This is a genomic window from Klebsiella sp. 7-CIP_Kleb., assembly GCF_050378655.1.
Taxonomy (GTDB): domain Bacteria; phylum Pseudomonadota; class Gammaproteobacteria; order Enterobacterales; family Enterobacteriaceae; genus Klebsiella; species Klebsiella quasipneumoniae.
On sequence record NZ_JBNRLJ010000004.1, the window covers coordinates 1 to 115,343 of the forward strand.

At 58.4% G+C, this 115,343-nt stretch carries 102 protein-coding genes and 1 pseudogene (1 of these 103 running past the window's edge); 52 read left to right on the plus strand and 51 right to left on the minus strand.

The window, feature by feature from the left end; translation table 11 throughout:
• Window positions 1–302: 302 nt before the first annotated feature.
• Window positions 303–869: a D-glycero-beta-D-manno-heptose 1,7-bisphosphate 7-phosphatase gene (gene gmhB, locus ACQUTI_RS15535; protein ID WP_004204479.1), complete on the minus strand. Its 567-nt coding sequence runs from the start codon at window positions 867–869 to the stop codon at window positions 303–305.
• A gap of 188 nt (window positions 870–1,057) precedes the next feature.
• On the opposite strand from gmhB, the gene metN reads away from it, so the two are divergent.
• From metN to ACQUTI_RS15570, 7 genes and pseudogenes are all read left to right on the plus strand, one after another.
• On the plus strand, window positions 1,058–2,089 hold the full coding sequence (gene metN, locus ACQUTI_RS15540; RefSeq protein WP_002889450.1) for a methionine ABC transporter ATP-binding protein MetN: 1,032 nt from the start codon (window positions 1,058–1,060) through the stop codon (window positions 2,087–2,089).
• Window positions 2,082–2,735, plus strand: coding sequence for a methionine ABC transporter permease MetI (locus ACQUTI_RS15545; protein WP_004204478.1), 654 nt, complete (start codon window positions 2,082–2,084; stop codon window positions 2,733–2,735). Before metN ends, ACQUTI_RS15545 begins: the two co-directional genes overlap by 8 nt.
• A 43-nt stretch (window positions 2,736–2,778) precedes the next feature.
• A complete protein-coding gene (gene metQ / locus ACQUTI_RS15550) occupies window positions 2,779–3,594 on the plus strand; it encodes a methionine ABC transporter substrate-binding lipoprotein MetQ (RefSeq protein ID WP_087771109.1) in 816 nt (271 codons plus the stop codon).
• Between the two features lie 107 nt (window positions 3,595–3,701).
• Window positions 3,702–4,109: an Rcs stress response system protein RcsF gene (gene rcsF, locus ACQUTI_RS15555; RefSeq protein WP_004204477.1), complete on the plus strand. Its 408-nt coding sequence runs from the start codon at window positions 3,702–3,704 to the stop codon at window positions 4,107–4,109.
• Window positions 4,106–4,813 (plus strand): tRNA (N6-threonylcarbamoyladenosine(37)-N6)-methyltransferase TrmO, encoded by a 708-nt coding sequence (gene tsaA, locus ACQUTI_RS15560; protein ID WP_043521946.1) that lies wholly within the window; start codon window positions 4,106–4,108, stop codon window positions 4,811–4,813. Before rcsF ends, tsaA begins: the two co-directional genes overlap by 4 nt.
• A gap of 112 nt (window positions 4,814–4,925) precedes the next feature.
• Window positions 4,926–6,644: a proline--tRNA ligase gene (gene proS / locus ACQUTI_RS15565; RefSeq protein ID WP_004204474.1), complete on the plus strand. Its 1,719-nt coding sequence runs from the start codon at window positions 4,926–4,928 to the stop codon at window positions 6,642–6,644.
• 58 nt (window positions 6,645–6,702) lie between these two features.
• A pseudogene (locus tag ACQUTI_RS15570) lies at window positions 6,703–6,996 on the plus strand (YaeF family permuted papain-like enzyme); the annotation flags it as partial.
• Between the two features lie 187 nt (window positions 6,997–7,183).
• Here the strand turns inward: ACQUTI_RS15570 and nlpE are convergent.
• Genes nlpE through ACQUTI_RS15585 form a run of 3 tightly spaced genes read right to left on the minus strand, consistent with a single transcriptional unit; the run spans window position 7,184 to window position 8,880 of the window.
• Complete coding sequence (gene nlpE / locus ACQUTI_RS15575; RefSeq protein ID WP_004204471.1) at window positions 7,184–7,882, minus strand: envelope stress response activation lipoprotein NlpE; 699 nt, start codon at window positions 7,880–7,882, stop codon at window positions 7,184–7,186.
• 42 nt (window positions 7,883–7,924) lie between these two features.
• Window positions 7,925–8,338, minus strand: a complete 414-nt coding sequence (arfB, locus tag ACQUTI_RS15580; protein WP_004204468.1) for an alternative ribosome rescue aminoacyl-tRNA hydrolase ArfB — start codon at window positions 8,336–8,338, stop codon at window positions 7,925–7,927.
• Entirely contained in the window at window positions 8,335–8,880 is a 546-nt protein-coding gene (locus tag ACQUTI_RS15585) for a YaeQ family protein (RefSeq protein ID WP_004204466.1), read from the minus strand. The genes arfB and ACQUTI_RS15585 overlap by 4 nt, the downstream gene beginning before the upstream one ends.
• Before the next feature lie 196 nt (window positions 8,881–9,076).
• On the opposite strand from ACQUTI_RS15585, the gene ACQUTI_RS15590 reads away from it, so the two are divergent.
• A complete protein-coding gene (locus ACQUTI_RS15590; protein WP_080936164.1) occupies window positions 9,077–9,277 on the plus strand; it encodes a YaeP family protein in 201 nt (66 codons plus the stop codon).
• On the plus strand, window positions 9,264–9,524 hold the full coding sequence (gene rof, locus ACQUTI_RS15595; RefSeq protein WP_002889424.1) for a Rho-binding antiterminator: 261 nt from the start codon (window positions 9,264–9,266) through the stop codon (window positions 9,522–9,524). Before ACQUTI_RS15590 ends, rof begins: the two co-directional genes overlap by 14 nt.
• A gap of 12 nt (window positions 9,525–9,536) precedes the next feature.
• On the opposite strand, the gene tilS is transcribed toward rof, so the two are convergent.
• The 20 genes from tilS to rpsB all read right to left on the minus strand — a co-directional run bounded on the left by tilS (window position 9,537) and on the right by rpsB (window position 33,214).
• On the minus strand, window positions 9,537–10,850 hold the full coding sequence (tilS, locus tag ACQUTI_RS15600; protein WP_135699303.1) for a tRNA lysidine(34) synthetase TilS: 1,314 nt from the start codon (window positions 10,848–10,850) through the stop codon (window positions 9,537–9,539).
• A 53-nt stretch (window positions 10,851–10,903) separates the two neighbouring features.
• Window positions 10,904–11,293 carry a VOC family protein gene (locus ACQUTI_RS15605; protein WP_428923314.1) on the minus strand — a complete coding sequence of 130 codons (390 nt, stop codon included), beginning with the start codon at window positions 11,291–11,293 and terminating at the stop codon, window positions 10,904–10,906.
• Window positions 11,294–11,339: 46 nt separating this feature from the next.
• The gene (locus ACQUTI_RS15610; RefSeq protein WP_004204462.1) at window positions 11,340–13,493 is read right to left on the minus strand and encodes a lysine decarboxylase LdcC; all 2,154 of its coding nucleotides are present in this window, start codon (window positions 13,491–13,493) and stop codon (window positions 11,340–11,342) included.
• Window positions 13,494–13,606: 113 nt separating this feature from the next.
• Window positions 13,607–14,566, minus strand: coding sequence for an acetyl-CoA carboxylase carboxyl transferase subunit alpha (gene accA / locus ACQUTI_RS15615; RefSeq protein ID WP_004204460.1), 960 nt, complete (start codon window positions 14,564–14,566; stop codon window positions 13,607–13,609).
• Between the two features lie 12 nt (window positions 14,567–14,578).
• The gene (gene dnaE / locus ACQUTI_RS15620; RefSeq protein WP_017900653.1) at window positions 14,579–18,061 is read right to left on the minus strand and encodes a DNA polymerase III subunit alpha; all 3,483 of its coding nucleotides are present in this window, start codon (window positions 18,059–18,061) and stop codon (window positions 14,579–14,581) included.
• A 17-nt stretch (window positions 18,062–18,078) separates the two neighbouring features.
• A complete protein-coding gene (rnhB, locus tag ACQUTI_RS15625; RefSeq protein WP_004204458.1) occupies window positions 18,079–18,678 on the minus strand; it encodes a ribonuclease HII in 600 nt (199 codons plus the stop codon).
• Window positions 18,675–19,826 carry a lipid-A-disaccharide synthase gene (gene lpxB / locus ACQUTI_RS15630; protein WP_064151083.1) on the minus strand — a complete coding sequence of 384 codons (1,152 nt, stop codon included), beginning with the start codon at window positions 19,824–19,826 and terminating at the stop codon, window positions 18,675–18,677. The genes rnhB and lpxB overlap by 4 nt, the downstream gene beginning before the upstream one ends.
• On the minus strand, window positions 19,826–20,614 hold the full coding sequence (gene lpxA / locus ACQUTI_RS15635; RefSeq protein WP_004204455.1) for an acyl-ACP--UDP-N-acetylglucosamine O-acyltransferase: 789 nt from the start codon (window positions 20,612–20,614) through the stop codon (window positions 19,826–19,828). Before lpxA ends, lpxB begins: the two co-directional genes overlap by 1 nt.
• A 3-nt stretch (window positions 20,615–20,617) precedes the next feature.
• Entirely contained in the window at window positions 20,618–21,073 is a 456-nt protein-coding gene (fabZ, locus tag ACQUTI_RS15640; protein ID WP_004145858.1) for a 3-hydroxyacyl-ACP dehydratase FabZ, read from the minus strand.
• Between the two features lie 105 nt (window positions 21,074–21,178).
• The gene (lpxD, locus tag ACQUTI_RS15645; RefSeq protein ID WP_004204453.1) at window positions 21,179–22,204 is read right to left on the minus strand and encodes a UDP-3-O-(3-hydroxymyristoyl)glucosamine N-acyltransferase; all 1,026 of its coding nucleotides are present in this window, start codon (window positions 22,202–22,204) and stop codon (window positions 21,179–21,181) included.
• A gap of 3 nt (window positions 22,205–22,207) precedes the next feature.
• Window positions 22,208–22,693, minus strand: coding sequence for a molecular chaperone Skp (skp, locus tag ACQUTI_RS15650; RefSeq protein WP_002889325.1), 486 nt, complete (start codon window positions 22,691–22,693; stop codon window positions 22,208–22,210).
• Window positions 22,694–22,814: 121 nt separating this feature from the next.
• Entirely contained in the window at window positions 22,815–25,244 is a 2,430-nt protein-coding gene (gene bamA / locus ACQUTI_RS15655; protein WP_004204452.1) for an outer membrane protein assembly factor BamA, read from the minus strand.
• Between the two features lie 31 nt (window positions 25,245–25,275).
• A complete protein-coding gene (rseP, locus tag ACQUTI_RS15660) occupies window positions 25,276–26,628 on the minus strand; it encodes a sigma E protease regulator RseP (RefSeq protein WP_004204451.1) in 1,353 nt (450 codons plus the stop codon).
• Between the two features lie 11 nt (window positions 26,629–26,639).
• A complete protein-coding gene (gene cdsA, locus ACQUTI_RS15665; protein WP_004204449.1) occupies window positions 26,640–27,497 on the minus strand; it encodes a phosphatidate cytidylyltransferase in 858 nt (285 codons plus the stop codon).
• A 12-nt stretch (window positions 27,498–27,509) separates the two neighbouring features.
• Complete coding sequence (gene ispU, locus ACQUTI_RS15670; RefSeq protein ID WP_002889316.1) at window positions 27,510–28,268, minus strand: (2E,6E)-farnesyl-diphosphate-specific ditrans,polycis-undecaprenyl-diphosphate synthase; 759 nt, start codon at window positions 28,266–28,268, stop codon at window positions 27,510–27,512.
• A gap of 237 nt (window positions 28,269–28,505) precedes the next feature.
• Entirely contained in the window at window positions 28,506–29,708 is a 1,203-nt protein-coding gene (gene ispC / locus ACQUTI_RS15675; protein ID WP_080841711.1) for a 1-deoxy-D-xylulose-5-phosphate reductoisomerase, read from the minus strand.
• A gap of 228 nt (window positions 29,709–29,936) precedes the next feature.
• Window positions 29,937–30,494 carry a ribosome recycling factor gene (frr, locus tag ACQUTI_RS15680; protein WP_002889308.1) on the minus strand — a complete coding sequence of 186 codons (558 nt, stop codon included), beginning with the start codon at window positions 30,492–30,494 and terminating at the stop codon, window positions 29,937–29,939.
• A gap of 150 nt (window positions 30,495–30,644) precedes the next feature.
• Window positions 30,645–31,370 (minus strand): UMP kinase, encoded by a 726-nt coding sequence (gene pyrH, locus ACQUTI_RS15685; RefSeq protein WP_002889306.1) that lies wholly within the window; start codon window positions 31,368–31,370, stop codon window positions 30,645–30,647.
• Window positions 31,371–31,517: 147 nt separating this feature from the next.
• Window positions 31,518–32,369 carry a translation elongation factor Ts gene (gene tsf, locus ACQUTI_RS15690; protein WP_004151930.1) on the minus strand — a complete coding sequence of 284 codons (852 nt, stop codon included), beginning with the start codon at window positions 32,367–32,369 and terminating at the stop codon, window positions 31,518–31,520.
• A gap of 119 nt (window positions 32,370–32,488) precedes the next feature.
• The gene (gene rpsB, locus ACQUTI_RS15695; RefSeq protein ID WP_004204447.1) at window positions 32,489–33,214 is read right to left on the minus strand and encodes a 30S ribosomal protein S2; all 726 of its coding nucleotides are present in this window, start codon (window positions 33,212–33,214) and stop codon (window positions 32,489–32,491) included.
• Window positions 33,215–33,535: 321 nt separating this feature from the next.
• Between rpsB and map the strand changes: the two genes are divergently transcribed.
• The 4 genes from map (at window position 33,536) to ACQUTI_RS15715 (ending at window position 38,400) form a co-directional block, all read left to right on the plus strand.
• Window positions 33,536–34,330 (plus strand): type I methionyl aminopeptidase, encoded by a 795-nt coding sequence (gene map, locus ACQUTI_RS15700; RefSeq protein ID WP_004204446.1) that lies wholly within the window; start codon window positions 33,536–33,538, stop codon window positions 34,328–34,330.
• 57 nt (window positions 34,331–34,387) lie between these two features.
• Window positions 34,388–37,051, plus strand: coding sequence for a bifunctional uridylyltransferase/uridylyl-removing protein GlnD (gene glnD, locus ACQUTI_RS15705; RefSeq protein WP_017900651.1), 2,664 nt, complete (start codon window positions 34,388–34,390; stop codon window positions 37,049–37,051).
• Between the two features lie 30 nt (window positions 37,052–37,081).
• Complete coding sequence (gene dapD, locus ACQUTI_RS15710) at window positions 37,082–37,906, plus strand: 2,3,4,5-tetrahydropyridine-2,6-dicarboxylate N-succinyltransferase (protein ID WP_002889295.1); 825 nt, start codon at window positions 37,082–37,084, stop codon at window positions 37,904–37,906.
• 107 nt (window positions 37,907–38,013) lie between these two features.
• Window positions 38,014–38,400, plus strand: a complete 387-nt coding sequence (locus ACQUTI_RS15715; protein ID WP_002889292.1) for a DUF3461 family protein — start codon at window positions 38,014–38,016, stop codon at window positions 38,398–38,400.
• A gap of 120 nt (window positions 38,401–38,520) precedes the next feature.
• On the opposite strand, the gene cdaR is transcribed toward ACQUTI_RS15715, so the two are convergent.
• The 3 genes from cdaR to dgt all read right to left on the minus strand — a co-directional run bounded on the left by cdaR (window position 38,521) and on the right by dgt (window position 42,928).
• A complete protein-coding gene (gene cdaR / locus ACQUTI_RS15720) occupies window positions 38,521–39,678 on the minus strand; it encodes a DNA-binding transcriptional regulator CdaR (protein ID WP_004204443.1) in 1,158 nt (385 codons plus the stop codon).
• A gap of 167 nt (window positions 39,679–39,845) precedes the next feature.
• Window positions 39,846–41,279, minus strand: coding sequence for a serine endoprotease DegP (degP, locus tag ACQUTI_RS15725; RefSeq protein WP_004145870.1), 1,434 nt, complete (start codon window positions 41,277–41,279; stop codon window positions 39,846–39,848).
• Window positions 41,280–41,413: 134 nt separating this feature from the next.
• On the minus strand, window positions 41,414–42,928 hold the full coding sequence (dgt, locus tag ACQUTI_RS15730; protein ID WP_004204441.1) for a dGTPase: 1,515 nt from the start codon (window positions 42,926–42,928) through the stop codon (window positions 41,414–41,416).
• 83 nt (window positions 42,929–43,011) lie between these two features.
• On the opposite strand from dgt, the gene mtnN reads away from it, so the two are divergent.
• The 3 genes from mtnN to ACQUTI_RS15745 are packed head-to-tail and all read left to right on the plus strand — an operon-like array spanning window position 43,012 to window position 45,166.
• On the plus strand, window positions 43,012–43,710 hold the full coding sequence (gene mtnN, locus ACQUTI_RS15735; RefSeq protein ID WP_004204440.1) for a 5'-methylthioadenosine/S-adenosylhomocysteine nucleosidase: 699 nt from the start codon (window positions 43,012–43,014) through the stop codon (window positions 43,708–43,710).
• Window positions 43,703–44,503 carry a vitamin B12 ABC transporter substrate-binding protein BtuF gene (gene btuF, locus ACQUTI_RS15740; protein WP_004204438.1) on the plus strand — a complete coding sequence of 267 codons (801 nt, stop codon included), beginning with the start codon at window positions 43,703–43,705 and terminating at the stop codon, window positions 44,501–44,503. The genes mtnN and btuF overlap by 8 nt, the downstream gene beginning before the upstream one ends.
• Window positions 44,504–44,539: 36 nt before the next feature.
• Window positions 44,540–45,166, plus strand: coding sequence for a TRIC cation channel family protein (locus ACQUTI_RS15745; RefSeq protein WP_004204437.1), 627 nt, complete (start codon window positions 44,540–44,542; stop codon window positions 45,164–45,166).
• A gap of 81 nt (window positions 45,167–45,247) precedes the next feature.
• On the opposite strand, the gene erpA is transcribed toward ACQUTI_RS15745, so the two are convergent.
• Together erpA and clcA are read right to left on the minus strand one after the other, a co-directional pair.
• Window positions 45,248–45,592, minus strand: a complete 345-nt coding sequence (gene erpA / locus ACQUTI_RS15750; RefSeq protein WP_002889275.1) for an iron-sulfur cluster insertion protein ErpA — start codon at window positions 45,590–45,592, stop codon at window positions 45,248–45,250.
• A gap of 81 nt (window positions 45,593–45,673) precedes the next feature.
• On the minus strand, window positions 45,674–47,092 hold the full coding sequence (gene clcA, locus ACQUTI_RS15755) for a H(+)/Cl(-) exchange transporter ClcA (protein ID WP_004204436.1): 1,419 nt from the start codon (window positions 47,090–47,092) through the stop codon (window positions 45,674–45,676).
• Between the two features lie 180 nt (window positions 47,093–47,272).
• Here clcA and hemL point away from each other — a divergent pair, with 180 nt between their 5' ends.
• Window positions 47,273–48,553, plus strand: a complete 1,281-nt coding sequence (gene hemL, locus ACQUTI_RS15760) for a glutamate-1-semialdehyde 2,1-aminomutase (RefSeq protein WP_004204435.1) — start codon at window positions 47,273–47,275, stop codon at window positions 48,551–48,553.
• 136 nt (window positions 48,554–48,689) lie between these two features.
• On the opposite strand, the gene fhuB is transcribed toward hemL, so the two are convergent.
• From fhuB to mrcB, 5 genes are all read right to left on the minus strand, one after another.
• Window positions 48,690–50,672, minus strand: coding sequence for a Fe(3+)-hydroxamate ABC transporter permease FhuB (gene fhuB / locus ACQUTI_RS15765; RefSeq protein ID WP_004204433.1), 1,983 nt, complete (start codon window positions 50,670–50,672; stop codon window positions 48,690–48,692).
• Window positions 50,669–51,559, minus strand: coding sequence for a Fe(3+)-hydroxamate ABC transporter substrate-binding protein FhuD (gene fhuD / locus ACQUTI_RS15770; RefSeq protein ID WP_428923315.1), 891 nt, complete (start codon window positions 51,557–51,559; stop codon window positions 50,669–50,671). The genes fhuB and fhuD overlap by 4 nt, the downstream gene beginning before the upstream one ends.
• Window positions 51,559–52,356, minus strand: a complete 798-nt coding sequence (gene fhuC / locus ACQUTI_RS15775) for a Fe3+-hydroxamate ABC transporter ATP-binding protein FhuC (RefSeq protein WP_004204431.1) — start codon at window positions 52,354–52,356, stop codon at window positions 51,559–51,561. Before fhuC ends, fhuD begins: the two co-directional genes overlap by 1 nt.
• 45 nt (window positions 52,357–52,401) lie before the next feature.
• A complete protein-coding gene (gene fhuA, locus ACQUTI_RS15780; protein WP_004204430.1) occupies window positions 52,402–54,609 on the minus strand; it encodes a ferrichrome porin FhuA in 2,208 nt (735 codons plus the stop codon).
• Window positions 54,610–54,843: 234 nt separating this feature from the next.
• The gene (gene mrcB, locus ACQUTI_RS15785; protein ID WP_108450678.1) at window positions 54,844–57,393 is read right to left on the minus strand and encodes a bifunctional glycosyl transferase/transpeptidase; all 2,550 of its coding nucleotides are present in this window, start codon (window positions 57,391–57,393) and stop codon (window positions 54,844–54,846) included.
• Between the two features lie 587 nt (window positions 57,394–57,980).
• Here mrcB and gspS point away from each other — a divergent pair.
• The gene (gspS, locus tag ACQUTI_RS15790; RefSeq protein WP_023319765.1) at window positions 57,981–58,355 is read left to right on the plus strand and encodes a type II secretion system pilot lipoprotein GspS; all 375 of its coding nucleotides are present in this window, start codon (window positions 57,981–57,983) and stop codon (window positions 58,353–58,355) included.
• 39 nt (window positions 58,356–58,394) lie between these two features.
• Here gspS and gspB read toward each other — a convergent pair whose 3' ends face one another.
• Entirely contained in the window at window positions 58,395–58,952 is a 558-nt protein-coding gene (gspB, locus tag ACQUTI_RS15795; RefSeq protein WP_428923316.1) for a type II secretion system assembly factor GspB, read from the minus strand.
• A gap of 60 nt (window positions 58,953–59,012) precedes the next feature.
• The gene (gene pulA, locus ACQUTI_RS15800; protein ID WP_043521982.1) at window positions 59,013–62,303 is read right to left on the minus strand and encodes a pullulanase-type alpha-1,6-glucosidase; all 3,291 of its coding nucleotides are present in this window, start codon (window positions 62,301–62,303) and stop codon (window positions 59,013–59,015) included.
• A gap of 184 nt (window positions 62,304–62,487) precedes the next feature.
• On the opposite strand from pulA, the gene ACQUTI_RS15805 reads away from it, so the two are divergent.
• From ACQUTI_RS15805 to ACQUTI_RS15870, 14 genes are read left to right on the plus strand one after another with little or no spacing between them, the layout of a single operon-like run.
• Window positions 62,488–62,625 (plus strand): hypothetical protein, encoded by a 138-nt coding sequence (locus ACQUTI_RS15805; RefSeq protein ID WP_032426032.1) that lies wholly within the window; start codon window positions 62,488–62,490, stop codon window positions 62,623–62,625.
• Complete coding sequence (gene gspC, locus ACQUTI_RS15810) at window positions 62,610–63,452, plus strand: type II secretion system protein GspC (RefSeq protein WP_062914384.1); 843 nt, start codon at window positions 62,610–62,612, stop codon at window positions 63,450–63,452. Before ACQUTI_RS15805 ends, gspC begins: the two co-directional genes overlap by 16 nt.
• 9 nt (window positions 63,453–63,461) lie before the next feature.
• Window positions 63,462–65,435, plus strand: a complete 1,974-nt coding sequence (pulD, locus tag ACQUTI_RS15815) for a GspD family T2SS secretin variant PulD (RefSeq protein WP_049003556.1) — start codon at window positions 63,462–63,464, stop codon at window positions 65,433–65,435.
• Window positions 65,432–66,925, plus strand: coding sequence for a type II secretion system ATPase GspE (gene gspE / locus ACQUTI_RS15820; RefSeq protein ID WP_023319760.1), 1,494 nt, complete (start codon window positions 65,432–65,434; stop codon window positions 66,923–66,925). The genes pulD and gspE overlap by 4 nt, the downstream gene beginning before the upstream one ends.
• A gap of 1 nt (window position 66,926) precedes the next feature.
• On the plus strand, window positions 66,927–68,141 hold the full coding sequence (gene gspF, locus ACQUTI_RS15825) for a type II secretion system inner membrane protein GspF (protein WP_114465181.1): 1,215 nt from the start codon (window positions 66,927–66,929) through the stop codon (window positions 68,139–68,141).
• Window positions 68,142–68,161: 20 nt separating this feature from the next.
• A complete protein-coding gene (gene gspG / locus ACQUTI_RS15830; protein WP_004204417.1) occupies window positions 68,162–68,584 on the plus strand; it encodes a type II secretion system major pseudopilin GspG in 423 nt (140 codons plus the stop codon).
• Window positions 68,584–69,099, plus strand: coding sequence for a type II secretion system minor pseudopilin GspH (gene gspH / locus ACQUTI_RS15835; protein ID WP_004204416.1), 516 nt, complete (start codon window positions 68,584–68,586; stop codon window positions 69,097–69,099). Before gspG ends, gspH begins: the two co-directional genes overlap by 1 nt.
• A complete protein-coding gene (gspI, locus tag ACQUTI_RS15840; protein ID WP_004204415.1) occupies window positions 69,096–69,461 on the plus strand; it encodes a type II secretion system minor pseudopilin GspI in 366 nt (121 codons plus the stop codon). The genes gspH and gspI overlap by 4 nt, the downstream gene beginning before the upstream one ends.
• Entirely contained in the window at window positions 69,458–70,054 is a 597-nt protein-coding gene (gene gspJ / locus ACQUTI_RS15845) for a type II secretion system minor pseudopilin GspJ (RefSeq protein ID WP_048323018.1), read from the plus strand. Before gspI ends, gspJ begins: the two co-directional genes overlap by 4 nt.
• Entirely contained in the window at window positions 70,051–71,031 is a 981-nt protein-coding gene (gene gspK / locus ACQUTI_RS15850; protein WP_004204412.1) for a type II secretion system minor pseudopilin GspK, read from the plus strand. The genes gspJ and gspK overlap by 4 nt, the downstream gene beginning before the upstream one ends.
• Entirely contained in the window at window positions 71,024–72,220 is a 1,197-nt protein-coding gene (gene gspL, locus ACQUTI_RS15855; protein WP_122542669.1) for a type II secretion system protein GspL, read from the plus strand. The genes gspK and gspL overlap by 8 nt, the downstream gene beginning before the upstream one ends.
• Entirely contained in the window at window positions 72,213–72,698 is a 486-nt protein-coding gene (locus ACQUTI_RS15860; RefSeq protein ID WP_122542671.1) for a type II secretion system protein M, read from the plus strand. The genes gspL and ACQUTI_RS15860 overlap by 8 nt, the downstream gene beginning before the upstream one ends.
• Window positions 72,688–73,416, plus strand: a complete 729-nt coding sequence (locus tag ACQUTI_RS15865) for a type II secretion system protein N (RefSeq protein ID WP_240708792.1) — start codon at window positions 72,688–72,690, stop codon at window positions 73,414–73,416. The genes ACQUTI_RS15860 and ACQUTI_RS15865 overlap by 11 nt, the downstream gene beginning before the upstream one ends.
• Window positions 73,417–73,430: 14 nt before the next feature.
• The gene (locus tag ACQUTI_RS15870) at window positions 73,431–74,231 is read left to right on the plus strand and encodes a prepilin peptidase (protein WP_043521992.1); all 801 of its coding nucleotides are present in this window, start codon (window positions 73,431–73,433) and stop codon (window positions 74,229–74,231) included.
• A gap of 47 nt (window positions 74,232–74,278) precedes the next feature.
• On the opposite strand, the gene hrpB is transcribed toward ACQUTI_RS15870, so the two are convergent.
• Window positions 74,279–76,708: an ATP-dependent helicase HrpB gene (gene hrpB, locus ACQUTI_RS15875; RefSeq protein WP_122542675.1), complete on the minus strand. Its 2,430-nt coding sequence runs from the start codon at window positions 76,706–76,708 to the stop codon at window positions 74,279–74,281.
• Between the two features lie 72 nt (window positions 76,709–76,780).
• Between hrpB and thpR the strand changes: the two genes are divergently transcribed.
• From thpR to panD, 9 genes are all read left to right on the plus strand, one after another.
• Window positions 76,781–77,317: an RNA 2',3'-cyclic phosphodiesterase gene (gene thpR / locus ACQUTI_RS15880; RefSeq protein WP_004204405.1), complete on the plus strand. Its 537-nt coding sequence runs from the start codon at window positions 76,781–76,783 to the stop codon at window positions 77,315–77,317.
• Window positions 77,317–78,033, plus strand: coding sequence for a DNA/RNA nuclease SfsA (sfsA, locus tag ACQUTI_RS15885; RefSeq protein ID WP_004204404.1), 717 nt, complete (start codon window positions 77,317–77,319; stop codon window positions 78,031–78,033). Before thpR ends, sfsA begins: the two co-directional genes overlap by 1 nt.
• A gap of 162 nt (window positions 78,034–78,195) precedes the next feature.
• Entirely contained in the window at window positions 78,196–78,651 is a 456-nt protein-coding gene (gene dksA / locus ACQUTI_RS15890; RefSeq protein ID WP_002888845.1) for an RNA polymerase-binding protein DksA, read from the plus strand.
• A gap of 59 nt (window positions 78,652–78,710) precedes the next feature.
• A complete protein-coding gene (gene gluQRS, locus ACQUTI_RS15895; protein WP_043521996.1) occupies window positions 78,711–79,592 on the plus strand; it encodes a tRNA glutamyl-Q(34) synthetase GluQRS in 882 nt (293 codons plus the stop codon).
• 62 nt (window positions 79,593–79,654) lie between these two features.
• On the plus strand, window positions 79,655–81,049 hold the full coding sequence (gene pcnB / locus ACQUTI_RS15900) for a polynucleotide adenylyltransferase PcnB (protein WP_114465191.1): 1,395 nt from the start codon (window positions 79,655–79,657) through the stop codon (window positions 81,047–81,049).
• On the plus strand, window positions 81,046–81,525 hold the full coding sequence (gene folK, locus ACQUTI_RS15905; protein WP_023319748.1) for a 2-amino-4-hydroxy-6-hydroxymethyldihydropteridine diphosphokinase: 480 nt from the start codon (window positions 81,046–81,048) through the stop codon (window positions 81,523–81,525). The genes pcnB and folK overlap by 4 nt, the downstream gene beginning before the upstream one ends.
• 119 nt (window positions 81,526–81,644) lie before the next feature.
• Complete coding sequence (panB, locus tag ACQUTI_RS15910; protein WP_004204400.1) at window positions 81,645–82,436, plus strand: 3-methyl-2-oxobutanoate hydroxymethyltransferase; 792 nt, start codon at window positions 81,645–81,647, stop codon at window positions 82,434–82,436.
• An 11-nt stretch (window positions 82,437–82,447) separates the two neighbouring features.
• Window positions 82,448–83,302: a pantoate--beta-alanine ligase gene (gene panC, locus ACQUTI_RS15915; protein ID WP_004204399.1), complete on the plus strand. Its 855-nt coding sequence runs from the start codon at window positions 82,448–82,450 to the stop codon at window positions 83,300–83,302.
• A 93-nt stretch (window positions 83,303–83,395) separates the two neighbouring features.
• On the plus strand, window positions 83,396–83,776 hold the full coding sequence (panD, locus tag ACQUTI_RS15920; RefSeq protein WP_004204397.1) for an aspartate 1-decarboxylase: 381 nt from the start codon (window positions 83,396–83,398) through the stop codon (window positions 83,774–83,776).
• A 36-nt stretch (window positions 83,777–83,812) separates the two neighbouring features.
• Here panD and ACQUTI_RS15925 read toward each other — a convergent pair whose 3' ends face one another.
• The 4 genes from ACQUTI_RS15925 to ACQUTI_RS15940 all read right to left on the minus strand — a co-directional run bounded on the left by ACQUTI_RS15925 (window position 83,813) and on the right by ACQUTI_RS15940 (window position 87,381).
• Window positions 83,813–85,066: a polysaccharide deacetylase family protein gene (locus tag ACQUTI_RS15925; protein WP_017901163.1), complete on the minus strand. Its 1,254-nt coding sequence runs from the start codon at window positions 85,064–85,066 to the stop codon at window positions 83,813–83,815.
• A 58-nt stretch (window positions 85,067–85,124) separates the two neighbouring features.
• Window positions 85,125–85,565 (minus strand): PTS sugar transporter subunit IIA, encoded by a 441-nt coding sequence (locus ACQUTI_RS15930; protein ID WP_004204391.1) that lies wholly within the window; start codon window positions 85,563–85,565, stop codon window positions 85,125–85,127.
• Between the two features lie 122 nt (window positions 85,566–85,687).
• Entirely contained in the window at window positions 85,688–86,458 is a 771-nt protein-coding gene (locus ACQUTI_RS15935; RefSeq protein WP_004204389.1) for an ABC transporter permease, read from the minus strand.
• Window positions 86,455–87,381: an ABC transporter ATP-binding protein gene (locus tag ACQUTI_RS15940; RefSeq protein ID WP_004204387.1), complete on the minus strand. Its 927-nt coding sequence runs from the start codon at window positions 87,379–87,381 to the stop codon at window positions 86,455–86,457. The genes ACQUTI_RS15935 and ACQUTI_RS15940 overlap by 4 nt, the downstream gene beginning before the upstream one ends.
• A gap of 178 nt (window positions 87,382–87,559) precedes the next feature.
• On the opposite strand from ACQUTI_RS15940, the gene can reads away from it, so the two are divergent.
• Window positions 87,560–88,222, plus strand: coding sequence for a carbonate dehydratase (gene can / locus ACQUTI_RS15945; protein ID WP_004204385.1), 663 nt, complete (start codon window positions 87,560–87,562; stop codon window positions 88,220–88,222).
• Window positions 88,223–88,277: 55 nt separating this feature from the next.
• Here the strand turns inward: can and hpt are convergent, their stop codons facing one another.
• On the minus strand, window positions 88,278–88,814 hold the full coding sequence (gene hpt / locus ACQUTI_RS15950; protein ID WP_004204384.1) for a hypoxanthine phosphoribosyltransferase: 537 nt from the start codon (window positions 88,812–88,814) through the stop codon (window positions 88,278–88,280).
• Between the two features lie 4 nt (window positions 88,815–88,818).
• Window positions 88,819–88,938 carry a hypothetical protein gene (locus tag ACQUTI_RS15955; RefSeq protein ID WP_032426021.1) on the minus strand — a complete coding sequence of 40 codons (120 nt, stop codon included), beginning with the start codon at window positions 88,936–88,938 and terminating at the stop codon, window positions 88,819–88,821.
• A 79-nt stretch (window positions 88,939–89,017) separates the two neighbouring features.
• Here ACQUTI_RS15955 and ACQUTI_RS15960 point away from each other — a divergent pair, with 79 nt between their 5' ends.
• The gene (locus ACQUTI_RS15960; RefSeq protein WP_023319745.1) at window positions 89,018–91,408 is read left to right on the plus strand and encodes a glucose/quinate/shikimate family membrane-bound PQQ-dependent dehydrogenase; all 2,391 of its coding nucleotides are present in this window, start codon (window positions 89,018–89,020) and stop codon (window positions 91,406–91,408) included.
• 75 nt (window positions 91,409–91,483) lie between these two features.
• Here ACQUTI_RS15960 and cueO read toward each other — a convergent pair whose 3' ends face one another.
• Entirely contained in the window at window positions 91,484–93,085 is a 1,602-nt protein-coding gene (cueO, locus tag ACQUTI_RS15965; RefSeq protein ID WP_049116607.1) for a multicopper oxidase CueO, read from the minus strand.
• 145 nt (window positions 93,086–93,230) lie between these two features.
• On the opposite strand from cueO, the gene ACQUTI_RS15970 reads away from it, so the two are divergent.
• The 5 genes from ACQUTI_RS15970 (at window position 93,231) to speD (ending at window position 98,073) form a co-directional block, all read left to right on the plus strand.
• A complete protein-coding gene (locus tag ACQUTI_RS15970) occupies window positions 93,231–93,578 on the plus strand; it encodes a YacC family pilotin-like protein (protein WP_004204381.1) in 348 nt (115 codons plus the stop codon).
• A gap of 245 nt (window positions 93,579–93,823) precedes the next feature.
• On the plus strand, window positions 93,824–94,234 hold the full coding sequence (locus ACQUTI_RS15975; RefSeq protein ID WP_004204380.1) for a hypothetical protein: 411 nt from the start codon (window positions 93,824–93,826) through the stop codon (window positions 94,232–94,234).
• A 674-nt stretch (window positions 94,235–94,908) separates the two neighbouring features.
• On the plus strand, window positions 94,909–96,246 hold the full coding sequence (locus tag ACQUTI_RS15980) for an FKBP-type peptidyl-prolyl cis-trans isomerase N-terminal domain-containing protein (RefSeq protein ID WP_370531939.1): 1,338 nt from the start codon (window positions 94,909–94,911) through the stop codon (window positions 96,244–96,246).
• Between the two features lie 147 nt (window positions 96,247–96,393).
• Entirely contained in the window at window positions 96,394–97,254 is an 861-nt protein-coding gene (speE, locus tag ACQUTI_RS15985; RefSeq protein ID WP_032455562.1) for a polyamine aminopropyltransferase, read from the plus strand.
• Between the two features lie 24 nt (window positions 97,255–97,278).
• Window positions 97,279–98,073 carry an adenosylmethionine decarboxylase gene (gene speD / locus ACQUTI_RS15990; protein ID WP_023319740.1) on the plus strand — a complete coding sequence of 265 codons (795 nt, stop codon included), beginning with the start codon at window positions 97,279–97,281 and terminating at the stop codon, window positions 98,071–98,073.
• Between the two features lie 156 nt (window positions 98,074–98,229).
• On the opposite strand, the gene yacL is transcribed toward speD, so the two are convergent.
• Window positions 98,230–98,592, minus strand: coding sequence for a protein YacL (yacL, locus tag ACQUTI_RS15995; RefSeq protein WP_023319739.1), 363 nt, complete (start codon window positions 98,590–98,592; stop codon window positions 98,230–98,232).
• Between the two features lie 187 nt (window positions 98,593–98,779).
• Complete coding sequence (gene acnB / locus ACQUTI_RS16000) at window positions 98,780–101,377, minus strand: bifunctional aconitate hydratase 2/2-methylisocitrate dehydratase (RefSeq protein WP_004204372.1); 2,598 nt, start codon at window positions 101,375–101,377, stop codon at window positions 98,780–98,782.
• 431 nt (window positions 101,378–101,808) lie between these two features.
• Between acnB and ACQUTI_RS16005 the strand changes: the two genes are divergently transcribed.
• Together ACQUTI_RS16005 and ACQUTI_RS16010 are read left to right on the plus strand one after the other, a co-directional pair.
• Window positions 101,809–103,443 carry a DUF3300 domain-containing protein gene (locus ACQUTI_RS16005; protein ID WP_428923317.1) on the plus strand — a complete coding sequence of 545 codons (1,635 nt, stop codon included), beginning with the start codon at window positions 101,809–101,811 and terminating at the stop codon, window positions 103,441–103,443.
• An 11-nt stretch (window positions 103,444–103,454) separates the two neighbouring features.
• Window positions 103,455–104,261, plus strand: a complete 807-nt coding sequence (locus ACQUTI_RS16010; RefSeq protein ID WP_428923318.1) for a DUF2950 family protein — start codon at window positions 103,455–103,457, stop codon at window positions 104,259–104,261.
• A 44-nt stretch (window positions 104,262–104,305) separates the two neighbouring features.
• Here ACQUTI_RS16010 and ACQUTI_RS16015 read toward each other — a convergent pair whose 3' ends face one another.
• The 5 genes from ACQUTI_RS16015 to pdhR form a co-directional block, all read right to left on the minus strand.
• The gene (locus ACQUTI_RS16015) at window positions 104,306–104,590 is read right to left on the minus strand and encodes a hypothetical protein (protein ID WP_410334060.1); all 285 of its coding nucleotides are present in this window, start codon (window positions 104,588–104,590) and stop codon (window positions 104,306–104,308) included.
• A gap of 164 nt (window positions 104,591–104,754) precedes the next feature.
• Window positions 104,755–106,179 (minus strand): dihydrolipoyl dehydrogenase, encoded by a 1,425-nt coding sequence (gene lpdA / locus ACQUTI_RS16020; RefSeq protein ID WP_002888731.1) that lies wholly within the window; start codon window positions 106,177–106,179, stop codon window positions 104,755–104,757.
• Between the two features lie 206 nt (window positions 106,180–106,385).
• On the minus strand, window positions 106,386–108,284 hold the full coding sequence (aceF, locus tag ACQUTI_RS16025) for a pyruvate dehydrogenase complex dihydrolipoyllysine-residue acetyltransferase (RefSeq protein WP_049092528.1): 1,899 nt from the start codon (window positions 108,282–108,284) through the stop codon (window positions 106,386–106,388).
• 14 nt (window positions 108,285–108,298) lie between these two features.
• Entirely contained in the window at window positions 108,299–110,962 is a 2,664-nt protein-coding gene (aceE, locus tag ACQUTI_RS16030) for a pyruvate dehydrogenase (acetyl-transferring), homodimeric type (RefSeq protein WP_004204365.1), read from the minus strand.
• 137 nt (window positions 110,963–111,099) lie between these two features.
• On the minus strand, window positions 111,100–111,879 hold the full coding sequence (gene pdhR / locus ACQUTI_RS16035; protein ID WP_002888699.1) for a pyruvate dehydrogenase complex transcriptional repressor PdhR: 780 nt from the start codon (window positions 111,877–111,879) through the stop codon (window positions 111,100–111,102).
• Window positions 111,880–112,523: 644 nt separating this feature from the next.
• On the opposite strand from pdhR, the gene aroP reads away from it, so the two are divergent.
• Window positions 112,524–113,894, plus strand: a complete 1,371-nt coding sequence (gene aroP, locus ACQUTI_RS16040) for an aromatic amino acid transporter AroP (RefSeq protein ID WP_017901172.1) — start codon at window positions 112,524–112,526, stop codon at window positions 113,892–113,894.
• 184 nt (window positions 113,895–114,078) lie between these two features.
• Window positions 114,079–115,343, plus strand: the 5' portion of a protein-coding gene (locus ACQUTI_RS16045; protein WP_017901173.1) for a glycoside-pentoside-hexuronide (GPH):cation symporter. The gene runs 142 nt beyond the window's last position; 1,265 of the gene's 1,407 nt are visible here — the first part of the coding sequence; the start codon lies at window positions 114,079–114,081; the stop codon falls past the right edge of the window.

The following is a 115,343-nucleotide window of genomic DNA, read 5'->3' on the forward strand; positions in this document are numbered from 1 at the left end:
ATTTATTGTCCGAAGACATTAAGAATCCATGTCACTTTGAGTGCCCACACAGATTGTCTGATAAATTGTTAAAGAGCAGTTGCGACGCGCTTTAGCGCTCTGTCGCGAGGTGGCGTATATTACGCTTTCCTCTTTCAGAGTCAACCCGTTTTTCAGGATTTTTCTCTTCAACCGAACCGGCTGTTTGTGTGAAGTGATTCACATCCGCCGTGTCGATGGAGGCGCATTATAGGGAGCCCGCCGGGAATGACAAGCGGAAAAATACAATTTTATTTCAACCGCTCATCTTTTATACGTAACGCTTATTTTTGCTGCTTTTTAATCGCCGCCGGCAGCTCTGTCAGGCTATTTAGCACCCAGTCCGCGGCTTTTTCCGCTTCTTCAGTAACAGGCTTACCGGTACGCACCAGCACTTTAGTACCGACATCAGCAGCCGCTGCAGCCTGCATATCTTCCAGTTTGTCCCCAACCATATAGGAAGCGGCCATATCGATATGCAGATAATCGCGGGCGGAGATCAGCATCCCCGGATGCGGTTTACGGCAATCACAGGTCTGACGGTACTCCTCAACCGCACCCTGCGGGTGATGCGGGCAATAATAGATACCGTCCAGATCGACGCCACGGTCTGCCAGGGACCAGTCCATCCATTCGGTCAGCGTTTCAAACTGGGCTTCGGTAAATTTACCGCGAGCAATACCGGACTGGTTAGTGACCAGCACCAGCGCGTAGCCCATCTCTTTTAGTTCGCGCATTGCGTCAATGACGCCATCGATAAATTCAAAATTGTCGATTTCGTGGACGTAGCCATGATCGACATTAATAGTGCCGTCACGGTCGAGAAAAATTGCGGGTACTGACTTTGCCACCGGTTTGCTCCTGAAAAAGGCTAGTGCCGTTAGTATCGCATGTTTCCGCATGCAAGAAAGTGCTCATTATAAAGAGTCAGATTGATTTAGACGTCTGGATGCCTTAACATCCATTTCATTGCCAGGCATCGCCTGGATACGGCAGAAGAAAATGCCACGGCAAACGGCTAAACGATAATAAATAACTGATGATTAAACTTTCCAATATCACCAAAGTGTTCCAGCAGGGGAATCGCAGCATTCAGGCGCTGAATAACGTCAGCCTGCATGTCCCTGCCGGACAGATTTACGGCGTCATCGGTGCCTCCGGCGCCGGTAAAAGTACGCTGATTCGCTGCGTTAACCTGCTGGAGCGCCCGACCGAGGGCAGCGTACAGGTTGACGGTCAGGAGCTGACTGCGCTGTCGGAAAAAGAGCTAACCCGCGCTCGCCGTCAGATTGGCATGATTTTCCAGCATTTTAACCTGCTGGCATCCCGCACCGTTTTCGGCAACGTGGCGTTACCTCTGGAGCTGGATAACACGCCACAGGCAGAAATCAAACGCCGCGTGACGGAGCTGCTGGATCTTGTCGGCCTGGGTGATAAGCACGACAGCTATCCGGCTAATCTCTCCGGCGGTCAGAAACAGCGTGTCGCCATTGCCCGCGCGCTGGCCAGTAACCCCAAGGTACTGCTGTGCGATGAAGCCACCAGCGCCCTGGATCCGGCCACCACCCGTTCCATTCTCGAACTGCTGAAAGATATTAACCGTCGTCTGGGGCTGACCATCCTGCTGATCACCCACGAAATGGATGTGGTGAAACGCATTTGCGACTGCGTGGCAGTGATTAGCAACGGCCAGTTGATTGAGCAGGACACGGTGAGCGAAGTCTTCTCCCATCCGAAGACGCCGCTGGCCCAGCAGTTTATTCAGTCGACCCTGCACCTGGATATTCCGGATGACTACCAGGCGCGCCTGAAACCTACCGCTACAGCGGATAGCGTACCAATGCTGCGCATGGAATTTACCGGCCACTCCGTCGATGCGCCGCTGCTTTCTGAAACCGCCCGTCGCTTCAACGTGAATAACAACATTATTAGCGCGCAGATGGATTATGCCGGCGGGGTGAAGTTCGGCATCATGCTGACTGAAATGCACGGTACACAGGAAGACACTCAGGCGGCTATCGCCTGGCTGCAGGAACATCATGTAAAAGTAGAGGTATTGGGTTATGTCTGAGGCAATGATGTGGCTGCTATTGCGCGGCGTATGGGAAACGCTGGCAATGACCTTTGTCTCCGGCTTCTTCGGTTTTGTCCTTGGTCTGCCGGTGGGCGTGCTGCTGTACGTGACCCGTCCGGGGCAAATCGTCGCCAATGCTAAACTGTACCGGACGCTGTCGGCGCTGGTGAACATTTTCCGCTCCATCCCGTTCATTATCCTGTTGGTCTGGATGATCCCGTTTACCCGCGTGATCGTCGGCACCTCAATCGGCCTGCAGGCGGCGATCGTGCCGTTGACAGTGGGCGCCGCGCCGTTTATCGCTCGCATGGTGGAGAACGCGCTGCTGGAGATCCCGACAGGCCTTATTGAAGCCTCCCGGGCAATGGGCGCTACGCCGCTGCAGATCGTGCGTAAGGTTCTGCTGCCTGAAGCGCTGCCGGGTCTGGTCAACGCCGCCACTATCACTCTTATCACCCTGGTGGGCTATTCCGCCATGGGCGGCGCGGTGGGCGCCGGCGGTTTGGGGCAGATTGGTTATCAGTATGGCTATATCGGCTACAACGCCACCGTGATGAATACCGTACTGGTATTGCTGGTTATTCTGGTTTATTTAATTCAATTCTCTGGCGATCGCATCGTCCGGGCTGTGACTCATAAATAACGTTATTGGCAGACAACACTCATTCTTACAGGAAGGAAATAACATGGCCTTTAATTTCAAAACCTTTGCGGCAGTTGGTGCGTTAATCGGTTCTCTGGCGCTGGTGGGTTGCGGTCAGGATGAAAAAGATCCGAATCATATTAAAGTCGGCGTTATCGTCGGGGCGGAGCAGCAGGTCGCTGAAGTCGCGCAGAAAGTGGCAAAAGAGAAGTATGGCCTTGACGTTGAGCTGGTGACCTTCAACGATTACGTTCTGCCGAACGAAGCGCTGAGCAAAGGTGATATCGACGTCAACGCCTTCCAGCATAAACCGTACCTCGACCAGCAGATTAAAGACCGCGGCTACAAGCTGGTGGCTGTCGGCAACACCTTCGTCTACCCGATCGCGGGTTACTCGAAGAAAATCAAATCGCTGGACGAACTGCAGCCGGACTCGCAGATCGCCGTCCCTAACGATCCGACCAACCTCGGTCGTTCTCTGCTGCTGCTGCAGCAGGTGGGCCTGATCAAACTGAAAGACGGCGTTGGCCTGCTGCCGACCTCGCTGGATATCGTCGAGAACCCGAAAAACCTGAAGATTGTTGAACTGGAAGCACCGCAGCTGCCGCGTTCTCTCGACGACGCGCAGATTGCGCTGGCCGTTATCAACACCACTTACGCCAGCCAGATTGGCCTGACCCCGGCGAAAGACGGCATCTTTGTTGAAGGGAAAGAGTCGCCGTACGTGAACCTGATCGTGGCGCGTGAAGACAATAAAGATGCTGAGAATGTGAAAAAATTCGTTCAGGCTTACCAGAGCGATGAAGTTTACGAAGCAGCAAACAAGATCTTTAACGGCGGCGCAGTGAAAGGCTGGTAATCTTTTCTCACCGTAATATCATTCAGGACGGGCTTCACGCCCGTCTTGTCATTTATGCAAGCACCTGATTCAATAACGCCCTGTTTTTTATTCATTGAGGAAATATTATGCGTGCTTTACCGGTCTGTTTGATAGCACTCATGTTAAGCGGTTGTTCCATGCTAAGCAGATCTCCCGTCGAGCCTGTTCAAAGCACTGCAACTCCTCCGGTTAAATCGGAGCCGACCAAACCACGCGCAACCCGTCCGGCGCCGGTACGTATTTATACCGATGCGTCAGAACTGGTAGGTAAACCGTTCCGCGATCTGGGTGAAGTGTCTGGCGAGTCCTGCCAGGCTTCGAATCAGGATTCTCCGCCGAATATCCCTACCGCCCGCAAGCGCCTGCAGATTAATGCCGCACGAATGAAAGCCAATGCTGTCCTGCTGCACCGCTGCGAAGTGACCAGCGGTACCCCAGGCTGCTACCGTCAGGCGGTTTGTCTGGGCTCGGCGCTTAACGTATCGGCGCAATGAGTGCATTTCAGTTCGCGCAGATAGGCGTTATCCGCTCGCCGTATAAAGAGAAGTTTGCCGTGCCTCGCCAGCCGGGTCTGGTCAAGCACGGCGGCGGAGAACTCCATCTGATCGCGCCCTACAACCAGGCCGACGCCGTGCGTGGTCTGGAAAGCTTCAGCCATCTGTGGATCTTGTTTGTGTTTCATCAGACCATGGAAGGCGGCTGGCGTCCGACGGTGCGCCCTCCCCGTCTCGGGGGCAACGCGCGTATGGGCGTCTTCGCCACCCGTTCCACGTTTCGCCCCAATCCCATTGGCATGTCGCTGGTTGAGCTGAAGGGCGTTCGCTGTCAGAAAGAGCAGGTGATACTGGAGCTCGGCAGCCTCGATCTCGTCGACGGTACGCCGGTGGTCGACATCAAACCCTATCTGCCGTTTGCCGAAGCGCTGCCCAACGCGCACGCCAGCTACGCGCAACAGGCACCGCAGGCGGATCAGGTCGTCAGTTTTACCGCCGAGGTCGAAACGCAGCTTTTGCATCTGGAGAAGCGTTATCCGCATCTGAAGGCGTTTATCCGAGAGGTGCTGGCGCAGGATCCGCGTCCGGCCTACCGTAAGGAAGAAGAGGCAGGTAAAAATTACGCCGTCTGGCTGCTGGATTTCAACGTCCGCTGGCGGGTGACTGCCTCCGGTTTTGAAGTCTTTGCTCTCGAAGCGCGCTAATTTTATTTTCCTCTCTTTTGGCATCTTTGCCACACTGGTAAACTAAACCACTTTTTTTGTTTCAGGCTGGGCAACCAGCCTGTTCCGCTCGTTTAACTGGAACCGTTACAACATGCGTACTAGCCAATATCTGCTCTCCACTCTGAAGGAGACACCTGCCGACGCCGAGGTAATCAGCCACCAGCTGATGCTGCGCGCCGGGATGATCCGCAAGCTGGCCTCCGGGTTATACACCTGGCTGCCGACCGGCGTGCGCGTCCTGAAAAAAGTCGAAAACATCGTGCGTGAAGAGATGAACAACGCCGGTGCGATCGAGGTGTTAATGCCGGTCGTTCAGCCATCTGAACTATGGCAGGAGAGCGGTCGCTGGGAGCAGTACGGCCCGGAACTGCTGCGCATTGCCGATCGTGGCGATCGTCCGTTCGTCCTCGGTCCAACCCACGAAGAGGTCATCACCGACCTGATCCGCAACGAGCTGAACTCCTATAAGCAGCTGCCGCTGAACTTCTATCAGATCCAGACCAAATTCCGCGACGAAGTGCGTCCGCGTTTCGGCGTGATGCGCTCCCGCGAATTCCTGATGAAAGATGCGTACTCTTTCCATACGTCGCAGGAATCGCTGCAGGAAACCTACGATGCGATGTACGCCGCTTACAGTAAAATCTTCAGCCGCATGGGGCTGGACTTCCGCGCGGTACAGGCTGATACCGGCTCTATCGGCGGCAGCGCCTCTCATGAATTCCAGGTGCTGGCGCAGAGCGGCGAAGACGATGTGATCTTCTCCGACAGCTCCGACTACGCGGCAAACATCGAGTTTGCGGAAGCCGTTGCGCCGAAAACTCCGCGCGCGGCCGCCACCCAGGAGATGACCCTGGTCGACACGCCGAACGCCAAAACCATCGCCGAGCTGGTTGAGCAGTTCAACCTGCCGATCGAAAAAACCGTGAAAACCCTGCTGGTGAAAGCGGTTGAAGATAGCGCTTCCCCGCTGGTTGCCCTGCTGGTGCGCGGCGATCACGAGCTGAACGAAGTGAAAGCGGAAAAACTGCCGCAGGTCGCCAGCCCGCTGACCTTCGCCACCGAAGAAGAGATCCGCGCCCTGGTGAAAGCCGGTCCGGGCTCCCTGGGTCCGGTGAACCTGCCGGTGCCGGTGATTATCGACCGTACTGTGGCGGTGATGAGCGATTTCGCCGCCGGCGCCAACATCGATGGCAAACACTACTTCGGCATCAACTGGGACCGCGATGTCGCCACGCCGGAAGTCGCGGACATCCGTAACGTCGTCGCCGGCGATCCGAGCCCGGACGGCAAAGGTACCCTGCTTATCAAGCGCGGTATCGAAGTGGGTCATATCTTCCAGCTGGGGACGAAGTACTCCGAGGCGATGAAAGCCGCGGTCCAGGGCGAAGATGGCCGCAACCAGATCCTGACGATGGGTTGCTATGGTATCGGGGTCACTCGCGTAGTGGCGGCGGCGATTGAGCAGAACTTTGACGATCGCGGTATCGTCTGGCCGGATGCGATTGCGCCATTCCAGGTGGCGATCCTGCCGATGAACATGCACAAATCTTACCGTGTGCAGGAGCTGGCGGAGAAACTGTACGCCGAGCTGAGCGCCCAGGGTATTGAAGTGCTGATGGACGATCGTAAAGAGCGTCCGGGCGTGATGTTCGCCGATATGGAGCTGATCGGTATCCCGCACACCATCGTGCTGGGCGATCGTAACCTCGACAATGACGATATCGAATACAAGTATCGTCGCAACGGTGAGAAGCAGCTGATTAAGACCGGGGATATTGTGGAATATCTGGTTAAAGCGATAAAAGGCTAATCACCCAACCAGGGCCCTGAACGGATGTCAGGGCCTTTTTTTTACAAGGACTGTACCCATGACTGCACCTCTTCTCAGCAGCGGGCTGCTGACCTCCGCCCTGCTCCTGCCTACCGCCTGCACTGTAGACGTCGGCCGCAACGCCCCTTCCGCATCCGCGACCGATAGCCGCTCACTGCCATGGGCGGTCCCCCTCCAGCGCCACAGCTCGATTGCCGGCAGCGGACTGCGCGAAATCGCCGAAAGCGACCTACGTTCCGGCGACCTGCTCTTCTTCTCCAGCCTCGGCGTCACTTCGTTTGGGATCCGCGCCTTCAGTCCCTCTTCCGTGAGCCACGTCGCGCTGTATCTGGTGAACAAACCGAAGGCCGGTGCGGAGTAAAAGAACGATTTGCCCTTTCCCACCCGTCATGAGGCTCATGATTCGTGCGCTATGGTTGGTGGAAAAGGGGGACGGTAAAACCACCATGAACGAAGTCCGCTGGCCGGCTACCGCTGAGGCGTATCTCCTGCCCATTCCCCGGGCAGGAGCCGGACAATCAGTGTCCGCAGTCTTTCCCTGGAATAAATTTGCCGGCCTGATCCGTCATCAGCGTTTTCATCATTTCGCCGGTATCCGGGTTCGCCTCGAGGGTAAAGTGCCCTTCCACCACCAGCAGAACCGGACGTGAATCATTGCCGCGGGCAGCGGCATAATCCCGCTCAAGCTGGGCATTGTTCGCCACCGCGACGCGTTTACCGGTCGCGCAATCAGTAAAGGTTGCCGCATCGGCCATATAGAAGTACATGCCACGCATCGCCATCGGGGTGGTCGGCAGGCTGGCCTTCACCGGCTCCAGGGTATAGTTGAGAGGAGACTGAATGGGACTCCCGTTGCGGTCGAGCATCTCCAGCTTGTCGCCCTTCGCGCGAAAGTACGATTTTTCGCCCTTGCTGTTGGTCAGTACCAGCTTATCCGCCGTACGCGCCCAGGTGCCGTAAGAGGCAAAGGAAGATGGTTCACGACCAGCGCCCTGGTAGTGCTCATTCATCACCCAGGTACCGTCTTTTTCCAGGAACAGCGAGGTGTCGATGCCTTCGCAATCCGCGCAGGGCAGCACCCCACGCCAGCTTTGCTGCATCGGTTTGAGCTCTTCCATCGCTGCCGGCTGAACCGTGTCATTTTCGGCGCGATGGTTACAACCAAACAGCGCGAACAGCGAACAGGCCGCTATCACGGAGAATATGATTTTCTTCACTCTACTTTCCTTATGATCCATTCCACCCGTTCGCCTACGCCTTCACTGGCGAACTTTTCCACGCAGCGCCTTGACTGAGGACTTTTGCGCCTTAGAAGCAAGGCGACGCTCTTTGGATGCCCGAGTCGGTCGCGTCTCCCGGCGACTTTTTTGCACTGCGGTTAATTCTTTGATAAGGGCCACCAGCCGGGCGATCGCCGCTTCGCGGTTCATCTCCTGACTGCGGTATTCCTGAGCCTTAATGATAACCACACCGTCAGCAGAAATTAAGTGATGGCTGGCGGCGAGCAGGCGCTCTTTGTAAAACGCCGGCAGGCTCGAGGCTTTAATATCGAAGCGCAGATGGATCGCGGTCGACGCTTTGTTCACGTGCTGGCCCCCGGCCCCCTGGGCGCGAATACCTTCCAGCGTGATCTCGTTGTCAGCAATGGCCACACTGCGGCTGATAGTAATCATGCCGGCGCTTGCCAGGCGGTAAGCTGAATTTCCAGATTATTCTGAGCATCGGATAACCAGATGCTCCCCTCCTGCAAAGTGGCCTGCAGCGTCATCGTGCGGTCGGCAAAAGCGCTAAGCTGCGCCAGCTGGGCATCATCAAGATACCAGATGGTCAGCTTCGGGTACGCCGCAAGCTTGTTCTGATTTTGCTGCCACCAGATTTCAGCCGCCCGGCTGTTATAGGCGAACAACGCCACCGCCTGCGCCCGCGAGCAGGCTTTCTTGATACGTTTCTCGTCCGGCAGCCCCAGCTCGATCCACAGATCAACCCCGAGATGATCGTTAAGCAGCCACAGCTCCGGCTCGTCGTCTGACGAGAGGCCGCGCGTAAACTGCAGCCGTTCATCGGCATATTTGATCCACGCCAGCAGGCGCAGCATCATGCGCTCCTGGGTTTCCGACGGGTGCTGCGCCAGCGTCAGGTTAGCATCCAGAAACTGGTTGCGATCCAGATCGGCTACATTCACCGCGGCTTTATATATCGTCGCTTTCAGCGCCATGAATAAACTCCTGAAAAAAATGGCGTACATTGTAGCGAAACTGGCGGCAAAAGGCTGTCAGCAATCGCAGCAACCTGTTTCATCCTGCTGAAATTGCTTAAATGACTATGATATAGTTCCCTTGCTAAACAGAGTTTATCTTCGTAGGCTTAAACTTGCATCCCACGGTTGAGTCAGAACGCTGACAGGAGGGCATGTGGACCACTATTGTGAGTTAATACGCAAGCGGTATGCGGAAATAGCCAGCGGAGACTTAGGGTATATCCCGAATGCGCTGGGTTGCGTGTTGAAAGTATTGAATGAGATTGCGGCGGATGAGGCCCTTTCGGAGTCAGTCAGGGAAAAGGCCGCTTATGCGGCAGCAAACTTACTGGTGAGCGATTATGTCAATGAATGATACTTATCAACCCATTAACTGCGATGATTACGACAACCTGGAGCTGGCCTGCCAGCATCACCTGGTGCTGACGCTGGCGCTGAAGGATGGCGAACAGCTGCAGGCGAAGGCCAGCGATCTAATCTCGCGTAAAAATATCGAGTATCTGGTGGTCGAACTCGCCGGCAACGTCCGCGAGCTGCGCCTGGATAAAATCGCCAGCTTCAGTCACCCGGAAATCGGCACCGTGGTGGTGAGCGAATCCTGAATCAAAACGGGCTTAACCGCCCGTTTTCCTCCATGTCAGACTGATCCCTTCCCCGTCTTTGACTTCACCTTCGTGGGTCACAAACAGATTGTCCGCTGCGGCAATCGGCGTTTCACCGTAAAACAGCAGCGGCGTGGTGTCTCGTCGCCACGGAGCAACGCCCAGCTCCTGCCAGATCTTCTTTAGCTTACGGCCGCCATGACGCCCGACGATATGCAGATTGCCGCTGGCGCGAAAGCGGACGGTGATCGGCTCATCCGCCGAGGGCGGGCGCAGCCTACCGCCCGGCTGCAGCATCAGCTCGCCGAGACCGTCCGCCAGCCGCAGCGGCTGGCGCCAGTCGGGCCAGTGCTGGACGCTATCCGCCTGCCCGGGTACATATCTCACCCAGTACAAGCGCTGCTGAAAACGACGGACGGTAAATTCCCCCAACCGCAGGCAGGGGCTGGCATCTTCCCGCGCCAGCGCCACCTCGTGCCAGAGGCGCTCCGGCACCTCGCGGGCAGGCATCGGCGCCCGCTGCCCGGCGAGCCAGCGACGCAGCAGCGCCGCGCGGCGGGGAGAACTCATCGACGTCAGTGGTGCGATAGCCAGCGACCCGTCTTCGGCCGCCAGCGACGCGAGCTCCGCCGCCAGTATCTCGTCCAGCAGTTGCTCCTGCTCGGCGCACAGGCTGGCGCTGCGGGCGACGGCCTCGCTAAAGTGCGGCCAGCGCTCGCGCAGCAGCGGGATCACCCGCAGGCGCAGAAAGTTGCGGTCATAGGTATCGTCCTGATTACTCTCATCTTCAATCCACGACAACTGATGGGCGAGCGCCCACTGGCGTAGCGATTCGCGGGTTTCATTGAGGAGAGGACGCAGTAGTCGGCTCTCGGCAAAGGCAGAGGATGGCGCCATCGCCGACAGACCAGTAGGACCGCTGCCGCGTTTTAACGCCAGCAACAGCGTTTCGCACTGGTCATCCTGGTGCTGGGCGGTCACTAACACCTCGCCGGCATTGAGCGTATCCTGAAAGGCCTGATAGCGCGCCGCACGGGCATGGGCCTCGACGCCCAGGCCGCCCCGGGCTAACGTCACGCGATGCACCACCAACGGCACCTGCCACTGCTGGCAAATCTGCCGACAGTGCGCCACCCAGTCGTCTGCGTGGGCGCTAAGGCCGTGGTGAACATGTACCGCCCGCAGCGTCAGCGAGGGATCCTGTTCCCGCAGCAGCACCAGCTGATGCAGAAGAACCGTCGAGTCCAGACCGCCGCTGAAGGCCACCAGCAGCTGGCGATGGGGATGAAGCGTATGCGCAATGTCAGCCGTCATAACCACAAACATACCGAGAAGTGATGGCCCGGCACGTTACCGGGCCAGGGTCGCGCTGGCAAGGTTTACTGCTGATATATTTCCAGCGGCAGGTCGTCCGGATCGCTAAAGAAGGTAAAACGTTTACCGGTAAAGGGATCGACGCGAATCGCTTCGCACTCCACGCCATGCGCAGTCAAATGCGCTACCGCCGCGTCGATATCATACACGCTAAAGGCCAGATGACGCAGCCCGCAGGCTTCCGGACGACTGGGGCGGGCCGGCGGAAACGGGAACGAGAACAGCTCAATCACATACTCGCCGTTGAGCGCCAGATCGCCTTTCCAGGAGTCACGCTCGGCGCGATAAAACTCGCTTTGCAGCGTAAACCCCAGAGTATCGCAATAGAACGCTTTACTGCGGGCGTAGTCGGTCGCAATGATGGCAATATGGTGAACCCGTTTCAAACCCAGCATGGTCAAACTCCTTCTGTTAAGCCAGCCACGTTACTCGTGCGCGCCGTTAACGCGCAAGCCTTTCGTCATTTTTTAAGACTCGTACCCGATAAACGCCGTCCTCATCGCGCTTCGCGCCGTGAATATCGGTCTCAAACCCCGGGTAATGACGTCCTATGGAGCAGAGCATCAGCAGGAAGTCGAGCACCGCCCGGCTCTCCTCCGTGATCATCTCTCCTGGCATCAGCAGCGGTACCCCCGGCGGATAAGGGAGGATCATGTTGGCCGAAATCCGGCCCACCAGGTTCTCCAGTTCAATGGTTTCCACCTCACCTTTAATCTGGCGCTGCCAGGCATGATGCGGCGTCATTTTCATTTCCGGCAGGACGTCAAAGGCGCTGAGCATCAGCTGCGGCAGCTGGTGCTGGCGGATCAAGCGGTGGATCCCCTGCGCCAGATCCTGGATCCGCATATTGCGGTAGAAGTCGGGATCTTCGGCGTACAGATCCGGCAGCATATTCTTCACCCGCAGATTGAGATCGTAGGCACGCTTAAACTCGGTCAGGCCGCGCAGCAGCCCCATCGCCCGGGTTTTATCGATACCGATGCTAAAGAGGAACAGCAGGTTGTAGGGGCCCGTTTTCTCTACCACCACGCCCCGCTCGTCGAGGAACTTCGCCACCAGCGCCGCCGGGATCCCCTCTTCATCCATATTCCCCTGCTCGTCCATGCCCGGCGTCAGAATGGTGACCTTCACCGGATCGAGATACATATGATCCGCATCGGCATCTTTGAAACCGTGCCAGTCTTCGCCCGGCGCTACCGGCCAGCACTCGGCTTTATCCACCGCTTCCGGCTGCCAGATATCAAAGAACCAGCCGTCCGACTCTTCGCGCAGTCGCTGCACCTCTTTACGGAAGTCCAGCGCCCGCTCAATGGAGCGCTGGATCAGGCGCTTACCGGAGTTACCGCGCAGCATCGCCGCCGCGGTCTCAATCGACGCGACGATGGGGTAGCTCGGCGATGTAGAGGTATGCATCATAAAGGCTTCATTAAAGGTCTCTTCATCATAGTTGCCCTTAATGTGGATCAACGAGGCCTGCGACAGCGCGGCCAGCATCTTATGCGTCGACTGCGTCTCGAAGATGACTTTACCGGGGATCCGCTCACCGCTCATGCCGCTTTTCCCCTGATATATCGGATGGAAATGGGTATACGGCACCCAGGCGGAATCGAAATGGATCGACGGGACGTCGAGCGTCTCTTTAAGCCAGGTGGTGTTGTAGAGCAGGCCATCGTAGGTGGAGTTGGTGATCACCGCATGCACGGGCCACTGCGCCCCGCCCGTGTCGCGCACTTTCTGCTGAATACTGTCGCGGGTAAACTCGCGCCGGGGGATACCGCCGAGGATCCCCAGCGCGTTGCGGGTCGGCTTCAGCCACAGGGGAACCACATCGCTCATCATCAGCAGGTGGGCCAGCGATTTGTGACAGTTACGGTCAATCAGCAGCGTGCTGCCGGCGGGCGCCGAGTACATGCCGACAATTTTATTGGACGTTGAGGTACCGTTGGTCACCATATAGCTTTGCTCGGCGCCAAAGGCGCGAGCGATATACTCCTCCGCCTCCAGATGCGGGCCGGTATGATCCAGCAGGGAGCCCAGCTCGGTGACCGAAATCGAGACATCCGCCTTCAGCGTATTCCCGCCAAAAAAGTCATAGAACAGGCAGCCCACTGGGCTTTTCTGATAGGCGCTGCCGCCCATATGACCCGGCGTACAAAAGGTATATTTACCCTCCTGCACATAGTTAAACAGCGCGCGGGTAAACGGCGGGGTGATATTGTCCAGGTACTCGCGGGTATACTGCCCGATGCGGGTGGCGATCTCTTCGGAGAGTCCCAGCGCATATTCGAAGAACCACAGCGTCATGCGCAGATCCTGACTGCTGACATCCATCGTCGAGTGGGCATTAATAAAGGCGTACAGAGGCAGATATTCATTGAGCTGATTGATATCGCTGCACAGATCGACGCTGTACTCATCCCAGTCGAAGATCACGCCGCAGATGCGCGGGTTGTGCTCGATAAACTGCAGCAGGTCGGCGCTGTTTTGCGGCCAGATGGTCTGAAAGCCCTGGCGCTGCAGCGCCGCTTCCAGTTCTTTGATCGGCTCGTCTTTGTGATAGACGCCGTGAGGCCCCATGATGGCGATGATATTCACGCTTTCCTCCTGGTATTCACCTAAGTCCAGCATCATAGCAATCCCCTGGGCGCATCGCACATAAAAAAAGGGCCGGAAAATCCGGCCCTTAGTCTTTTGCGCTAGCGGAATACTTAGGCGTAACCGTAGCTCATCAGACGTTGATAGCGGCGGTTAAGCAGCTCTTCTTCGCTGAGAAGATCGAGATCGGCCAGGTCCGCCAGCAGCTGCGCTTTCAGGTTTGCCGCCATCGCTTCCGGGTTGCGGTGGGCGCCGCCCAGCGGTTCCGGAACGATAGAATCGATCAGCTTCAGCTCTTTCAGACGCGGGGCGATAATACCCATCGCTTCCGCAGCCAGCGGCGCTTTATCCGCGCTCTTCCACAGAATGGAGGCACAGCCTTCCGGCGAAATCACCGAATAGGTGCTGTACTGCAGCATGTTGACCTTGTCGCCCACGCCGATCGCCAGCGCGCCGCCGGAGCCGCCTTCGCCGATCACGGTGCAGATCACCGGCACGCTCAGACGCGACATTTCACGCAGATTGCGAGCGATCGCTTCCGACTGGCCGCGCTCTTCCGCGCCAACGCCCGGGTAGGCGCCCGGGGTGTCGATGAAGGTGATGATCGGCATTTTAAACCGCTCAGCCATCTCCATCAGGCGCAGCGCTTTGCGGTAGCCTTCCGGGGCCGGCATACCAAAGTTGCGACGAATTTTTTCTTTGGTTTCGCGACCTTTCTGGTGGCCAATGATCATCACCGGACGACCATCAAGACGCGCGATACCGCCGACAATCGCTTTATCGTCAGCGTAGGCACGGTCACCGGCCAGTTCGTCAAACTCGTCGAACGCCAGGCGGACATAATCCAGGGTGTAAGGACGGCGCGGGTGGCGCGCCAGTTGCGCAACCTGCCATGCACCGAGATCGGAGAAGATTTTGCGCGTCAGCTCTACGCTTTTCTCGCGCAGACGATGCACTTCTTCGTCGATGTTAATATCCAGTTTCTCATCCTGACGGCTTACCGCAGTCAGGGAATCGATTTTCGCTTCCAGCTCTGCAATCGGCTGTTCAAAATCTAGGAAATTCAGACTCATAGTATTCCTGTATTAGTCAAACTCCAGTTCCACCTGCTCCGAGCCGATAAGGCCACGCAGATCGTTGAGTAAACGATCGCTCGGAGAGACGCGCCATGTTGCGCCGAAACGCAACCGCGCGCGTGCATCCGCCCTCTGATAGTAGAGGTGCACTGGAATGGTTCCCGAACGGTGGGGTTCCAGAGACTGACGGAGTCGGTTTAAAAGCTGGTCATCAATTTGCCTGTCCGTCAGCGAGATAGCAAGCCCGCGAGCATATTTTTCCCGGGCTTCGTCAATGTCCATGACTTCACGGGCGGTCATTTTAAGCCCCCCGCTAAAGTCATCAAAGCTGACCTGTCCGCTGACGATAAGTATGCGGTCTTTTTCCAGCAACTGCTGATATTTATCCAGCGCGTCGGTGAATAACATCACTTCCAGCCGCCCGGAACGGTCATCCAGGGTACAGATGCCGATACGATTGCCGCGCTTGGTGACCATTACCCGCGCCGCAATCACCAGCCCCGCCGCCGTGGTCACTTTTCCACGATCGGTCGGATGCATGTCTTTGAGCCTCACGCCGCCGACGTAGCGCTCAATCTCTTTCAGATACTGGTTAATCGGGTGCCCGGTCAGGTACAGCCCCAGGGTCTCCCTTTCACCATCCAGCACCACCTGCTCAGGCCACGGCTGGCAGCTGGCGTAGGACTGTTCAATCTGCTCAGGCTCTTCCGCCAGTACGCCGAACATATCAGCCTGGCCGATGGCCTCGGCTTTGGCGTGCTGGTCGGCGGCTTTCAGCGCATCGCCCAGCGAATTCATCAGCGCCGCACGGTGCGGACCGAGACGATCGAACGCCCCGGACATAATCAGCTTTTCCAGCACGCGACGGTTGAGCTTTTTAATATCGGTCCGCGCGCAGAGGTCGAACAGCTCGCGGAAATAACCGCCGTTGTTGCGCGCCTCAATGATCGCTTCGATCGGCCCTTCGCCGACGCCCTTGATGGCGCCGATACCGTAGACGATCTCGCCGTCGTCGTTGACGTGGAAATGGTACAGGCCGGAGTTAATATCCGGCGGCAAAATTTTCAGCCCCATCCGCCAGCACTCGTCCACCAGGCCAACGACCTTCTCGGTGTTGTCCATATCGGCGGTCATTACCGCCGCCATAAACTCAGCCGGATAGTGCGCCTTAAGCCATAGCGTCTGGTAAGAAACCAGCGCGTACGCGGCGGAGTGCGATTTGTTAAACCCGTAACCGGCGAATTTCTCCACCAGGTCAAAGATTTTCATCGCCAGTTCGCCGTCAATGCCGTTTTTCTTCGCCCCATCCTCAAAGATAGAACGCTGCTTGGCCATCTCCTCCGGCTTTTTCTTACCCATCGCGCGACGCAGCATATCCGCGCCGCCGAGGGTATACCCGGACAGCACCTGGGCAATCTGCATGACCTGTTCCTGATACAGGATGATGCCGTAGGTCGGCTCCAGCACCGGTTTCAGGCTTTCATGCTGCCACTGCACGTCCGGATACGAGATCTCTTCTCGGCCGTGCTTACGGTCGATAAAGTTATCTACCATCCCCGACTGCAGCGGGCCCGGGCGGAACAGGGCCACCAGAGCGATCATATCTTCGAAGCAGTCCGGCTGCAGGCGTTTAATCAGATCTTTCATGCCGCGCGATTCAAGCTGGAAGACCGCAGTGGTTTCCGAGCGCTGCAGCATGTCAAAGCTTTTCTTGTCATCCAGCGGGATGGCGGCGATATCCAGCGGCCCTTCGCCGTTCTTCTCACGGCGCTTATTAATCATCTCCAGCGCCCAGTTAATGATAGTGAGCGTACGCAGACCGAGGAAGTCGAATTTCACCAGCCCGGCGTATTCCACGTCGTTCTTGTCAAACTGGGTAACCGGATGCAGCCCCTGCTCATCGCAATACAGCGGGGCGAAGTCGGTGATCTTGGTCGGTGCGATAACCACGCCGCCCGCATGCTTACCGGCGTTTCGCGTCACCCCTTCCAGCTTACGCGCCATGTCGATCAGCGCTTTCACTTCTTCGTCCGCCTCGTAGATCTCCGGCAGCTGCGGCTCGGCCTCGAAGGCTTTCGCCAGCGTCATGCCCGGATCGGGCGGCACCAGCTTGGAGATGCGGTCGACAAAGCCGTACGGGTGACCCAGCACGCGGCCCACGTCGCGGATGACCGCCTTCGCCGCCATGGTACCGAAGGTGATGATCTGCGATACCGCGTCGCGGCCATACATATCCGCCACGTGCTCGATAACCTGGTCGCGTTTCTCCATACAGAAGTCGACGTCGAAGTCGGGCATCGAGACACGTTCCGGGTTGAGGAAACGTTCGAACAGCAGGTCGAATTCCAGCGGGTCAAGATCGGTGATCTTCAGCGCGTAGGCCACCAGCGAGCCGGCGCCGGAACCGCGGCCCGGGCCGACCGGCACGCCGTTATCCTTCGACCACTGGATAAACTCCATCACGATCAGGAAGTAGCCGGGGAAACCCATCTGGTTGATCACCTGCAGCTCGATATCCAGACGCTCGTCGTATTCCGGCCGGCGCTTCGCGCGCACTTCCGGATCCGGGAAGAGGAATTCCAGCCGCTCCTCCAGACCCTCTTTCGATTTCATCACCAGGAAATCTTCCGTGGTCATATCGCCGGTCGGGAACTGCGGCAGGAAATATTCGCCAAGCCGCACGGTGACGTTGCAGCGCTTGGCAATTTCAACGCTGTTTGCCAGCGCTTCCGGAATATCGGCGAACAGCTCGCACATCTCTTCCTCGCTGCGCATATATTGCTGCGGCGAGTAGTTGCGCGGCCGTTTCGGGTCGTCGAGGGTGAAGCCGTCGTGAATAGCGACGCGGATTTCATGGGCGTCAAAGTCGCCAGTATCGAGGAAGCGGACATCGTTGGTCGCCACCACCGGCAGACCACGCGCTTCCGCCAGCGCCACGGCGGCATGAAGATAACTCTCTTCATCCTGACGACCGGTGCGGATCAGCTCCAGAAAATAGCGATCCGGGAAATGCTCTTCATAGAAGGCGACGCACTGCTCAACCAGCGGCATGTTGCCGCGGATCAGGCTGACGCCGACGTCGCCTTTACGGCCGCCGGAGAGCAGAATCAGCCCTTCCTGATGTTCCACCAGCCAGTCGCGATCGATCCACGGCCCCAGGGCGCCGTAGCCGCGCTGATAGGCGCGGGAAATCAGCAGAGTCAGGTTCTGATAGCCGGTGTTATTCGCCGCCAGCACGGTCAGCTCGGTAAATTCGTCGCCGAGCAGGTCGCACTGCACGTGGAAATCGGCGCCGACGATCGGCTTAATCCCCGCGCCGTGTCCCGTCCCGTAGAACTTCACCAGCCCGCAGAGATTGGTGAAATCGGTGATCGCCAGCGCTGGCATGCCAAGCGAGGCCGCCTTCTTGACCAGCGGCCCGGTCTTTGCCAGCCCATCGATCATGGAATAGTCGCTGTGCACCCGCAGGTGTACGAAACGTGGTTCAGCCATCTTTAGATCCCGGTGACTTAGTTGGACGCCAGGCCCAGGGCACGCTTCACCGGGCCAAAACTGCGCCGGTGATGCTCTGTTGCGCCGTGTTCCTGCAGCTTCTGCAGGTGAACAGCGGTGGGATAGCCTTTATGCTGGGCAAATCCGTAGTGGGGAAATGCGAGGTCCAGCGTGGCCATTTCGGCGTCACGAGTGACTTTTGCCAGAATAGACGCTGCGCTGATTTCTGCCACCCGGCTGTCGCCTTTGACTACTGCCAGGGAGGGCATCGGTAGCGATGGGCAGCGGTTGCCATCGATCAGGACAAACTCGGGCACAATGCTCAGGCCGGCGACGGCGCGCTGCATCGCCAGCATAGTGGCATGCAGGATATTCAGCTCATCGATTTCGTGCGGCTCGGCGCGCCCCAGGCTCCAGCACAGCGCTTTCTCTTTAATCTCATCGAACAGCGCCAGACGACGCTTCTCGCTGAGTTTTTTGGAATCATTCAGACCCACAATCGGCTTCGCCGGATCGAGGATCACCGCCGCGGTCACCACCGCGCCAACCAGGGGGCCACGCCCGACCTCATCGACGCCGGCAACCAGATGGGTATGCGGATAGACGAACTCCATCATTGTTTTGCTAACTCCAGTACGGCATCCGCCGCCTGCTCATCGGCGTTGCAGCGGATCTGCTGATGCAGCGCGCGGAATGTCTCATGCATCTCATGACTGGTTTTGCCATCGGCCAGCAGCGGCTGCAGAGCGGCAGCCAGCGCCTGCGGCTCGCACTCATCCTGCAGCAGCTCTTTAACCAGCTCGCGCCCGGCCAGCAGGTTCGGCAACGAGACGTAGTCGGTTTTAACCAACCGCTTCGCCAGCCAGAAGGTGAACGGCTTCATGCGATAGCCAACCACCATCGGACATTTCGCCAGCATACACTCCAGCGCCGCCGTCCCGGAGGCCAGCAGCGCGGCGTCGCTGGCGATCATCGCATCGCGCGCCTGACCGTCCAGCATATGGACGATCATATCCGGCGCCGTCTCAGCTTTAATTCGCTCAAACTGCTCCCGCCGTTTGGCATTAACCAGCGGCACCACCACCTGCAGATCGGGATAGGTAGCCCGCAGAAGCTGAGCGGTTTTCAGAAAGTCCGCGCTGAGCATTTCGACTTCTGCGCCGCGGCTACCGGGCAACAGCGCCAGGCAACGCACGTCGTGCGGGATCCCTAACCGATCGCGCGCGGCGCCTTTGTCAGGATCCAGCGGCATCGCATCCGCCATGGTATGGCCGATAAAACGGCAGGGAACGTTAAATTTGTCATAAAACGCTTTTTCGAAAGGCAGAAAGGCCAGCACCAGATTGGTGGATCTGCCGATTTTGAAAACGCGTTTTTGTCGCCAGGCCCAGACCGACGGGCTGACGTAGTGAATGGTTTTGATGCCCTGCTTTTTCAGATTCCCTTCGAGGGTAATATTGAAATCAGGGGCGTCGATGCCGACGAAGACGTCGGGACGCAGCTCGCCGAAGCGGCGGGTCAAATCGGCGCGAATATGGAGTAAGCGACGCAGGCGACCGAGCACTTCAACAATACCCATCACCGCCAGCTCTTCCATTTCGTACCAGGCTTCACACCCTTCCGCCTGCATCAGCGGTCCCGCCACGCCGACAAAGCGCGCATTCGGGATGCGTGCTTTGAGGGCGCGGATGAGGCCGGCGCCAAGAATATCGCCGGAGGTTTCTCCGGCGACCAGGGCAATCGTCAGGGGACGCTGTTCAGTCATTAACGAATCAAGCCGCGGGTAGAGCGGGCGAAGAAATCGACAAACGGCTGGACTTCAGGATGCTGAGTCGCCAGTTCGGCGATCTCCGGCTTGGCTTCTTCCAGCGTCTTGCCGCTGCGGTACAGCAGTTTATACGCGTTGCGGATTGCGGTAATCGCTTCCCGGCTGAAGCCGCGGCGTTTCAGGCCTTCGATATTGACGCCGAATGGCGTCGCATGGTTGCCCTGGGCAATCACGAACGGCGGAACGTCCTGCGCCACGCCGGAGCAGCCGCCAACCATAACATGTGAGCCAATGACGCAGAACTGGTGCACCGCGGTCATGCCGCCGATAATGACATAATCATCCAGCGAAACATGGCCCGCGAGCGTCGCGTTATTGGCCAGAATGCAGCGATCGCCAAGCGTACAATCGTGCGCCACGTGGGCGTTGATCATCAGCAGGTTATCGTTGCCCACCTTTGTTAATCCACCGCCCTGTACTGTGCCGCGATGAATGGTGACGCTTTCGCGAATGCGGTTGCGATCGCCAATTTCCACCCGGGTCGGTTCGCCAGCATATTTCAGATCCTGGTTAACTTCGCCGATGGAAGCGAACTGATAGATCTCATTGTCACGGCCGATTTTGGTGTGGCCATTAACGACAACGTGAGACTTCAGTACGGTGCCTTCGCCGATTTCGACGTTGGCGCCAACAATACAAAACGGACCAATGTGGACGTTAGCGCCAATCACGGCGCCTTCTTCTACAATGGCGGTAGGATGAACAAAAGCGGTTTTATCAATCACGTATCAGGCCTCCCGGCTACGCGCACACATCATCGTCGCTTCGCAAACCACTTTACCGTCAACCAGCGCAACGCCTTTGAAACGGGTCAGGCCGCGGCGGGTTTTCTCGAAAGTGACTTCCATAATCATCTGATCGCCTGGTACTACCGGGCGTTTGAAACGTGCTTCATCGATGCCCGCGAAGTAATACAGCTCGCCTGGTTCCAGTTTTCCAACGCTTTTGAATGCCAGAATCCCGGTGGCCTGCGCCATTGCTTCCAGAATCAGGACGCCAGGCAAAATCGGCTTACCAGGGAAATGCCCCTGGAAAAACGGCTCGTTTACAGAAACATTTTTTACTGCGCGCAGAAAACGACCTTCTTCAAAATCCAGCACGCGATCTACCAGCAGGAACGGGTAACGGTGAGGCAGAAGTTCCAGAATCTCTTCAATGTGCAGAGTATGAGTGTCAGTAGTCAAAATACTCTTCCTGTCTAAATGTACTAAAAGGCAATAATAACACGGCCTGCGGCAATCTTTTAGCGAATGCAACAGGCCGGAAATGTCATGTGACCAAATGATGAATTAGTCTTGTTGATTAACCTTGCGCTCAATCGCTTTCAGGCGCTTGCTCATCTCGTCAATATTCATCACCAGCGCAGCGGTTTTACGCCACGCCTTGTTCGGCTGCAGCGGAATACCGGAGGAGTATACGCCAGGTTCGCTGATAGGACGCATCACCATCCCCATCCCCGTGACGGTGACCTTATCGCAGATTTCCATATGGCCGTTAATCACGCTGGCGCCGCCAATCATGCAGTAGCGGCCGATTTTCAGGCTGCCTGCCATGATAACGCCGCCGGCAACCGCGGTATTGTCGCCAATCACCACGTTATGCGCAATCTGGCACTGATTATCAATGATAACCCCGTTGCCAATCACGGTATCGTCCAGCGCGCCGCGGTCAATTGTGGTGCAGGCGCCGATCTCCACGCGATCGCCAATAATGACGCGACCCAGCTGCGGGATCTTCACCCAGTTGCCGCGATCGTTGGCGTAGCCGAAGCCATCCGCGCCGATCACCGTGCTGGACTGGATCAGGCAATTCTCGCCGATCTCAATCTCATGGTAAACGGTCACATTGGCCCACAGACGCGAGCCGGCGCCTATTTTCGTATTTTTCCCAACGAAGCAGCCTGCGCCGATGACCACGTTATCACCCAGCACTACCCCGGATTCGATAACGGCGTTGGCGCCGATGGCAACGTTGCTACCCAGCTTCGCCGTCGGATCGATAACCGCGCTCGGCGCGATATCCTGTGCCGGCTGCGGCGTGGTATCCAGAATTTGAGCCATGCGCGCGTAGGTCAGGTAGGGATTACGCACTACCAGCGCGGCGCTATGGGCAAAAGGCAAATCATCCTGCGTCATCACAACGGCAGAAGCCTGGCAAGCGGCCAGGTGCTCACGGTACTTAGGGTTGACCATGAAAGTGATTTGGCCCGTTTTCGCGCTCTGCATGGACGCAACGCCGGTGATGACGATATCGCCATCACCGTGTAATTCTGCATCCAACTGCTGCGCGAGATCAGCCAGTCGAATTGAAGGCATTACTTATTTAACCTGTTTCAGCACATCAGCGGTGATGTCTTTTACATCGCTGCTGTTGTATGCAACGGCATTCGCGTCAACCACCAGATCGATGCTCTGATCTTTCGCTACGCTCTGTACGGCAGTCTGGATACGGGTCACCAGTTTGCCACGCTCTTCGTTGGAACGACGAGCGCGATCCTGTTCAAACGCCTGCGCTTTCTGGGAGAAGGTCTGGCGCTGAGCCATCACGTCTTTTTCCAGTTTGGTACGATCGGCGCCCGGCTTCATGGACTGCAGACGCTGCATTTTAGACTGCAGGTCGCCTTCCATACGCTGCAGTTCGCTAGCGCGGCCTTTGAACTCGTTTTCCAGCGTGTTGGAAACGCCAGTTTTCTGGGCAACCTGTTGGAACAGGCTGTTCATGTTCACCAGGGCAATTTTATCTGCCGCCTGAGCGGAAGTTACCATTGCCAAACCCAGACCTGCAGCTAATAACCACTTTTTCACAATAAACTCCTTACCATCCCATGAGTACCCAGGGGTACCGTTATTTGCGTGGCGAGGCGATAAACGCGTTATCGCCTACGGTCAGCGCTATACTGCACTTGCATTCCGTTGCCGCCAACAATTACCAGGTTTTACCAATGTTAAACTGGAACTGTTCGGCTTTGTCTCCATCGTACTTTTTGAACGGTTGGGCGTAGGAGAAGACCAACGGCCCCAACGGCGACATCCACTGCACGGCAATACCCGCAGACATACGGATGTTGCTCGGATCGCTGTAATCCGGATATCCAGCGTACGCGTTCGAATCCCAGTGAGTATCCCATACGGTACCCATATCCCAGAAGAAGGAAGTCCGGACCGAGTTCGCATATTTGTCACTAATAAACGGCGTCGGGGTAATCAGCTCCAGGCTGGCCACCGCCATGGCGTTACCGCCCACCGCATCATCGGATTTACACGGTGCGGATTCGGTGCTCTTACAGTCGTTGGTATAGCCGCTGTCGCCATCATGACGGCTGCTCGACGGGAAGTACACCGCCTTCGGACCAATGGTGTTCGACTGGAAGCCACGCACGGTGCTGGAGCCACCTGCATAGAAGTTCTCATAGAACGGCATCTCTTTGCCGCCGATACCATCGCCATAGCCAAAGCGGGTACGACCCAGCACCACCCATTCATGATCGTTGTCGATCGGCACATAGGTGGCGGTATCCAACGTCGCTTTGTAGTATTCGTTGTCCGAACCCGGAATGGTCACTTTACCGTTCAGGTTGACGCGCGAACCTTCGGTTGGGAAGAAGCCGCGGTCAAGCTTGTTATAGGTCCAACCGTAGTTGAAGGTGAAGTCATTCGCACTGAACGAGTTCCGGTCGTTGGTGTTGTCCGGATACTGGCCCATCGAGTTCAGGTAACGCCACATCGCCACCTGCGGCTGCATATTGGACAGGGAGTTGTGCACATACCCGACGCCCGCGCGCAGCGTGTTGTATTCGTTGACCGGGAAGCCCAGCGTGACGTCTGTACCATAGCTTTTGTTGGTATAGTCAGACAGATCCGCATCGTTCGCGTCAAAGTCATTATAGAAGATACGACCGCCGAGGCTCACACCGTCTACGGTGAAGTACGGGTTGGTCACCGACAGCTCGGTATAGGTCTGGTAGTCGTTTTTGGTGCCGTTGATCCCGACAGCATAGCCAGTACCTAACCAGTTATCCTGCTGAACGCCCGCCTGGAAGCTGACGCCGCTCTCGGTACCGTAACCGATACCGAAGTTGAAGCTACCGGTGTTACGCTCTTTCACCTTGTAGACTACGTCGACCTGGTCCGGGCTGCCTGGTACGCGCTGGGTATCGGTATCGACCGTTTCGAAGAAGCCTAAACGGTTGAGACGGTCTTTACCCTGATCGACGAGGTCGCTGCCCAGCCAAGCGCCTTCCATCTGGCGCATTTCGCGGCGCAGAACGGCGTCTTTGGAGGTGTCATTGCCTTCGAAGCGAATTTTACGCACGTAATAGCGGTTGCCCGCGTCGACGTTGACGTGCAGCTTAACGGTTTTATCGCTGTCGTTGATCTCCGGCTGCGACTGTACCCGCGGGTAGGCGTAACCATAACGACCCAACAGTTTCTTGATGTCGTTTTCCATCTTGGTCACTTTCGCGCCGTTATACAGTTCACCCGGCTCGACTTTGGTCAGCGCTTCGATTTCCGCGGAATGGCCGGCGAGGTTGCCCGTCACCTGTACCCCGGAAAACTTGTACTGATCGCCTTCGGTGATGTTGACGGTGATATAGATCCCTTTCTTATCCGGCGTCAGGCTGACCTGGGTAGAATCGATGTTGAAACGGGCATAGCCGCGATCCAGGTAGTAGCTGCGCAGGGTTTCAAGGTCGCCCGCCAGTTTCTGCTTCTGGTATTTACGGTCGCCGACCACGTTCCACCACGGCACTTCATCGCGCAGCTGGAAGTGGGAGATCAGCTCATCAGTCGAAAACGCATGGTTGCCGACGATGTTGATCTGCTGAATTTTAGCGGAGACGCCTTCCTGGAAGACCAGTTTCAGGTCGACACGGTTACGCGGCAGCGGGGTAACGACCGCTTTGACGCTGGCGCTGTATTTACCGACGCTGTAGTAGAAATCCTCGAGGCCCTTCTCGATATCCGCGATGGTCGTGCGGTCAAGCGACTCGCCCACCCGAACGCCAGAGGCCTCAAGGTTCTGCTTGAGCATGTCATCTTTCACCGACTTGTTGCCGGAGAAGGTGATGCTGGCGATCGTCGGACGCTCTTTCACCTGCACCAGCAGGGTATCACCATCGCGCAGGACGCGGACGTCCTCGAAGTTGCCAGTGGCAAACAGCGCGCGAATAGTGTTACTGATATCATCGTCGGTCACCGTATCGCCAGGACGCACTGGCATACTGAGGAGGGCCGCACCAACAGCGACACGCTGCAAGCCTTCGAAATGAATGTCCTTCACCACGAACCCTTCAGCACCGTATACAGTCGCGCTGCTAAACAGCAGCGACGCTATGAGCAACTTTTTCATCGCCATCGTTATTATGCGTTCTTCCTAACAAACTCTCTTATAACCGAGAGAAATCATTGAAAAGTGCAAGCCCCATTAACAGCACCAGCAGTATTGAGCCAATGCGATAACTAAAGTCTTGAACTCGCTCGGATACCGGCCCGCCCTTCAGCTTTTCAATCGCCAAAAACAGCAGATGTCCCCCATCCAGTACGGGTAGTGGGAACAGGTTGATGATTCCGAGGTTCACGCTAATCAGCGCAAGGAACATCAGATAATAAATCAACCCAAACTCCGCTGACATTCCAGCCCCCTGAGCGATAGAGATCGGCCCACTGAGGTTGTTCAGTTTGACATCACCGGTTATCAATTTACCCAGCATCCTGACCGTCAGCGACATCAGCTGCCAGGTTTTATCCGTGGCTTCAGCGATGGCGGCAAACGGTCCGTACTGACGTACTGTCTTGTATTCTTCAGGCAGCGGGATGACCTTTGGCACCACCCCTGCGAACCCTTCTGCCTTACCTTTCACCGTTTTTGCATCCGGCGTCAGGGTTAACGGCAGCGCACTCCCCTGCCGTTCAATCTCCAGCGCCAGCGCTTTGCCCGGATTATCGCGCACCAGATTAACAAACGTCATCCACTGCGTTAACGGTTGACCATCGACTTTAACGATCCGGTCGCCCGCTTGCAAACCTGCTTTCTGCGCTGCCGAGCCCGCCTGGACCTCCGCCAGCACTGTATCAATCTGCGCGCTGCGCGGCTGGATCCCCAGCGACGTGACGGGATCTTGCTTGTCTGGCTCAAACGCCCAGTGCCGCAGATCGACGATTTTATCCTGGCGCTGATTAGTCCCGAAAGGGGCGACGGTAAGTATTGTTTGCGGGTTGCCGATTTTGGCCACCAGCTGCAGACGCACCGCATCCCAATCAGGCGTTTCGATACCATCTATCGCTTTAAGTTCCGTTCCTTTTGCAATTTGTGCTTGCGCGGCAACCGAATTGGGCGTTATTTCACCCACTACCGGACGGACCCCAGGAACGCCGATGATGAAGACCAGCCAGTAGGCAAAGATAGCGAAAAGGAAGTTAGCGATGGGACCGGCGGCAATGACCGCCGCGCGCTGGCCGACGGTTTTATTATTGAACGCATAGTGGCGCATCTCCGGCGCCACCGCTTCAACACGCTCATCCAGCATCTTGACGTAGCCGCCCAGCGGGATCAGGGCAATGACGAACTCTGTACCCTGCTTATCCATCCGCCGCCACAACGCTTTGCCGAAGCCGATAGAAAAACGCTCAACCCGGATACCGCAGCGACGCGCTACCCAAAAATGGCCAAACTCATGCACCGTAATCAGTACGCCAAGCGCAATGATAAAAGCTGCCAGATTCCAGAGCACGCTCAGCATATCACCTTCCGTCAAATCGTCCTGAAGACCAACAGTAGCAGACAGGCGAAGACCGGCACCGCCGCCGTCAGGCTGTCGATACGATCGAGAATACCGCCGTGTCCGGGAATCAAGTGCCCGCTGTCCTTAATGCCGGCCTCGCGCTTAAACATACTTTCCGTCAAATCGCCCAGCACCGAAGCCAGGGCGGCTACCACCGAACAGACCAGCAGCACCGTTGGCGTAACGTCAAGATGGGCCCACACCCCGTAGGCCCAGGAGATCACCGCCGCGGTCAGCAAACCGCCAAAAAAGCCCTGCCAGGTTTTTCCCGGCGAAACCTTCGGCGCCAGCTTGTGCTTGCCAAACATTTTGCCAAACATATAGGCGCCGGAATCCGCGCCCCAGACCAGAATCATCACGTACAGGAGCCACAGCGCACCGCTGTAATGGTTATCGGTATAGTGCCAGGCGCGTAGCGCCAGCATGCCCCAGAAAAACGGGACAATGGTCAGGATACCAAAGATGAGGCGCAGCACTTTAGAGTGACGCCAGAATGCCGCCGACGCCGGATAAGAGAGCACCAGCAGCAGCGCGACGATCCACCAGACGAAAGAGGCCCACAGCGAGCCTTCAACCATCGGTTGATGAACGTCATAATGGTATTCCGGCAGCAGAAACAGCATCGCCGCCAGCAGAAGGCCGCACAACACCGCCAGCCAGACCCGCTGCGACGTCGAGGTGAAACCACTCAGTTGCCCCCACTCCCATGCGGCGAGCATACAGACCACCAGGGTCACGATAGCAAACCCCATAGGCGGCAATAAAAACAGCGCCGCAATGACGACGGGGATTAAGACGAAAGCAGATATCAGGCGATACTTCAGCAAAAGTGACCCCCATCAGGCATGACTGCCACCCGGCTCAGTGCCGCCGAAACGACGCTCTCGATTAACAAAGGCATGGAGTGCACCTTCAAAGTCCTGTTCAGCAAAATCGGGCCAAAGAACATCCGTAAAGTAAAGTTCGGCATAGGCAATTTGCCAAATCAGAAAATTACTTATTCGGTGCTCTCCCCCGGTCCTAATAACTAAATCTACGGGAGCCAGTTCATGCATGCAGACCTGCTGACTCAGCATGTCTTCCGTGATCTGCTCAGGCAGCAGCGTCCCGTCCTGTACCTGTTTCGCCAACAAACGAACGCCCTGGGTAATATCCCAGCGACCGCCGTAATTGGCCGCAATATTCAGCGTTAAGCCGGTATTGTTCGCGGTCAGCGCTTCCGCTTTGCGGATACGCTCCTGCAGGCGCGCATTGAAGCGCGTGGTGTCGCCAATAATCCGCAAACGCACATTGTGTCGGTGCAGGCTTTTGACTTCGCTATCCAGCGCCCAGACGAACAGCTCCATCAGCGCACTGACTTCCTGAGCCGGACGGTTCCAGTTTTCGCTGCTGAACGCGTATAACGTTAACGCCTCAATCCCATTATTCGCCGCGAAAGAGACCGCGCGACGCACGGATTTCGCACCGGCCTTATGCCCGAAAGCGCGAATTTTACCTTGCCGTTTCGCCCAACGGCCGTTGCCATCCATAATAATGGCGACATGACGGCAGCCATGTGTGGGCGATATTTCGCTGACAGTTTGATTAGCAGACAACATCACGCGTTTTAAGTCCATAATAAGGATTAACTAGCCACCAAACAGAGGCCACCGGGCCGCGCTGGATACGCCTTTTTATCCGGTGCCGGGGCTGCAGCCAATCGCAGAGAACAACCAAAAGCTTTACGCAAAAAAGCCGTGTTTTGCCACGGCCACCGTAATCTTTAACAACAAAATGCAACGATCGGGTGGCGCAGACTATATCACTGAAGCTTTGCGCCCACAAATATCACCGCGTTACGCCTGGGTGACCAACCGTTTCAGCTGTTGATGAGCAACCGCGCGGGCCTCAGCGTCGATAACCAGAACGTCATCAATGCTTTGCGGCTCCTGCAGGTTCATCTTATCCAGCACAGTCTGGTTAACCGCCGCAATATCGGTAAAGCGGATATCGCCATGCAGAAACGCGGCAACCGACTCTTCATTGGCCGCATTCAGCGTGGTGGTCGCCGCCTGGCCGACGTCAAACGCCTCCATCGCCAGCTTCAGGCACGGATACCGCGTATAGTCTGGCGCGGAGAAGCTCAGATTGCTCAGTTGGCAGAAGTCCAGCGGCTTAGCGCCGGAGTTCAGCCGCTGCGGCCAGCCCATGGTATGGGCGATCGGCGTGCGCATATCCGGCTCCCCAAGCTGCGCCAGCACGCTGCCGTCCTGATAGCGAACCATCGAGTGGATCACCGACTGCGGATGGATAAGGACCTCCATCTGCCGGGCCGAGGCGTTAAACAGCCAGCGCGCTTCAATATATTCCAGGCCTTTGTTCATCATCGTGGCGGAGTCAACGGAGATCTTGCGTCCCATCGACCAGTTAGGATGACGGCAGGCCTGATCCGGCGTCATCGCCGCCAGTTCAGCTACCGCTGTCTCACGGAAAGGCCCGCCCGAGCCGGTTAGCAGGATGGATGAAACGCCATTCTGCGTCAGGTCAGCGTATCCCAGATGCTGCTGAATTGTCTCCGGCATACTCTGAAAAATCGCGTTATGTTCGCTATCGACCGGCAGCAATCGCGCCCCCGACCATTGAACCGCCTCCATGAACAAGCGACCGCAGGTCACCAGCGACTCTTTATTCGCTAACAACACCGTTTTCCCGGCGCGGATCGCCGCCAGCGTCGGCACCAGCCCCGCCGCGCCGACGATAGCCGCCATCACCTGATCGACCTCCTCCAGCGCTGCGACCTCTGCCGCCGCCTGCTGGCCGCTCAGCACCTCGGTACGGCAGCCATGTTCCTGCAGACGGGTGCGCAATCGCTCAGCGCTTTGCGCATCGTCCATCACGGCGTAACGGGGGGTAAATTCAAGGCATTGTTCAACCATACGGTCAACGTTTTTCCCCGCGACCAGCGCGGCGACGGAAAAGCGACCGGGATTATGGCGCACCACGTCCAGCGTGCTACAGCCAATGGAGCCGGTCGAACCGAGAACGGTTAATTGCTTCATGAGACGTCCAGAAGAGTGGAAACAGAATAAAAAGCAAAACGCCGCCAGCAAGCCCCTACGCAGCAATTATCAGGGATAAGACGGCGGCATTAGGCCTTCAACTTAGCGCTAAAGGCTACAAGGCCAGCGGTCGCAACGCAATCCCGAGAATTGAGCGTACAGTCTTCTGTACGGCGTTTCGGATTTTACTCAGACCAGACGCTGTCAGGCCCGAGTAAGGGCAGAGCATCAGAACTGCATCAGTTCTGCTTCTTTGTCTGCCAGCGCCGCGTCAACTTTCTTGATGGCGGCGTCAGTCATTTTCTGCACGTCGTCCTGAGAACGGCGATCGTCATCTTCGCTGATCTCTTTCTCTTTCAGCAGCGCTTTGACTTTGTCGTTGGCGTCGCGGCGAACGTTACGTACGGCAACGCGCGCCTGCTCAGCTTCACCACGCACGATCTTGGTCAGATCTTTACGACGCTCTTCGGTCAGCGGCGGCAGCGGAACACGAATATCGCTGCCGGCAGAGCTTGGGTTCAGACCGAGGTCGGACGCCATGATCGCTTTTTCAACGGCCGCGGACATAGAACGGTCAAAGACGTTGATTTTCAGGGTACGGGAGTCTTCGACGGTGACGCTGGCCAGCTGGCGCAGCGGGGTCGGCGTACCGTAGTATTCAACAACAATCCCGTCCAGCAGGCTCGGAGAAGCACGACCCGTGCGAATTTTGCTGATTTGGTTTTTGAATGCTTCGACGCATTTTTCCATGCGGATTTCAGCATCTTTTCTGATATCGCTAATCACGTTACGAATCCTTGAAAGCTTGTCTCAGTCAGACCAGACGGGGCACCCGTCGGAAAATGAGCTAAGTATAGTCAGATTTAATGAAAATCACCGGGTAATATCCCCGCGAAAGTAAAGCGGAATATTACCCGGATTTGGCGCTGACGGGAATTATTCCGTGATCAATGTGCCTTCTTTTTCGCCCATCACCACGCGACGCAGGGCGCCAGGTTTGTTCATGTTGAAGACGCGAATCGGCAATTTATGGTCACGCGCCAGGGTGAAGGCCGCGAGATCCATCACTTTCAGCTCTTTTTCCAGCACTTCGCTGTAGGTCAGCTGATCGTACATCGTGGCGGAAGGATCTTTGGCCGGATCAGCGGTGAATACGCCGTCAACCTTGGTGGCTTTCAGCACCACATCGGCTTCAATTTCAATACCGCGCAGGCAGGCTGCGGAATCGGTGGTAAAGAACGGGTTGCCGGTACCCGCGGAAAGGATCACCACGCGGTTGTTGCGCAGCAGGCTGATCGCCTCTGCCCAGCTGTAGTTGTCGCACACGCCGTTCAGCGGAATGGCGGACATCAGACGAGCGTTCACATAGGCGCGGTGGAGCGCATCGCGCATCGCGAGGCCATTCATGACCGTTGCCAGCATGCCCATGTGGTCGCCCACAACGCGGTTCATACCCGCTTTCGCCAGACCAGCACCACGGAACAGGTTACCGCCACCAATTACTACGCCAACCTGAATACCCAGCTCAACCAGCTCTTTGATCTCCTGAGCCATGCGGTCAAGTATGCTTGCATCAATACCGAAGCCTTCTGAGCCCTGCAGCGCTTCGCCACTTAATTTCAGCAGAATACGTTTGTAGACGGGTTTTGCATTGGTAGCCATGTTTCTTTCCTGAGACTGTCAACGAATGAGATGTGAGAATTCCGGCGACATTGTATGTCGCATTTCAGCGCGGTCACTATAAGCAGTTGGCTGAATTTACAAAATGGGCGCAAAAAGAAGCCGCCCTCAGGCGGCTCCTTGTAAAAATTAAGACTGCTTGGACATCGCAGCAACTTCTGCTGCAAAGTCAGTCTCAACTTTCTCGATGCCTTCGCCCACTTCAAAGCGGATGAAGCCAGTCACGTCAGCGTTGTGCTCTTTCAGCAGCTGACCAACAGATTTGCTCGGCTCCATGACGAAAGGCTGACCAGTCAGAGAAACTTCGCCGGTGAATTTCTTCATGCGGCCTTCAACCATTTTCTCTGCGATTTCTTTCGGCTTACCGGACTGCATCGCGATGTCCAGCTGAACCTGGTACTCTTTCTCTACCACTTCAGCAGACACGTCTTCCGGCTTAACGAATTCCGGCTTGCTTGCAGCAACGTGCATTGCCAGCTGCTTAACCAGCTCTTCGTCAGCGCCTTTAGCGGCAACCAGAACGCCGATGCGCGCACCGTGCTGGTAGCTGCCCAGAACGTCGCCTTCCAGAACAGCGATACGACGGATGTTGATGTTCTCACCGATTTTAGCAACCAGGGCAACACGTTCTTCTTCGAACTGCGCTTTCAGAACTTCAACGTCGGAGATTTTACCCGCAACAGCGGCGTCCAGTACTTTGTCAGCAAATGCCTGGAAACCACCATCTTTAGCAACGAAGTCAGTCTGGCAGTTAACTTCCAGAATGTAACCGTAGTTGCCTTCGATTTTGGTTTTGATCACGCCGTCAGCAGCCACGTTGCCTGCTTTCTTCGCCGCTTTGATCGCGCCGGATTTACGCATGTTTTCGATTGCCAGCTCGATGTCGCCATTCGCTTCAGTCAGCGCTTTTTTGCAATCCATCATGCCTGCGCCAGTACGTTCGCGCAGCTCTTTTACCAGGGAAGCGGTAATTTCAGCCATTCTAAAATCCTCGGGAGATGTGGATACTGCCCGGCCAACGGCCAAACAGCGTAAATTGAAAAAAGGGGCCGATAATGGGCCCCTATTCATACACGGTACTAATAAGGGCTTAAACCTTATTATTCAGCTTCTACGAAGCTTTCTTCCGCCTGAGAAGCCAGGTCCTGAGAGCGACCTTCACGAACGGTAGCAGCAACAGCGCCCAGGTACAGGCTTACTGCGCGGATTGCATCGTCGTTACCCGGGATAACGAAGTCTACGCCGTCCGGATCAGAGTTGGTATCAACGATAGCAAATACCGGGATGCCCAGGTTGTTTGCTTCTTTGATAGCGATGTGCTCGTGGTCAGCGTCGATTACGAACAGTGCGTCCGGCAGGCCGCCCATGTCTTTGATACCGCCCAGGCTGTTTTCCAGCTTGTCCAGCTCACGAGTACGCATCAGCGCTTCTTTCTTGGTCAGCTTGTCGAAAGTACCGTCCTGGGACTGAGTTTCCAGGTCTTTCAGACGTTTGATGGACTGACGAACGGTTTTCCAGTTAGTCAGCATACCGCCCAGCCAGCGATGGTTCACGAAGAACTGGTCGCAGCTCAGAGCAGCGTCTTTTACCGCTTCGCTTGCAGCGCGCTTAGTACCAACGAAAAGGATTTTACCTTTACGAGCAGCGATCTTGTTCAGTTCAGCCAGAGCGTCGTTGAACATCGGTACGGTTTTCTCAAGGTTGATGATGTGAACTTTGTTACGCGCACCGAAGATGAACGGCTTCATTTTCGGGTTCCAGTAACGGGTCTGGTGACCGAAGTGAACACCAGCCTTGAGCATGTCGCGCATGGAAACAGTTGCCATGTTTAAAACCTCTATAGATTAAATTGGGGTTATGCCTCCACGTATCCCATATTACCGACCCCAAAGGGCACCCCGGAATATGTGCCGATACGTGTGTGTTGTTACACAAAGTGAGATTTGTCGCTCCCGTCCATCCTGTGTATCTGAGATGGATCGGAAGTCCGGCGCGCTTTATACCACAAAATCCACCCAGACACCAACTCTTGTTGACGTCGCGTGCTGTTAATGATTCTCAGTTTGGCACCAGCCTGCCCGGACTGTTACCATTGACAGGACTTACTCTATTATTGTCGAAAATATCGACACTGCTGGACATACTCCATGGCTATCTCTATTAAGACATCTGAAGATATTGAAAAAATGCGCGTTGCCGGTCGCCTGGCCGCTGAAGTGCTGGAAATGATCGAACCCTGGGTTAAGCCGGGCGTCAGCACTGGCGAACTGGACCGTATCTGTAACGACTATATCGTTAACGAGCAGAAGGCCATTTCCGCCTGTCTCGGCTATCACGGCTATCCGAAATCCGTCTGCATTTCGGTCAACGAAGTGGTCTGTCACGGTATCCCTGACGACGGCAAACTGCTGAAAGATGGCGATATCGTGAATATCGACGTGACCGTCATTAAAGATGATTTCCATGGCGATACCTCCAAAATGTTTATCGTCGGCAAACCGACGATTCTCGGCGAGCGCCTGTGCCGCATCACTCAGGAAAGCCTGTACCTGGCGCTGAAGATGGTGAAGCCGGGCATCAATCTGCGCACCATCGGCGCGGCGATCCAGAAATATGTGGAAGCGGAAGGATTCTCCGTGGTTCGCGAATACTGCGGTCATGGCATCGGCCGCGGCTTCCATGAAGAGCCGCAGGTGCTGCACTACGACTCGCCGGAAACCAACGTCGTGCTCAAACCAGGCATGACCTTTACCATCGAGCCGATGGTCAACGCCGGTAAAAAAGAGATCCGCAGCATGAAAGACGGCTGGACGGTGAAAACTAAAGACCGGAGCTTGTCTGCACAGTATGAGCATACTATTGTGGTGACAGACAACGGCTGCGAAATTCTGACGCTACGTAAGGATGACACCATCCCGGCGATAATCTCGCACGATGAATGATGAAAAGCCGGCGCCCGCCGGCTTTTTTATTAGATAGTTTTTTCTTATGGTGACGCGATGAGCAACTCATTACCTGACACAGCCTCCCCTCTTCTGCCCATCCCGCCGGAACATCCGGTGAGCTGGCCGCAGGGCGATCTGAACTGTGCTGCAATAAAGGCGCACATCGATACCTTTCAGCACTGGCTGGGCGAGGCGTTTGACGCCGGTATCGCCGCGGAGCTGCTCATTGCGGCGCGCACCGAATTTATCGACCAGCTGCTGCAGCGGTTGTGGATCGCCAGTGGATTCGAATCCGTCTGCGACCTGGCGCTGGTGGCCGTCGGCGGCTATGGCCGCGGCGAGCTGCATCCGCTTTCTGACGTCGATCTGCTGATCCTCAGCCGCAAAAAGCTGCCGGACGACCAGGCGCAAAAGGTCGGCGAACTGCTGACGCTGCTGTGGGACGTCAAACTGGAGGTAGGCCATAGCGTACGCACTCTCGAAGAGTGTTTACTGGAAGGGCTTTCAGATCTCACCGTCGCCACGAACTTAATCGAATCGCGCCTGCTGATCGGCGACGTCGCGCTGTTCCTTGAGCTGCAAAAACATATTTTTAGCGACGGCTTCTGGCCATCAGAAAAGTTCTTCGCCGCCAAGGTCGAAGAGCAGAACGTCCGTCATCAGCGTTATCACGGCACCAGCTATAACCTCGAGCCGGACGTGAAAAGCAGCCCCGGCGGCCTGCGCGATATCCATACGCTACAGTGGGTGGCTCGCCGCCATTTCGGCGCCACCTCAATGGATGAGATGGTCGGCTTCGGTTTTCTGACCGAAGCCGAGCGCAATGAGCTCAACGAGTGTCTGCATCAACTGTGGCGTATCCGCTTCGCGCTGCATCTCGAACTCACTCGCTATGACAACCGCCTGCTTTTCGACCGCCAGCTCAGCGTCGCCCGCCGGCTCGGCTATGAAGGCGACGGCAACCAGCCGATTGAGCATATGATGAAGGACTTCTTCCGCGTCACCCGCCGGGTGAGCGAGCTGAATCAGATGCTGCTGCAGCTGTTTGAAGAGGCCATCCTTGCGCTGACCGAGGATGAAAAACCGCGCCCGATCGATGATGACTTCCAGCTGCGCGGCACGCTGATCGATCTGCGTGACGATACGCTGTTTATTCGCGAGCCGCAGGCCATTCTGCGCATGTTTTATATTATGGTGCGCAACAGCACCATCACCGGCATCTACTCCACGACGTTGCGCCATCTGCGTCACGCCCGCCGCCATCTGACCCAGCCGCTGTGCTATATCCCGGAGGCGCGCACGCTCTTTCTCAGCATGCTGCGCCATCAGGGAGCAGTGAGTCGCGGACTGCTGCCGATGCATCGTCACAGCGTGCTGTGGGCCTATATGCCGCAGTGGTCCCATATCGTCGGCCAGATGCAGTTCGACCTGTTTCACGCCTATACCGTCGATGAACACACCATCCGCGTGATGCTCAAGCTGGAGAGTTTTGCTAAAGAAGAGACTCGTAGCCGCCACCCGCTGTGCGTGGAGCTATGGCCGCGCTTAACGCACCCGGAGCTGATTTTAATCGCCGCCCTGTTCCACGACATCGCCAAAGGGCGCGGCGGCGACCACTCGATCCTCGGCGCGCAGGATGTGCTGAAGTTTGCCGAGCTGCACGGGCTGAACTCCCGGGAAACGCAGCTGGTCGCCTGGCTGGTGCGTCACCACTTGCTGATGTCGGTCACCGCCCAGCGGCGCGATATTCAGGATCCGGAGGTGATTAAGCAGTTCGCCGAGGAGGTGCAAACGGAAAATCGCCTGCGCTATCTGGTGTGTCTGACCGTCGCCGATATCTGCGCCACCAACGAAACCCTGTGGAACAGCTGGAAGCAGAGCCTGCTGCGCGAACTCTATTTCGCCACTGAAAAACAGCTGCGTCGCGGCATGCAAAGCACCCCGGACATGCGCGAACGCGTGCGTCACCATCAGTTGCAGGCGCTGGCCCTGCTGCGGATGGACAATATTAATGAAGAGGCGCTGCATCAGATCTGGAACCGCTGCCGCGCCAACTATTTCGTGCGACATACGCCGACGCAGCTCGCCTGGCACGCCCGCAACCTGCTGCGCCACGATCTGAATAAGCCGATGATCCTCCTGAGCTCGCAGGCCACCCGCGGCGGAACGGAGATTTTTATCTGGAGCCCGGATCGCCCTTACCTGTTCGCCGCGGTGTGTGGCGAACTGGACCGTCGCAACCTCAGCGTCCACGATGCGCAGATCTTCACCACCCGCGACGGCATGGCGATGGACACCTTTATTGTCCTCGAACCCGACGGCAGTCCGCTGTCCGCCGATCGCCACGAAGCGATCCGCCAGGGTCTGGAACAGACTATCACGCAGCGCAGTTGGGAACCCCCGGCGCCCCGTCGTCAGGCGGCAAAACTGCGTCATTTCTCGGTGGACACCGAGGTAAATTTCCTGCCGACCCATACCGATCGGAAATCGTTTCTCGAGCTGATAGCCCTTGACCAGCCCGGGCTGCTCGCCCGTGTCGGTCAGGTATTCGCCGACCTCGGAATTTCGCTTCACGGGGCGCGAATTACGACAATTGGTGAGCGAGTAGAAGATTTATTTATAATCGCTACCGCCGACCGGCGTGCCCTTAATAATGAGCTGCAACAAGAAGTGCAACAACGGTTGACAGCGGCCCTCAATCCAAACGATAAAGGGTGACGTATTTTTTTTAGTGAATGGAAAGAAACAATGCAGCAGTTACAGAACGTTATTGAGTCCGCTTTCGAGCGTCGCGCCGACATCACGCCGGCTAATGTGGACACCGTGACCCGCGAAGCGGTTAACCAGGTTATCGCCCTTCTGGATTCCGGCGCGCTGCGCGTCGCTGAGAAGATCGACGGTCAGTGGGTGACGCATCAGTGGCTGAAGAAGGCGGTACTGCTCTCTTTCCGTATTAACGATAACCAGGTTATCGATGGTGCGGAAAGCCGCTACTTCGATAAAGTCCCGATGAAATTCGCTGACTATGACGAAGCGCGTTTCCAGAAAGAAGGTTTCCGCGTGGTGCCGCCGGCAGCGGTTCGTCAGGGCGCGTTCATCGCCCGCAACACCGTGCTGATGCCGTCCTATGTGAACATCGGCGCCTACGTTGACGAAGGCACCATGGTTGACACCTGGGCCACCGTCGGCTCCTGCGCGCAGATCGGTAAAAACGTTCACCTGTCCGGCGGCGTCGGCATTGGTGGCGTACTGGAGCCGCTGCAGGCGAACCCGACCATCATCGAAGATAACTGCTTCATCGGCGCGCGCTCTGAAGTGGTTGAAGGGGTGATTGTCGAAGAAGGCTCCGTGATCTCCATGGGCGTTTACCTCGGTCAGAGCACCAAAATCTACGATCGCGAAACCGGCGAAGTCTTCTACGGCCGCGTGCCGGCTGGCTCGGTAGTGGTATCAGGCAACCTGCCGTCGAAAGATGGTAAATACAGCCTGTACTGCGCGGTGATCGTGAAGAAAGTCGATGCCAAAACCCGCGGCAAGGTCGGCATTAACGAACTGCTGCGCACCATCGACTAAAGCAAATAAAAAGCGGGAGATATCCCGCTTTTTTTATATTTGATGCTGGCGAAAATGGATTTTTTCGTTAATTATTCAATGGTTATGATGCTATCAAAGGTACCGTTATGTACGATAATCTGAAAAGTCTTGGCATTACCAACCCTGATGAGATCGATCGCTATAGCCTGCGGCAGGAAGCTAACAACGACATTCTGAAAATTTACTTTCAGAAAGACAAAGGCGAATTCTTCGCCAAGAGCGTGAAGTTCAAATATCCGCGTCAGCGCAAAACCGTCGTCGCCGACGGCGTCGGCCAGGGCTACAAAGAGGTCCAGGAGATCAGCCCGAACCTGCGCTACGTTATCGATGAGCTGGATCAGATCTGCCAGCGCGATCGCACTGAAATCGATCTCAAGCGTAAAATCCTCGACGATTTACGCCATCTGGAAAGTGTGGTCACCAACAAGATCAGCGAAATCGAAGCCGATCTGGAAAAGCTCACCCGTAAGTAAGCGCATCCCCGGCGGCGCGTCGCCTGACCGGGCTGGCGGTATCAAGCCGCTACCGACAGCATGCATCCTCCAAGGCCGGGTATGGCGAGTCGCTACCCGGCATTTTTTTACCTCCACGCCTTAGCGTTGTTCATCCAGCTGCAGCGCAATATACAGCAGCAGCCGGTCGTCAAAGCTGCCAAGATCCAGCCCCGTCAGCTCCGAGATACGATTCAAACGGTACTCCAGGGTATTGCGATGAATAAACAGCGCCTTTGACGTCGCCAGCGGCTGCACGTTATGGCGAAACCACGCCTGCAGCGTCCGCCGCAGCAGCCCGTTGTTGTCCATCGCCTTGAGACGTGCCAGCGGACGGGCCAGCTCATTGGCCTGCCAGCCGCCGCGCAGGCTGTCAAGCAGCACCGGCAGCATCAGATCCTGATAGAAGTAGCAGCGGCTCTCCGGCATCCGCTGCTTGCCCACCATCATCGTCGTGCGTGCGGTACGGTAAGAGCGGGCGATACTCCCGGGGCCGGTGAAGAAGTTGCCCAGCGCCACGCGGAAGCGGAGCTGCCCATTCTCTTTCATCCTGGCGATAAGCTGCTCGACGCGGCGGACGTGATCGTCTGCGTCCCAGCGGCCAAAGCTGTTCAGCGCCGGTTTCAACACCACCATTTCCGTGAGCGAGACAATGGCCACCAGATTATTGCGATCGGGGGTGGTCAGCGCGTTCTGCAACTGCTGTAGCTCCGCCATCGCGCTGTCCACGCCGAGCTGGCCGCTGTCCACCTCAATCATCGCCACCACGCGCGGCTGATTCAGATCAATTCCTAAACGCTGCGCCCATTCGTTCAGCGCCGGGGTATGCTCTTCCGCCTGAATCAGGTTCATCACCAGCTCTTCGCGCAGACGGCTGTCCTGCGCCAGGAGATGCATCAGTCGCGACTGCTCAAGCATCATCTCAGCCGTCATGCACACCAGCTCGCCATATTTTCGCAGCGACTCCGGCTCGCCGGTCAGGCCGATCACCCCGACAATCTCCCCCTCCAGGCGCAGCGGCAGGTTAATGCCCTGGCGCACCCCGTGGAGATGGCGAGCCACCGCATCGTCGATATCCACCACCCGCCCCTGGGAAAGCACCAGCAGCGCGCCTTCGTGCAATTCACCAATCCTTTCCCGATCGCCGCTGCCGATAATCCGCCCGCGGGCATCCATCACGTTGATGTTGGTATCGATGATGCGCATCGTCCGCGCCACAATATCCTGCGCCATTTTGGTATCAAGATGCCAGCCAGCCATGTAATCCTCCCCTTTGCAGGGCACCAGCATAAAAGAGTCGTTGCTCTGCTGCATTGTGCATATGCCCGAAGCCCGGGTGAGATATGTGGAGTTGTGGAAGCGGTCACAGAACGAAAAAAAGCCCCTGCCCTCGGCGAGGGAAGGGGCTGGAGAGCGAGCGCTGACTGTTACTGCAACAGCAGATAGATAGAGGCGTCGCCGCGCTGAATGTTCAGCGCCAGCACGGACGGTTTGGCGTCGAAGATTTTCCGCAGATCGGCGATGTTTTTCACCGGCTGCTGGTTCGCCCCGACGATGACGTCGCCTTTCTTGAGGCCAATCTGCGCCGCCGGGGTACCGGCTTTCACATTATTGACCACCACACCTTTGTCCTGACCCTTGTTGCTCATTTCCGCCCCTTCAATCCCGTTGAAGATGGTGCTGGAGTCAACCTGGGTCTGGTTGCTCTGCTGCAGTTCGACGGTCACGGTCACCGGTTTGCCGTCGCGCAGCAGACCAAGCTCAACTTTGCTGCCGATAGGCATGGTGCCGACCTGGGCACGCAGCGCGGCGAAGCTGCTGATCGCCTTCCCGTTGAGAGAGGTGATCACGTCGCCGGCTTTAATGCCCGCTTTCGCGGCCGCCGACCCCGGCATCACCTGGCTGACAAAGGCGCCGCGCTGGGCGTCGACTTTCATCGCTTTCGCCAGCTCAGAGTTCAGTTCGGTCCCCATGATGCCGAGCTCGCCGCGTTTCACCTGGCCATATTTCACCATCTGCTCGGTCAGGTTTTTCACCATGTTGCTTGGGATAGCAAAACCGATACCGATGTTGCCGCCGTCCGGCGCCAGAATGGCGGTGTTGATGCCGATCAGCTCGCCGTTGAGGTTCACCAGGGCGCCGCCGGAGTTCCCGCGGTTAATCGCCGCATCGGTCTGGATAAAGTTTTCGTAGTTTTCCACGTTCAGGCCGCTACGACCCAGCGCGGAAACAATCCCGGAGGTCACGGTTTCGCCCAGACCGAACGGGTTACCGATAGCCACGGTGTAGTCGCCAACGCGCAGCGCGTCAGAGTCGGCGAGCTTAATCGCCGTCAGGTTTTTCGGATCCTGAATCTGAATCAGCGCGATATCAGAGCGCGGATCTTTGCCAACCACTTTGGCATCAAACTTACGGCCATCGCTCAGTTGAACCTTAATTGTGGTGGCGTTGTCCACGACGTGGTTGTTGGTCACCACATACCCCTTGGCCGCATCAATGATCACGCCGGAGCCCAGCGCCATAAATTTCTGCTGCTGGCCGCCGTCAGGCTGACCGCCCTGTCCGCCGCCCTGGCAAAACGGCGAACTCTGGAAAGGAGAACCGTCCTGGCAGAACGGCGAGTTATCGCCAAAGAACTGCTGGAAGTTACGTGGCATCCGTGGGGTATTAACGGTGGTGCTACCTTCAACGTTAATGCTCACCACCGACGGCATCACCTTCTCCAGCATCGGGGCCAGGCTTGGCATCTGCTGTGCATTAGTGGCCGAAGATGCCGTTTCTGCCGCGCTCGCAGAGAGCGGGGACAACGCCAGACCTAAACTCAGAGCCAGTGCACTCATTGCTAACGTGGTTTTTTTCATCAGTTTCAATCTCAATATCAGAAAACGAAAGTTGCTGTGTACGTGACTATCAGAGTCATTTTATAGCGCTAAGTTCCGGAATTAAGTTTCTGGAAAAAGTAAAAATTTATTGTCCATCTTTACAAAACTCCAGCTTATTCCACCGCCATTAGCCGCCGATATTCATCCCACGCATACAAATCCGTCATCCCGCTGATATAATCCTGAATCAGACGGCAGCGATAATAGTATTCCATCAGCGCAAATTCAGGCGCCGTGCGCGCCAGCTTATTTACCGCTTCCACATAGGCCAGCCGGTGGCGGGTTGATAGTTTCTGATACAGCCGGGAGGCAATGGGTAAACGCCGTACCCGCTCCTGCGCCACTAATTCGCTGAAATCCTCGAGCGATAATTTCAGCAGCGGCTGATAGATATCCAGCAGGCCACTGATCACCCGGTAGCCCTGCAATTCCAGCTGCTCGACATCCGGATGGCTAAACACCTGTTTCATCGCCACATTTTTATAAAGCTCCAGCAGCTGACTGCAATCGCTGTCGTCCTCGAGCAGCGCATGATTAAAGTCGCCCGTAAAGATGGCCGGCAGGTTGTCAATAAATCGGCGCGCCGCGTAGGGCACCAGCTTATTCAGCGTGTTCACCCGCAAATACATAAAAAACTGATCTTCCGCGCTCTGTTTCAGGGAATTGGCTCGTGATTTCTCCCAGGCATTTTCCACTACCTGCGAGAATAACGATCCTTTTTCATGGCAGCCCCAGGCGTCGTAAAGATGCTGATAAAGCTGCTCAGCGCTGAAAATACGTTTTTCCACCGCGTCCTCAAGATCCGCGACGCAATATGAGATGTCATCCGCGGCTTCCATAATCCAGGTTAATGGGAACCGATTGTAAGGCGCCAGATCCAGTTCTTTACGCAGGCGCGCCACATACTCCTCTTCGGCTAAATAGTAGCCAGGCTTTTTCATTAAATAGCTGTGGCTGGCTGGCGTCGCCTCAGACCACCACGCCGGCCGAGTATATTTCAGAATACAGCCGACCTGCGCCCAGGTCAGATTCATGCGCATCAGCGTATGGACCAGACGAATGCCCTGGGCGTTGCCCTCAAAGCTGCAGAGATCCTGGCGCACTTTGCGGCGCAGCGCGTTAAGCGACGTTTCCCCTTCATGCAAGCGTAATGCCTGCACTTCACAGCGATCGTCGGTCAGCGGCTGCCCGAGCGCATCGCCGGGCGCCAGACGCTGGCGGAACCAGTCGTTAATCGCCGCCTCGCCAAAATGGCCAAACGGGGGATTGCCGATATCGTGCATCAGGCAGGCCATCTCCACCACGCTCTCGAATGGCCCGGTCAGCTCTTCCAGGCCATACTCTTCCAGCAGCCTCAGCTCTTTCAGCCGGCTCAGCACCTCTTTGGCGATATAGCGTCCCACCTGCTGCACCTCCAGCGAGTGGGTCAGGCGGGTACGCACCGCCGCGTTGCGCTCCAGCGGGAAGACCTGAGTTTTTTGCTGTAAGCGACGGATTGCCGGCGAGTTGACGATCCGTCCCCGATCGCTTTCGAAGATCCGCAGGATGTCGCGCTCCGTCTCGACACGCGGCGGCGAACGGAAGCGTCGACGCCAGTTTATCTTGTTGCGAAAATCAATCTTTGCCATAGCCTCTCCCGCGCGAGCAATACGCTTCCCCTTAAGCGCATGATAGACTATGCAACTAAACCTGACACATCGCGAGTAAATCTATGAAAATTGGCATTATTGGCGCTATGGAAGAGGAAGTTACCCTTCTGCGCGACAAAATCGAAAACCGCCAGACTATCACTATTGGCGGGAGCGAAATCTATACCGGCCAACTTCACGGCGTTGACGTCGCGCTGCTGAAGTCTGGTATCGGGAAAGTGGCGGCGGCGATGGGCGCGACCCTGCTGCTGGAGCGCTGCCAGCCTGACGTGATCATTAATACCGGCTCTGCCGGCGGCCTGGCCCCGACGCTGAAGGTCGGCGATATCGTCGTCTCCGATGAAGCGCGCTACCACGACGCCGACGTCACCGCCTTCGGCTATGAGTACGGCCAGTTGCCTGGCTGTCCGGCCGGCTTTAAAGCGGACGAAAAACTGGTGGCCGCGGCGGAGAGCTGCATTAACGCGTTAGATCTCAATGCCGTTCGCGGCCTGATCGTCAGCGGTGATGCCTTCATTAACGGCTCTGTCGGTCTGGCGAAGATCCGCCATAATTTCCCGCAGGCGATCGCTGTGGAAATGGAAGCGACCGCCATCGCTCACGTCTGCCATAACTTTAAGGTTCCTTTCGTGGTGGTTCGCGCCATCTCCGATGTGGCCGACCAGCAGTCCCACCTCAGCTTTGAGGAGTTCCTTGCGGTCGCCGCCAGACAGTCCACCCTGATGGTGGAGAATCTGGTACAGAACCTGGCACGTGGCTAAGTCGCTCTCCTTCGCGCTTGCCGCGCTGCTGTTACTCGCCCCGGCGTGGCTGCTGGCCGCGCCGCGGGTGATCACCCTCTCCCCCGCCAATACCGAACTGGCCTTTGCCGCCGGGATCACGCCGGTCGGCGTCAGCAGTTATTCCGATTATCCGCCGCAGGCCAAAACGATTGAGCAAGTTGCCAGCTGGCAGGGAATGAACCTGGAGCGCATCGTAGCGCTCAAGCCAGACCTGGTGCTGGCCTGGCGCGGGGGTAATGCCGAACGTCAGGTTAACCAGCTGCAGTCGCTGGGGATCCACGTCCTGTGGGTACAGACTTCGACCATCGAAGAGATCATCGCCACCCTGCGTCAGCTGGCGCAGTGGAGCCCACAGCCGGAAAAAGCACAGCAGGCGGCGCAGGCGATGCAGCAGGAATACGATGCGCTGAAAGCGCGCTATGCCAGCGCGCCGAAGAAACGCGTCTTCCTGCAGTTCGGTTCCGCACCGCTATTCACCAGCGGCCCCGGCTCAATTCAGGATCAAGTGCTGAGGCTGTGCGGCGGCGAGAATATCTTTGCCGCCAGCCGCGTTCCCTGGCCGCAGGTGAGCCGCGAACAGGTGCTGGCCCGTCAGCCGCAGGCGATTGTGGTGACCGGCGACGCCAGCCGCATCGCCGAAGCGCAGCGCTTTTGGCAACATCAGCTCACCATTTCGTTGATTGCGTTACACAGCGACTGGTTTGAACGCGCAAGCCCACGTATTATCCTCGCCGCCAAACAACTTTGTGCGGCGCTCGACCAGGTAAAATAACCATCCGGCATACCGGATGTTCAGTGGGAATCAACGATGCTTGTCTATTGGCTGGATATTATTGGCACAGCTGTCTTCGCGATCTCCGGCGTTCTGCTGGCGGGGAAATTGCGTATGGACCCATTCGGCGTGCTGGTGTTAGGCGTGGTGACGGCCGTGGGCGGCGGTACCATCCGCGATATGGCGCTGGCGAATGGCCCGGTATTCTGGGTCAAAGATCCCACCGATCTGGTGGTGGCGATGGTCACCAGCATGCTGACCATCCTGCTGGTCCGCCAGCCGCGCCGGCTGCCGAAATGGATCCTGCCCGTTCTTGATGCCGTCGGTCTGGCGGTGTTTGTCGGCATCGGGGTGAATAAAGCGTTTCTCGCCGGCAGCGGCCCGCTGGTCGCGGTGTGCATGGGCGTGGTGACCGGCGTTGGCGGCGGGATAATCCGCGACGTGCTGGCGCGCGAAATTCCTATGATTCTGCGCACCGAGATCTACGCCACCGCCTGTATTGTGGGCGGCATTGTCCACGCCACCGCGCACGACACCTTTCATCTCCCGCTGGAGAATTCGGCGATGATGGGGATGGTGGTGACCCTGGTGATTCGTCTGGCGGCGATCCGCTGGCACCTGAAGCTGCCGACGTTTGCGCTGGACGATAACGGACGGTCATAAAAGCAAAACGGTAACCTGAGGTTACCGTTTTTAACGTTGGCACCCTCTCGCAGAAGGGGAAGACGCCCGGTCGCACTCGCTTTACACGCTGAACGAGGATCCACAGCCGCAGGTGCTTTTCGCGTTCGGGTTGGTCACGATAAAGCGCGAACCTTCCAGCCCTTCGGTATAGTCGACAGAGCCGCCGACCAGATACTGCAGGCTCATTGGGTCAACCACCAGGCCGACACCCTGTTTCTCAATGGTCATATCCCCTTCGTTCACCTGATCGTCGAAGGTGAAGCCATACTGGAAACCGCTGCAACCGCCGCCGGTAATATACACGCGCAGTTTCAGGTTCGGATTATCTTCATCCGCAATCAGGTGTTTTACTTTATTGGCTGCGGCTTCGGTAAACTCCAGCGGCAACGCTACGTCATCACTCATTTTTTGCTCCCATTGATACTTCCGGCCGGTTAAAGAATAACCGGGCCTTTTGAGCCATTATCTAATACCCTGGTAAATCGTTCAAGTATTCTCCCGGGGCGCCTGCTGCGCTTTTGCCGCCTGCTCGGCCTCCTGCTTCGCCAGAGTACGTTGCAGAATGGTCGAATACAAAGGCTTACCGCCGAGGAATTGCGCCAGTAGTGTTGCGCCAAGGCAGGTAATAATCATTGGCAAAATGAGCTGATAGTTATCGGTCATCTCCAGCACCAGCACAATCCCGGTCAGCGGCGCGCGCACCGAGGCGGCGAGCAGCGCGCCCATGCCGGCGATAGCGAAGGTGCCGGCATCGAGATGGTAGGACGGAAACAGCGGAATAGCCGCCATGCCGAACGCCGTGCCCAGCAGCGTGCCGAGCGCCAGCATCGGGGCGAAGATGCCCCCCGGCGCGCCGGAGGAGAAGCAGATCAGCGTGGTCACCACGCGGGCAATAAAGATAAACAGCAGCAAACCGACGGAGAAGTTACCAGCGGCGGCGATGGGGATCAGGTTAAAGCCACCGCCCACCGCGGAGGGCTGCATCAGCCCCAGCAGACCGCAAAGCCCGCCGATGATCCCGCCCATTAACACCCATTTTTTGATGTTGCCGCCGTGAATGCGCTGGAACAGATCCTGGGTGCGCAGCACCAGAAAATTAAACAGCGGGCCGAAGCAGCCAAACAGCATCCCCAGCACCAGGTACAGCCACAGGGTATTCACCGGGGCATTGCTCAGCTTGCCCACCTCTATAATTGCCGCCTCGCCGTTAAAAATGCGAAACACAATGCTCGACATGATCACGCCGGTAAATACCGCTTTAATGGAGATCAGGTTGTAGCGGAACTGCGGGCGCATCTCTTCGATGATAAACAGGATACCAGCCAGCGGCGCGTTAAAAGCCGCTGAGAGACCCGATGCCGCGCCGGTCGCCAGCAGCGTGTGCCGCGCTTCCGGACTGCGCATGCGGAAAATATCCAGCACCATGCGCCCAATGTTGCCGCCAAGCTGCACCATCGGCCCTTCGCGTCCCAGCACCATTCCGGCGCCCAGGGTTCCCATGCCGCCGATGAATTTCACCGGCAGCACGCGCCACCAGCGCACCGGCCGCAGCTCCTCCAGCGCCCCTTCGATCTCCGGGATCCCCGATCCGCCAGCCTCCGGCGCAAAGCGGCGCACGAGGAAATAGCCGACCATCGCCAGCAACGCCGACAAGATAAACGCCAGCGGCCAGACCAGATACCAGTGGTCCGCTACCTGCGCCAGCGCGCCGATCCGCTGGTTCTGCACCCAGTTCACGCTCTTTTCAAACGCCACACCCACCAGCCCGGCCAGCGTGCCGACCACCGCCGCCATAAACAGCACCGCCAGCGGCGTTTTATCGCGCTGAATTAAGCGGCGCACCGCATCGCCGCGACGCACCCGCACGAACTGATGTGCTTCAAAAGAGGGAGTTTCTGCTTTCATGCCGTTATCAGTTATTGGTAATACAAATGAAGAGAGAGGCATTTTAGCCGCCCCGGCGCGCTGCGTCGTCAAAAAAATGCCCTTGCGGCACATTGTTTCAATTGGGCAAAACTTTCATAACCATCCTGGAATAACTTAGAATAGCCGATAAAACATTTTTCACGAACCAGGACCCTGGACATGAGCAAATCTGAAAATCTGTACCATACTGCGCGCGAACTGATCCCCGGCGGCGTTAACTCGCCGGTGCGCGCCTTTACCGGCGTCGGCGGCACCCCGCTGTTTATCGAACGCGCGGATGGCGCTTACCTCTATGACGTGGATGGAAAGGCCTATATCGATTATGTCGGCTCCTGGGGTCCGATGGTGCTGGGCCACAACCATCCGGCGATCCGCAACGCGGTGATCGAGGCGGCGTCACGCGGCCTGAGCTTTGGCGCGCCGACCGAAATGGAAGTGAAAATGGCGGCGCTAGTGACCGAGCTGGTACCGACCATGGATATGGTGCGGATGGTGAACTCCGGTACCGAAGCCACCATGAGCGCGATTCGCCTGGCGCGCGGCTTCACCGGCCGCGACAAGATCATCAAGTTCGAAGGTTGCTACCACGGCCATGCCGACTGCCTGCTGGTGAAAGCCGGTTCCGGCGCGCTGACCCTCGGCCAGCCGAACTCGCCGGGCGTGCCGGCTGATTTCGCCAAACACACCCTGACCTGCACCTATAACGACCTCGCCTCGGTGCGCGCGGCGTTCGAGCAATATCCACAGGATATCGCCTGCATCATCGTCGAGCCGGTCGCCGGGAATATGAACTGCATTCCGCCGCAGCCGGAGTTCCTGCCGGGCCTGCGCGCGCTGTGCGACGAATTTGGCGCCCTGCTGATCATCGACGAAGTGATGACCGGCTTCCGCGTGGCGCTGGCGGGCGCGCAGGCTTATTACGGCGTGGAGCCGGATCTGACCTGTCTCGGGAAAATCATCGGCGGCGGGATGCCGGTAGGCGCTTTCGGCGGCCGTCGCGAGGTGATGGACGCGCTGGCGCCCACCGGCCCGGTTTATCAGGCCGGTACCCTCTCCGGTAACCCGATCGCCATGGCCGCCGGCTTCGCCTGCTTAAGCGAAGTGGCGCAGCCGGGCGTACATGAAACCCTCACCGAGCTGACCAACCAGCTGGCGCAAGGTCTGCTTGATGCGGCGCGTGACGCCGGGATCCCGCTGGTGGTCAATAACGTCGGCGGTATGTTCGGCATCTTCTTTACCGATGCCGAAACTGTCACCTGCTATCAGGACGTCGTGAAGTGCGATGTCGAACGCTTCAAGCGCTTCTTCCATCTGATGCTGGAGGAAGGCGTGTACCTGGCGCCGTCAGCGTTTGAGGCTGGCTTTATGTCCGTCGCCCACAGCGAAGAAGATATCGACAATACCATCGACGCCGCGCGTCGGGTATTTGCCAAACTGTAAGGTGCTTGAATGCCTGGTGACGCAGGGATTTTCCCGGATGCGGCGCATTGCGCCTTATCCGGGCTACCAAATCGCACAGCGCTGTAGCCCCGGTAAGCGATAGCGCCACCGGGGATGTTGAGGCCATCCGGGATCGTTAGCGGCTCTGCTTCCTCAGCAAATAGATAAAGTACGGCGCGCCGATAAAGGTTGATAACAGCCCCGCCGGGATCTGGTAGGGAAACATGATCATTCGTCCGCACCAGTCTGCGAAGACCAGCAGCAGCCCGCCAGTCAGCCCGGAGATCACCATATGCGGCAGCGTGCGCCGGAAGCCCATCATCCGTGCGATATGCGGCGCCATCAGCCCGACGAAGCTCAGCGGGCCGATGGTCAGCGTCGCCGCCGCCGTCAGGCAGGCCGCCAGCAGCAGCAGAACAATCCGCGATGAGGTCAGCGCCATGCCCACCGCTCGCGCCGCCTCCCCGCCCAGCGGCAGGATGGTCAGCCAACGGCGACAGAGCGGCGCCAGCGCCAGCAGGAGCAGCATCACCGCGCCGCTGCGGACCACCCTCTCCGGCGTCGCGCTGTAGGTCGACCCTGAGATCCACGTCAGGATCTGCGCCATGCGCGGATCGCCGCTGGCCTGCAGCATCATCAGCAGCATGGTGAAGGCGGTACTGAGCGCCATCCCCGCCAGCAGCATCCGATGCGGCGAAAAGCCGCCGCGCCCGGCGGCCAGCATAATGATCAGCAAGGTGCCGGCCGCGCCAAGGCTCCCGGCCGGCAGCAGCCAGCCAAAGGCGTCGCCAGGGACGAAGAACAGCATCAGCACCACGCCAAAGGCGGCGCCGGAGCTGATGCCCAGCACTTCCGGACTGGCCATCGGGTTGCCGGTCAGGCGCTGGATAATACAGCCGGCGACCGCCAGCATCACCCCGGCGAACAGCGCCGACAGCACTCGCGGCCAGCGCCAGGGCAGCAGTTGCTCCAGCAGATCGCCGTGAGCCCACAGCCAACCGTGGGCATCGCGACCAAAGGCCAGCGCCACGCTCACCGCCAGCAGCAGCAACGCGACGCCCCCGAGAACAAACCCTTGCACGTGATAGCGCTCAGGCTGCACGTTATCGCCGCCGTTCATCACCGGGGCGCTGATGCTGCGCAGCCGCGGCAGCAGCCACAGCAGCAGCGGCGCGCCAATCAGGGCGGTGACCGAGCCGGTGGAGACTTCCCGCCATACCCTGCTCAGCCAGAGGATCACCTGATCTGAAAGCCACAGGAGCAGCGCGCCGATCAGCGCCGCCAGCAGCAGCCGGGCCAGCAGTCGACGGGCGCCGAGCATTTTCGCCAGCAGCGGCGCGAACAGGCCGATAAAGCCGATAATCCCGACCGCGTTGACCAGCAGCGCGCTCATCACGATCGCCAGCGTCAGGGCGCCGAGGCGCGCCAGAGACAACGCCAGCCCAAGGTTGCGCGCCACTCCGTCATCGAGCCCCATCAGGGTCAGTGGACGCAGCAGCAGCAGCGTGAGTACTGCGCCGCCCAGCAGCTGCGGCCACAGGCGCTGCGCCACGCTCCAGTCGGTTTGCGTCAGCGTCCCGGTGCTCCACAAGAACATACTCTGCAGCTGGTCGTGATGGAAAATCACCATCAGCTGGTTAAGCGCCCCGCAGTAGAGGCTGACCACCAGGCCCGCCAGGATCAGCGTTACCGGCGACAGGCGCTTGCCCCAGGAGACGCCAAACACCAGCGCTCCCACCAGACAGGCTCCGGCCAGCGCGGCAAACTGCGACGCCAGCACGCCGGGGATGGCCCACAGCGTAGTGACCGTGATCCCCAGCTGCGCGCCGGTGGCGACGCCAAGGGTGGTTGGCTCCGCCAGCGGATTGCGCAGCACCTGCTGGAACAGTACGCCGACCAGTCCCAGCCCGGCCCCCACCAGCAGTGAAACGGCCACCCGCGGCAGCAGGCTGTAATGAAACAGCATCTGGGCAATCCGATCGCTATCCGGCTGCCACAGCGCCTGCCGCCATTGCGCATAGGGCAAGGCGACATTGAGATTGACGATGCTCAACGCGAAGGCGGCAACCAGCAGCCCGGCCAGCAGGATAATGGCTAACGGTGAAATACGCCTATTCATGCCGGACTCCCCTGGGCCTCGGCCAGCACGCGGGCAAAATGCATCGCCGACAGCGTCGCGCCATAGAACCACACCGCCGGAACGCGCTGGAAGCGCCCCGCGCGCACGAACGGCATCGCCTGCCACAGCGGGGTCGCCAGCAGTTGGGTCATCTCCCGCTCGTTACCATGATCGAAACAGATCACATCGGCCTCGTTAAATTCCGCCAGCCGGTCGATGCCAACGCTGACGCTGCCCCAGAACGCCGCTTCGCCGCGCCAGGCGTTTTTGATGCCAAAGCGATCGAGCACTTCCTGGAACAGGCAGTTTTCGCCAAAAACCAGTACATGGCGCGGATCGAGCAGGGAGATCATCAACAGCGGACGGTCGCCGCGCCCGGCAAAACGCGGCTTCAGGCTCGCCATCAGCGCCTCAAACTCCGCCAGGTGGCGCTGAGCCTGTTGTGGTTTGCCCAGCAGGTCAGCCATCTCCAGCAGCGAGCGCTGAGCCATCGCCAGCGGACGTTTGCCATCGCTGAAGGTAAATCCGCGGCCGGGGGCGATACGCGCCAGCTTCTCCGGCGACGGGCCGTAGCCTGCCGACCAGACGATAAATGACGGTTTCATCTGCGTCAGCAGTTCAAGATTGGGTTCGGTACGCAAACCGACATCGATCACCGAGTCGGGCAGCGCGGGTTCGTTCACCCACAGGCGATAGTTGGGGATATCGGCCACGCCGTAAGGCGTGACGCCCAGCGCCAGCAGCAGCTCCGCCGGCAGCCACTCCAGGGCGACCACGCGCTGCGGGTCAACGTTCGCCGCCTGCGCGCCGCGCATCTGCCACAGCAGCGGCGAGAGCGCCATCGCGGTCAGCAGGCGGCGTCGGGTTATCTGAGTCGAGGTCATCATCAATAGACAAAGCTTACCGGCGCGGCGCCGGCCGGGTGCGGCAGGATCCCCATCGGGATGCCGTAGATTTGTTCCAGGGTGTCGCTGCGCATCAGTTCCGCCGGCGTCCCCTGGGCGATCATTTCTCCGCCGCGCAGGGCCACCAGATAGTCGCAGTAGCGGGCCGCCATATTAATGTCGTGCAGGACGGCGATCACCGTCAGGCCGCGCTGCTGGCTGAGGCGATGCACCAGCGCGAGGACATCAACCTGATGGGCGATATCCAGCGCCGAGGTGGGTTCATCGAGCAGCAGACAGCGGCTATCCTGCGCCACCAGCATGGCGATCCACGCCCGCTGGCGTTCGCCGCCGGAGAGGCTGTCCACCAGGCGATGGGCGAGCGGCTTCAGCCCCACCAGCGCAATCGCCTCTTCCACTTTCTCGCGGTCCGCCGCGCCAAAGCGACCCAGCGCGCCGTGCCACGGGTAGCGGCCGATGGCCACCAGCTCACGCACCGTCATACCTTCGGCCGGCGGCAGCTGCTGCGGCAGATAGGCCACTTTGCGGGCAAAGGCTTTGCTGCCCCAGCTCTCCAGCGGCTGCCCGTCCAGCAGCACATCGCCTGCGGAAGGCGGCTGATGACGGCCAAGCATTTTCAGTAACGTCGACTTACCGGAGCCATTATGACCGATCAGGCCTGTGACTTTTCCAGCCGGGAAGGTGAGCGAGAGCGGATGGAGCAACGTGCGGCCAGGCACACGGAAAGTGACGCGATCCAACGCGAAGGTGGTTTCTGCGTGCGGAGTCTGTTCCTGCATAGCGATAACCTGATAAAGGGCGCGGCGAACCGCGCCCGTAGGTGGTTAGAAACGGAAGGTGGCGGTGGCGACGACCTGACGTCCGGCCCCCCAGTAGCAAGCGTATTCGCTGTAGCAACTGGAGACATATTCGCGGTCGAACAGATTGTTGACGTTGACGCCGACCGACGATCCCGGCAGGCCAAAGCGCGCCAGATCGTATTTCACCGTCGCATCCATCAGCGCATAACCGGCCACACTAAAGGAGTCATTTTTCTTACCGGTGCTGGTGTCATTTTTGTAGTAGCTGACCGTTGAACCGATATAGCGCGCCCCGGCCCCAATCGTCAGACCGCTGAGCGCGGTTTCGTGGAAGGTATAATCCGCCCACAGGGAGGCCATATTACGCGGCACTTCCGCCGGACGTTTGCCGTTGAACACCGTATCGTGAGTGTATTCCGCATCGGTGTAACTGTAGGCTGCGGTCAGGTTGATATTGGCGTTAACTGCCGCTTTCGCCTCCAGCTCAAGGCCGCGGGAGCGGATCTCGCCGGTCTGGATGCTGAACGCCTGGTTAGCCGGATCCGCCGTCAGGTTCTTGTCTTTGGTCAGCTGATAGACCGCCGCGGTGACCACCACCGGCATATCTTTCGGCACATATTTCACGCCGGCTTCATACTGCTTACCGCGCGACGGATCGAACGGCTTGCCGCTGCTGCTGGAGCCCGATACCGGTTCAAACGATTCGCTGTAGCTGAAGTACGGAGAGATACCGTTATCGAACAGGTAGTTGATGCCGCCGCGCCAGCTGAACTGCTGGTCGTGGTTCTCCGCCAGGCTGTTGGTGGCGCGGGTTAACGTTGAGGTGGTGGCGTAGTCGTAACGACCGCCCAGGGTCATGACCCACTTATCCCACTCCATCTGATCCTGCGCGTACAGGCCGGTCTGTTCCATCCGGTTGAGCACCGCGTACGGGAAGGTAACCTGAATATTCGGATTGCCGTACTGCGGATTATTCATGCTGATAGGATCCGCCGTCCCGTAGTCGGCATCCACATCATTACGCATCCGCGAGTAGTCCACGCCGGTCAGCAGCGTATGGCTGACCGCGCCGGTGGCGAAATCAGACTGCAGCTGGGTATCGACGGTAAAGGTGTTCAGGTGCTCGTCGGAGCGCACATAGGCGCGATTCATGTAGCCCGGCGCGACATAGCCATTGCCGTACACCGAGCGATACAGGGTATCGACCTCGGCATAGCGCAGGTTCTGCCGCACGGTAAAGGTGTCATCGAACTGATGGGAGAAGCTGTAGCCCACCATCTTCTGGCGGCGGGAGATTTTATTATCCGCCTCGCCTTCATTGAAATCGGTTGGCAGCTTGTGCGCCTTACCGTTGGCGTCGTAATACGGCACCACGGTGCCTTCACGCGGCAGCCAGCCGTAGTAGCCCGCATCCGGGTCATTCTGGAAGTTGCTCAGGAATGTGAAGTCGGTTTTATCGTCCGGACGCCAGCTAAAGGAGGGCGCCACCGCGTAGCGGGTCGATTTCGCCATCTGCTGCTGGGCATCCTGGCTGCGGCCCAGGCCGGTCAGGCGGTAAGACCAGACGCCGGCATCATCAATGGCGTCGCTGAAGTCAAACCCGGTCTGCCACAGATTGTCGGTGCCCATCTTAAACTGCACTTCTTTCAGCGGCTCGGTGGTCGGGCGTTTGCTGACCATGCTGACGATACCGCCCGGGTTGCTGTTGCCGTACAGCACCGAAGTTGGCCCGCGCATCACTTCCACGCGCTCCAGGAAGTAAGGATCCATGGAGACTTCAGAGTAGTTATTCCCCTGCAGCTTCATGCCGTCCAGATACTGGTTGGTGTTGACGGTCGTCGAGGTGGTGAAGCCGCGAATGGTGACCACGTCATAAGTGGTCGAACTGCCGCGGGTGGAGAAGACGCTTGGCGTATAGGAGAGCGCCTCTTTTACCGTCGTCGGCTGGCGCATCTCCATCTCCTGGCGCGTCACCACCGACACAGACTGCGGCGTTTTTTCAATCGGGGTATCGGTTTTCGTCGCCGTGGCGGAGCGTTTCGCCGCGATGGTCGGCGCCGGTCCCCAGGCGCTTTCCTGGGCGGCCGGAGCGGCAACGACGGTGATGGTTTCTTCTTGCTTCGGTTGTTCTGCTGCCTGTGCGTAGACAGACATGCCGCTAACCGCCGTGGCTACTACAGCTGCGACTTTACGCAGCGAGTGGTTTGGCTGAGCAGTTTTTGGACGCGCCATGGGTATATCTCTGATGAAAGTGAATGATAACGTAAACGAGAATTATTATTATGACGGGCGATATAATAGGCGAAACGTCGAAGGCAAGGCAAGCGATATGCCTGTCGCTGCGGGTTGAAGGCTGAATTAATAACCAGATAGTTATTATGGAGTTAAAGAGCCGTTAACTTTTTTACAGACGTAAAAAAACCCCTTAATACTTTCGTCTTAAGGGGTCTGGTCTTATGGCGTAGATCAGTTACTGCCGAACATATCCTTGATCCAGCCCGCGACGCCGTCGCTCTTCTCCTGCTGCTTCGGCGGCTGTTGCTGCGGTTGCTGCTGAGGCTGCTGCTGCCCGGACTGATTGAACGGGTTGTTCGCTTCCTGCTGCTGCAACTGCTGCTGCTGCATCATCTCGCCCTGGCGGCACAGCGCATCCGGCTGCGTCGTCCACACCGGCAGCGAACGCATCCCGCCGCTGCAGACGAAGTTGCCGTTGCTGTCCACGCCCATGTCGACCACATCTTCGGGCGGCGTCAGCACCAGCGGCGTTGGCGTCTGGTTCGCCAGATAACGCTGATAAATCGACATCGCACCGCTGGCACCGTACAGTTTGGTTGGCTGGTTATTGTCGCGCCCCACCCAGGTGATGGTCACCTGGCTACCGTCGATCCCGGCAAACCAGGTATCGACGTTATTGTTGGTGGTCCCGGTTTTCCCCGCCAGATGGAGGCCCGGATACTTCGCCCCCAGCTGACGCCCCGTCCCGCGCTGCACTACCTGCTGCATGGTCCACAGCGTCATATAGGCCGCCTGGGCAGGCACCGCGCGCTCCGCCTGCGGGTAGCTCTGATACAGCACCGTGCCATCTTCCGCAATCACTGACCGCAGGGCGGAGAGTGGTGCACGGTTGCCGCCGCTGGCGATGGTCTGGAAGGCCTGGGCCACTTCAATCGGCGTCAGGTTCAGCGCGCCAAGCAGCATCGCCGGCACGGCGTTGAGCTGATTCTTCGGCGCCCCCAGTTTGGTCCAGGTATCGACCACCGCCGGCAAGCCCAGCGCCATCCCGAGGTTAACCGTCGGCACGTTCATCGAACGAGTCAGGGCATCTACCAGCATCACCTGGCCGCTGAAGCGACGATCGTCGTTCTGCGGCGACCAGGTCTGGCCATTGGACAGGCGAATGGTCACTGGCGCATCGGCGATCCACGTATTCAGGCGATACTGATTCGGCTGGCTCAGCGCGGTCAGATAGGTCGCCGGCTTGGCCAGAGAACCAATCGACCGGCGGGCCTGCATCGCGCGGTTGTAGCCGGCGAACTGCGGCTCCGCGCCGCCGACCATCGCCCGCACTTCACCGGTAAAGCGGTCCACCACCACCATGGCAGTTTCCAGATCTGCCAGCTTGCGCTGTTTCTTCAGTACCGGGATCCCTTCAGTAGCCGCTTTTTCCGCGGCATCCTGCGCCACCGAGTCGAAGGTAGTGAAGATCTTCACGCCGGAGAGATCTTTTACTTTATCGCCCAGCTTCGCCTGCAGCTCCTGACGCACCATCTGCATGAACGCCGGCTGTGGTGAAATGACCCCGCCGCGCGGCTGCACGCCCAGCGGACGCGCGCTCAGCATGTCGTACAGCTCCTGGTCGATGACCTGCTGCTGCTGCAGCAGACGCAGCACCAGATTGCGTCGCTCAAGGGCCAGCTTCGGGTTGCGCCACGGGTTATACACCGAGGCCCCTTTCACCATCCCCACCAGCAGCGCCTGCTGGTCGAGGCTCAGCTCTTCCACCGGACGGCCAAAGTAGTACAGGCTGGCCAGCGGGAAGCCGCGAATTTCGTTATCGCCGCTCTGACCGAGGTACACCTCGTTCATGTACAGCTCAAGGATGCGATCCTTGCTGTAGCGGGCGTCGACGATCAGCGCCATGTACGCTTCGTTGGCTTTACGCCAGTAGGAGCGCTCGCTGGAGAGGAACAGGTTTTTCACCAACTGCTGGGTCAGGGTACTTGCCCCTTGCACCGTCCGGCCTGCCGTCAGGTTCGCCAGCACCGCACGGCCGATGGAATAGAGGCTGATGCCATCGTGCTCGTAGAAGTGGCGGTCTTCGGTCGCCAGCAGTGTATCCACCAGCAGGTCAGGGAAGCCGCTGCGCTTCACGAACAGACGCTGCTCGCCGTTCGGCGACTGCAGCATGGTAATAAGCCGCGGATCGAGGCGGAAGAAACCGAACTGGCGGTTGTTATCCATATTCTCGATGGTTTCCAGATGGTCGCCGTCGAAGGTCAGACGCGCGCGCACCTGCCCTTCTTTACTGTCCGGGAAATCGAACGGACGGCGGATCATCTCGATGCTGTTGGCCTGCACCGTATATTCGCCGGGACGCGTCATCGCGCTAACCTGACGATACTGGGTGGCGTTCAGCAGACGCACCATCTCGTTTTTGCTGATCTGCATGTCCGGCTCAAGGTTCACCATCCGGCCATAGACCGCAGCCGGCAGCTCCCAAACTTTACCGTCGATGCGGCTGCGGATTTTCTGGTCGAGGTAGACGCCATAGGCGGCAATCAGCACCGCGAAGACAATCCCCAGCTTGACCAGCAGCCACAGCCAGCTGCGCTTACGACGAGGCTTGCCACCTTTGCCTTTGGCTTTTCTCGGCACCGGTTTCTCATCCTCATAATCATCGTCATCATACTCGTCGTCGTAGTCCTCTTCCCGGACCCGGCGACGGGTGACTTTCTGTTTTGTCGGACGTGAGGGTCTTCCCTTACGTCCGATAGGCTCGCGGTCATCTCCCGCCATGCTTTTTCTCCGCAACGTTCAGGCGCAAAGGCCTGATTCTCAATACTTCCTCCGTTCAGAGGAAGAAGAAATCTCTCAAATTAACGTTCAGGCTGCTCATCCTCAGGACGACAACCTGCTGGCGGGCAGAACGCGCCGCCCACCTTTCAAAGGGTTGCTTTGCTTCGCTTCACATGATACTAACAATAGAAATTCACCATAAAATCAATGTGTTAAACGCATCACTGGCAGAATAAGTCAGAACATAGCACGTAATGTTCAGGGCATACAGGATAGCACTAAAATGCGACATTCTTAACCAGCATTTTACCTCGTGCTTACGTAACAAGATGGGAAAGAGTATGTTTTTTAATAACATAAAAAATGACGCTCGCCCTGATGCCAAATGCGGCGGCATCGCCTCAGACTGAAAATATATTTCCTGGACGACAGCATTTATTATTGAGAGAAGTAAAGGGGATGAATCGAGTTTCTGCCAATAAAAATGAGAGGCTGTTAACATTTATGTAGAATAATATTTTATGATGACACCAGGGAAATATTTGTTAAACTAGCGGCCAGTGATTCATTATTTTGATTACTCTACTATGCGCATTCCACTTATATTCCCGCTTTGCGTGGTGGCCTTACTCTCTGGCTGCCAACAGAAACCCGCCTCAACGCTCAGTCCGGCCATCAGTAGCCAGGCACAGCTCGAGCAGCTCTCGTCCGTGGCGGCAGGAACGCGCTATCTCAAGAATAAATGTAATCGTAGCGATCTGCCCGCCGATGAAACTATTTATCGGGCGGTGGTGAATGTCGGCAAAGCGCGCGGATGGGGAAATATTGACCCGGCAACGTTAAGTCAAAATAGCGACCGGCTTTACCAACAGCTTTTACAGGACAGCACCCCGGAAGCCACACAGTGCAGTCAATTTAATCGCCAGCTTGCTCCCTTTATTGCCAGCCTACGCGGCGACTAAGCAAAATATCTTCAACGCGCATTGAATTGCGCTTGCTCCTTATTCGCCTTTCGGCTCCTCGTCAATTTTCCCGCCGGGCCAGTCCTCCAGCGCCGCGAGGGTAAAGGTCGTGCCATTGAAGCTAAAGATCGTCACATCCTGCTGGATCTGCTCTACCACCAGATTGGGCAGCGGGGAATCGCCCTCGGTCCACGCTTTGCCGTTTAACACAATGCTGCGCTTTTCCGCTAACGAGGCGTAGACATGGGCGCTGTAGCGCAGAGGCGGCAGCGTATCGCTGTCCACCACCGGCGCGGCGGGCGCGCTGGCTTTTGCCGCCGGCGGCGGCGTCTTTGGCGCGGCCTCTCCGGCAGCGGTTAACGGCAGAAGCGCCGCATGCGCCACCGGCAAGGGCAGCGTTTGCGGCGGTGCCGGGTGACGCCACTGCTCGCCGCCAAACCAGCCGAGCGCGATAAATAATCCGGCGTACAGCGGGATAATCCAGCCAGGGATCTGCACCATCCGGCCGCGGACCACCGGCGCGTCCGCCAGTGTGGTGGGCGGCTGATGCGCCACCAGCAGGGGGATCCCTCTTTCACTGTCATCACGAACAATCACAACGGTCTCCTGTTCCCTCACGATAACGAGAAGGCGCCCTTACGGGCGCCCCACGTCACCTTATTTACTGCTCACCGGCAGGCCGGCGCCCTGCGATTCGCCCTGCGGCAATTCGAGGACGGCAACCGACCAGGCCGGCAGCGTGACCGAGCCGTCAGCGGCAACCTGCACGCCGCTGGCCAGCGACCGGTCGCCCGCCGCCTGCTGAATAGCGCTCAGCTGGAGCGATGTGCCGGCGAAATCCTGCAGCGTCCGGCTTTCCGGGGCAGCGTTGATCGCCACCACGATGCCGTCGACGCGGCTGTCCAGGCTGGCGCCAGCCTGGATCCCGTCATCGATGGTCATCACCAGCAGACCAGTCTGCTGATCGGCGCCGGTATTGCGGAAGTCCACGCGCTGCATCACCGTCGCGCCGTCGCCGAGGGTAAACAGCGGCGACGATTTACGCAGCGCGGTCAGCTCCTGATAAAACGCGGTCATCTGCTTGAGCTCGGCTTCGCCCGGGGTGGCCACCCAGTCCTTCACGCGGGCGATGATGTCATAGTTGCTGCCATCATCGCTGCTGCGCGGCATACCGACGTTGTAGTTGTTGTCCTGCAGGGAGTAGTCCACGCGGTTAAACCAGTCGCCGGAATCATACGAGTCGCGGGTAAAGGATTTAGAGCGCAGCAGCTCTGAACCCTGCTGGTCAAAGGCGATCCCCTGGCCGAGCATCACCGTCGCCAGCGACACCGCCTGCATCCGGACGCGGGTATCGAGATCTGCCTCCTGAGCGGCTTTATAGCTGATCATGTCCCACAGCGTCTGGTTATCGTGTTTTGACACATAGTTCACGACTTCCGTCGGATCAGCCGCGTAGCCGCCTGGCGCACCGTTATAGTCAATCTCGCTGCCTCTCTTCACCGCGCCGTCTTTGTCGATCAGCACGAAGTCCGCAAGGTTACCGGCCATGCCGAGACGGGTCAGATCGGCGAGGTGACGCGCCTGATCGTCGGTCAGGGTGGTCAGCTCATTCGGCAGGACGCCGGCCCCGCTGCCCACGCCCTGGTTCTGGCGCAATGCATCACCGGAGTCGAACGGCCCGCCGCCGCGCACGGCGTCGCGCAGACGATCGGAGAACGTGCCGATCCCGGTGCCTTTGAGATTGATTTGCGAGGCAATTTCAAAGCGATCGCTCTGGTTGGAATCCCAGCCTTCGCCAAAGAAGTAGATATCCGGGTTCAGCGCTTTAATGCGTTCCCAGGCCGAGAGGATCTGCGCTTTCGGGTGGTAGCCCATCAGGTCGAAGCGGAAGCCATCGATCTTATAATCGGTGGTCCATACCGCCAGTGAATCGGCGATAAGCTTGGCGAACATCCGGTGCTCTGGCGCCGAGTCGGAGCAACAGGTAGCCGATTCCACGCTGCCGGTAGTTTCGTTCAGACGCTGATAGTACCAGGGGACGATCTTATCCAGTACCGAAGTGCGGTCGGTCGGGCCGGCGGCGTTGGTGTGGTTGTACACCACGTCCATAATGACGTTCATTCCCAGATCCTGCTTGATCGCCTGAATCATGGTGCGGAACTCTTTAATGCGCGCCGTGCCTTCCGGATCGGTGGCGTAGGATCCTTCCGGTACCGTGTAGTGGAACGGATCGTAGCCCCAGTTATAGGAGTCGGTCTGCGCCACCAGCGTATTCAACGCCTGCACCTGCGGGTTATCCTTGCTGTCGTTCTGCTTCAGCTGAGTCAGCACCTCTTCAACCGTCGAACCGCTGTCGCAATAGCCCGCGAACTCGCTGCTCTTCACCGCGCTGTTGACCTCGCACAGGCGACTGAACGGCTGCTGAATATCGGCGACTTTGTCGCTGAACTCATTGACCGTCGCCAGATCGAAGACCGGCAGCAGCTCAATATGGGTCACGCCCGAGGCCGACAGCTGTTTCAGATGCTGGACCATATTGCTCTCCTGGGCGGTGAGCGCCAGATACTTGCCGCGGAGCTCCGCAGGAACGGTTTGATCCCAGGCGGAGAGATCGCGAATATGCGATTCGTGGATCGTCATTTTCGCCAGGTCGGCTTTGGTTTTCTGCGCGTGCGGCATCGTCAGCCCGTCCCAGCCTTCCGGCTTCAGCGCGCTGTCGTTCAGATCGACCACCTGGCTGTACTCCGAGTTGGTCGACAAACTATGGGCGTAGGGATCGGTCACTTCGTACTGCTCGACTTTACGCGACTGCGGGTGGTAGACCGTCATCGCGTAGCGGTAGAACGCGCCTTTCAGGTCGCTCCCTCCCTGCCAGGACCAGGCGCCGGAGGCGCTGTCGCGGGTCATCGGGTGACTGGCTATCACTTTCTTGTCCGCGCTATAGATCACCAGCTCGACCTGCTGCGCCGTGGGCGCCCAGACGCGGAAGGTCACGCCGCTATCGGTTAGCTGGGCGCCATAGCTCAGCGCCTCGGCGGCGGCGGCATAGGTATCGTCCAGTACGCCGGCGGTCTGCACCTGGGTGGCGGAGCTCAGGATCCCGTCGCTTTCGGCGGATATCGCCACCGTCTCGCCCTGCAGCAATTCATCGACGTTGACGTCATCCGGCAGCTTAAAGGCAGGATAGCTAGCGAGATGCGGGAAGCGCATGCTCACCTGCTGGCTGACGGTGGTGGGGGTCAGCTTGACATATTTATCGGTAAATTCGCCGTTACTGTCGGCAGCCACCTTACTGCTGTGGCTGTAATAGAGGCGCACAATGGGTTTATTTTCCCCGCCCGGCCACAGCAGAGTGGTCTTATCGACCCAATGCGCATCGGCCAGCGCCACGCCAAAGGCGGCGCGGAAGGCGTCGGCGCGGGAGTCATAGACCGCGCTGTTGCCGGCGATGACCGATACCGTCCGATCGGTGAAATCGCTGAAAGAGACGCGCAGGTCGCTGTCGATAAGCTTATTGGTGCCATCGCGGACGATAACGTTGATACATCCGCTCTCTTTGGTCAACGGGATCACCCAGTAAGGGCCATATTTGTCGCTGCCGGTCGGCGTGGTGCTGACATCATTCCAGTCCGCCACCGGCGCGCTCAGCGCATCGCAGGTTTCGTTATTCCACAGATAGAGGTTTTTGCTGGCATAGTCGGCCGGCGTGCTGCTGGTGATGCCGGCGATATCGACGAGATGAATGACAGCCTGGTTGGCAGAGGCCTGTACCGCTTCGCCAGGGACGGCAACGTCCGGTAAACGGACGACGACATCCTGTGGGTCGGGCGTGCCGGGATTACCTGGGTCGCCAGGTGAGCCAGAGGAAGAGGAGGAAGAGCTGTTATCACAGCCACTCAATAATACTAACGATCCAATAAATAGGGCATGACAGGTATATCTGAGCATTCGATAGTCCCTAATATGCTTATTAAATTATAAAAGGTAAGAAAGGATGAATATCTTTACAGCGCGCTAATTAGATATTTTTGCTTTCCCAGGCGCAATCATCCCCCACAGATGAGAGGGGGGCGTAGGAAGCCGGGGGAGTAAATGAATAAAGGGAATGACGACCGCAAACCGCAAACTGATTATGATTCGCCACGCTTATCGCCACTCTCCGGCAATAATTCATTCAAAAGCCAATAATCACCTACCTGTTTCGGTAGGGTATTACGCCAGCGTGCAGAAAAATAAATTAGCAAAGGAATTAAAATGCCAGTTTCTGTGATGGGGTTAACAAATATAAATAAAGGGATAATTAAATTATTACCCCAAATTGTGACGCTCATCATATTAATAACCGCCATTCCGCAGCTGGCGAAATTAACCTGGCGGGTGGTATTCCCTGTGAGTCCTGAGGATATTTCCGCCCTACCGTTAACCATGCCTCCGGCGGCAGATCCGGAATTTAAAAATGTGCGGCCCGCATTTACCCTGTTTGGCCTGGCGGCTAAAAACCCCCCCGCGCCAGCGGAGGCCACCAGCCTCAATCAGGTGCCGGTTTCCAGCCTGAAGCTACGCCTGGCCGGGCTGCTCGCCAGCAGCAACCCGGCGCGATCCATCGCGATTATTGAAAAGGGAAATCAGCAGGTTAGCCTTAGCGTCGGCGATACCACCCCGGGGTACGATGCGCAGATCGCTGCCATCCTGCCAGACCGGATCATCGTCAACTATCAGGGGCGCCAGGAGGCCATTTTATTATTTAACGATACCCGCGCGCCGTCGTCATCGCCCGCCGCCGCGCCCCGTCCGCCCCTGATGAAGCGACTCCGCGAGCAGCCGCAAAATATCCTCACGTATTTAACGATTTCGCCGGTACTCAGCGGCGACAAACTGCAGGGCTATCGACTTAATCCTGGCAAAGACCCCTCGCTGTTTCGCCAGACCGGCCTACAGGCAAATGATTTGGCGATTGCCTTAAATGGCATCGATTTACGCGAACAGGAACAAGCGCAACAGGCGCTGCAGAATTTGGCCGACATGACCGAAATAACGCTAACCGTTGAGCGGGAAGGCCAACGACACGATATTGCTTTCGCCCTGGGGGATGAATAATTGCCAACCATGAAACGCCTGCGAAAAATGCTGCCTGCGCTGCTGATATTAACCCCGCTGCTATTTCCCCCGGCCGCCGCGGAGGAATTTTCCGCCAGTTTTAAAGGCACCGATATCCAGGAATTTATCAATACCGTCAGCAAAAACCTGAATAAAACGGTGATTATCGATCCCAGCGTACGCGGCACTATCACCGTGCGCAGTTACGATATGCTCAATGAAGAGCAATATTATCAATTCTTCCTCAGCGTGCTGGATGTATATGGCTTCGCCGTGATTAATATGAATAACGGCGTGCTGAAGGTGGTCCGCGCTAAAGACGCCAAGACCTCGGCCGTTCCGGTCGCCAGCGAGGCCGCGCCGGGCGAAGGCGATGAGGTCGTCACCCGGGTGGTGCCCCTGACCAACGTCGCCGCCCGCGATCTCGCGCCGCTGCTCCGCCAGCTGAATGATAACGCTGGCGCCGGCAGCGTGGTCCATTATGAACCCTCCAACGTCCTGCTGATGACCGGCCGCGCGGCGGTGATCAAACGCCTGCTGACTATTGTCGAACGCGTCGACAACGCCGGGGATCGCAGCGTGGTGACCGTGCCTCTCTCCTGGGCCTCCGCTGCGGAGGTGGTCAAACTGGTTACCGAACTCAATAAAGACACCAGCAAATCGGCGCTGCCGGGATCGATGGTGGCGAACGTGGTGGCCGATGAGCGTACCAACTCGGTGCTGGTGAGCGGCGAGCCAAACTCGCGCCAGCGCATTATCGCCATGATCAAACAGCTCGACCGCCAGCAGGCGGTGCAGGGCAACACCAAAGTGATCTACCTGAAGTACGCCAAAGCCGCCGATCTGGTGGAGGTCCTGACCGGGATCAGCAGCTCGTTGCAGAACGATAAGCAAAGCGCCAAACCGGTGGCCGCGATCGATAAAAATATCATTATCAAAGCCCACGGCCAGACCAACGCCCTGATCGTCACCGCCGCGCCGGACGTGATGAACGATCTGGAGCGAGTGATCGCCCAGCTGGATATCCGCCGCCCTCAGGTGCTGGTGGAGGCGATTATCGCCGAAGTGCAGGATGCCGACGGCCTCAATCTCGGTATCCAGTGGGCCAATAAAAACGCCGGCATGACCCAGTTCACCAACAGCGGTTTGCCGATATCCAGCGTCATCGCCGGCGCCAACCAGTACAACAAAGACGGCACCATCAGCAGCTCGCTGGCCAGCGCCCTCGGCTCGTTTAACGGTATCGCCGCCGGTTTCTATCAGGGGAACTGGGCGATGCTGCTGACCGCCCTCTCCAGCAGTACCAAGAACGATATTCTGGCCACCCCCAGCATCGTCACCCTCGACAATATGCAAGCCACCTTCAACGTCGGCCAGGAAGTCCCGGTGTTAACCGGCTCGCAAACCACCTCCGGCGACAACATCTTTAATACCGTCGAGCGCAAAACCGTGGGCATTAAGCTGAAGGTGAAGCCGCAGATTAACGAAGGCGATGCCGTGCTGCTGGAGATTGAGCAGGAAGTATCGAGCGTCGCCGATTCGGCCTCCAGCACCAGCAGCGATCTCGGAGCGACCTTTAATACCCGGACGGTGAATAACGCCGTGCTGGTCGGCAGCGGCGAAACGGTGGTGGTTGGCGGGCTGCTGGATAAAAGCGTCACCGATACCGCCGACAAAGTGCCGCTGCTCGGCGACATCCCGGTGATCGGCGCGCTGTTCCGCTCCGACAGCAAGAAAGTGTCGAAGCGCAACCTGATGCTGTTTATCCGCCCGACCATTATTCGCGACCGCGATGAGTACCGCCAGGCCTCTTCCGGCCAGTACACCGCCTTCAACGATGCGCAAACCAAACAGCGGGGCAAAGAGAGCAGCGAAGCATCGCTCAGCAACGATCTGTTGCACATCTACCCGCAGCAGGAGACCCAGGCCTTCCGCCAGGTCAGCGCCGCCATTGACGCTTTTAACCTCGGAGGCCGCCTATGACGCCAGCCGCCGAACGCCGTCCGCTGCTGCCCTTCGCCTGGGCCCGGGCGCACCATCTGGTGCTGCTCAGCGACGGCGAACGCTGCGAAGCGTTGTGCCGCGCGGACACCGCCGCCCGGGCGCTGCTGGAAGCGCGCCGCCTGGCGGACGGGCCGATGAGCGTCAGCCGTCTGGCGCCGGACGCGTTCGAGAAAGCGCTGGTGCTCAGCTATCAGCGCGACTCGGCGGAAGCGCACCGGATGATGGCCGACATCGGCAATGAGCTTGACCTCTATACCCTCGCCGAAGAGCTGCCGGATACCGACGATCTGCTCGACAGCGAGGACGATGCACCGATTATCCGTCTGATCAACGCCATGCTCACCGAGGCTATCAAAGAGAAAGCCTCCGATATCCATATCGAAACCTATGAGCGCCATCTGCAGATCCGCTTTCGCGTCGACGGCGTGCTGCGGGAAATTCTCCGCCCGCAGCGGCGGCTGGCCGCGCTGTTAATTTCGCGTATCAAGGTGATGGCGAGCCTGGACATTGCGGAAAAACGGGTTCCCCAGGATGGCCGTATGGCGCTGCGCATCGGCGGGCGGGCGATAGACGTGCGCGTCTCCACCCTGCCCTCCAGCCATGGGGAACGCGTGGTGCTGCGCCTGCTGGACAAAAACAGCGTCAACCTGGATCTGCTGACGCTGGGCATGCCCCCCGCCCTGCTCGACCAGGTCGACGCGCTGATCGCCCGGCCACACGGCATCATTCTGGTCACCGGGCCGACCGGATCCGGGAAAAGCACGACGCTCTACGCCGCCCTCAGCCGCCTCGACGCCCGGGAGCGCAACATCATGACCATTGAAGATCCGGTGGAATATGAGCTGGAGGGCATCGGCCAGACTCAGGTCAACGCCAAAGTCGAGATGACCTTCGCCCGCGGCCTGCGCGCCATCCTGCGCCAGGATCCGGACGTGGTGCTGGTGGGCGAAATCCGCGATGGCGAAACCGCGCAGATCGCCGTTCAGGCCTCGCTCACCGGCCACCTGGTGCTGTCGACCCTGCACACCAACAGCGCGCTGGGCGCTATTTCCCGTCTGCAGGATATGGGCGTGGAGCCTTTTTTACTCTCCACGTCGCTGCTGGCGGTGATGTCGCAGCGGCTGGTGCGCCAACTGTGCCCGCACTGCCGTCAGCCCACGCAGGCGGATGCCGATACCGCCCGGCAGATGGCGGTCCCGGCCGGCACGCCGCTGTGGCAGCCAAAAGGCTGCGCCCGGTGTAATTTCACCGGCTATCGCGGACGCACCGGCATTCACGAGCTGCTGCCGATCGACGACCGCGTCCGCGCCGCCATCCACCGCGGCGAAAATGAGATCACCCTGATCCAGCAGCTGGGGCCGGCCTGGCAGACCCTGCGCCATGCCGGGCGCGATAAAGCGCTGGCGGGGATCACCAGCTGGGAGGAGGTGATGCGGGTCACCGAACAGCAAACGGCGGACAGCGTCTGAGATGGCCCTGTTTCGCTATCAGGCGCTGGACGCGCAGGGCAAAACCCGCCGCGGCGTTCAACAAGCCGACTCCGCCCGCCACGCCCGCCAGCTGCTGCGGGACAAAGGCTGGCTGGCGCTGGAAGTGGCCGCCGCCGACCCGGCGAGCCGGCTGTGGCGCGGCGGGCTCCTTACCCGGCGCACCAGCGCCGGTGATTTAGCCCTGCTCACTCGCCAGCTGGCCACCCTGGTCGCCGCCGGCATTCCGCTGGAGAAAGCGCTCGATGCCGTCGCCCAGCAGTGCGAAAAGGCGCCGCTGAGAACGTTAATGGCCGGGGTGCGGAGCAAAGTGCTCGAAGGCCATTCGCTGGCGGAGGCGATGCGCGGCTATCCCGCCTGCTTCGACGGCCTGTTCTGCGCCATGGTGGCGGCTGGCGAAACCTCCGGCCATCTCGACGGCGTGCTGAATCGGCTGGCGGACTATACCGAGCAGCGCCAGCAGCTTCGCGCCCGCCTGCTGCAGGCGATGATCTACCCCATCGTGCTGACGCTGGTCGCCATCAGCGTGATCGCCATTCTGCTCTCCACCGTGGTGCCGAAAGTCGTCGAGCAGTTTGTCCATCTTAAACAGGCTCTGCCCTTCTCTACCCGGCTGCTGATGAGCCTGAGCGACATAGTGCGCAGCGCGGGCCCCTGGCTGGTGCTGCTGTCGTTACTGGCGCTGCTGGGGCTGCGCTATCTGCTGCGCCAGCCTGCCCGGCGGCTCGCCTGGGACCGGGCGCTGCTGCGCCTGCCGGTCATCGGCCGCGTGACGCGCAGCGTCAACAGCGCGCGCTACGCCCGCACCTTAAGCATTCTCAACGCCAGCGCGGTGCCGCTGCTGCTGTCGATGCGCATCAGCGCGGGCGTTCTCAGCAATGCCTGGGCGCGCAGCCAGCTGGAGACCGCCAGCGAGTCGGTGCGCGAAGGCGTCAGCCTGCATCGCGCGCTGGAGGCCACGGCGCTGTTTCCGCCGATGATGCGCTACATGATCGCCAGCGGCGAACAGAGCGGTGAGCTGACCGCCATGCTGGAGCGCGCGGCGGAGAACCAGGACCGGGAACTGAGCGCGCAGATCCAGATGTCCCTCAGCCTGTTTGAACCCCTGCTGGTGGTCACCATGGCCGGCATGGTGCTGTTTATCGTGCTGGCCATCCTGCAGCCGATCCTGCAACTGAATACCCTTATGAGTATGTGACTGTATTAATGGAGAAAACTATGCAACGGCAACGCGGCTTCACGTTACTGGAAATTATGGTGGTGATCGTCATTCTCGGTATCCTCGCCAGCCTGGTGGTACCTAACCTGATGGGCAACAAGGAGAAAGCGGACCGCCAGAAGGTGGTCAGCGATCTGGTGGCGCTCGAGGGGGCGCTGGACATGTATAAGCTGGACAACAGCCGCTACCCGAATACCGAACAGGGTCTGCAGGCACTGGTGACCGCCCCGGCCGTCGAGCCGCATGCCCGCAACTACCCGGAAGGTGGCTATATCCGCCGCCTGCCGCAGGACCCATGGGGAAATGAGTATCAGCTGTTAAGCCCCGGTCAGCATGGCGCCATCGACGTCTTCAGCGTCGGCCCGGACGGGATGCCCGACACCAATGACGACATCGGCAACTGGACCCTCGGGAAGAAATAGTGTCTCAGCGCGGTTTCACCCTCCTGGAAATGATGCTGGTCCTGCTGCTGATCGGCGTCAGCGCCAGCATGGTGCTGCTGGCGTTTCCCTCCGCCCGCACCCAGGAGGCCACGCAGATCCTGGCGCGCTTTCAGGCGCAGCTGGATTTTGTCCGCGAGCGCGGGCAGCAAACCGGCCAGCTCTTCGGGATCGTTATCCACCCTGACCGCTGGCAGTTTATGCGCCTGCAGCCTGCCGACGAAGGCGCCCCGGCGGCGGCTGACGACCGCTGGGGCAACGCGCAGTGGCTTCCGCTGCAGGCCGGGCGCGCCACCACGGCGGAAACCCTCCCGCGGGCCAGGCTGACGCTGCGCTTTCCCAACGGCCAGGCGTGGACGCCGGGCGAGCAGCCCGACGTGATCATCTTTCCCGGCGGCGAAGTCACCCCGTTTCAGCTGCGGATTGACGCCGCGACGGGCATCAACATCGACGCCCAGGGCGACAGTCAGCCGCTGGCGGCGCGGGAGCAGCCATGAAACGCGAGAGCGGAATGACGCTTATCGAAGTGATGGTCGCGCTGGTGATTTTCGCCCTCGCCGGCCTGGCGGTGATGCAATCCACCCTGCAGCAGACGCGGCAGCTCGGGCGTATGGAAGAGAAAATCCTCGCCAGCTGGCTGGCGGATAATCAGCTGGTGCAGCTGCGGCTGGAGAAACGCTGGCCTGCCCTCAGCTGGTCTGAAACCACCGTGGAGGCCGCCGGGACGCGCTGGTTCGTCCGCTGGCAGGGGGTGGAAACCGCGCTGCCGCAGCTGCGGGCGCTGGACGTGGAGGTCCGGCGGCAAAAAAGCGATCCCGCGCCGCTGGCGACTCTGCGCACCTGGGTGACGCCGCCATGATAACGAAAATGCGCGGTTTCACCCTGATTGAAACGCTGCTGGCGCTGGCTATCCTCGCCGTCCTCAGCGCCGCCGCCGTGATGGTGCTGCAGAACGTCATCCGCGCCGATGGCCTCACCCGCGAGAAGAGCCAGCAGATCGCCGCCCTCCAGCGCGCTTTTCGCCAGATAGCCGACGATGTCACGCACATCATTCCTCGTCGCGCCAGAAACAGCGACACGCTTTTCTTTGCCGGACGTTTTCAGTTGCAGAGCGATGACTGGGGGCTGGCCTTCAGCCGCAGCGGCTGGCCGAATCCGCTGGGGATCCTCCCGCGCTCGGAGATCCAGAACGTCAGCTACCGCCTGCGCCAGCAGCAGCTTGAAAGGCTGAGCTTCGATCAGCAGGATCCGCTGACCGGGAGCCAGCCGACGGTCCGGGTGCTGCTGCGCGAGGTGACGGCGTTTCGCCTGCGGTTTTATGCCGACGGGCGCTGGCAGGAGACCTGGGACCGCCCTCAGACGCTGCCGCAGGGGCTGGAGATCACCCTGACCCTGGCGAACAGCGGGGAGATAACCCGCCTGTTTTTACTTACCCCGGGGGGCGGCCAGTGAAAAATCGGCAACGCGGCGTCGCGCTCCTGATGGTGCTGTTCATCCTCGCCCTGATGATGATCCTCGCCAGCGCCATGACCGAACGCACCTCGGTCATGTATCAACACACCGCCGTGACCCTCGATAATCTGCAGGCCAGATGGTACGCCCTGGCGGCGGAAAACATGGCCGCCGCGCTGCTGCAACGCGACGCGCTGGACTCGCCCAGTCAAACGAACCTGGCGCAAACCTGGGCGCAGGAGGGACGCCGCTTTACCCTCGACGATGGCGAAATCCTCGCCACGATCCGCGACGGGCACGCCTGCTTTAACCTCAATGCCATCAACCATCGCGCGGATGAGACCAGCGGCGAAACGCCCTACCCGACCGACGTCTTCGTCCGGCTGCTGGCGCTGCTCGGCGAATCGCCGCTGCGCGCCAGCCAGATCGCCGCCGCCCTCGGCGACTGGACGGACAGCGACGGCCAGCCGCGACTGAACGGGGCGGAGGACGAGGTTTATATGGCGCAAACCCCGGGCTATCTCGCCGCCAACCAGCCGATGCAGGATGTCAGCGAGCTGCGCCTGCTGGCCGGTATGGACGCCGCGCTCTATCAGCGCCTGCTCCCCTTCGTCTGCGTCCAGCCGGATGACGCGCTGCAGGTCAATGTCAACACCCTGCGGCCCTCACAGGCCGCCCTGCTGGTGGCCCTCTTTCCCGGCGATCTGACGCTGCAGGAGGCGCAACAGCTGTTGCACAACCGCCCGCGAACCGGGTGGAGCAGCGTCGCCGCGTTTCTCGCGCAGCCTACGCTGCAGAAAACCGATACCACGCTCGCCCGCCCCTGGCTGACGGTGCGCAGCACACGCTTTATCGCCGCCTTCACCGTGGTGACCGGCAACCTTCGCTTTCAGCTGCACAGCGTCCTGCAACAGGAGGGGCGCGCCTTTACCGTCGTCCAGCGGCGATACGGACTTTCTATGGTGGTTGATGAATAAGTTTAACGCTTCCCCCCAGGCCATGCTGATCGTGCGCTTCGCCCCCGGGCAGGCGCCGCTGCACTGGCAACTCTTCGCCCCCGGCGATCCGCATCACGAAGCCCGCGGCCAGTGGCCGGCTGACGACGCCAGCCCTTTCCCGGCGCTGGCGGCGCATTACCCGGCCTGGGTGCTGATCCCGGCCAGCGACTGCGCGTTTCACCCCCTCAGCCTGCCGGCAGGCCTGCGTAAACCGCCGCTGCAGGTGGCCCCGTTCCTGTTGGAAGAGCAGCTGGCCGACGATGTGGAAGCCACCCATTTTGCTCTGCTCCACCGCCAGCAGGCCCAGTGCGAGATCGTCGCCGTGCAGCGGCAAAAAATGCGCGACTGGCTGGCGCGCTGCGAGTCGCTCTCCCTACGGCCCCTGGCGTTGACGCCCGATGTGCTGGCCCTGCCCTGGCAACCGCCGGCGTGGAGCGCGGTGCAGGTGGACGAGCAGTGGCTGATCCGCCACCAGCCATGGAGCGGCATGGCGGCGGAAAGTTCCTGGCTGGCGGAGCTGCTGCGGGGCGAGGCGGAAGAGCACGTCATCGACAGCTATTCGCCGCCGCCCGCGGCGCCGGGAGCGTGGCGCGCGCAGCCTGCGCAGACGCTGCTCTCCCTCGCCGCAAATCAACCGGCGGCACAGAAGCTCAGTCTGCTGCAGGGAGAGTTTGCCATCCGCCGTCGGCAGCCTGCGCAGGGGAGCTGGCGTCCGGCTCGGTATGCCGCGCTGGCCCTGGCGCTGCTGGCGGCGGTGAATAGCGTTCTGGATCATCGCGATCTGGCGCGCCAGGCCGAGGCGGCCCAGCAGGCCAGCCGGGCCTACTATCATCGCTGGTTTCCTACGGAGAAAAAGGTGATTAACCCGCGACTGCAGATGCAGCAGCATCTGCAAACCCTCGCCCGTCAGGCGCAGCATGCCCCCCTCGTCGACCGCCTCAGCGCGTTGCAGAACATCATCAGCGACACGCCGGGGATCCGCCTGCGGGCGCTGAGCTGGGATGCCGCGGCCAACCGTCTGCAACTGGATATCGCCGCGGCCTCTTCCCGGGCGCTGGAGCAGTTCACCCAGCGGGCGCAGCCGCGGTTTCGCGTCCGGCCAGGCGACATGACCACGAAACCGGATGGCATTGAGGGACAACTGACGCTGGAGGAAAACGATGGCTAATCTGTTTATCTGGTGGCGGCAGCGCACGCCGTCGGAGCAGCGCCTGCTGCTCGGACTCGCGGGGCTGCTGGTGGTGTGCGCCCTCTGGTACGGGCTGTGGCAGCCCTGGCGAGCCCGCGAGGCGCAGTGGCGGCAAACCCTGGTGAAAGAACAGGCCAGCCTGCGCTGGATGACGCAGCAGGGTCCGCGCCTGCAGCAGCTCAGCCGGCAGCCCGCGCCGGCGGCAAAAGAGGCGCTCACCGCGCTGGTGATGCGCGAGGCGGCGAGCCACGGGCTGGAAGTCGTTCGTCTGCAGCCGCAGGGAAAACGTCTACAGGTCACCCTTCAGCCCTGCGCCTTTCAGACGCTGATGGACTGGCTGGACGCCCCGGCGATGCGCGGCGTCAACGCGGTCTCGCTATCCGTAACCGCACAGCCGTCGCGGCCGGGCTGGGTCACGGTCAACCATCTGCTGCTGGAGCGCGACGATGAAAGCTAACGGGTTCGCGGTTGGACTACTGCTGGCGCTCTATCTGCTGTGGTTGACCGCCACCGCCCCGGCGCGCCTGTTAGTCCCGATGCTGCCGCCCGAGGTACAGGTGGCCAACCTCAGCGGCAGCATCTGGCGCGGCGCGGCGCAGTCGGTCTCCTGGCGCGGCGAACGACTTGAGCGGCTGACGTGGTCGCTTACCCCGGCTGGCTGGCAGATCGCGCTCAGCGATCCCCGCGGCGTGGAGGGTCAGGCCCGGCTGTGGGGCATCCGCGATCTGCGCCTGCAGGAGGGGCGGCTCAGCGCCCCCGCCAGCCTGCTCGGTCGCTGGCTAACGCCGACCATGCCCGTCAGCGCCGACGGAGAGGTTACTTTCAGCCTGGCCGAAGCGCACTTCAGCGAGGGGCGCTGTCGGCAAATCACCGCCGGACGCGCGCTGTGGCGTCAGGCCAGGCTGCACTCTCCGGTCGGTAGCCTGGAGTTAGCCCAGGTCAGTGGCACCTTAAGCTGTACGGCGACCGGCGCCGTGGCGCTGGCCATCCGCCAGGATTCTCATCAGCTGAGCCTCAGCGGCCAGGGAACCCTGTCGCCCGATGGCCGCTATCTGTTTCACGGTACGCTACAGCCCCGGCAGGGGATACCGCCCCTGCTGGCGCTGCTGGTCACCCGCCCGATGGCCAAAAACGACCCGGGCCCGACGCCGTGGCAGCTGCAGGGAAAATGGTGATTAAAGGAGCAAAAATGACGACATTAGCCGCATTATCGCTGCATTTCCCTCTTATCTGGTATGGCTTTCTGCTGCTGTTCGGCCTGGCGCTGGGCAGCTTTTACAACGTGGTGATCTACCGTCTGCCGCGCATGCTGGCCCAGACCGCGGACGACGAGCCGCTAACCCTCAGCACGCCGGGCTCATCCTGTCCGCAGTGTCGCCAGCCGATAGCCTGGCGGGACAATATCCCGCTGGTCAGCTTCCTCTGGCTAGGCCGTCGCGCCCGCTGCTGTCAGGCGCGCATCTCGTGGAGCTATCCGCTGACCGAGCTGACCACCGGCCTGCTGTTTATCCTCGCCGGGGCGCTGCTCGCACCGGGACTGGCGCTGGCGGGCGGCCTGGTGCTGCTCTCCTTTCTGCTGATACTGGCGCGGATTGATGCCCGGACCCAGCTGCTGCCCGACCGCCTGACCCTGCCCCTGCTGTGGGCCGGACTGCTGTTCAATCTTAACGAGGTGTACATTGCGCTGCCGGACGCGGTCGCCGGGGCGATGGCTGGTTATCTGGCGCTGTGGTCGGTCTATTGGCTGTTCCGCCTGCTGACCGGCAAAGAGGCTCTGGGCTATGGCGATTTTAAGCTGCTGGCGGCGCTGGGCGCCTGGTGCGGCTGGCAGGCTCTGCCGCAGGTGCTGTTGTTCGCCTCGGCCAGCGGGCTGACGTGGACCCTGCTGCAGCGCCTGTGGACCCGGCAGTCGCTGCAGCAGCCGCTGGCCTTCGGCCCCTGGCTGGCGCTGGCGGGAGGGGGCGTTTTTCTCTGGCAGCAGATGGTCTAGCGTGAGTGGTTCGACTGGCCGGGCAGAATGCCGCCCGGCGCCTGGGGCTACGAATATTTTTTGCTGCGTCGGGTCGGAGCGGCGTTGGCCGGATCGTCCGGCCAGACGTGTTTCGGATAGCGTCCCTTCATCTCTTTCTGCACCTCACGGTAGCTCCCCTGCCAGAAGGCGCTGAGATCGCGAGTGATCTGCAGCGGACGCTGAGCGGGCGACAGCAGCTCCAGCACCAGCGGCACTCGCCCCTCGGCGATAACCGGCGTCGTGGCCTCGCCGAACATCTCCTGCATACGCACCGCCAGCGCCGGCGGGTTCTCCGCATGGTAACGGATCGCCAGACGGCTGCCGGTCGGCACGGTATAGTGCGTCGGCAGCTCGCGATCCAGCTTCTGGCGCAGCGGCCACGGCAGCCAGTCCTGGAGCGCCTGCCGCAGATCCAGCGCCTTCAGCGCCCGCAGCGAGTGAACGCCGTTCATCTGCGGCAGCAGCCATGCCTCCAGCGAGGCCAGCAGCGAAGCGTCATCCACCGCGGGCCACGCCTCTTCCGGCAGCCATTGCGCCGCACACTGCAGCCGCAGCCGCAGCTGCTCGGCCTCTGGCGTCCAGTTGAGCACACCGAGGCCTTTCTCACGAATCCCGTTGAGCATCGCCTGATGCAGCTCCGCCTCAGAGGGCTTCGCCAGCGGCTGGGTCTTAATCACCAGCTGGCCCGTCACCGTCCGCCGCCAGGCTTTCAGCGTCCCCTGCGCTTCATCCCACTCCACCGTGTCGGAACGCTGCGCCAGCTCGGGACGGGCGGCGATCAGCTCGCCGATATCCACCGGCAGAGCCAGCAGCATGCGGGCATCCGGTGAGGCGCTGCCCTGCAGCAGCAGCGGAGCGATCAGCCACTCATGGCGGCCCAGCGCGTCGTCGGCGTCCAGCATCGCGCCCATACCGTTCGCCAGCTGATAGCGTCCCTCCTGACCGCGGCGGCGGGCGATGCGGTCGGCGAAGGCCGACGCCAGGAGCGCAGCCATTCGTCCCGCATCGGGCTGGCCGCTGCGGCAGGCCAGACGCTTCATCAGCTGCTGCGCGCGCTGCTGCCAGTTGGCCTGCTGACGGGAAAAGACGGCGCCCAAATCCACCAGCCCGCCGCGCGGCGGCTCCTCAAGGATCGCCGCCAGCCTGGCCGCCGTCGCCACTTCGTCATCGGTCTGCGCAGCGGCCAGCATCGCCGCCAGCCGGGGCTCGTTGCCGAGGGTGGCCATTTTGCGGCCAAACGCCGACAGCCGCTCGCCGTCCAGCGCCGAGAGCGCCTCCAGCAGGCGGCGCGCGGCAGCCAGGTTCACCGCCGGCGGCTGATCCAGCCAGGCCAGCGAGGCCGGATCGTGGCAACCCCACTGCAGCAGCTCCAGCAACAGCGCCGACAGATCGCTGTGCAGGATCTCCGGTTCGCTCTGCGCCGCCGCTCGTTCGGCCTGTTCTTTGCCGAGCAAATGCAGGCAGATCCCCGGGGAGAGACGACCGGCGCGTCCGGCGCGCTGGGTCATCGATGCCTGGCTGATGCGCTGCGTCACCAGCCGGGTCAGGCCGGTGCGCGGGTCAAAGCGGGCAACACGCTCCTGGGCGGTGTCGACCACCAGGCGGATGCCCTCGATGGTTAAACTGGTCTCAGCAATGTTGGTGGCCAGCACCACTTTGCGCTTCCCGGCCGGCGCCGGGAGGATCGCTTTGCGCTGCTCGCTTAGGGGCAAAGCGCCATACAGCGGGCAGAGGATGACATCCTCCGCCACGCGCTCCGTCAGCTGTTCCTGAACGCGCTGGATCTCGCCGACGCCGGGCAGAAACAGCAGCATCGATCCCTGTTCATGCCGCAGGAGCTCCGCCGCCGCTATCGCCACCGCCTCATCAAAACGCTGGTGCGCGGAGAGCGGGCTGAAGCGACGCTCCACCGGATAAGCGCGCCCCTCCGAGACCACCACCGGCACCTCAGGCAGCAGACGCTGCAGGCGATCGTTATCAAGGGTCGCCGACATGATGAGCAGTTTGAGATCGTCACGTAACCCCTGCTGGACATCAAGCAGCAGGGCCAGCGCCAGATCCGCCTGCAGGCTGCGCTCGTGAAACTCATCGAGGATCACCAGCCCCACGCCCGTCAGCTCGGGATCGCGCTGGATCATGCGCGTCAGGATCCCCTCCGTGACCACCTCCAGGCGGGTCTGTGGCCCGACGCAGGTTTCGGCACGCATGCGGTAACCCACGGTCTCCCCTGGCTTTTCGCCGAGCAGTTCAGCCAGCCGCTGCGCGACATTGCGCGCCGCCAGACGCCTAGGCTCCAGCAGGATAATGCGTCCCGCGATGTTACCCTCAGCGAGGATCTGCAGCGGCAGCCAGGTCGACTTCCCGGCGCCGGTCGGCGCGTTGAGCAAAACCTGCGGCGCATGCTGCAGGGCGGATAACAGTTCTGGGAGGACGGCGGCAACCGGCAATGAGGACACAAAAGGCTCCGGGGGTTAACATTCAGGGGCTCGCATTGTAGCATCCCCCTAATTCATTACCGAGTCTCTATCATGTCTGAGCCGAAAAGGCTGTTTTTTGCGATTGAACTGCCGCCTGCCGTCCGCAAACAGATTGTCCAGTGGCGGGCAACGCACTTCCCTGAGGATGCCGGCAGGCCCGTCGCGGCGGATAACCTTCATCTGACGCTGGCGTTTCTCGGCGAGGTGAGCGCGGAAAAACAGCGGGCGCTGTCTGCCCTCGCCGGCCGCCTCCAGCAGCCGGGCTTTACCCTGACGCTGGACGATGCCGGACAGTGGCTGCGTTCGCGGGTGGTCTGGCTCGGGACCCGTCAGCCACCGCGCGGCCTGCTGCAGCTTGCCAGTATGCTGCGCGCTCAGGCGGCGCGCAGCGGCTGCTATCAGAGTCCGCAGCCGTTTCATCCGCACATTACCCTGTGGCGCGATGCCCGTCAGGCGGTGCCGATCCCGCCGCCCGGCTTTCGCTGGACGTTTCCGGTGAACGAGTTCGTGCTCTATGAATCCAGCTTTAGCCGCGGGCGCACGCGCTACACGGCGCTGGAACATTATCCGTTTGATAAGGAAAATTGATGCAGTTTGATCCGCCGTTGCAACCCGCCATTTTGCTTAAACGTTACAAACGTTTTCTTGCCGACGTGGTGACCCCCGATGGCCGCGAATTGACGCTCCACTGCCCAAATACCGGTGCCATGACCGGCTGCGCCGTCCCGGGCGACACCGTCTGGTATTCCACTTCTGACAATGCGAAGCGCAAATATGCCCATACCTGGGAATTAACTGAAACGCAGCAGGGCGCCGTTATTTGCGTCAACACGCTGCGCGCGAATACGCTGGCGAAAGAAGCAATTTCCGCCGGAATAATCCCTGAACTTTCAGGCTATAACCAGCTGAAAAGCGAAGTGAAATATGGCGCTGAGAATAGCCGTATCGATATTATGTTACAGGCAGATGATCGCCAAAACTGCTATATTGAAGTGAAATCGGTTACGTTGGCGGAGAAAGAATACGGTTATTTTCCTGATGCGGTGACTATGCGCGGACAGAAGCACCTGCGGGAGCTGATGGCCGTCGCGGCAAATGGCGACCGCGCGGTGATTTTATTTGCCGTCCTGCATTCGGCAATTGACCGTTTCTCTCCCGCGCATCATATTGATGCCAGATACGCACAGCTGTTAACAGAAGCCCGCGACAAGGGGGTGGAAATTCTCGCCTGGAAGGCGGAACTTTCTACGACGAGGATGACTCTGAATAAGCCGATTGCCGTGGTGTTAAACCCCGGTAAATAAATGGCTAAATAGTGTTCGGGTCGCAAGCGCGAATACGCTTTTCTTCACAGGGTTGTCAAGTGTAACGTTTAGATAATTGCTATCCGGAAAAGCATCTGCTATTTATAGCGGCCTGATTTTCCCCCACATGGGGATCGATAGTGCGTGTTAAGGAGAAGCAACATGCAAGAAGGGCAAAACCGTAAAACATCGTCCCTGAGTATTCTCGCCATCGCTGGGGTGGAGCCGTACCAAGAGAAACCGGGCGAAGAGTATATGAACGAAGCCCAGCTGGCGCACTTCAAGCGTATTCTTGAAGCATGGCGTAATCAACTCAGGGATGAAGTGGATCGCACCGTATCGCACATGCAGGATGAAGCTGCTAACTTCCCGGACCCGGTAGACCGTGCCGCCCAGGAAGAAGAGTTCAGCCTGGAGCTGCGTAACCGCGACCGCGAACGTAAACTGATCAAAAAGATCGAGAAAACGCTGAAAAAAGTTGAAGACGAAGACTTCGGCTACTGCGAATCCTGCGGCGTGGAGATCGGCATTCGCCGTCTGGAAGCGCGTCCGACAGCGGATCTGTGCATTGACTGCAAAACCCTGGCGGAAATTCGCGAAAAACAGATGGCGGGCTAATCCCCTGCTGCCTCACTCTCTGGCGGGAGTCTCTCCCGCCTGGTTCTGTTGTCCGTACCATGACTGACTCACGCTATATAGGGCGCTTTGCTCCCTCCCCCTCCGGCGAACTCCACTTCGGCTCTCTGATCGCCGCGCTCGGCAGCTACCTGCAGGCCCGCGCGAACCAGGGTATCTGGCGCGTTCGTATTGAAGATATCGACCCGCCGCGCGAAGTCCCCGGGGCCGCCGACACCATACTGCGCCAGCTCGACCACTACGGTCTGCATTGGGACGGCGAGGTGATCTGGCAGTCGCAACGGCACGAAGCCTACCGCGAGGCGCTGGCCTGGCTGAGCGAGCAAGGGCTGAGCTACTACTGCACCTGCACCCGCGCGCGGATCCACGCCGTGGGCGGGATCTATGATGGTCACTGCCGCGACCTTGGGCTGGGGGCGGAAAACGCCGCGCTGCGTCTGCGCCAGACCCGTCCGGTTCTGCAGTTCACCGACCGCCTGCGCGGCACGCTGGTCGCCAACGAGCCGCTGGCGCGAGAAGATTTTATTATCCACCGTCGCGATGGACTGTTTGCCTACAACCTGGCGGTGGTGGTCGATGACCACTTTCAGGGGATCACCGAGATCGTCCGCGGCGCCGATCTGATTGAGCCGACGGTGCGGCAGATTTCGCTGTATCAGCATTTTGGCTGGCAGGCACCGGACTACCTCCATCTGCCGCTGGCCCTCAATGCCGACGGCAATAAGCTCTCTAAACAAAACCACGCGCCGGCGCTGCCGGAAGGCGATCCGCGCCCCGAAATCGTCCGGGCGCTCCGCTTTCTGAATCAGGAGATCGCCGGGGAGTGGCAGGCCCTGAGCATCGATGATTTACTCGCCCAGGCCGTCGCCAACTGGCAGCCGGCGAAAATCGAGCATTCTCAAATGGCTCCCGCTGAGCTATGATTAGCCGCTATTTTTACACTGTACAGTTGATCTGAAGTCCGTCTGACACTACGAGGTGCACCATTTTTACCCGAGTCGCTAATTTTTGCCGTAAGGTGCTAAGCCGTGAGGAGCGCGAGGCAGAAGCCGCCGTCGAACCAACGCCTATGACGGTGATCCCGCGTGAGCAGCATGCTATTTCCCGCAAAGATATCAGTGAAAACGCCCTCAAGGTCATGTACCGCCTCAACAAGGCGGGCTACGAGTCCTGGCTGGTCGGCGGCGGCGTCCGCGACCTGCTGCTTGGCAAAAAGCCAAAAGATTTTGACGTCACGACCAACGCCACGCCGGATCAGGTACGCAAGCTGTTCCGCAACTGCCGTCTGGTTGGGCGCCGTTTCCGCCTCGCGCACGTCATGTTCGGGCCGGAAATTATTGAGGTCGCTACCTTCCGTGGCCATCACGAAGGACACACTACCGATCGCGTCACCTCCCAGCGGGGCCAGAACGGCATGCTGCTGCGTGATAATATCTTCGGCTCGATCGAAGAGGACGCCCAGCGTCGCGACTTCACCATCAACAGCCTCTATTACAGCGTGGCGGACTTTACCGTTCGCGACTACGTCGGCGGCATGAAGGATCTGCAGGACGGCGTGATCCGCCTGATCGGCAATCCGGAAACCCGCTATCGCGAGGATCCGGTACGCATGCTGCGCGCGGTGCGCTTCGCCGCCAAGCTGGATATGACCATCAGTCCGGAAACGGCCGAACCGCTGCCGCGGCTGGCCGCCCTGCTCCACGACGTGCCGCCGGCGCGCCTGTTCGAAGAAGTGCTCAAGCTGCTGCAGGCCGGGCATGGCTATCAGACCTACCTGCTGCTGCGGGAATACAACCTGTTCCAGCCGCTGTTCCCGAGCATCACCCGCTACTTTACCGAGCGCGGCGATAGCCCGATGGAGCGGATCATCAACCAGGTGCTGAAGAACACCGATACCCGCATTCGTAACGACATGCGCGTCAATCCGGCCTTCCTGTTCGCAGTGATGTTCTGGTATCCGCTGCTGGAGACGGCGCAGAAAATCGCCCAAGAGAGCGGTCTGGCATACTATGACGCCTTCGCCCTGGCGATGAACGACGTACTGGACGAAGCCTGCCGTACGCTGGCGATCCCTAAGCGCATCACCACCCTGATCCGCGATATCTGGCAGCTGCAGCTGCGCATGTCCCGTCGCCAGGGCAAACGCGCCTGGAAGCTGATGGAGCATCCGAAATTCCGCGCCGCCTACGATCTGCTGGAGCTACGCGCTGGCGCTGAAAACAACGGCGAACTGCAGCGTCTGACCAAATGGTGGGGCGAATTCCAGGTCGCCGCGCCGCCGGCGCAAAAAGATATGCTCAACGACCTCGGGGACGATCCGGCGCCGCGCCGTCGCCACCGCCGTCCGCGCAAGCGCGCGCCACGCCAGGGTAACGCATGACCCTGGCCTATATCGCCCTCGGCAGTAACCTCGCTTCGCCACTGGCGCAGGTGCAGGCGGCTATCCACGCCCTGGGCGAAATTCCGCACAGCCGCGTGGTGAACGTCTCTTCGTTCTACCGCACGCCGCCGCTGGGCCCGCAGGATCAGCCAGACTATCTCAACGCCGCCGTCGCGCTGGAAACCACGCTGTCCCCTGAGGCGCTGCTCGATCACACCCAGCGCATTGAGCTGCAGCAGGGTCGGGTGCGCAAAGCCGAACGCTGGGGGCCGCGCACCCTCGATCTCGACATTATGCTGTTTGGCGATGCGGTCATTAACAGCGAGCGCCTGACCGTTCCGCACTACGATATGAGAAACCGCGGCTTTATGCTCTGGCCGCTGTTCGAGATCGCCCCGGACCTCCACTTTCCTGACGGCATGGCGCTGCGCGCCGTGCTGGATGATCTCGGCGCGGCAAAGCCCGCTATCTGGTAATTCCCTCTCCTTTTTTAGCATTTGCGGCGATCGTCGTAATCGGTTGCCCAAAATCATTGCCCCTCTGAATGCTGCTGTTAGAATGCCGGTTAATATGACTTTCATCATCAGGAAATGTTATGAAACCGACCACCATTGCCCTGCTGCAGAAATGCAAACAGGAAAAGAAGCGCTTTGCCACCATTACCGCCTACGACCATAGCTTCGCGAAGCTGTTCGCCGATGAAGGCATTAATGTGCTGCTGGTGGGCGACTCGCTGGGAATGACGGTGCAGGGTCACGACTCCACCCTGCCGGTCACCGTAGAAGATATCGCCTATCACACCCGCGCCGTCCGCCGCGGCGCGCCGAACAGCCTGCTGCTCGCCGACCTGCCGTTTATGGCCTACGCCACGCCGGAGCAGGCCTTCGAAAATGCCGCCGTCGTGATGCGCGCTGGCGCCAATATGGTCAAACTCGAAGGCGGCGCCTGGCTGGCCGAGACCGTGAAGATGCTGGCGGAACGCGCGGTGCCGGTTTGCGGCCATCTCGGCCTGACGCCGCAGTCGGTGAACGTCTTCGGTGGCTATAAAGTGCAGGGACGCGGCGATGCGGCGCAGACCCTGTTTGAAGACGCGTTAGCGCTGGAAGCGGCAGGCGCGCAACTGCTGGTGCTGGAGTGCGTCCCGGTCGCCCTGGCGAAACGCATCACCGAAGCCCTGACCATTCCGGTGATCGGCATCGGCGCGGGCAACGTCACCGATGGGCAGATCCTGGTGATGCATGACGCTTTCGGCATTACCGGCGGCCACATTCCGAAATTTGCCAAGAATTTCCTTGCCGAGGCGGGCGACATCCGCGCCGCGGTGCGGCAGTATATTGCCGAAGTTGAATCCGGGGTCTATCCGGGCGAAGAACACAGTTTCCATTAAGGAGTCTTGTTGTGCTGATTATAGAATCCGTGCTGCTGCTGCGTCAGCATATCCGCCGTCTGCGTCAGGAAGGCAAGCGTATCGCGCTGGTCCCGACGATGGGCAACCTGCATGATGGTCATATGAAGCTGGTTGATGAAGCCAAAGCCAGCGCGGACGTGGTGGTGGTCAGTATTTTCGTCAATCCGATGCAGTTTGACCGCGCCGATGACCTGGCGCGCTACCCGCGCACCCTACAGGATGATTGTGAAAAGCTGAACAAGCGTCATGTCGATTTTGTCTTCGCGCCGACGCCGGCGGAAGTCTACCCGCAGGGCACCGAAGGCCAGACCTACGTCGACGTCCCCGGCCTGTCCACCATGCTGGAAGGCGCCAGCCGCCCGGGCCATTTCCGCGGCGTATCGACCATCGTCAGTAAGCTGTTTAACCTGGTTCAGCCTGACGTCGCTTGCTTTGGCGAGAAAGACTTCCAGCAGCTGGCGCTGATCCGCAAGATGGTTGCCGACATGGGCTACGATATCGATATTATCGGCGTGCCGATCGTCCGCGCGAAGGATGGCCTGGCGCTAAGCTCGCGTAACGGCTACCTGACAGCCGACCAGCGCAAAATCGCTCCCGGCCTGTATAAAGTGCTGAGCGCGGTGGCGGAAAAACTGGCCGCCGGCGACCGTCAGCTCGACGAGATCATCGCTATCGCCGAACAGGAGCTGAACGAGAAAGGTTTCCGCGCCGACGACATTCAGATCCGCGATGCCGACACCCTGCTTGAACTGACCGACGCCAGCCAGCGCGCGGTGATCCTGATGGCCGCCTGGCTCGGTCAGGCCCGCCTGATCGACAACCAGATCGTCACGCTCGGTCAGTAGACAGCGGGTAAAAATCGGGCAATACTTGCCCGGGCTTTTCTCAGGGCGGACGTCGTGTCCGCTCTGCTACATTAAGGTTATAGGGTAGAAGTTATGATGCGTAATATGCTGCAGGGCAAGCTCCACCGCGTAAAAGTGACGCAGGCTGACCTGCACTATGAAGGTTCCTGCGCCATTGACCAGGACTTCCTGGATGCGGCCGGTATTCTGGAGAATGAAACCATTCACCTCTGGAACGTCACCAACGGCAACCGTTTCTCCACCTACGCCATTGCCGCCGAACGGGGCTCCAGAATCATCTCCGTTAACGGCGCCGCCGCGCACTGCGCCAGCGTCGGCGATATCCTGATCATCGCCAGCTTCGTCACCATGTCTGACGAAGAGGCGCGCCGCTGGCAGCCCAACATCGCCTACTTCGAAGGCGACAACGAAATGAAGCGCCAGGCAAAAGCGATTCCGGTGCAGGTCGCCTGATGACCACGGCGCCGCGCTCAGGCGCAGCGCCGAAGTTTACCCCTGCGGCTGGTTACTGATCAGCCGCGACATCGTCTCCAGCGAATCCGTGCGTAAGATATATAACCGCTTTAGCAGAAACGGATTGTCCCCCGGCTTCACCTTCCCACGCACCGTCGTCACCGCCATATGAAACCCGGCGTCATTCGCCGCCTGCACCGCCGTGGCGTTATAGCCGCCGAAGGGATAGGAAAGGTAGAGGACATGTGGATTAAACTGGCTCAGCGCCCGGCGCGAGCGGGCAAAATCAAACAGAATATTATGGTAGTTGCGGCTGAATAAGATCGGCCGCCGGCTGGCGTCCACCCGGTGGAGAAAGTGGGTATGCGACTGAATGTCAAAGACGTCCTGGATCTGCCGGAGCTCAGAAATGCTCATGAACTGCAGCGATTTCGGATCCCATTGCTGCGGATGACGCTTAATACGCGATGAAATAATAAAGGCGGTGGCGTGGAAGCCATACTGTTTCAGCACCGGATAGGCGTAGCGATTTACCGATTTCAAGCCGTCATCGAAGGTGATGGCGACTGCCCGGGCCGGAAGGTTGATTTTATTGCGCACGTAGCCTTCCAGCTGATAGAGGGTCAGCGTGGTATAACCCTGATCCCGCAGCCAGGTCATCTGGTTATTAAAGGCGCGTACCGAGGTGGTGGTCGAGGTATGGCGGAAACGGGTGTTCTCTTCGTCACGCAGAATATGGTGATAGGTCAGCACGGGGATCCCGTTATCCTCCTGCGCATCCAGACTGCTGACCCACGCCAGCCGGTCGCCAATGCGGATCTGAAACCAGGTCTGATTGAGCCGGTCCTTCAGCTTGCTGAGGATCGGATAGCGCAGATTATTGGCCAGCGTGCCGAACGGCGCGCTGCTCACAGAGGGAGCGTCATAGAGCGGCGTATCTTTCCAGGTGAGTAAATTCTGGTTACTCAGCGGCTTATTGAGATCCCCAAGACGGTCCTCCACCCGCTGCTTACCCTGCACTGGCTCCAGATGGCCCTTGTCAATAAACCCGGTGCCGAAGCCGAAGCGAAACTCATAGTAATCAGCCGCCGTCGGGACAACCGCGAGGATTTGCCCGGCACGCACATTGCCGACGCTGACCACATGGTTCCCCACCTGCGCCCAGATAACCGCGTCTTCGGTGGTTTGCATATAGCGCACAGGCTTGCCCTGCTGGCTAAGCAGACTGGCGGAGGCGCTGAGTGAGGTCAGTAAAAGAAGCAGAGTAAAAAATCGGGCAAGCATGCGCATCAAACCGGTAAACCATCAACGGCGGTTATTGTAACAAAAGCGGCATCTGTCCCGCTGCTTAATTTCCAAAGGTATCATGACGCAACCGGAACGGGGGGTTCTTCTGCTGCTGATGCCACAGGCTGCTCACCATCGGACCGCCCGCGCTGACGATAGCCTGGCGAAACGCCTCGCTGCTTAACGTATTCCGCAGCAGATACATTCGCTCAAGTAATGAATAGCTGACGCCGGAGATCACTTCGCAGTGGGTATGTTTGTGGCTCATCAGCGCCGCGGCCCGATAAGGCGCCGCGCCGGTTCTGTCGGTAAGGAAAATGACCCCGTCCCCGGAGTCGGTGGCATGCAGCGCATCGCACATCATCCGGCTCAACATATTGCTGCTGAGATTGCGCCAGTAATTGACCGCCCGGCACTGGGCCAGTGGACCAAATTTTTGTTCAAGACGATCCAGCATCTCCTGCGCCAGCTCATCGTGGCAGGTAATGACCCAACCAAGCATGCTTCCCTCCTTAGCCAGCCAACAATGTAGCAAGGGGAAGATGGCGTATCGGTGATGGCGGTCAAAGATAAGCGGTTAGCGCTTCGTGTATTGGCGTCCGGAAGCGCTAACCGTGATGAGTATCAGCTACGCAGGCCGCGGCCGCGCTGGATTAACGACCAGCAGAGGAGATAGAAGGCGACGATGAAGACCACCAGCACCGCAAAGGTGGTCACCAGCGGCACATCGTTGATACCGAGGAAGCCGAAGCGGAAACCGCTGATCATGTAGACGATGGGGTTCAGATGCGACAGCCCCTGCCAGAACGGCGGCAGCAGGGTCAGCGAGTAGAACACCCCGCCGAGATAGGTCAGCGGCGTCAGCACAAAGGTCGGGATCAGGCTGATGTCATCGAAGGTCTTGGCAAACACCGCGTTCAGCAGCCCGGCCAGCGAGAACAGCACCGCGGTAAGGAGCAGCGTCAGGGCGACAAACAGCCAGGAGTGAACCTGGAACGGCACAAAGAACAGCGACACCGCGGTCACCAGGATGCCCACGCACAGCCCGCGCGCCACCCCGCCGCCCACATAGCCGGCGATAATCACGTGCGTCGGCACCGGTGCCACCAGCAGCTCCTCAATGTTGCGCTGAAACTTGGCGCTGAAGAACGACGAGGCGACGTTGGCGTAAGCGTTGGTGATCACCGCCATCATGATCAGGCCCGGCACGATAAACTGCATATAGGTAAAGCCATGCATCTCGCCGATGCGCGAGCCGATCAGGTTGCCGAAAATCACGAAGTACAGGGTCATGGTGATCACCGGCGGCACCAGCGTCTGCACCCAGATGCGCATAAAACGGTGGATCTCTTTGGTCCAGATGCTTTTCAGCGCGACCCAATAAAGCTGCATCATGCTGACTCTCCTTTTCGCTCATGCACCAGGGTGACAAACAGCTCTTCCAGACGGTTGGCTTTGTTACGCATACTCAGTACCTGCACCCCCTGGGCGCTCAGCTGCGCGAAGACGCTGTTAATCCCCTGCTCGCGCAGGACCTCCACTTCCAGCGTCGAGGTATCGACCAGCTGATACTGGTAGCCCTCGAGCTTCGGCACCGGGCTTTTTGGCGCGAGGTCGAGAATAAAGGTCTCTGACTTCAGCTTCGACAGCAGCGCTTTCATCGAGGTGTTTTCCACCAGGGTACCGTGCTGGATGATGCCGATGTTGCGGCACAACATTTCGGCCTCTTCGAGATAGTGGGTGGTCAGAATAATGGTAGTTCCGCGATCGTTGAGATCCTTGAGGAAGCCCCACATCGAGCGGCGGAGTTCGATATCGACGCCGGCGGTCGGCTCGTCGAGGATCAGCAGCTTCGGCTCATGCATCAACGCGCGAGCGATCATCAGGCGGCGCTTCATCCCGCCGGAGAGCATCCGCGCGCGTTCGCTGCGTTTTTCCCACAGATCGAGCTGTTTTAAGTACTTTTCGCTGCGGGCGATGGCTTCTTTACGCTCAACGCCGTAGTAGCCCGCCTGGTTAACGACGATCTGCTGCACGGTCTCGAACGGGTTAAAGTTAAACTCCTGCGGCACCAGGCCAAGCTGGCGCTTGGCGTTGACGACATCTTTCTCCAGATCGTAGCCAAAGACATTGACCTGACCGGAGGTTTTGTTCACCAGCGAGCTGATGATGCCGATCGTCGTGGATTTTCCCGCCCCGTTCGGGCCCAGCAGGGCATAGAAATCCCCCGCTTCAACCTGCAGGTCGATTCCCCGCAGTGCCTGAACCCCGCCGGGGTAGGTTTTTTTGAGCTGTTTTAATTCCAGAGCAATGGTCATTAAATATCTCTTCTCGTGTCATGACACGTCATTAACCCGCCTGACTGACGTTTGCGCTGTACTGTCGCGGCCAGCGCATCTGCAGCCTGAAGTATCACGGGTTAAGATGGTTTTAAAAAAGGTGAGCTTACCCTATATTAGCGCAACGCACTTACTTGGTTACAGGCCGATAACGTCCATGAATGATATAGATACACTCATCAGCAACAATGCACTATGGTCAAAAATGCTGGTGGAAGAGGACCCCGGCTTTTTTGAGAAACTGTCGCAAACGCAGAAACCGCGCTTCCTGTGGATTGGCTGTTCTGACAGCCGCGTTCCCGCTGAGCGACTCACCGGCCTGGAGCCAGGCGAACTGTTTGTGCATCGTAACGTGGCGAATCTGGTGATCCACACCGACCTCAATTGCCTGTCGGTGGTGCAGTATGCCGTCGATGTCCTTGAAGTTGAGCACATCATTATCTGCGGCCACTACGGCTGCGGCGGCGTGCAGGCGGCGGTGGAGAACCCAGAGCTGGGGCTCATCGACAACTGGCTGCTGCATATCCGCGATATCTGGTTTAAACACAGCTCGCTGCTGGGGGAAATGCCGGAGGAGCGCCGTCTGGATACCCTTTGTGAACTGAACGTGATGGAGCAGGTATACAACCTGGGACATTCGACAATTATGCAATCGGCGTGGAAGCGCGGACAGAAAGTCACCATCCACGGCTGGGCATACGGCATTCACGACGGACTGCTGCGCGATCTGGATGTCACCGCCGTGAGCCGGGAAACCCTCGAACAGCGCTATCGCCACGGGATCTCCAACCTCAAGATCAAGCACATCAACCACAAATAGCCTTCAGACTTAGCCACTCAGGCGCGCGCGGCGCGCGCCTGAGTGGAATATCCCCTTACTCGTCCAGCAGGGTGACTTTGCCGATATACGGCAGATGGCGGTAGCGCTGAGCGTAGTCAATACCGTAGCCCACCACGAACTCGTCCGGAATGGCGAAACCGACGAACTCAACCGGGACATTCACTTCGCGGCGGCTTGGTTTATCCAGCAGCGTACAAATGGCCAGCGACTTCGGCTCGCGCAGGCTGAGGATCTCACGCACTTTAGACAGGGTATTGCCGGAGTCGATGATGTCTTCCACGATCAGTACGTCTTTACCACGGATGTCTTCGTCCAGATCTTTGAGGATTTTCACATCACGGGTGGTGGACATGCCGCTGCCGTAGCTCGAGGCGGTCATAAAATCGACTTCATGCGGCACCTGCACTTCACGGCACAGGTCGGCCATGAACATAAACGAGCCGCGCAGCAGCCCCACCAGCACCATTTCGCTGCCGCTGTCCTGATAGTGTTCGTTGATTTGACGACCCAGTTCCGCGATGCGCGCTTTGATCTCGGATTCCGGGATCATCACTTCTACAGTATGTTTCATAAGACTAACCATTTGATTCTAAATATAAATCATCAAATCCGCTGCTTTCGCCCCGACGATGACCGGCAAGCCATCCAGTATACCAGCAAAAAGAAATCTGCGGTGCAGGGATTAATAAAGCCATATTTGTGATTCCGATCACACTTGTTAAATCCTATAATTAATTGCAGTTAAAAAATTAACAAACACATGAGTAACTTTCTATGGCTGAAACAAAGTCTCAACAATCAAGGCTCCTGGTGACGCTGACTGCGCTATTTGCAGCGTTCTGCGGCCTCTATCTTTTAATCGGCGGAGCATGGCTGGTCGTGCTTGGCGGCTCCTGGTACTACCCCATCGCCGGTCTGGTGATGCTTGGCGTGACCGTGATGCTGCTGCGCGGCAAGCGCGCTGCGCTGTGGCTGTACGCCGCACTGCTGCTGGCGACCATGATCTGGGGCGTCTGGGAAGTCGGCTTCGACTTCTGGGCGCTGACGCCGCGTAGCGACATCCTCGTCTTCTTTGGTATCTGGCTGATCCTGCCTTTTGTCTGGCGTCGTCTGCCGGTGCCTTCCGCTGGCGCCGTAGGCGCGCTGGTCGTCGCCCTGCTGATCAGCGGCGGCATGCTGACCTGGGCTGGTTTTAACGACCCGCAGGAGATCAACGGCACCCTGAGCGCCGACGCCACCCCGGCCGCGCCGATCTCCAACGTTGCCGACGGCGACTGGCCGGCCTATGGCCGCAACCAGGAAGGTCAGCGCTTCTCCCCGCTGAAGCAGATTAATGCCGACAACGTGAAGAACCTGAAGGAAGCCTGGGTGTTCCGCACCGGCGACCTGAAACAGCCGAACGATCCGGGTGAAATCACTAACGAAGTGACACCGATTAAAGTCGGCGACACGCTCTTCCTGTGTACCGCCCATCAGCGCCTGTTCGCGCTTGACGCCGCCACCGGTAAAGAGAAGTGGCATTTTGACCCGCAACTGAACGCCGACCCGTCATTCCAGCACGTCACCTGCCGCGGTGTCTCGTATCACGAAGCGAAAGCGGATAACGCCCCTGCTGACGTCGTGGCCGACTGTCCGCGCCGCATTATCCTGCCGGTGAACGATGGTCGCCTGTTCGCAGTAAACGCCGACAACGGTAAGCTGTGCGAAACCTTTGCCAACAAAGGTATTCTCAACCTGCAGACCAACATGCCAGTGACCACGCCGGGCATGTATGAACCCACTTCCCCGCCGATTATCACCGATAAGACCATCGTGATTGCCGGCGCAGTCACCGATAACTTCTCTACCCGTGAGCCGTCAGGCGTGATCCGCGGTTTTGATGTGAATACCGGGAAACTGCTGTGGGCCTTCGATCCAGGCGCGAAAGATCCGAACGCCATCCCAAGCGATGAGCATCACTTCACGCTCAACTCACCGAACTCCTGGGCGCCTGCCGCCTACGACGCCAAACTGGATCTGGTCTATCTGCCGATGGGCGTGACCACTCCGGATATCTGGGGCGGCAACCGCACGCCGGAGCAAGAGCGCTATGCCAGCTCGATTGTCGCGCTGAACGCCACCACCGGTAAACTGGCCTGGAGCTACCAGACCGTCCACCACGACCTGTGGGATATGGACATGCCTTCTCAGCCGACGCTGGCTGACATTGAAGTCAATGGCAAAACCGTGCCGGTCATCTATGCTCCGGCGAAAACCGGCAACATCTTCGTGCTGGATCGTCGTAACGGCGAGCTGGTGGTCCCGGCCCCGGAAAAACCGGTCCCGCAGGGCGCCGCCAAAGGCGATTATGTGGCCAAAACTCAGCCCTTCTCCGATCTGAGCTTCCGTCCGAAGAAAGATCTGACCGGCGCGGACATGTGGGGCGCCACCATGTTCGACCAGCTGGTGTGCCGCGTGATTTTCCACCAGATGCGCTATGAAGGTATCTTTACCCCGCCGTCTGAGCAGGGCACCCTCGTCTTCCCGGGTAACCTGGGGATGTTTGAATGGGGCGGCATCTCCGTCGATCCGAACCGTCAGGTGGCTATCGCCAACCCAATGGCGCTGCCGTTCGTCTCTAAACTGATCCCACGCGGCCCGGGCAACCCAATGGAACCGCCGAAAGATGCGAAAGGCTCAGGCACCGAGTCCGGCGTGCAGCCGCAGTACGGAGTCCCTTACGGCGTCACCCTGAACCCGTTCCTGTCGCCGTTCGGCCTGCCGTGCAAACAGCCGGCATGGGGCTATATCTCCGCGCTGGATCTGAAAACCAACGAAGTGGTATGGAAAAAACGTATCGGTACTCCGCAGGATAGCCTGCCGTTCCCGATGCCGGTTAAACTGCCGTTCACCATGGGTATGCCGATGCTGGGTGGGCCGATCTCCACGGCGGGTAACGTCCTGTTCATCGGCGCGACCGCGGATAACTACCTGCGCGCGTACAATATGAGCAATGGTGAGAAACTGTGGGAAGCCCGTCTGCCAGCCGGCGGCCAGGCGACTCCGATGACTTACGAAGTGAATGGCAAACAGTATGTTGTCATCTCTGCCGGCGGTCACGGCTCGTTTGGTACAAAAATGGGCGATTATATCGTCGCCTATGCGCTCCCGGATGAGGCGAAATAAAACGCAAAACGGCAACGAAAGTTGCCGTTTTTTTTGTCTTTATCCCCTATTTCCACGCGCCAGGGCTATACCGCCCTAAACCGTGAATCCCAACATCATCCCGGTGTCTTCATGTTCCAGCAGGTGGCAGTGGGCCATATAGGCAAACTCCTTCGGCGCCGGATGATCAAACTTCACTAATACTTCACTCACGTCCCCTTCCACACGAACGGTGTCTTTCCAGCCGCTACGATGCGCCGCTGGCGGCTTGCCGTTTTCGCTAAGGATGCGGAACTGGGTGCCGTGAATGTGGAACGGATGTAGCATCATGTCGCCCTTGCCGGAGATGACCCAGCGTTCATACTCTCCTCTGGCGGCGGCAAACATCGGCACATTCATGTCGAAGGCTTTGCCGTTGATGCGGTTGGCGTTATGGAAATCAAACCCCTTAGCCGACGACATACCATGATTCATGCCGGACCCGTGGTTCATGTTGCTCATGTCGCCGTGGTGCATACTCCCCATGTCGCCCATCCCGCCGTGCCCCATCATGCCGTGATCCATTCCGGCCATCGCCTGATCGCCATATTTCTCCATCAGCGCCTGCATGCCCATCCTGTCAAGCATCGGATCCATCGACAGCTGGAGCTGACGCTGCGTCAGCCCCGTCAGGGACGGTAGCGCCGGCAGAGCGGCCAGGGTATCCAGCAGCTTACCGGAGGCAGGAATAACCAGCGGCTGGACGCGCAGTACCGGCTGTGGTTTATCGAAAGGCGCAATGGCCATGCCCATCTGGCTCACCGGCAGGGTCACCAGATCAAAAGGTTTACCGTCGCTGGTGTCCACCAGCACCTCAAAACGCTCCCCCATCAAGACCGGCAGTTCATTGACCTTCACCGGCTCCGCCAGCAGACCGCCGTCGCTGGCCACCACGTACAGCGGGCGCTTATCACTGGTCGCAAAATTGAGGGAACGGGCATTACAGCCGTTCAGCAAGCGCAGACGTAGCCAGCCGCGCGGGGCGGCATGTTCAGGATAGAGAGCGCCATTGGTCAACAGCGTATCGCCAAACCAGCCGACGGCGGCGCTCATGACATCCAGCTGATAATCAATTTCGCCAGCGGCGGTAAACTTCTTGTCCTGTACGATAACCGGTACATCATCGATTCCCCACTGCTTCGGCAACAGCAGGCGTCCGCTCTCTTCATCCTCGATCAGCACCAGCCCCGCCAGCCCCATCGCCACCTGCCGACCGGTGGTCCCGTGCTGATGCGGGTGAAACCAGCAGGTGGCCGCCCGTTGCGTTGGCGTGAAGCTCACCGTCCGAGTGGAGCCCGGGGCGATAACCCCCTGCGGTCCCCCGTCGACCTCGCCCGGGACCTCCAGACCATGCCAGTGCAGCGTGGTCTCTTCTGCCAGCTGGTTAGTAATGTCCACCGTGATGGTCTTCCCCTGCGTCAGCTGCAGCGCGGGCCCCAGCAGCGAGCCGTTATACCCCCATGTGGTGGCGTTCATCCCGCCAAATTGCGTTTTGCCCGCCTGGATGGTCAGCGCGATACGGTTGCGCGCATCGGCCGTCAACAGCGACGGTACCGGCAGGGCCGGGCGACTGGCTGCAAAGACCGCACGGCTCCAAAGCGGTAACGCGCTGGCCATGCTGACCGCGGCGGTCAGTTTGAGGAAGTCTCGACGTTGCATATTCACATCCTTTTATTCTGCGGGCGAATATTTGAGCTTAAACCCTACCGTAACGGGAAGGTCAAGCAGAAGAGTGAGAATAAAGATCGGCGCTGTGTAAAGAAGTATGCTAATTTGAAGCGTCGGTGATCTAACGGTAGAAAAAATGAAGACGCTTTTCAGAACAATGGTACTCGGCAGCCTGCTTACTCTCTCCGCCAACAGCTACGCGCTCAGCGAATCCGAAGCGGAAGACATGGCTGATTTAACCGCGGTTTTTGTGTTTCTGAAAAATGACTGTGGCTACCAGAACCTGCCCAACACACAGATCCGGCGCGCTCTGGTGTTCTTTGCCCAACAGAACCAGTGGGACCTGAGCAACTACGACAGCTACAACATGAAAGCGCTTGGCGAAGACAGCTATCGCGATCTCAGCGGCATTAACCTTCCGACGGCGAAAAAATGTAAAGCGCTGGCCCGCGATTCACTTAGCCTGCTGGCTTACGTCAAATAATTTCCCGCGCGGGCGGCAACGCGCCGCGCTTTTCCCCTCCTCACCCGCCTCTAATATTTACCATTATTATTTTATATAAAATAAACCTTATATATATCGCAATACATCAATCCAATAAATAAATTAAACCCGTACTAACAGCCTTTCCAGAAAAAAACAATAAAATATCCCTGGCGATATATTGCAAAATAAAAATCACCCTTTTAGAATCCGTTGAAAATATATCTACTTCATGGACTGAAATTGTGAATATCTCGCTGACTCTTCGTATTATTCCACTCGCCGCTATGTTATTAGCCGGCTGTAGCAATACCGCCTCTCGCCAGCAGGTAAAACCGCTCACCACTCCGCTAACGTCACAGCAGCAGGCAGAGCAGGAGCGCGCGGCTAGCGAACAAGCGCGCATTGAATCCTGCCGACAGGCGCTGGACTCGCTAAAAGAGGTTAACCCACAGCAGGCAACCAAACTCAGCAATGACTTCAACGCCTTAGTGCGTGCGGCATCACAATACAACAGCGTGCGCGAGAAAGTGGCGGATCCCACCCGGCTTGGCATTGACTCCATGTATCAGTTTAAATCCATCAAACTATGCGCCGATATCCAGAAAACGCTGATCGATAGCCTGGTACAGCGGGGTGAAAGCAAACAGCCATGAACAGAGCCGCCACGCTGACCCTCAACGCGCCCCTGCTGATGCTCGTCGCGGCGCTGGCGCTTTCAACACCGTTCTTCGCCGGCGCCGCGCCGGCGTTTCTTGACTACGCCCAGCAGCAAACCCAGGCGCATGAAAAAAGCGATGCTGCAACCGCAAAGCAAACGTCAGGCGATCGTCAAAATGCGGATAATAAAAAAAAGACGCCTAATACCGCGCAATTGCAAAAAAGAATCGTCAGCCAGCAGGCGACGATTGAGCAAAAAAATAAAACTATTCAGCAATTAAAAAAACAGCTTGCTAACACTCCGGCCACAGAAACCTCCATCGCGAATGAGCAAGCGGCCTTAAATAACAAAATAAAAGAATTACAGGTCGCCTTAACCGCCGCCACCGCGAAAAATGAGGCGTTAATAAAAAAAGAAAGCACAGCCCAGAATTCTATTCTGCAGCAAAGTCAGGCCGCCGCGCTGCAGCAGATCCAACAATTAACGTCACAGCTTCAGCAAGCCGAAGCTGAAAATAAACGGCTCAGCGCCATCCTCACCGCTCTGAATACGGATAAACAGACGCTCGCTACCCGGTTGGCCACGATGGAAAAAGCGCAGCAGGCCGCTCCTGACCACGCAAAAGCCCTCGCCGCCGACAAGCAGTCGTTAACCACCCGGCTGGCCGTGATGGAAAAAGAGAAGCAGACCGCTCTCGACCAGGTCAAAGCCCTTAACGCCGATAAACAGTCGCTGACAAACCGGCTCGCCGCGGCAGAGAAGACGCAGCAGACCGCCCTCGAGCAAGTCAAAGCCCTTAACGCCGATAAGCAGTCGCTGACAAACCGACTCGCCGCGGCAGAGAAGACGCAGCAGACCGCCCTCGACCAGGTCAAAGCCCTTAACGCCGATAAGCAGTCGCTGGCTAACCGGCTCGCCGCGGCAGAGAAGACGCAGCAGACCGCCCTCGACCAGGTTAAAGCCCTTAACGCCGATAAGCAGTCGCTGACAAACCGGCTCGCCGCGGCAGAGAAGACGCAGCAGACCACCCTCGACCAGGTTAAAACCCTTAACGCCGATAAGCAGTTGCTGGCTAACCGGCTCGCCACGGCAGAGAAGACGCAGCAGACCGCTCTTGATCAGGTCAAAGCCCTTAATGCCGATAAGCAGTCGCTGGTTAACCGGCTCGCCGCGGCGGAAAAAGCGCCATCGAGCCGCGCCGATGCCGCCGTGGCGGCAAAAGATGAGCCCCCCGAGATGGCGGCCATAGTGGCGGCCTATCGCCTGCAGGCGGACAAAGATAACGCCCAGCTGCGGATGAAAGAGGATGAAATCCAGCTGCTGCGGACGCAGCTGACGGTCCCGCCGAGAAATACCACCGGCAAAACCGCCGCCAAACTCAGCGCGCCAGGTGAACAGCAGGCTTACGCCATCGGCGCCTCGATGGGTACAGAGGCGCTTAATGTCCTCACGACTCGTCGCACTCAGGGGGTTAACGTCGACGCCGACCTGGTGCTGCAGGGCATCGAGGATGCCTTCAGCGGCCAGCTTCGCCTCGGCGAACAGGAGCGTAACAAAGCGCTGTTTGACATTTCACAGCAGGTTTTCCAGAACCTGAATAAAATCGAGCAGAAAAACATCAGCGCCGGTCAGAAATACCAGCAGGCATTTGCGCGCAAAAAAGGTGTGGTCTTCAAAGAGGGCGTCTACAGCCGTATCGATTACCCGGGTAAAGGAAAAATTAGCGGCAACGATCTGGTGACCGTGGTGATCAAAGAGATGCTGACGGACGGAACGGTGATCAATGATATGGAGACGAAAGATCAGGCGCTTACCCAGAAACTGGATGCCTATCCCCCGGTATTTCGCGGGCCGCTGAAGCGCCTGCAGAACCACGGCTCCGTGACGCTGGTCGTCCCGCCCGACAAAGCCTATGGCAGTAAAGGGTTGCCACCGAAGATCCCCCCAGGCGCCACCATGGTCTATTCCGTGCGGATAGTGGATAGCCAACCCGCGCCGGCAAAATAGCCCTGTCTCCCCACCGCCCTCTCCGGGCGGTGCTGTTATTCCTGCCGCATTGCTGCAATAACCGCCGTGCATCCTCATCTATAGTTGTCTATGATGTTGCACTCGTTTTACGGGTGTAACAGATGTTAACGAAGGAGGAGCCTCACCGTGGCCGATAATCCACTGTGGCATGAAACGCTGCATGACCATTTTGGTCAGTACTTTAGCGTTGATAACGTGCTGTACCACGAAAAAACCGATCATCAGGATCTGATCATCTTTGACAACCGCGCCTTTGGCCGGGTAATGGCGCTGGATGGCGTCGTGCAGACCACCGAACGCGATGAGTTTATCTATCACGAAATGATGACCCACGTGCCGCTGTTGGCTCACGGCAACGCGAAGCATGTCCTGATCATCGGCGGCGGCGATGGCGCGATGCTGCGCGAAGTCTCTCGTCACCGCAGCATCGAAAGTATCACCATGGTGGAAATCGACGCCGGAGTGGTCTCATTCTGCCGCCAGTACCTGCCCAACCATAGCGCCGGCGCCTATGACGATCCGCGCTTTACGCTGGTGATTGATGATGGCGTCAATTTTGTTAACCAGACGACGCAAACGTTTGACGTGATCATTTCGGACTGTACCGATCCTATCGGCCCGGGGGAAAGCCTCTTCACCTCGGCTTTTTATGAAGGCTGCAAACGCTGCCTGAAGCCGGGAGGAATTTTCGTTGCGCAGAACGGCGTCTGCTTCTTGCAGCAGGACGAAGCGGTGGGCAGTCATCGTAAGCTGAGCCACTATTTTCGCGACGTCAGCTTCTACCAGGCGGCGATTCCGACCTATTACGGCGGGATCATGACCTTTGCCTGGGCGAGCGACAACGAGGCGCTGCGCCATCTTTCCAGCGAAATCATTCAGGCGCGCTTTCACAAAGCCAACCTGACCTGCCGTTACTACAATCCGGCAATCCATACGGCGGCCTTCGCCTTACCACAATATCTGCATGATGCTCTGTCCGCACCGTGAAGCGAAATAAGGGGGTGAACTAAATTGAAAAAATTGAAGCTGCACGGCTTTAACAACCTGACCAAAAGCCTGAGTTTTTGTATCTACGATATCTGTTACGCCAAAACGGCAGAAGAGCGCGACGGCTACATCGCCTATATCGACGAACTCTATAACGCCAATCGCCTGACAGAGATCCTGACCGAAACCTGCTCTATTATTGGCGCTAATATCCTGAATATCGCCCGCCAGGATTATGAACCCCAGGGCGCCAGCGTGACCATTCTGGTTAGCGAAGAGCCCGTCGACCCGCGGCTTATCGACCAGACCGAACACCCCGGCCCACTACCTGAAACCGTGGTCGCCCATCTCGATAAAAGCCATATCTGCGTGCATACCTATCCGGAGAGCCACCCGGAAGGCGGTCTGTGCACCTTCCGCGCCGATATCGAAGTCTCTACCTGCGGGGTTATTTCACCGCTCAAAGCGCTGAACTATCTGATCCACCAGCTGGAATCGGACATTGTAACCATTGACTACCGCGTGCGCGGCTTTACCCGCGACATCAATGGGATGAAGCATTTTATCGATCATGAAATCAACTCAATTCAGAACTTTATGTCTGACGATATGAAGTCGCTGTATGACATGGTCGACGTCAACGTTTACCAGGAAAATATCTTCCATACCAAAATGTTGCTCAAGGAGTTTGACCTTAAGCACTACATGTTCCATACCCGACCGGAAGAGTTGACCGCTGAAGAGCGCAAGGTCATTACCGACCTGCTGTGGAAAGAGATGCGCGAGATTTACTACGGCCGCAATATTCCTGCCGTGTAATGCCTCAAATGCCCGGCGGCGCTTGTGCTTGCCGGGCCTGGGTTCTGCGCCGGCTGGTAGCCGGGGCAAGGTACTCGTCGCGACCCGGGGATGTGCCCTGCGCACGCGACGCTTAGCAAGGCTACGCTTTTCCGCAGCCCGGCGCAAAATAAGTCATCAACGCTGCTGCATAAACTCACGATAGGCGGCAACTACCTGCAGGAAATCCTCAATGCCGCACAGAGAGAGGCTTTCTTCATCGTAGTAGCTCATCCCCTCCTCGATTTCGTCGCCGGAAAATTCCAGCTGATTGGCGCGGATCATCACCTCTTCGCCATCCAGCCACAGCGTATATTCATGTCCGGCACGCTGCCAGGAACGTTCACTGCCTTTCACGGTGCGCGCAGCCTGCTCCACTTCGTCAAGCAGAGCAAGATTGTCTTTCACCTCCTCGTTGAACCAGTGGCCAATCGCCTCGTGATCCATCGACATTCGCACCTTTACCACTCCGGTAATATCGCGCAGAAATTCGTAGTCCATAGTCTTTTCCTCTGCAAGGGCAATGCGTCACCGCTGCACTGTACCCATGGAGTAATTATCGCAGCAGACCGAAAGAAAAAAAGCGTAACAGGCAGGAGGTTTAGAAATAAAAATGCCCGGTGATGCAATGTTCACCGGGCATTGAGGAGTTTGTAGCCAAACGGTCAGCCAGGCTGACCGAATGGTTTTACACCGCGGTCTGGAAGATCACGCCGTCAGCTTTTTCAGTGTACTGATCCAGCTGGTTGAAGTTCAGATAGCGATAGGTATCTTCCGCTGTCTTATCCACCTGCGCCACGAAGGTCTGGTACTCTTCCGGCGTCGGCAGTTTACCGAGCAGAGAAGCTACCGCCGCCAGTTCGGCAGAGGCCAGATAGACGTTAGCGCCGGTACCTAAACGGTTCGGGAAGTTACGGGTAGAGGTGGAAACCACCGTCGCGCCGTCGGCCACGCGCGCCTGGTTACCCATACACAGGGAACAGCCAGGGATTTCGATACGCGCCCCGCTCTTACCAAATACGCTGTAGTAACCTTCTTCGGTCAGCTGCGCGGCGTCCATACGGGTTGGCGGCGCCACCCACAGGCGAGTCGGCAACTGGCCTTTGTGGCTGTCCAGCAGCTTACCGGCGGCACGGAAGTGGCCGATGTTGGTCATGCAGGAGCCGATGAACACTTCGTCGATTTTCTCGCCCTGTACGTCAGACAGCAGGCGGGCATCGTCCGGATCGTTCGGCGCGCACAGAATCGGCTCTTTGATATCCGCCAAATCGATGTCGATCACTGCCGCGTATTCCGCGTCAGCATCGGCTTCCAGCAGCTGCGGATCCGCCAGCCATTTCTCCATGCCCTGGATACGACGCTCCAGGGTACGGCGGTCGCCGTAGCCTTCGGCGATCATCCACTTCAGCAGGACGATGTTGGAGTTCAGATACTCAACGATCGGCTCTTTGTTCAGCTTGATGGTGCAACCTGCAGCAGAACGTTCAGCAGAGGCATCGGTCAGCTCGAATGCCTGCTCCACTTTCAGATCCGGCAGGCCTTCAATCTCAAGGATGCGGCCAGAGAAGATGTTTTTCTTACCTTTCTTCTCAACGGTCAGCAGGCCCTGCTTGATGGCGTACAGCGGGATAGCGTGAACCAGGTCGCGCAGCGTGATCCCCGGCTGCATTTTACCTTTGAAACGCACCAGCACCGATTCCGGCATATCCAGCGGCATCACGCCGGTCGCGGCGGCGAAGGCCACCAGACCAGAGCCCGCCGGGAAGGAGATCCCGATGGGGAAACGGGTGTGGGAGTCGCCGCCGGTGCCCACGGTATCCGGCAGCAGCATGCGGTTCAGCCAGGAGTGGATCACGCCATCGCCCGGACGCAGCGAGACGCCGCCGCGGTTCATAATGAAGTCCGGCAGAGTATGATGCGTGGTGACGTCAACCGGCTTCGGATAGGCCGCAGTGTGGCAGAAGGACTGCATCACCAGGTCAGCGGAGAAGCCCAGGCACGCCAGGTCTTTCAGTTCATCACGGGTCATTGGACCGGTGGTGTCCTGAGAACCGACGGAGGTCATTTTCGGCTCGCAGTAGGCGCCCGGGCGGATACCGGCAACGCCGCAGGCGCGGCCAACCATTTTCTGCGCCAGAGAGAAGCCGCGGGTGCTTTCCGCCACGTCTTTCGCCTGACGGAAGACATCGCTGTGCGGCAGACCCAGCGCTTCACGTGCTTTGGTGGTCAGGCCGCGACCGATGATCAGCGGGATACGGCCGCCGGCACGGACTTCGTCGATCAGCACATCGGTTTTCAGTTCGAAGCTGGCCAGCAGTTCGTTGGTTTCGTGATTACGCACTTCGCCTTTGAACGGGTAAACGTCGATGACGTCGCCCATGTTCAGGTTTGACACATCCACTTCGATAGGCAGCGCGCCCGCATCTTCCATGGTGTTGAAGAAGATTGGCGCGATTTTGCCGCCCAGGCACAGGCCGCCGCCGCGCTTGTTCGGCACGTTCGGGATATCGTCGCCCATAAACCACAGCACCGAGTTGGTGGCCGATTTACGTGAAGAGCCGGTCCCGACCACGTCGCCAACGTAGGCCAGCGGGTAGCCTTTCTGCTGCAGGGCTTCGATCTGTTTGATCGGGCCAACCACGCCCGGCTGATCCGGTTCAATGCCTTCGCGGGCGTTTTTCAGCATCGCCAGGGCGTGCAGCGGGATATCCGGACGCGACCAGGCATCCGGCGCCGGAGACAGGTCGTCGGTGTTCGTTTCGCCAGTCACCTTGAAAACGGTAACGGTGATTTTTTCTGCCAGCTGCGGGCGGTTTAGGAACCACTCAGCGTCGGCCCAGGATTGCATAACCTGTTTAGCGTGCTCGTTACCCGCTTTCGCTTTCTCTTCCACGTCGTAGAAGTTATCGAACATCAGCAGAGTATGGGACAGCGCTTTCGCGGCAATCGGCGCCAGTTTCGCGTCGTCCAGGGCATCGATCAGCGGGTGGATATTGTAACCACCCTGCATGGTGCCCAGCAGTTCAACGGCTTTTTCAGGGGTAACCAGGGGGGAGGTCGTTTCGCCTTTGGCGATCGCGGCAAGGAATCCAGCTTTAACATAGGCGGCTTCGTCGACGCCCGGCGGTACACGGTTAATCAGCAGGTCTAACAGGAATTCTTCTTCGCCCGCAGGCGGGTTTTTCAGCAGTTCTACCAGCGCGGCCATTTGGGTTGCATCTAAGGGTTTGGCAACAATCCCCATGGCGGCACGCTCAGCTACGTGCTTACGGTATTCTTCTAGCACGACGGTTCTCCTCGCTTCTCATTGTCATAATGCGGCCTACACCTCTTCAATCAATCTGCTTCGGTATTGGCAGTTTGCCGCCTTGACGCATCTTGAAGGATTTAGTGGCTGGGCGATTTTCTTCACGCTCCTGTGAGACAGCAGTTTGTAGGGTAAATGCCCGATACCGCGTCGGCAGCATAGCAGGATTTTTGAAAGGTGTTAATCTGTTTACAAAAAAGCAACATTAAAATTTAGCTGAATCGTTAAGGGCAGGATATTGCAGGCTTTCTGTTCAAATCCCGCGACAAAAATTCCTTTCCGCGTACAACGCCATGGGCCGATCCCAACAATCATCAATAAAAAGCCATACCGCTTACTTATACTCAGCAAACGCGCCGTTTTCGCCGATACTTTAGCGAGATGGGTTACTTTTTGGGTCAGGAGCTTCTATGTCACTGCCGTTCAAACCCCATATTATCACCCTGCTCTGTAGCGCTGGCTTACTCGCGGCGGCGGGAACACTCTATGTGCAAAGCCGTACTCCAGAGACGGTCACTCAGCCGACGGCGCAGCCTGCGCCAGCGCCAACGCCAGCCGCACCCGCCGCCGCGGAGCCGGTGGCCGCCACCTACACCCAGTCGCAGATTGACCAGTGGGTTGCCCCCATCGCGCTCTACCCGGACAGTCTGCTGTCGCAGGTGCTGATGGCTTCCACCTACCCGGACAACGTCATGCAGGCGGTGCAGTGGTCCCAGGATAACCCCACCATGAAAGGGGATCCCGCCGTTCAGGCAGTTGCCAGCCAGCCATGGGATCCCAGCGTCAAATCGCTTGTCGCTTTCCCTGCCCTGCTGGCGATGATGGGCGAGAATCCGCCCTGGGTGGAAAATCTGGGTAATGCGTTTTTGGCCCAGCCGCATGATGTGATGGACTCGGTGCAACGCCTGCGTGCCATCGCCCAGGAGACAGGGACGCTGAAATCTACGCCGCAGCAAAAAGTGATTGTCGCCGCAGCGGCGCCTGTGCCGGCCACCACTTCGAAAAGCAGCACCGTATCAACGTCAAGCACTACCGCGGCGGCGCCTGCGCCAACCCAGGTCATAAAAATAGAACCGACCGATCCACAGGTGGTCTATGTTCCCAACTACAACCCCTCCACCGTCTATGGTACCTGGCCGAACAGCGCCTATCCTCCGGTCTATCTGCCGCCGCCTCCCGGGGAGCAGTTTACCGATAGCTTCGTCAAAGGCTTCGGTTACAGCCTGGGCGTGGCGACCACCTGGGCGCTGTTCAGCAGCATCGACTGGGATGATGATGATGACCACCACCATCACGATGACGACTACCACCGCGGCGATTACTCGCATAACGGCGATAACATCAATATCAATGTGAATAACTTTAACCGCATTACCGGACAAAACCTGCCGGGCGACCGCGTAAACTGGCAGCACAACCCCGCCTATCGCGGTCACGTGCCATACCCCGATAATACCGTCGCCCAGCGCTTTCATCAGGCCAACGTATCCGGCGGACTGAGCGCGACCCAGCATGCGCCGGTCGATCGTGAGGCGCAGCGCCAGGCGGCGATGACCCAGCTTCAGCAGCGCAGCGCGTCGACCGCCACGGCGGGCAACCTGGCGGCAAACACCGCCTCGCGCGATGCCCAGCGTCAGGCGGCCTCGGCGCAGTTGAAACAAGCCACCCAGCGCAGCAACTACCGCGGTTACGACAGCGAGCCGACATCGACCCAGCAGCGTCGAGACGCGGCGAAAGCGCAGTTGAAAAACCCGACGCCGCAGCAACAGCAGCGTAGGGAAACCATTAAGAGCCGCGAGCAGAATACTACACCGCAGCAGCAACAGCGCCGGCAGCAGCTCCAGTCCGCCACGCCAGCCCAGCGTCAGCAGACGGTCAGTCATCTGCGCGCCAGCGCCCTTAGCGGCAACGAAAGCCGCGCCCCCTCCTGGCAAGCGCAGCAAGAACGGGGACGGCAGAGTCGTCAGTTTTCCAGCGTAAACCGCGAGCAGCGCGACGGCGCCAGAGAGCGTCTTTCTGAACACCATGAACTACGCCGCCGCTGAGGATGAGCAGAATGAGAAACCCATTACCAATTGCCCTGTTCACGTTAATGCTGTCGCCGCTTGCCGCCTTCGCCCAGCTGCAGTATGCCACCCCCGAGCAGGCCGCAAACGCGCTGGCCGAGGCGATCGGCCAGCAAAATGATGCGGCGCTGAGTGAAGTGCTTGGCGATAACTGGCAGCATTTTTTACCCCCCGACGGGATCGACCCCACTGCCGTCGACCGCTTCCAGCGCGACTGGCAGGTGAAACATGTGATTGTGCAGCAGGGTGAAAAAGCCTGGCTCGACGTCGGTAGCGAAGCATGGCGGCTGCCAGTCCCCATCGTCAAAGCATCCCAGGGCTGGCGCTTTGATATGGCCGCTGGCGAAGAAGAGATCCTCACCCGCGCTATCGGCCGTAATGAACTATCGGCGATAGCCGCCATGCATGCCTACGTTGACGCCCAGCAGGATTACTATCAACTGAACCACCGCTGGGCGCAGAAAATCATCAGTAGCGAAGGCAAAAAAGATGGTCTGTACTGGCCCACCTCGCCGGGCGAAGCGCCAAGTCCGCTTGGGCCAGCCTTTAGCCCGACGGTTCCCGGCAGCGGCTACCATGGCTACCGCTTCCGCATTATCACCGGTAGAGATGAGCAGAGCGTCGCCTTGCTGGCGTGGCCTGTGGCGTGGGGGGAAACCGGCGTGATGAGCTTTATGATCGATCAGCACGATACGGTTTATCAGGCCAATCTCGGTGAAGAGAGCGCGGCAAAGGCCCAGGCGATAACGCGCTTTGCCCCCGACGCTGACGCCGGCTGGCAGGTGGTCAATCCATAAAAAAACGCCCGGTTACGTATACGCAACCGGGCGTTTTCATTCACTTAGCCCTGGTGGGGCATCAGCGACGGATCGCCGGTAAAGGCTGGTTTCGTACTGGACAATGCCGATTCGTCAGCGCTGATGCTGCCGGAATTCGCCGCCCATACTCCTTCACTGGTCTTGGTCACTTGCTGATGCTGAGCATTCAGATCCTGGCCCATCGCCGCAATATGGGTCGTTTCCGTACCACCGCTGTTATCCGCCCACGGAATCGTGGCGTCAGCCGCGCAGGCGACACCGGATAAGCACGCTGCTGCGACCAGCGCTGTGGTTAAAAAGCGTTTCATCACACACCTCATTGATATCGTTAACTACCTATAAGTTTACAGAGTGACTATTTACAAAGTATGTATGAGGTGTAGCGGTTTATGAATAGCGACATAGTTCTAAACATCAGGCATAAAAAAAGCGGCTCCGGGAGCCGCTTATGCTTTTTGCCTGAAAGAAAAAGTTACTTTTTCTTCGCTTTGGCGTTCGGCAGGTCGGTGATGCTGCCTTCGAATACTTCTGCCGCCAGGCCAACAGACTCGTGCAGAGTCGGGTGAGCGTGGATAGTCAGCGCGATGTCTTCAGCGTCACAGCCCATCTCGATAGCCAGGCCGATCTCACCCAGCAGCTCGCCGCCGTTGGTGCCGACAATCGCGCCGCCGATAACACGGTGGGTCTCTTTGTCGAAGATCAGTTTGGTCATGCCGTCTGCGCAGTCGGAAGCGATAGCACGGCCGGAAGCAGCCCACGGGAAGGTGGCGGTTTCGTAGCTGATGCCTTTCTCTTTCGCTTCTTTCTCGGTCAGACCCACCCATGCCACTTCTGGCTCGGTGTAGGCGATCGATGGGATCACTTTCGGATCGAAGTAGTGCTTCAGGCCGGAGATAACTTCTGCGGCAACGTGACCTTCGTGGACGCCTTTGTGCGCCAGCATCGGCTGACCGACGATATCGCCGATAGCAAAGATGTGCGGCACGTTGGTGCGCATTTGTTTGTCAACGCGGATGAAGCCACGATCGTCAACTTCCACGCCCGCTTTGCCTGCGTCGAGGTTTTTACCGTTCGGTACGCGGCCGATAGCCACCAGCACGGCGTCGTAACGCTGTGCTTCCGCCGGCGCTTTTTTGCCTTCCATGGAAACATAAATACCGTCTTCTTTTGCTTCAACGGCAGTCACTTTGGTTTCCAGCATCAGGTTGAATTTCTTGCTGATGCGTTTGGTGAAGACTTTCACCACATCTTTATCGGCAGCCGGGATGACCTGGTCGAACATTTCAACCACGTCGATCTCTGAACCCAGCGCATGGTATACGGTACCCATTTCCAGACCGATGATACCGCCGCCCATGACCAGCATGCGTTTCGGCACAGATTTCAGCTCCAGGGCGTCGGTGGAGTCCCATACGCGCGGATCTTCATGCGGAATAAATGGCAGTTGAATCGGACGGGAGCCCGCCGCGATGATGGCGTTGTCGAAGTTGATCACGGTTTTGCCGTTTTCGCCTTCCACTTCCAGGGTGTTAGCGCCGGTGAATTTACCCAGACCGTTAACCACCTTCACTTTACGCCCTTTGGCCATGCCAGCCAGACCACCGGTCAGCTGAGTGATGACTTTTTCTTTCCAGGTGCGGATCTTGTCAATGTCAGTTTTCGGTTCGCCGAAAACGATGCCGTGTTCGGCCAGCGCTTTCGCTTCTTCGATAACTTTTGCCACGTGCAGCAGCGCTTTAGAAGGGATACAACCCACGTTCAGGCACACCCCACCGAGGGTGCTGTAACGTTCTACGATGACGGTTTCCAGACCTAAATCAGCGCAACGGAAGGCTGCAGAGTAGCCTGCAGGACCTGCCCCAAGTACCACGACCTGAGTTTTGATTTCAGTACTCATCATGACCTCTGTAATTTATATCCGGCGGGTCTGACGCTATTATTTTTACGCCCAAGTCCACCGGGACGTTCTATCCGCGTGTATTTTACAAAATTGTTAACAATTTTTAAACAACAAACGGCAAACGATTTTGTCCTTTGTTGCTGATAATCCCAAACAGCCTGAGGTTATCAGAAAAAAGCCGGCCGTCAGGCCGGCTTTTTCAATTACATCACCAGGCGGCGAATGTCGCTCAGGGTGTTGTTGATGATGGTAATGAAGCGGGCACCATCAGCACCGTCGATGACGCGGTGGTCGAAGGACAGAGAGATCGGCAGCATCAGACGCGGCACGAACTCTTTACCATTCCATACCGGCTCCATCGCGGACTTAGACACGCCGAGGATGGCCACTTCCGGCGCATTAACAATCGGCGCGAAGTGGGTGGTACCCAGGCCGCCGATGCTGGAGATGGTGAAGCAACCGCCCTGCATTTCGCCCGCCGTCAGTTTGCCATCGCGCGCTTTCTTCGAGATGGTGGTCAGTTCACGAGACAGCTCGGTGATGCTCTTCTTGTTCACGTCTTTAAAGACCGGAACCACCAGACCGTTCGGGGTATCTACCGCCACACCGATGTTGATGTATTTCTTCAGCGTCAGACGCTGACCATCTTCGGAGAGCGAGCTGTTGAAGCGCGGCATCTGCTCAAGCGCAGCGGCCACGGCTTTCATGATGAAGACAACCGGGGTGAATTTCACGTCCAGTTTACGCTTCTCAGCTTCGGCGTTCTGCTGCTTACGGAACGCTTCCAGATCGGTGATATCGGTTTTATCGAAGTGCGTAACGTGCGGGATCATGACCCAGTTACGGCTCAGGTTGGCACCAGAAATTTTCTGGATACGGCCCAGCTCCACTTCTTCGATTTCGCCGAACTTGCTGAAGTCAACCTTCGGCCATGGCAGCATGCCCGGGATACCGCCGCCAGCGGCAGCCGCCGGTGCGGATTCAGCACGCTTAACAGCGTCTTTCACGTAAGCCTGAACGTCTTCGCGCAGGATACGACCTTTACGGCCGGTGCCTTTCACTTTCGCCAGGTTAACGCCGAACTCGCGCGCCAGGCGGCGAATCAGCGGAGTGGCGTGGACGTAAGCGTCGTTTTCAGCGAATTCGGTTTTACCTTCCGCTTTCGCAGCCGGTGCCGCGGCAGGCTTAGCGGCCTGAGCCGGAGCTGCAGCCGGTGCCGGAGCAGCGGCCTGAGCCGGTGCGGCGGCAGGCGCAGCGCCTTCCACTTCGAAGACCATGATCAGGGAGCCGGTTTTGACTTTATCGCCGGTGCTGATTTTGATCTCTTTGACGGTGCCCGCGAACGGCGCCGGCACTTCCATAGACGCTTTGTCGCCTTCGACGGTGATAAGGGACTGCTCAGCAGCCACTTTATCGCCGACTTTTACCATCACTTCGGTCACTTCAACTTCGTCGCCGCCGATGTCCGGTACGTTAACGTCTTTCGCACCGCCAGCCGCAGCTGGAGCAGCCGCCGCCGGAGCAGCAGCCTGAGCAGGTGCGGCAGCAGGCGCAGCGCCCGCCACTTCGAAGATCATGATCAGGGAGCCGGTGGACACTTTATCGCCGGTGTTGATCTTGATCTCTTTCACGGTACCCGCGAACGGCGCCGGCACTTCCATCGAGGCTTTATCGCCTTCGACGGTGATCAGAGACTGCTCAGCCGCAACGGTATCGCCCACTTTCACCAGAATTTCAGTGACTTCAACTTCGTCACCGCCGATGTCCGGCACGTTCACGTCTTTCGCTGCCGCGGCAGCTGCTGGAGCAGCGGCGGCCGGAGCGGCTTCTTTCTTCTCTTCCTGCGCAGGTGCAGCGGCTGCTGCACCCTCGGCGGAATCGAAAATCATAATCAGTTTGCCAGTCTCGGTTTTGTCGCCGACGGAGACTTTAATCTCTTTCACGACGCCAGCCTGCGGAGACGGGACTTCCATAGAGGCTTTATCGCCTTCTACGGTGATCAGCGACTGTTCAGCTTCAACTTTGTCGCCCACTTTGACCAGAATCTCGGTGATTTCAACTTCATCAGCCCCGATGTCCGGTACTTTGATTTCGATAGCCATTATTCTTTTACCTCTTACGCCAGACGCGGGTTAACTTTTTCTGCATCGATGTTGAATTTGGTAATTGCGTCCGCAACCACTTTCTTATCGATTTCACCACGTTTAGCCAGTTCGCCCAGCGCTGCAACGACCACATAGGAAGCATCGACTTCGAAGTGGTGACGCAGGTTTTCACGGCTGTCGGAACGACCGAAGCCATCGGTACCCAGTACGCGGTAATCGTCAGCCGGTACGTAGGTACGAACCTGCTCGGCGAACAGTTTCATATAGTCAGTGGATGCCACTGCCGGAGCGTCGTTCATCACCTGAGCGATGTACGGCACGCGCGGGGTTTCCAGCGGGTGCAGCATGTTCCAGCGTTCGCAATCCTGGCCATCACGCGCCAGTTCGGTGAAGGAGGTGACGCTGTACACGTCAGAGCCCACGCCGTAGTCTTTCGCCAGGATCTGCGCTGCTTCACGGACGTGACGCAGGATAGAACCGGAGCCCAGCAGCTGAACTTTACCTTTGCTACCTTCGATGGTTTCGAGTTTGTAGATACCTTTGCGGATACCTTCCTCGGCGCCTTCCGGCATGGCCGGCATGTGGTAGTTTTCGTTCAGGGTAGTGATGTAGTAGTAAACGTTCTCTTGTTTCTCACCGTACATACGCTCCAGGCCGTCATGCATGATGACCGCCACTTCGTAGGCGTAGGACGGATCGTAAGAGATACAGTTCGGGATAGTCAGAGACTGAATATGGCTGTGGCCATCTTCGTGCTGCAGACCTTCGCCGTTCAGCGTCGTACGACCGGAAGTACCACCAATCAGGAAGCCGCGAGCCTGCTGGTCGCCTGCCTGCCAGCACAGGTCGCCGATACGCTGGAACCCGAACATCGAGTAGTAGATGTAGAACGGGATCATCGGCAGGTTGTTGGTGCTGTAAGAGGTCGCCGCAGCCAGCCAGGATGCGCCTGCGCCCAGCTCGTTGATCCCTTCCTGCAGGATCTGACCTTTCTCGTCTTCTTTGTAGTATGCAACCTGCTCACGGTCCTGCGGGGTGTACTGCTGGCCGTTCGGGCTGTAGATACCGATCTGACGGAACAGACCTTCCATACCGAAAGTACGCGCTTCGTCGGCGATGATCGGCACGAGGCGGTCTTTGATGGATTTGTTCTTCAGCATCACGTTCAGGGCACGAACGAACGCGATAGTGGTAGAGATCTCTTTATTCTGCTCTTCCAGCAGCGGGCGGAAATCTTCCAGCGTCGGCAGCTCCAGCTTCTCAGTGAAGTTCGGCTGACGGCTCGGCAGATAGCCGTGCAGTTTCTGACGCTGAGCGTGCAGATAGGTGTGCTCTTCGGAACCTTCCGGGAAGGTGACGTACGGCAGTTTTTCCAGATCGGCATCGGCAACCGGCACGTTGAAACGATCGCGGACGTAGCGAACGCCGTCCATGTTCATTTTCTTAACCTGGTGAGCGATGTTCTTACCTTCAGCAGTGTCACCCATGCCGTAACCTTTGATGGTATGGGCGAGGATAACGGTCGCTTTGCCTTTGGTTTCCTGCGCTTTTTTCAGAGCAGCATAAACTTTCTTCGGATCGTGGCCACCGCGGTTCAGGGCCCAAATCTGCTCGTCAGTCCAGTCGGCAACCAGCGCAGCGGTCTCCGGATATTTACCGAAGAAGTGCTCGCGCACATAAGCGCCGTCTTTGGATTTGAAGGTCTGGTAATCGCCGTCAACGGTTTCTTCCATCAGCTGAATCAGCTTACCGCTGGTGTCTTTACGCAGCAGCTCATCCCAACGACCGCCCCAGATAACCTTGATAACGTTCCAGCCAGCGCCCGCGAAGATGCCTTCCAGTTCGTTAATGATTTTGCCGTTACCGGTGACCGGGCCGTCAAGACGCTGCAGGTTACAGTTGATAACGAACACCAGGTTGTCGAGCTTCTCACGGGTGGCGATGGTGATCGCGCCTTTAGATTCCGGCTCGTCCATCTCACCGTCGCCCAGGAACGCGTAAACGGTTTGTTTGGAGGTGTCTTTCAGACCACGGTGTTCCAGGTATTTCAGGAATTTAGCCTGATAAATCGCCCCGATTGGGCCCAGGCCCATAGAAACGGTCGGGAACTGCCAGAATTCCGGCATCAGTTTCGGGTGCGGATAAGAGGACAGACCTTTACCGTGAACTTCCTGACGGAAGTTGTTCATCTGCTCTTCAGTCAGACGACCTTCCAGGAACGCACGCGCATAAACGCCCGGAGAGATGTGACCCTGGAAGTACACCAGGTCGCCGCCATCCTGCTCATTGCGTGCGCGGAAGAAGTGGTTGAAGCACACTTCGTAGAAGGTTGCGGAAGACTGGAAAGAAGCCATGTGGCCGCCCAGTTCGAGATCTTTTTTCGATGCGCGCAGAACGGTCATGATGGCGTTCCAGCGGATCGCAGAACGGATACGACGTTCCAGATCCAGATTACCCGGATATTCCGGCTCATCTTCAACGGCAATAGTGTTGACGTAACCGCCGGTCGATGCGCCAGCAGCCACTTTCACCCCGCCTTTGCGGGCTTCAGAAAGGAGTTGGTCAATAAGATACTGAGCGCGCTCAACACCTTCTTCACGGATGACCGATTCGATCGCCTGTAGCCAGTCGCGAGTTTCGATCGGATCCACGTCATTTGGTAAACGTTCTGACATGGGGGGTATTCCTTATCTATCTAATCGTTGATTAATCTGGAACCTGTCCCATTGAACTCTTCGTTCTTCACCGTTGAACAACCAAAAATTCAATAAGACAGGTTCTGCGTTTAGTTGCCGCGCTCTAAAAATGGCGCTTAAGAACCGGAGTTCTCGTCCTTTCGTTGCTGTAAACGACGCAGCGAGCGTTCTCTACGACTCTGCTCACGGCTACGGTCCAGCAAAATTTCCTCAATGAACGCCAGGTGACGGTGCGACGCCTCACGCGCCTGCTCCGGCTCCCCGGCCATTATCGCCTCGAAAATGCGAGTGCGATGGTTGCTGACCAACGGGAGCATTTCCCGGCGGGCATACAGCAATTCAAAGTTCTGACGCACGTTTTGCGCCAGCATCGGCTCCATACACCTTAGCAGATGGAGCAAAACCACATTGTGTGCCGCCTCGGTGACGGCGATTTGGTACTGGACGACGGCGCCGGACTCAGCGTCCAGATCGCCCGACTGCTGAGCCCGCTCAATAGCCTGATGCAGCTCGCGGATACGGTCGCGATCTTCATCATTGCTGCGCAGCGCCGCGTAATAAGCCGCAATGCCTTCCAGCGCGTGACGGGTCTCAAGCAGATCGAATTGGGATTCAGGGTGATCGGACAGCAGCTCGACCAGCGGATCGCTGAAGCTCTGCCACAGGCGGCTCTGAACAAACGTTCCACCTCCCTGACGACGAAGCAACAGGCCCTTGGCTTCGAGGCGTTGAATCGCCTCACGCAGCGAGGGGCGGGAAACGTCGAACTGTTTAGCCAGTTCGCGTTCAGGCGGGAGTTTTTCACCGGGGCGCAAGGTCCCCTCAAGGATCAGAAACTCCAGCTGCTGCTCTATCACATCGGATAATTTTGGTTGGCGGATTTTGCTGTAGGCCATATTCCCTGTCTCTGCCATTAGCCCGGAGTCAATTGGTCTTACCAATTTAAAGTTCGTAGCGCTAAAGTAACAAAGTATTCACCTTCTGTCCATACAGGTTTTGATTGAAATCAGTAAACGACGGACATTTTAACAACCTTACAGAAATAACATTTCAGAAATGTAACCTTGCACAAATGTTACGTTTACTCATAAAGAGGTAGCATTAACTTAATGGAAACGAAAAATTACGCTATCTGAACCGATTCAATGACCCAATAAATGAATATAAAGACAATATCATTGAATAAATAATCAGAAAGAAGCAGTGCGTCGGAATAATACAGAATGTGTCTATTGATGTCTTTTTAGACACATGGTCATCATCCCTTCATAAAGCAGGTGCATTCAAACGCACTTACCACTATTCTCCCTGAGACGAAAGGCCTTTTTCTTAATTACCGCACCGCCTTCCGTAAACAAAACAATACAGAAACGGAAGTCGTTAAATACACAAACACAACAATATGTGCGCGCCATCACTCAGGTAAAAAGTGGGCCACGTCGCCCAAATTTTCGCTGGCTATGCTTTCTGGCAGGGACAGCAGTGAAGCAGCAACCTGACGGATGACGTACACAAAAAATAACCACACACGAGGTTTCATATGGAAGGTCAACAGCACGGCGATCGGCTGAAGCGCGGCCTGAAAAACCGCCACATCCAGCTCATCGCGCTGGGCGGGGCTATCGGCACCGGCCTGTTTCTGGGGAGCGCGTCCGTCATTCAGTCCGCCGGCCCGGGTATCATTCTTGGTTACGCGATTGCCGGTTTTATCGCCTTTCTGATCATGCGTCAGCTGGGCGAAATGGTGGTGGAAGAGCCGGTAGCCGGTTCGTTTAGCCACTTTGCTTATAAATACTGGGGCGGCTTTGCCGGCTTCGCCTCCGGCTGGAACTACTGGGTACTGTATGTCCTGGTGGCCATGGCGGAACTCACTGCCGTCGGCAAATATATCCAGTTCTGGTGGCCGGAAATCCCGACCTGGGCCTCAGCGGCGGTCTTCTTCATCGCCATCAACGCCATTAACCTGACCAACGTGAAAGTGTTCGGGGAAATGGAGTTCTGGTTTGCCATTATCAAAGTGGTCGCCGTTGTGGCGATGATTTTGTTCGGCGGCTGGCTGCTGTTCAGCGGCAACGGCGGCCCGCAGGCGACGGTACGTAACCTCTGGGATCAAGGCGGGTTCCTGCCGCACGGCTTTACCGGGCTGGTAATGATGATGGCGATCATCATGTTCTCCTTCGGCGGTCTGGAGCTGGTGGGTATCACCGCGGCGGAAGCGGATAACCCGGAGCAAAGCATCCCGAAAGCCACTAACCAGGTTATCTACCGTATCCTGATCTTCTATGTTGGCTCGCTGGCGGTCCTGCTCTCGCTGCTGCCGTGGACGCGTGTGACTGCGGACACCAGTCCGTTCGTCCTGATTTTCCATGAGCTTGGCGATACGCTGGTGGCAAACGCCCTCAACGTAGTGGTGCTGACGGCGGCCCTGTCGGTGTATAACAGCTGTGTCTACTGCAACAGCCGTATGCTGTTCGGTCTTGCCCAGCAGGGGAACGCACCGAAAGCGCTGCTCAGCGTCGACAAACGCGGCGTGCCGGTGAATACCATTCTCGTCTCCGCCGTGGTCACCGCCCTGTGTGTGCTGATCAACTACCTGGCGCCGGAATCCGCATTTGGCCTGCTGATGGCGCTGGTAGTCTCCGCCCTGGTGATCAACTGGGCGATGATCAGCCTCGCGCATATCAAATTCCGTCGCGCCAAACAGCAGCAGGGGGTCACCACTCGCTTCCCCGCCCTCTTCTACCCGCTGGGTAACTGGGTGTGCCTGCTGTTTATGGCCGCGGTGCTGGTAATTATGCTGATGACCCCGGGGATGGCGATTTCCGTTTGGCTGATCCCGGTATGGATCGCCGTGCTGGGTGTGGGCTATCTATTTAAACAGAAAGCCGCCGCCACCATAAAAGCACAATAATACATCTCATCAATAATTCTCTTTGCTCTGCGCCCCTCCCTGAATGACGGGCGCAGAGCATTGTTATCTGCTTCACACTTTCCCCTCCATAGCTTTTTTATCCATATCGTCAACGCGTTCCTGCAACGTAATTCTCTCGATAGCAGCCAATAATTCTCTCCATACTGCAACGGAGAGACCGCACATGGCAGACAATAGACTTTCAATAAAAGAAAAGATTGGTTATGGGATGGGGGATGCCGGATGCAATATCATCTTTGGCGCCATCATGCTGTTTGTTAACTATTTTTATACCGATATTTTCGGTCTGGCGCCGGCGCTGGTGGGCGTACTGCTGCTATCGGTGCGCGTCATCGATGCGGTGACCGACCCGATCATGGGCGCCCTCGCCGACCGCACCCGCAGTAAATATGGCCGCTTTCGTCCATGGCTGCTGTGGATTGCTTTCCCCTACGCCCTGTTCAGCGTCCTGATGTTCACCACTCCTGAGTGGACCTATAACAGCAAAGTCATCTATGCGTTTGTCACCTACTTTCTGCTGTCGATTACCTATACCGCGATTAACATCCCCTACTGCTCGCTGGGAACGGTGATGACTGCCGATCCGAAAGAGCGCGTTGCCTGCCAGTCTTATCGTTTCGTGATGGTGGGTATCGCCACGCTGTTGCTGTCATTGACGCTGCTGCCAATGGCCGACTGGTTCGGCGGCGCCGATAAAGCGAAGGGCTATCAGATGGCGATGACCGTGCTGGCCTTCATCGGCATGTGTATGTTCCTGTTCTGCTTCGCTACCGTGCGCGAACGCATCCACCCGGCGGTACAGACCAATGATGAACTGAAAAAAGATCTCAAAGACGTGTGGAAAAATGACCAGTGGGTACGCATCCTGCTGCTCACGCTGTGCAACGTCTGTCCGGGCTTTATCCGCATGGCCGCCACCATGTACTACGTCACCTGGGTAATGGGGCAAAGCACCCATTTTGCCACTCTGTTTATCAGCCTCGGCGTGGTCGGGATGATGATTGGCAGCATGCTGGCAAAAGTCCTCACCGACCGCTGGTGCAAACTGCAGGTCTTCTTCTGGACCAATATCGTGCTGGCGATCTTCTCCTGCGCCTTCTATTTCTTTAATCCGCATGCCACCACGCTGATTATGGTGCTCTACTTCCTGCTCAACATCCTGCATCAGATTCCCTCCCCGCTGCACTGGTCGCTGATGTCCGATGTTGACGACTACGGCGAGTGGAAAACCGGCAAGCGCATCACCGGCATTAGCTTCTCCGGCAATCTGTTCTTCCTCAAAGTCGGCCTGGCGGTCGCCGGGGCGATGGTCGGATTCCTGTTGTCATGGTACGGCTACGACGCTGGCGCCAAAGCGCAAAGCGCCTCCGCCCTCAACGGCATCGTGCTGCTGTTCTCGGTTATCCCCGGCGTCGGCTACCTGATCAC

Coding starts and splice junctions, on each gene's coding strand:
- map (WP_004204446.1), top strand. CDS start 33,536: ATGGCTATCTCTATTAAGACATCTGAAGATATTGAAAAAATGCGCGTT.
- gspE (WP_023319760.1), top strand. CDS start 65,432: ATGACGCCAGCCGCCGAACGCCGTCCGCTGCTGCCCTTCGCCTGGGCC.
- ispC (WP_080841711.1), bottom strand. CDS start 29,708: ATGAAGCAATTAACCGTTCTCGGTTCGACCGGCTCCATTGGCTGTAGC.
- thpR (WP_004204405.1), top strand. CDS start 76,781: ATGTCTGAGCCGAAAAGGCTGTTTTTTGCGATTGAACTGCCGCCTGCC.
- ACQUTI_RS15955 (WP_032426021.1), bottom strand. CDS start 88,938: ATGGCTTTATTAATCCCTGCACCGCAGATTTCTTTTTGCTGGTATACT.
- degP (WP_004145870.1), bottom strand. CDS start 41,279: ATGAAAAAAACCACGTTAGCAATGAGTGCACTGGCTCTGAGTTTAGGT.
- cdaR (WP_004204443.1), bottom strand. CDS start 39,678: ATGGCTGGCTGGCATCTTGATACCAAAATGGCGCAGGATATTGTGGCG.
- pulD (WP_049003556.1), top strand. CDS start 63,462: ATGAAACGCCTGCGAAAAATGCTGCCTGCGCTGCTGATATTAACCCCG.
- gspC (WP_062914384.1), top strand. CDS start 62,610: ATGCCAGTTTCTGTGATGGGGTTAACAAATATAAATAAAGGGATAATT.
- gspL (WP_122542669.1), top strand. CDS start 71,024: ATGAATAAGTTTAACGCTTCCCCCCAGGCCATGCTGATCGTGCGCTTC.
- ACQUTI_RS15805 (WP_032426032.1), top strand. CDS start 62,488: ATGATTCGCCACGCTTATCGCCACTCTCCGGCAATAATTCATTCAAAA.
- ispU (WP_002889316.1), bottom strand. CDS start 28,268: ATGTTGTCTGCTAATCAAACTGTCAGCGAAATATCGCCCACACATGGC.
- cueO (WP_049116607.1), bottom strand. CDS start 93,085: ATGCAACGTCGAGACTTCCTCAAACTGACCGCCGCGGTCAGCATGGCC.
- lpdA (WP_002888731.1), bottom strand. CDS start 106,179: ATGAGTACTGAAATCAAAACTCAGGTCGTGGTACTTGGGGCAGGTCCT.
- tsf (WP_004151930.1), bottom strand. CDS start 32,369: ATGGCTGAAATTACCGCTTCCCTGGTAAAAGAGCTGCGCGAACGTACT.
- fhuD (WP_428923315.1), bottom strand. CDS start 51,559: ATGATGACCTCGACTCAGATAACCCGACGCCGCCTGCTGACCGCGATG.
- fhuC (WP_004204431.1), bottom strand. CDS start 52,356: ATGCAGGAACAGACTCCGCACGCAGAAACCACCTTCGCGTTGGATCGC.
- ACQUTI_RS16015 (WP_410334060.1), bottom strand. CDS start 104,590: ATGAAACGCTTTTTAACCACAGCGCTGGTCGCAGCAGCGTGCTTATCC.
- can (WP_004204385.1), top strand. CDS start 87,560: ATGAATGATATAGATACACTCATCAGCAACAATGCACTATGGTCAAAA.
- gspI (WP_004204415.1), top strand. CDS start 69,096: ATGAAACGCGAGAGCGGAATGACGCTTATCGAAGTGATGGTCGCGCTG.
- rof (WP_002889424.1), top strand. CDS start 9,264: ATGTCAATGAATGATACTTATCAACCCATTAACTGCGATGATTACGAC.
- rnhB (WP_004204458.1), bottom strand. CDS start 18,678: ATGATGGAGTTCGTCTATCCGCATACCCATCTGGTTGCCGGCGTCGAT.
- ACQUTI_RS15585 (WP_004204466.1), bottom strand. CDS start 8,880: ATGGCGCTGAAAGCGACGATATATAAAGCCGCGGTGAATGTAGCCGAT.
- glnD (WP_017900651.1), top strand. CDS start 34,388: ATGAGCAACTCATTACCTGACACAGCCTCCCCTCTTCTGCCCATCCCG.
- hemL (WP_004204435.1), top strand. CDS start 47,273: ATGAGCAAATCTGAAAATCTGTACCATACTGCGCGCGAACTGATCCCC.
- bamA (WP_004204452.1), bottom strand. CDS start 25,244: ATGGCGATGAAAAAGTTGCTCATAGCGTCGCTGCTGTTTAGCAGCGCG.
- dnaE (WP_017900653.1), bottom strand. CDS start 18,061: ATGGCTGAACCACGTTTCGTACACCTGCGGGTGCACAGCGACTATTCC.
- rpsB (WP_004204447.1), bottom strand. CDS start 33,214: ATGGCAACTGTTTCCATGCGCGACATGCTCAAGGCTGGTGTTCACTTC.
- ACQUTI_RS16005 (WP_428923317.1), top strand. CDS start 101,809: ATGTCACTGCCGTTCAAACCCCATATTATCACCCTGCTCTGTAGCGCT.
- folK (WP_023319748.1), top strand. CDS start 81,046: ATGACCCTGGCCTATATCGCCCTCGGCAGTAACCTCGCTTCGCCACTG.
- gluQRS (WP_043521996.1), top strand. CDS start 78,711: ATGACTGACTCACGCTATATAGGGCGCTTTGCTCCCTCCCCCTCCGGC.
- pyrH (WP_002889306.1), bottom strand. CDS start 31,370: ATGGCTACCAATGCAAAACCCGTCTACAAACGTATTCTGCTGAAATTA.
- ACQUTI_RS15940 (WP_004204387.1), bottom strand. CDS start 87,381: ATGACCATTGCTCTGGAATTAAAACAGCTCAAAAAAACCTACCCCGGC.
- ACQUTI_RS15715 (WP_002889292.1), top strand. CDS start 38,014: ATGTACGATAATCTGAAAAGTCTTGGCATTACCAACCCTGATGAGATC.
- lpxB (WP_064151083.1), bottom strand. CDS start 19,826: ATGACTGAACAGCGTCCCCTGACGATTGCCCTGGTCGCCGGAGAAACC.
- yacL (WP_023319739.1), bottom strand. CDS start 98,592: ATGGACTACGAATTTCTGCGCGATATTACCGGAGTGGTAAAGGTGCGA.
- ACQUTI_RS15960 (WP_023319745.1), top strand. CDS start 89,018: ATGGCTGAAACAAAGTCTCAACAATCAAGGCTCCTGGTGACGCTGACT.
- fhuA (WP_004204430.1), bottom strand. CDS start 54,609: ATGGCGCGTCCAAAAACTGCTCAGCCAAACCACTCGCTGCGTAAAGTC.
- rseP (WP_004204451.1), bottom strand. CDS start 26,628: ATGCTGAGCGTGCTCTGGAATCTGGCAGCTTTTATCATTGCGCTTGGC.
- tilS (WP_135699303.1), bottom strand. CDS start 10,850: ATGTTTGTGGTTATGACGGCTGACATTGCGCATACGCTTCATCCCCAT.
- proS (WP_004204474.1), top strand. CDS start 4,926: ATGCGTACTAGCCAATATCTGCTCTCCACTCTGAAGGAGACACCTGCC.
- accA (WP_004204460.1), bottom strand. CDS start 14,566: ATGAGTCTGAATTTCCTAGATTTTGAACAGCCGATTGCAGAGCTGGAA.
- dgt (WP_004204441.1), bottom strand. CDS start 42,928: ATGGCAAAGATTGATTTTCGCAACAAGATAAACTGGCGTCGACGCTTC.
- ACQUTI_RS15970 (WP_004204381.1), top strand. CDS start 93,231: ATGAAGACGCTTTTCAGAACAATGGTACTCGGCAGCCTGCTTACTCTC.
- sfsA (WP_004204404.1), top strand. CDS start 77,317: ATGCAGTTTGATCCGCCGTTGCAACCCGCCATTTTGCTTAAACGTTAC.
- gspF (WP_114465181.1), top strand. CDS start 66,927: ATGGCCCTGTTTCGCTATCAGGCGCTGGACGCGCAGGGCAAAACCCGC.
- ACQUTI_RS15865 (WP_240708792.1), top strand. CDS start 72,688: ATGAAAGCTAACGGGTTCGCGGTTGGACTACTGCTGGCGCTCTATCTG.
- rcsF (WP_004204477.1), top strand. CDS start 3,702: ATGCGTGCTTTACCGGTCTGTTTGATAGCACTCATGTTAAGCGGTTGT.
- fhuB (WP_004204433.1), bottom strand. CDS start 50,672: ATGAATAGGCGTATTTCACCGTTAGCCATTATCCTGCTGGCCGGGCTG.
- aceE (WP_004204365.1), bottom strand. CDS start 110,962: ATGTCAGAACGTTTACCAAATGACGTGGATCCGATCGAAACTCGCGAC.
- ACQUTI_RS15925 (WP_017901163.1), bottom strand. CDS start 85,066: ATGCGCATGCTTGCCCGATTTTTTACTCTGCTTCTTTTACTGACCTCA.
- ACQUTI_RS15935 (WP_004204389.1), bottom strand. CDS start 86,458: ATGATGCAGCTTTATTGGGTCGCGCTGAAAAGCATCTGGACCAAAGAG.
- clcA (WP_004204436.1), bottom strand. CDS start 47,092: ATGAAAGCAGAAACTCCCTCTTTTGAAGCACATCAGTTCGTGCGGGTG.
- panD (WP_004204397.1), top strand. CDS start 83,396: ATGATGCGTAATATGCTGCAGGGCAAGCTCCACCGCGTAAAAGTGACG.
- hpt (WP_004204384.1), bottom strand. CDS start 88,814: ATGAAACATACTGTAGAAGTGATGATCCCGGAATCCGAGATCAAAGCG.
- pdhR (WP_002888699.1), bottom strand. CDS start 111,879: ATGGCCTACAGCAAAATCCGCCAACCAAAATTATCCGATGTGATAGAG.
- arfB (WP_004204468.1), bottom strand. CDS start 8,338: ATGATTACTATCAGCCGCAGTGTGGCCATTGCTGACAACGAGATCACG.
- metN (WP_002889450.1), top strand. CDS start 1,058: ATGATTAAACTTTCCAATATCACCAAAGTGTTCCAGCAGGGGAATCGC.
- gspJ (WP_048323018.1), top strand. CDS start 69,458: ATGATAACGAAAATGCGCGGTTTCACCCTGATTGAAACGCTGCTGGCG.
- erpA (WP_002889275.1), bottom strand. CDS start 45,592: ATGAGTGATGACGTAGCGTTGCCGCTGGAGTTTACCGAAGCCGCAGCC.
- gspS (WP_023319765.1), top strand. CDS start 57,981: ATGCGCATTCCACTTATATTCCCGCTTTGCGTGGTGGCCTTACTCTCT.
- metQ (WP_087771109.1), top strand. CDS start 2,779: ATGGCCTTTAATTTCAAAACCTTTGCGGCAGTTGGTGCGTTAATCGGT.
- panB (WP_004204400.1), top strand. CDS start 81,645: ATGAAACCGACCACCATTGCCCTGCTGCAGAAATGCAAACAGGAAAAG.
- lpxD (WP_004204453.1), bottom strand. CDS start 22,204: ATGCCTTCAATTCGACTGGCTGATCTCGCGCAGCAGTTGGATGCAGAA.
- ACQUTI_RS15930 (WP_004204391.1), bottom strand. CDS start 85,565: ATGCTTGGTTGGGTCATTACCTGCCACGATGAGCTGGCGCAGGAGATG.
- ACQUTI_RS15870 (WP_043521992.1), top strand. CDS start 73,431: ATGACGACATTAGCCGCATTATCGCTGCATTTCCCTCTTATCTGGTAT.
- dapD (WP_002889295.1), top strand. CDS start 37,082: ATGCAGCAGTTACAGAACGTTATTGAGTCCGCTTTCGAGCGTCGCGCC.
- gspG (WP_004204417.1), top strand. CDS start 68,162: ATGCAACGGCAACGCGGCTTCACGTTACTGGAAATTATGGTGGTGATC.
- ACQUTI_RS15545 (WP_004204478.1), top strand. CDS start 2,082: ATGTCTGAGGCAATGATGTGGCTGCTATTGCGCGGCGTATGGGAAACG.
- ACQUTI_RS15745 (WP_004204437.1), top strand. CDS start 44,540: ATGCTTGTCTATTGGCTGGATATTATTGGCACAGCTGTCTTCGCGATC.
- mtnN (WP_004204440.1), top strand. CDS start 43,012: ATGAAAATTGGCATTATTGGCGCTATGGAAGAGGAAGTTACCCTTCTG.
- ACQUTI_RS15980 (WP_370531939.1), top strand. CDS start 94,909: ATGGAAAAAGAGAAGCAGACCGCTCTCGACCAGGTCAAAGCCCTTAAC.
- aroP (WP_017901172.1), top strand. CDS start 112,524: ATGGAAGGTCAACAGCACGGCGATCGGCTGAAGCGCGGCCTGAAAAAC.
- tsaA (WP_043521946.1), top strand. CDS start 4,106: ATGAGTGCATTTCAGTTCGCGCAGATAGGCGTTATCCGCTCGCCGTAT.
- dksA (WP_002888845.1), top strand. CDS start 78,196: ATGCAAGAAGGGCAAAACCGTAAAACATCGTCCCTGAGTATTCTCGCC.
- aceF (WP_049092528.1), bottom strand. CDS start 108,284: ATGGCTATCGAAATCAAAGTACCGGACATCGGGGCTGATGAAGTTGAA.
- pulA (WP_043521982.1), bottom strand. CDS start 62,303: ATGCTCAGATATACCTGTCATGCCCTATTTATTGGATCGTTAGTATTA.
- mrcB (WP_108450678.1), bottom strand. CDS start 57,393: ATGGCGGGAGATGACCGCGAGCCTATCGGACGTAAGGGAAGACCCTCA.
- ACQUTI_RS15605 (WP_428923314.1), bottom strand. CDS start 11,293: ATGCTGGGTTTGAAACGGGTTCACCATATTGCCATCATTGCGACCGAC.
- ACQUTI_RS15860 (WP_122542671.1), top strand. CDS start 72,213: ATGGCTAATCTGTTTATCTGGTGGCGGCAGCGCACGCCGTCGGAGCAG.
- ACQUTI_RS16010 (WP_428923318.1), top strand. CDS start 103,455: ATGAGAAACCCATTACCAATTGCCCTGTTCACGTTAATGCTGTCGCCG.